Source organism: Azospirillum agricola (genome assembly GCF_017876095.1).
Lineage (GTDB): Bacteria > Pseudomonadota > Alphaproteobacteria > Azospirillales > Azospirillaceae > Azospirillum > Azospirillum agricola.
Genome location: NZ_JAGINM010000018.1, coordinates 57,397 through 161,962, shown reverse-complemented (window position 1 = coordinate 161,962; position 104,566 = coordinate 57,397). Strand labels below are relative to the sequence as shown.

General features: G+C 69.0%; 100 protein-coding genes (1 of these 100 cut by a window edge). 46 read left to right on the top strand and 54 right to left on the bottom strand.

The annotated features are described in order from the left end of the window. Positions 1-302: 302 nt before the first annotated feature. The 7 genes from J2847_RS24395 to J2847_RS24365 all read left to right on the top strand — a co-directional run bounded on the left by J2847_RS24395 (position 303) and on the right by J2847_RS24365 (position 7,786). Positions 303-1,646 (top strand): glutamine synthetase family protein, encoded by a 1,344-nt coding sequence (locus J2847_RS24395; protein ID WP_085553756.1) that lies wholly within the window; start codon positions 303-305, stop codon positions 1,644-1,646. 149 nt (positions 1,647-1,795) lie between these two features. Beyond that, on the top strand, positions 1,796-2,893 hold the full coding sequence (locus J2847_RS24390; protein WP_209781380.1) for an extracellular solute-binding protein: 1,098 nt from the start codon (positions 1,796-1,798) through the stop codon (positions 2,891-2,893). A gap of 117 nt (positions 2,894-3,010) precedes the next feature. Continuing rightward, the gene (locus J2847_RS24385; protein WP_209781379.1) at positions 3,011-4,171 is read left to right on the top strand and encodes an ABC transporter ATP-binding protein; all 1,161 of its coding nucleotides are present in this window, start codon (positions 3,011-3,013) and stop codon (positions 4,169-4,171) included. Continuing rightward, positions 4,168-5,109: an ABC transporter permease subunit gene (locus tag J2847_RS24380; protein WP_209781378.1), complete on the top strand. Its 942-nt coding sequence runs from the start codon at positions 4,168-4,170 to the stop codon at positions 5,107-5,109. The genes J2847_RS24385 and J2847_RS24380 overlap by 4 nt, the downstream gene beginning before the upstream one ends. Further along, positions 5,109-5,942 carry an ABC transporter permease subunit gene (locus J2847_RS24375; RefSeq protein WP_209781377.1) on the top strand — a complete coding sequence of 278 codons (834 nt, stop codon included), beginning with the start codon at positions 5,109-5,111 and terminating at the stop codon, positions 5,940-5,942. The genes J2847_RS24380 and J2847_RS24375 overlap by 1 nt, the downstream gene beginning before the upstream one ends. Positions 5,943-6,390: 448 nt before the next feature. After that, positions 6,391-7,410: an agmatine deiminase family protein gene (locus J2847_RS24370; protein WP_209781376.1), complete on the top strand. Its 1,020-nt coding sequence runs from the start codon at positions 6,391-6,393 to the stop codon at positions 7,408-7,410. Positions 7,411-7,480: 70 nt separating this feature from the next. Next, a complete protein-coding gene (locus J2847_RS24365) occupies positions 7,481-7,786 on the top strand; it encodes a hypothetical protein (RefSeq protein WP_085553773.1) in 306 nt (101 codons plus the stop codon). Positions 7,787-7,853: 67 nt separating this feature from the next. Here J2847_RS24365 and J2847_RS24360 read toward each other — a convergent pair whose 3' ends face one another. Then, the gene (locus J2847_RS24360; protein ID WP_209781375.1) at positions 7,854-8,294 is read right to left on the bottom strand and encodes a PRC-barrel domain-containing protein; all 441 of its coding nucleotides are present in this window, start codon (positions 8,292-8,294) and stop codon (positions 7,854-7,856) included. 175 nt (positions 8,295-8,469) lie between these two features. Here J2847_RS24360 and J2847_RS24355 point away from each other — a divergent pair, with 175 nt between their 5' ends. After that, positions 8,470-9,354, top strand: coding sequence for a hypothetical protein (locus tag J2847_RS24355; protein ID WP_209781374.1), 885 nt, complete (start codon positions 8,470-8,472; stop codon positions 9,352-9,354). 129 nt (positions 9,355-9,483) lie between these two features. On the opposite strand, the gene J2847_RS24350 is transcribed toward J2847_RS24355, so the two are convergent. Further along, the gene (locus J2847_RS24350; RefSeq protein WP_209781373.1) at positions 9,484-10,110 is read right to left on the bottom strand and encodes an ATP-dependent Clp protease proteolytic subunit; all 627 of its coding nucleotides are present in this window, start codon (positions 10,108-10,110) and stop codon (positions 9,484-9,486) included. A gap of 239 nt (positions 10,111-10,349) precedes the next feature. Here J2847_RS24350 and J2847_RS24345 point away from each other — a divergent pair, with 239 nt between their 5' ends. The 5 genes from J2847_RS24345 (at position 10,350) to J2847_RS24325 (ending at position 16,439) form a co-directional block, all read left to right on the top strand. Next, complete coding sequence (locus J2847_RS24345; RefSeq protein WP_209781372.1) at positions 10,350-11,201, top strand: glycosyltransferase family 2 protein; 852 nt, start codon at positions 10,350-10,352, stop codon at positions 11,199-11,201. Positions 11,202-11,304: 103 nt separating this feature from the next. Then, the gene (locus tag J2847_RS24340; RefSeq protein WP_209781371.1) at positions 11,305-11,631 is read left to right on the top strand and encodes a hypothetical protein; all 327 of its coding nucleotides are present in this window, start codon (positions 11,305-11,307) and stop codon (positions 11,629-11,631) included. A 118-nt stretch (positions 11,632-11,749) separates the two neighbouring features. Next, positions 11,750-12,889, top strand: a complete 1,140-nt coding sequence (locus tag J2847_RS24335; RefSeq protein ID WP_209781370.1) for an efflux RND transporter periplasmic adaptor subunit — start codon at positions 11,750-11,752, stop codon at positions 12,887-12,889. 4 nt (positions 12,890-12,893) lie between these two features. Beyond that, positions 12,894-16,019, top strand: coding sequence for an efflux RND transporter permease subunit (locus J2847_RS24330; RefSeq protein WP_209781369.1), 3,126 nt, complete (start codon positions 12,894-12,896; stop codon positions 16,017-16,019). A gap of 51 nt (positions 16,020-16,070) precedes the next feature. Further along, positions 16,071-16,439, top strand: coding sequence for a response regulator transcription factor (locus J2847_RS24325; RefSeq protein ID WP_085553780.1), 369 nt, complete (start codon positions 16,071-16,073; stop codon positions 16,437-16,439). Between the two features lie 192 nt (positions 16,440-16,631). Here J2847_RS24325 and J2847_RS24320 read toward each other — a convergent pair whose 3' ends face one another. The 4 genes from J2847_RS24320 to folK all read right to left on the bottom strand — a co-directional run bounded on the left by J2847_RS24320 (position 16,632) and on the right by folK (position 18,759). Beyond that, positions 16,632-16,790, bottom strand: coding sequence for a hypothetical protein (locus tag J2847_RS24320; protein WP_209781368.1), 159 nt, complete (start codon positions 16,788-16,790; stop codon positions 16,632-16,634). Between the two features lie 277 nt (positions 16,791-17,067). Continuing rightward, on the bottom strand, positions 17,068-17,475 hold the full coding sequence (locus J2847_RS24315) for a tunnelling fold family protein (protein ID WP_209781367.1): 408 nt from the start codon (positions 17,473-17,475) through the stop codon (positions 17,068-17,070). Positions 17,476-17,593: 118 nt separating this feature from the next. Next, positions 17,594-18,172, bottom strand: a complete 579-nt coding sequence (locus J2847_RS24310; protein WP_209781366.1) for a sugar O-acetyltransferase — start codon at positions 18,170-18,172, stop codon at positions 17,594-17,596. Positions 18,173-18,204: 32 nt separating this feature from the next. Then, entirely contained in the window at positions 18,205-18,759 is a 555-nt protein-coding gene (folK, locus tag J2847_RS24305) for a 2-amino-4-hydroxy-6-hydroxymethyldihydropteridine diphosphokinase (RefSeq protein ID WP_209781365.1), read from the bottom strand. A gap of 170 nt (positions 18,760-18,929) precedes the next feature. On the opposite strand from folK, the gene J2847_RS24300 reads away from it, so the two are divergent. The 3 genes from J2847_RS24300 (at position 18,930) to J2847_RS24290 (ending at position 20,716) form a co-directional block, all read left to right on the top strand. Next, complete coding sequence (locus J2847_RS24300; protein ID WP_209781364.1) at positions 18,930-19,367, top strand: hypothetical protein; 438 nt, start codon at positions 18,930-18,932, stop codon at positions 19,365-19,367. 163 nt (positions 19,368-19,530) lie between these two features. Continuing rightward, entirely contained in the window at positions 19,531-20,205 is a 675-nt protein-coding gene (locus tag J2847_RS24295) for an SRPBCC family protein (RefSeq protein WP_209781363.1), read from the top strand. 130 nt (positions 20,206-20,335) lie between these two features. Continuing rightward, positions 20,336-20,716: a c-type cytochrome gene (locus J2847_RS24290; RefSeq protein ID WP_085553786.1), complete on the top strand. Its 381-nt coding sequence runs from the start codon at positions 20,336-20,338 to the stop codon at positions 20,714-20,716. An 81-nt stretch (positions 20,717-20,797) separates the two neighbouring features. Here J2847_RS24290 and pepN read toward each other — a convergent pair whose 3' ends face one another. Next, positions 20,798-23,470 (bottom strand): aminopeptidase N, encoded by a 2,673-nt coding sequence (pepN, locus tag J2847_RS24285; protein ID WP_209781362.1) that lies wholly within the window; start codon positions 23,468-23,470, stop codon positions 20,798-20,800. A gap of 245 nt (positions 23,471-23,715) precedes the next feature. Here pepN and J2847_RS24280 point away from each other — a divergent pair, with 245 nt between their 5' ends. From J2847_RS24280 to J2847_RS24270, 3 genes are all read left to right on the top strand, one after another. Further along, positions 23,716-24,933 carry an OpgC family protein gene (locus J2847_RS24280; RefSeq protein ID WP_233474754.1) on the top strand — a complete coding sequence of 406 codons (1,218 nt, stop codon included), beginning with the start codon at positions 23,716-23,718 and terminating at the stop codon, positions 24,931-24,933. Beyond that, positions 24,930-25,727, top strand: coding sequence for an SGNH/GDSL hydrolase family protein (locus J2847_RS24275; protein WP_209781361.1), 798 nt, complete (start codon positions 24,930-24,932; stop codon positions 25,725-25,727). Before J2847_RS24280 ends, J2847_RS24275 begins: the two co-directional genes overlap by 4 nt. Before the next feature lie 77 nt (positions 25,728-25,804). Next, the gene (locus tag J2847_RS24270; RefSeq protein ID WP_209781360.1) at positions 25,805-26,518 is read left to right on the top strand and encodes an SGNH/GDSL hydrolase family protein; all 714 of its coding nucleotides are present in this window, start codon (positions 25,805-25,807) and stop codon (positions 26,516-26,518) included. Between the two features lie 38 nt (positions 26,519-26,556). Here the strand turns inward: J2847_RS24270 and J2847_RS24265 are convergent, their stop codons facing one another. The 11 genes from J2847_RS24265 to J2847_RS24215 all read right to left on the bottom strand — a co-directional run bounded on the left by J2847_RS24265 (position 26,557) and on the right by J2847_RS24215 (position 35,958). Next, positions 26,557-26,901 (bottom strand): HesB/IscA family protein, encoded by a 345-nt coding sequence (locus J2847_RS24265; RefSeq protein WP_209781359.1) that lies wholly within the window; start codon positions 26,899-26,901, stop codon positions 26,557-26,559. A 22-nt stretch (positions 26,902-26,923) separates the two neighbouring features. Continuing rightward, the gene (locus tag J2847_RS24260) at positions 26,924-27,358 is read right to left on the bottom strand and encodes an iron-sulfur cluster assembly protein (RefSeq protein ID WP_209781358.1); all 435 of its coding nucleotides are present in this window, start codon (positions 27,356-27,358) and stop codon (positions 26,924-26,926) included. Positions 27,359-27,374: 16 nt separating this feature from the next. Continuing rightward, entirely contained in the window at positions 27,375-27,848 is a 474-nt protein-coding gene (sufU, locus tag J2847_RS24255; protein ID WP_209781357.1) for a Fe-S cluster assembly sulfur transfer protein SufU, read from the bottom strand. Further along, positions 27,845-29,128, bottom strand: coding sequence for a cysteine desulfurase (locus tag J2847_RS24250; RefSeq protein WP_209781356.1), 1,284 nt, complete (start codon positions 29,126-29,128; stop codon positions 27,845-27,847). The genes sufU and J2847_RS24250 overlap by 4 nt, the downstream gene beginning before the upstream one ends. Next, positions 29,128-30,483: a Fe-S cluster assembly protein SufD gene (gene sufD, locus J2847_RS24245; protein ID WP_209781355.1), complete on the bottom strand. Its 1,356-nt coding sequence runs from the start codon at positions 30,481-30,483 to the stop codon at positions 29,128-29,130. Before sufD ends, J2847_RS24250 begins: the two co-directional genes overlap by 1 nt. Then, positions 30,483-31,235, bottom strand: a complete 753-nt coding sequence (gene sufC / locus J2847_RS24240; protein WP_209781354.1) for a Fe-S cluster assembly ATPase SufC — start codon at positions 31,233-31,235, stop codon at positions 30,483-30,485. Before sufC ends, sufD begins: the two co-directional genes overlap by 1 nt. 94 nt (positions 31,236-31,329) lie before the next feature. Continuing rightward, positions 31,330-32,814, bottom strand: coding sequence for a Fe-S cluster assembly protein SufB (gene sufB / locus J2847_RS24235; RefSeq protein ID WP_209781353.1), 1,485 nt, complete (start codon positions 32,812-32,814; stop codon positions 31,330-31,332). A gap of 28 nt (positions 32,815-32,842) precedes the next feature. Next, positions 32,843-33,295 (bottom strand): SUF system Fe-S cluster assembly regulator, encoded by a 453-nt coding sequence (locus J2847_RS24230; protein WP_209781352.1) that lies wholly within the window; start codon positions 33,293-33,295, stop codon positions 32,843-32,845. Between the two features lie 298 nt (positions 33,296-33,593). Next, positions 33,594-34,592 (bottom strand): hypothetical protein, encoded by a 999-nt coding sequence (locus J2847_RS24225; protein ID WP_209781351.1) that lies wholly within the window; start codon positions 34,590-34,592, stop codon positions 33,594-33,596. Positions 34,593-34,612: 20 nt separating this feature from the next. Continuing rightward, entirely contained in the window at positions 34,613-35,044 is a 432-nt protein-coding gene (locus J2847_RS24220) for a phage holin family protein (RefSeq protein WP_085553799.1), read from the bottom strand. After that, positions 35,041-35,958 (bottom strand): hypothetical protein, encoded by a 918-nt coding sequence (locus tag J2847_RS24215; RefSeq protein ID WP_209781350.1) that lies wholly within the window; start codon positions 35,956-35,958, stop codon positions 35,041-35,043. Before J2847_RS24215 ends, J2847_RS24220 begins: the two co-directional genes overlap by 4 nt. A gap of 199 nt (positions 35,959-36,157) precedes the next feature. Between J2847_RS24215 and J2847_RS24210 the strand changes: the two genes are divergently transcribed. After that, the gene (locus J2847_RS24210; RefSeq protein WP_209781349.1) at positions 36,158-37,312 is read left to right on the top strand and encodes a hypothetical protein; all 1,155 of its coding nucleotides are present in this window, start codon (positions 36,158-36,160) and stop codon (positions 37,310-37,312) included. Positions 37,313-37,349: 37 nt separating this feature from the next. Here the strand turns inward: J2847_RS24210 and pqqE are convergent, their stop codons facing one another. The 9 genes from pqqE to J2847_RS24165 form a co-directional block, all read right to left on the bottom strand. After that, a complete protein-coding gene (pqqE, locus tag J2847_RS24205) occupies positions 37,350-38,468 on the bottom strand; it encodes a pyrroloquinoline quinone biosynthesis protein PqqE (protein ID WP_209781348.1) in 1,119 nt (372 codons plus the stop codon). Then, positions 38,465-38,755, bottom strand: coding sequence for a pyrroloquinoline quinone biosynthesis peptide chaperone PqqD (pqqD, locus tag J2847_RS24200; RefSeq protein WP_325169474.1), 291 nt, complete (start codon positions 38,753-38,755; stop codon positions 38,465-38,467). The genes pqqE and pqqD overlap by 4 nt, the downstream gene beginning before the upstream one ends. After that, positions 38,752-39,528 carry a pyrroloquinoline-quinone synthase PqqC gene (gene pqqC, locus J2847_RS24195; RefSeq protein ID WP_209781347.1) on the bottom strand — a complete coding sequence of 259 codons (777 nt, stop codon included), beginning with the start codon at positions 39,526-39,528 and terminating at the stop codon, positions 38,752-38,754. Before pqqC ends, pqqD begins: the two co-directional genes overlap by 4 nt. Continuing rightward, on the bottom strand, positions 39,525-40,472 hold the full coding sequence (gene pqqB, locus J2847_RS24190; RefSeq protein WP_209781346.1) for a pyrroloquinoline quinone biosynthesis protein PqqB: 948 nt from the start codon (positions 40,470-40,472) through the stop codon (positions 39,525-39,527). The genes pqqC and pqqB overlap by 4 nt, the downstream gene beginning before the upstream one ends. Positions 40,473-40,573: 101 nt before the next feature. Further along, the gene (pqqA, locus tag J2847_RS24185) at positions 40,574-40,669 is read right to left on the bottom strand and encodes a pyrroloquinoline quinone precursor peptide PqqA (RefSeq protein ID WP_223677655.1); all 96 of its coding nucleotides are present in this window, start codon (positions 40,667-40,669) and stop codon (positions 40,574-40,576) included. 141 nt (positions 40,670-40,810) lie between these two features. Continuing rightward, positions 40,811-41,374, bottom strand: a complete 564-nt coding sequence (locus J2847_RS24180) for a rhodanese-like domain-containing protein (protein ID WP_233474753.1) — start codon at positions 41,372-41,374, stop codon at positions 40,811-40,813. 33 nt (positions 41,375-41,407) lie between these two features. Beyond that, complete coding sequence (locus tag J2847_RS24175; protein WP_085553806.1) at positions 41,408-42,058, bottom strand: response regulator; 651 nt, start codon at positions 42,056-42,058, stop codon at positions 41,408-41,410. Positions 42,059-42,245: 187 nt separating this feature from the next. Beyond that, positions 42,246-42,689 (bottom strand): cytochrome c-550 PedF, encoded by a 444-nt coding sequence (gene pedF, locus J2847_RS24170; RefSeq protein ID WP_143268254.1) that lies wholly within the window; start codon positions 42,687-42,689, stop codon positions 42,246-42,248. Positions 42,690-42,828: 139 nt separating this feature from the next. Continuing rightward, positions 42,829-43,728 carry an SIS domain-containing protein gene (locus J2847_RS24165; RefSeq protein WP_209781345.1) on the bottom strand — a complete coding sequence of 300 codons (900 nt, stop codon included), beginning with the start codon at positions 43,726-43,728 and terminating at the stop codon, positions 42,829-42,831. 184 nt (positions 43,729-43,912) lie between these two features. Between J2847_RS24165 and edd the strand changes: the two genes are divergently transcribed. The 8 genes from edd to J2847_RS24125 all read left to right on the top strand — a co-directional run bounded on the left by edd (position 43,913) and on the right by J2847_RS24125 (position 55,609). After that, the gene (gene edd, locus J2847_RS24160) at positions 43,913-45,769 is read left to right on the top strand and encodes a phosphogluconate dehydratase (RefSeq protein WP_209781344.1); all 1,857 of its coding nucleotides are present in this window, start codon (positions 43,913-43,915) and stop codon (positions 45,767-45,769) included. Between the two features lie 205 nt (positions 45,770-45,974). Next, on the top strand, positions 45,975-47,669 hold the full coding sequence (locus J2847_RS24155; protein ID WP_209781343.1) for a methyl-accepting chemotaxis protein: 1,695 nt from the start codon (positions 45,975-45,977) through the stop codon (positions 47,667-47,669). Between the two features lie 114 nt (positions 47,670-47,783). Continuing rightward, positions 47,784-49,658: a two-component system sensor histidine kinase AtoS gene (atoS, locus tag J2847_RS24150; RefSeq protein ID WP_209781342.1), complete on the top strand. Its 1,875-nt coding sequence runs from the start codon at positions 47,784-47,786 to the stop codon at positions 49,656-49,658. Next, a complete protein-coding gene (gene atoC / locus J2847_RS24145; protein WP_209781341.1) occupies positions 49,655-51,061 on the top strand; it encodes an acetoacetate metabolism transcriptional regulator AtoC in 1,407 nt (468 codons plus the stop codon). The genes atoS and atoC overlap by 4 nt, the downstream gene beginning before the upstream one ends. 536 nt (positions 51,062-51,597) lie before the next feature. After that, positions 51,598-52,260 carry a CoA transferase subunit A gene (locus J2847_RS24140; RefSeq protein ID WP_209781340.1) on the top strand — a complete coding sequence of 221 codons (663 nt, stop codon included), beginning with the start codon at positions 51,598-51,600 and terminating at the stop codon, positions 52,258-52,260. Beyond that, the gene (locus J2847_RS24135; protein WP_209781339.1) at positions 52,253-52,909 is read left to right on the top strand and encodes a 3-oxoacid CoA-transferase subunit B; all 657 of its coding nucleotides are present in this window, start codon (positions 52,253-52,255) and stop codon (positions 52,907-52,909) included. Before J2847_RS24140 ends, J2847_RS24135 begins: the two co-directional genes overlap by 8 nt. A 77-nt stretch (positions 52,910-52,986) precedes the next feature. Next, positions 52,987-54,354 (top strand): TIGR00366 family protein, encoded by a 1,368-nt coding sequence (locus tag J2847_RS24130; protein ID WP_085553815.1) that lies wholly within the window; start codon positions 52,987-52,989, stop codon positions 54,352-54,354. Between the two features lie 79 nt (positions 54,355-54,433). After that, positions 54,434-55,609 carry an acetyl-CoA C-acetyltransferase gene (locus tag J2847_RS24125; protein ID WP_209781338.1) on the top strand — a complete coding sequence of 392 codons (1,176 nt, stop codon included), beginning with the start codon at positions 54,434-54,436 and terminating at the stop codon, positions 55,607-55,609. 10 nt (positions 55,610-55,619) lie between these two features. Here J2847_RS24125 and J2847_RS24120 read toward each other — a convergent pair whose 3' ends face one another. The 13 genes from J2847_RS24120 to rocF all read right to left on the bottom strand — a co-directional run bounded on the left by J2847_RS24120 (position 55,620) and on the right by rocF (position 73,482). After that, positions 55,620-56,414, bottom strand: coding sequence for a polysaccharide deacetylase family protein (locus tag J2847_RS24120; RefSeq protein WP_209781337.1), 795 nt, complete (start codon positions 56,412-56,414; stop codon positions 55,620-55,622). Beyond that, positions 56,411-57,586 carry a glycosyltransferase family protein gene (locus tag J2847_RS24115; protein ID WP_233474752.1) on the bottom strand — a complete coding sequence of 392 codons (1,176 nt, stop codon included), beginning with the start codon at positions 57,584-57,586 and terminating at the stop codon, positions 56,411-56,413. Before J2847_RS24115 ends, J2847_RS24120 begins: the two co-directional genes overlap by 4 nt. Continuing rightward, entirely contained in the window at positions 57,577-58,188 is a 612-nt protein-coding gene (locus tag J2847_RS24110; RefSeq protein ID WP_209781336.1) for a histidine phosphatase family protein, read from the bottom strand. Before J2847_RS24110 ends, J2847_RS24115 begins: the two co-directional genes overlap by 10 nt. Beyond that, positions 58,185-59,294, bottom strand: coding sequence for a glycosyltransferase family 4 protein (locus J2847_RS24105; RefSeq protein WP_209781335.1), 1,110 nt, complete (start codon positions 59,292-59,294; stop codon positions 58,185-58,187). Before J2847_RS24105 ends, J2847_RS24110 begins: the two co-directional genes overlap by 4 nt. A 9-nt stretch (positions 59,295-59,303) precedes the next feature. Then, positions 59,304-60,575, bottom strand: coding sequence for a glycosyltransferase (locus J2847_RS24100; protein ID WP_209781334.1), 1,272 nt, complete (start codon positions 60,573-60,575; stop codon positions 59,304-59,306). A gap of 10 nt (positions 60,576-60,585) precedes the next feature. Next, positions 60,586-61,830 (bottom strand): glycosyltransferase family protein, encoded by a 1,245-nt coding sequence (locus J2847_RS24095; RefSeq protein WP_209781333.1) that lies wholly within the window; start codon positions 61,828-61,830, stop codon positions 60,586-60,588. Positions 61,831-62,090: 260 nt separating this feature from the next. Then, positions 62,091-63,278, bottom strand: coding sequence for an ABC transporter permease (locus J2847_RS24090; RefSeq protein ID WP_209781332.1), 1,188 nt, complete (start codon positions 63,276-63,278; stop codon positions 62,091-62,093). Then, entirely contained in the window at positions 63,275-64,300 is a 1,026-nt protein-coding gene (locus J2847_RS24085; protein ID WP_209781331.1) for an ABC transporter permease, read from the bottom strand. Before J2847_RS24085 ends, J2847_RS24090 begins: the two co-directional genes overlap by 4 nt. Before the next feature lie 226 nt (positions 64,301-64,526). Further along, complete coding sequence (locus J2847_RS24080; protein WP_209781330.1) at positions 64,527-66,461, bottom strand: ABC transporter substrate-binding protein; 1,935 nt, start codon at positions 66,459-66,461, stop codon at positions 64,527-64,529. Further along, positions 66,458-68,245: an ABC transporter ATP-binding protein gene (locus tag J2847_RS24075; RefSeq protein ID WP_209781329.1), complete on the bottom strand. Its 1,788-nt coding sequence runs from the start codon at positions 68,243-68,245 to the stop codon at positions 66,458-66,460. Before J2847_RS24075 ends, J2847_RS24080 begins: the two co-directional genes overlap by 4 nt. 31 nt (positions 68,246-68,276) lie before the next feature. After that, entirely contained in the window at positions 68,277-71,336 is a 3,060-nt protein-coding gene (locus tag J2847_RS24070; protein ID WP_209781328.1) for an ABC transporter transmembrane domain-containing protein, read from the bottom strand. 140 nt (positions 71,337-71,476) lie between these two features. Further along, the gene (locus tag J2847_RS24065) at positions 71,477-72,535 is read right to left on the bottom strand and encodes an ornithine cyclodeaminase (RefSeq protein WP_209781327.1); all 1,059 of its coding nucleotides are present in this window, start codon (positions 72,533-72,535) and stop codon (positions 71,477-71,479) included. A gap of 2 nt (positions 72,536-72,537) precedes the next feature. Then, positions 72,538-73,482 carry an arginase gene (gene rocF / locus J2847_RS24060; protein ID WP_209781326.1) on the bottom strand — a complete coding sequence of 315 codons (945 nt, stop codon included), beginning with the start codon at positions 73,480-73,482 and terminating at the stop codon, positions 72,538-72,540. Positions 73,483-73,623: 141 nt separating this feature from the next. On the opposite strand from rocF, the gene J2847_RS24055 reads away from it, so the two are divergent. Further along, on the top strand, positions 73,624-74,058 hold the full coding sequence (locus J2847_RS24055; RefSeq protein WP_209781325.1) for an Lrp/AsnC family transcriptional regulator: 435 nt from the start codon (positions 73,624-73,626) through the stop codon (positions 74,056-74,058). 10 nt (positions 74,059-74,068) lie between these two features. Here J2847_RS24055 and J2847_RS24050 read toward each other — a convergent pair whose 3' ends face one another. The 3 genes from J2847_RS24050 to J2847_RS24040 all read right to left on the bottom strand — a co-directional run bounded on the left by J2847_RS24050 (position 74,069) and on the right by J2847_RS24040 (position 77,584). Continuing rightward, on the bottom strand, positions 74,069-75,796 hold the full coding sequence (locus J2847_RS24050; protein WP_209781324.1) for an ABC transporter permease: 1,728 nt from the start codon (positions 75,794-75,796) through the stop codon (positions 74,069-74,071). A gap of 31 nt (positions 75,797-75,827) precedes the next feature. Further along, complete coding sequence (locus J2847_RS24045) at positions 75,828-76,808, bottom strand: ABC transporter substrate-binding protein (protein WP_209781323.1); 981 nt, start codon at positions 76,806-76,808, stop codon at positions 75,828-75,830. A 131-nt stretch (positions 76,809-76,939) separates the two neighbouring features. Next, positions 76,940-77,584, bottom strand: coding sequence for a 3'-5' exonuclease (locus J2847_RS24040; protein WP_209781322.1), 645 nt, complete (start codon positions 77,582-77,584; stop codon positions 76,940-76,942). Positions 77,585-77,874: 290 nt separating this feature from the next. On the opposite strand from J2847_RS24040, the gene J2847_RS24035 reads away from it, so the two are divergent. From J2847_RS24035 to J2847_RS24025, 3 genes are read left to right on the top strand one after another with little or no spacing between them, the layout of a single operon-like run. After that, a complete protein-coding gene (locus J2847_RS24035) occupies positions 77,875-78,750 on the top strand; it encodes an amidohydrolase family protein (RefSeq protein WP_209781321.1) in 876 nt (291 codons plus the stop codon). Positions 78,751-78,803: 53 nt separating this feature from the next. Then, positions 78,804-79,163 (top strand): protocatechuate 4,5-dioxygenase subunit alpha, encoded by a 360-nt coding sequence (locus J2847_RS24030; RefSeq protein ID WP_223677658.1) that lies wholly within the window; start codon positions 78,804-78,806, stop codon positions 79,161-79,163. A gap of 1 nt (position 79,164) precedes the next feature. Then, positions 79,165-80,004: a class III extradiol dioxygenase family protein gene (locus J2847_RS24025; protein WP_209781320.1), complete on the top strand. Its 840-nt coding sequence runs from the start codon at positions 79,165-79,167 to the stop codon at positions 80,002-80,004. Positions 80,005-80,337: 333 nt separating this feature from the next. On the opposite strand, the gene J2847_RS24020 is transcribed toward J2847_RS24025, so the two are convergent. After that, positions 80,338-81,285, bottom strand: coding sequence for a Gfo/Idh/MocA family oxidoreductase (locus J2847_RS24020; protein WP_085553834.1), 948 nt, complete (start codon positions 81,283-81,285; stop codon positions 80,338-80,340). A 182-nt stretch (positions 81,286-81,467) separates the two neighbouring features. Continuing rightward, positions 81,468-82,679, bottom strand: a complete 1,212-nt coding sequence (locus tag J2847_RS24015; RefSeq protein ID WP_209781319.1) for a LysR family transcriptional regulator — start codon at positions 82,677-82,679, stop codon at positions 81,468-81,470. A 332-nt stretch (positions 82,680-83,011) separates the two neighbouring features. Between J2847_RS24015 and J2847_RS24010 the strand changes: the two genes are divergently transcribed. After that, the gene (locus J2847_RS24010) at positions 83,012-83,362 is read left to right on the top strand and encodes a hypothetical protein (RefSeq protein ID WP_209781318.1); all 351 of its coding nucleotides are present in this window, start codon (positions 83,012-83,014) and stop codon (positions 83,360-83,362) included. Positions 83,363-83,419: 57 nt separating this feature from the next. Here the strand turns inward: J2847_RS24010 and J2847_RS24005 are convergent, their stop codons facing one another. The 3 genes from J2847_RS24005 to J2847_RS23995 form a co-directional block, all read right to left on the bottom strand. Then, on the bottom strand, positions 83,420-84,775 hold the full coding sequence (locus J2847_RS24005) for a hypothetical protein (RefSeq protein ID WP_209781317.1): 1,356 nt from the start codon (positions 84,773-84,775) through the stop codon (positions 83,420-83,422). 17 nt (positions 84,776-84,792) lie between these two features. Then, positions 84,793-85,413, bottom strand: a complete 621-nt coding sequence (locus J2847_RS24000) for a BON domain-containing protein (protein WP_325169473.1) — start codon at positions 85,411-85,413, stop codon at positions 84,793-84,795. Positions 85,414-85,609: 196 nt separating this feature from the next. After that, a complete protein-coding gene (locus J2847_RS23995; RefSeq protein WP_233474751.1) occupies positions 85,610-86,419 on the bottom strand; it encodes an N-acetylmuramoyl-L-alanine amidase family protein in 810 nt (269 codons plus the stop codon). Positions 86,420-86,707: 288 nt separating this feature from the next. Between J2847_RS23995 and J2847_RS23990 the strand changes: the two genes are divergently transcribed. Continuing rightward, positions 86,708-86,875, top strand: a complete 168-nt coding sequence (locus J2847_RS23990) for a hypothetical protein (protein WP_179166113.1) — start codon at positions 86,708-86,710, stop codon at positions 86,873-86,875. Positions 86,876-87,013: 138 nt separating this feature from the next. On the opposite strand, the gene J2847_RS23985 is transcribed toward J2847_RS23990, so the two are convergent. Next, positions 87,014-87,400: a hypothetical protein gene (locus J2847_RS23985; protein ID WP_085553840.1), complete on the bottom strand. Its 387-nt coding sequence runs from the start codon at positions 87,398-87,400 to the stop codon at positions 87,014-87,016. A gap of 196 nt (positions 87,401-87,596) precedes the next feature. On the opposite strand from J2847_RS23985, the gene purU reads away from it, so the two are divergent. After that, positions 87,597-88,463, top strand: coding sequence for a formyltetrahydrofolate deformylase (gene purU / locus J2847_RS23980; RefSeq protein WP_209781314.1), 867 nt, complete (start codon positions 87,597-87,599; stop codon positions 88,461-88,463). Between the two features lie 77 nt (positions 88,464-88,540). On the opposite strand, the gene J2847_RS23975 is transcribed toward purU, so the two are convergent. Continuing rightward, a complete protein-coding gene (locus tag J2847_RS23975) occupies positions 88,541-89,329 on the bottom strand; it encodes a response regulator (protein ID WP_085553842.1) in 789 nt (262 codons plus the stop codon). 723 nt (positions 89,330-90,052) lie between these two features. On the opposite strand from J2847_RS23975, the gene J2847_RS23970 reads away from it, so the two are divergent. From J2847_RS23970 to J2847_RS23960, 3 genes are all read left to right on the top strand, one after another. Further along, the gene (locus J2847_RS23970; protein ID WP_209781313.1) at positions 90,053-90,586 is read left to right on the top strand and encodes a hypothetical protein; all 534 of its coding nucleotides are present in this window, start codon (positions 90,053-90,055) and stop codon (positions 90,584-90,586) included. A 345-nt stretch (positions 90,587-90,931) separates the two neighbouring features. Further along, on the top strand, positions 90,932-92,578 hold the full coding sequence (locus J2847_RS23965; protein ID WP_233474750.1) for an AMP-binding protein: 1,647 nt from the start codon (positions 90,932-90,934) through the stop codon (positions 92,576-92,578). 26 nt (positions 92,579-92,604) lie between these two features. Next, entirely contained in the window at positions 92,605-93,009 is a 405-nt protein-coding gene (locus tag J2847_RS23960; protein WP_209781311.1) for a GtrA family protein, read from the top strand. Here J2847_RS23960 and J2847_RS23955 read toward each other — a convergent pair. The 3 genes from J2847_RS23955 to J2847_RS23945 form a co-directional block, all read right to left on the bottom strand. Continuing rightward, positions 92,967-93,752 (bottom strand): class I SAM-dependent methyltransferase, encoded by a 786-nt coding sequence (locus J2847_RS23955; protein ID WP_209781310.1) that lies wholly within the window; start codon positions 93,750-93,752, stop codon positions 92,967-92,969. The two genes, J2847_RS23960 and J2847_RS23955, sit on opposite strands and share 43 nt — an antisense overlap. Before the next feature lie 120 nt (positions 93,753-93,872). Further along, entirely contained in the window at positions 93,873-94,733 is an 861-nt protein-coding gene (locus J2847_RS23950; protein ID WP_209781309.1) for a ChbG/HpnK family deacetylase, read from the bottom strand. 75 nt (positions 94,734-94,808) lie between these two features. Next, positions 94,809-95,768 carry a DMT family transporter gene (locus J2847_RS23945; protein WP_233474749.1) on the bottom strand — a complete coding sequence of 320 codons (960 nt, stop codon included), beginning with the start codon at positions 95,766-95,768 and terminating at the stop codon, positions 94,809-94,811. Positions 95,769-96,164: 396 nt separating this feature from the next. Between J2847_RS23945 and J2847_RS23940 the strand changes: the two genes are divergently transcribed. The 7 genes from J2847_RS23940 to J2847_RS23910 all read left to right on the top strand — a co-directional run bounded on the left by J2847_RS23940 (position 96,165) and on the right by J2847_RS23910 (position 103,171). Beyond that, positions 96,165-97,766, top strand: coding sequence for an ABC transporter substrate-binding protein (locus J2847_RS23940; protein WP_209781307.1), 1,602 nt, complete (start codon positions 96,165-96,167; stop codon positions 97,764-97,766). Positions 97,767-97,979: 213 nt separating this feature from the next. Continuing rightward, positions 97,980-98,990, top strand: a complete 1,011-nt coding sequence (locus J2847_RS23935) for an ABC transporter permease subunit (protein WP_209781306.1) — start codon at positions 97,980-97,982, stop codon at positions 98,988-98,990. A gap of 8 nt (positions 98,991-98,998) precedes the next feature. After that, complete coding sequence (locus J2847_RS23930) at positions 98,999-99,949, top strand: ABC transporter permease subunit (RefSeq protein WP_233474748.1); 951 nt, start codon at positions 98,999-99,001, stop codon at positions 99,947-99,949. Positions 99,950-99,953: 4 nt separating this feature from the next. Beyond that, positions 99,954-100,955, top strand: coding sequence for an ABC transporter ATP-binding protein (locus tag J2847_RS23925; protein WP_209781305.1), 1,002 nt, complete (start codon positions 99,954-99,956; stop codon positions 100,953-100,955). Then, on the top strand, positions 100,955-101,968 hold the full coding sequence (locus tag J2847_RS23920) for a peptide ABC transporter ATP-binding protein (protein ID WP_209781304.1): 1,014 nt from the start codon (positions 100,955-100,957) through the stop codon (positions 101,966-101,968). The genes J2847_RS23925 and J2847_RS23920 overlap by 1 nt, the downstream gene beginning before the upstream one ends. 110 nt (positions 101,969-102,078) lie before the next feature. Further along, positions 102,079-102,567: a YajQ family cyclic di-GMP-binding protein gene (locus J2847_RS23915; RefSeq protein ID WP_085553854.1), complete on the top strand. Its 489-nt coding sequence runs from the start codon at positions 102,079-102,081 to the stop codon at positions 102,565-102,567. Between the two features lie 235 nt (positions 102,568-102,802). Further along, a complete protein-coding gene (locus J2847_RS23910) occupies positions 102,803-103,171 on the top strand; it encodes a hypothetical protein (RefSeq protein WP_233474747.1) in 369 nt (122 codons plus the stop codon). 4 nt (positions 103,172-103,175) lie between these two features. Here the strand turns inward: J2847_RS23910 and J2847_RS23905 are convergent, their stop codons facing one another. Then, positions 103,176-103,940, bottom strand: a complete 765-nt coding sequence (locus tag J2847_RS23905) for a metallophosphoesterase (protein WP_209781302.1) — start codon at positions 103,938-103,940, stop codon at positions 103,176-103,178. Positions 103,941-104,237: 297 nt separating this feature from the next. Between J2847_RS23905 and J2847_RS23900 the strand changes: the two genes are divergently transcribed. Further along, positions 104,238-104,566, top strand: partial view of a methyl-accepting chemotaxis protein gene (locus J2847_RS23900; protein ID WP_209781301.1) — the 5' portion only. 1,750 nt of this gene lie beyond the right edge of the window; 329 of the gene's 2,079 nt are visible here — the first part of the coding sequence; it begins with the start codon at positions 104,238-104,240; its stop codon lies off the right edge, out of view.

Genomic DNA, 104,566 nt, shown 5'->3' with positions numbered 1-104,566 from the left:
CAGTTAGGCGCGCCGCCCCGGCCCGGTCAATGGGGTGCTTTGGGGACTTCGCGAAAACGGACAGGTTCCACGAAACCGTCATCGGAACCCTCTGGAGGTAGGAGGCTTTCGGCATGGCGGCAGTTAGGCGCGCCGCCCCGGCCCGGTCAATGGGGTGCTTTGGGGACTTCGCGAAAACGGACAGGTTCCACGAAACCGTCATCGGAACCCTCTGGCGCGGATTCCCGAAACGGCGTCATAGTGTCGCTGTCGATCACAGAACGGAGGGGACTGCCCTTCGCCCGGCGCGGTCCGCCAATCTCATGGGTTTTATGGAAGACTTCATCAAGAAGAACCGCATTACCGAAGTCGAATGTCTTGTGCCCGACATGTCGGGAATCGCCCGGGGGAAGATCGTCCCCGCCGAGAAATTCATCCGCATCCTGCGCGACCGTGGCCTGCGCCTGCCCGAGGCGATCTTCGTCCAGACCGTCACCGGCGAATTCCCCGACGACGAGGACATCACGTCGGACGAGAATTCCGACATCTACATGATCCCGGACGAGCGCACGATCCGCTTCGTGCCCTGGTACGAGGAACCGACCGCCCAGGTCATCACCGACTGCGTCTACGCCGACGGCCGCCCGGTCGACGTCTCCCCCCGCCATGTCCTCAAGCGCATCCTCGCGCTGTACGAGGAGCGGGGCTGGAAGCCGATCGTGGCGCCGGAGCTGGAATTCTTCCTGGTCCAGGTCAACAAGGATCCCGACTACCCGCTGGTCCCGCCGATCGGCCGCAACGGCCGGATGGAGAGCGGCCGGCAGGCCTTCGGCATCGACGCCGTCAACGAGTTCGACCCGGTCTTCGAGGCCGTCTACGACTTCTGCGAGGCGCAGGACATCGACATCGACACCCTGACCCACGAGGCCGGGGCGGCGCAGATCGAGATCAACTTCAACCACGGCGACCCGCTGGAGCTGGCCGACCAGGCCTTCCTGTTCAAGCGCACGGCGCGCGAGGCGGCGATCCGCCACCAGATCTACGCCACCTTCATGGCCAAGCCGATGCAGGGCGAGCCGGGCAGCGCCATGCACATCCACCAGTCGGTGGTCGATTCGGTGACCGGGCGCAACCTGTTCGCCGAGCCCGACGGGTCGGACAGCGCGCTGTTCATGGCGCACATCGCGGGCTTGCAGAAATACCTGCCCTACGCGATGCCGCTGCTGGCGCCGAACGTGAACTCCTACCGCCGGCTGGTGCCGAACTCCGACGCGCCGATCAACGTGCATTGGGGGCGCGACAACCGCACCACCGGCCTGCGCGTTCCGGTCTCGCCGCCCGACGGCCGCCGGGTGGAGAACCGCGTCGCCGGGGCGGACGCCAATCCCTATCTGGCCATCGCCGCGTCGCTCGCCTGCGGCTACATCGGCATGACCCAGAACATGGAGCCGAACGACCCGATCAAGGGGTCGGCCTACCGGCTTGCCTTCACCCTGCCGCGCCACCAGAGCGAGGCGCTCAGCAAGTTCAACGCCTGCAAGCCGTTGAAGGAGATTTTGGGCGAGCGGTTCATCGACGCGGTCACCTGCGTGAAGGAGGCCGAGTACAAGGCCTACAACCGGGTCATCAGCTCGTGGGAGCGGGAGAATCTGCTGCTGAACGTCTGAGCGCGGCCTTCGCCGTGGGGGCGTCGCGGAAACACCACCCAAACCATTGACAACGCACCCATGCGTGGGTGCAATAGCGCCCGCGTTGGGTACGCCGTGGGGACACGCGACGCCACCCTGAATGACAACGAACAGGTCGGGGCTTCTCAATGAAAAAACTCGCTCTCAGCCTCCTCGGTGCGGTCGCGGCGGTCGCCATCGCCGGTCCGGCGCTGGCCCAGGCCAAGAAGCCGGTCAACATCTACATCTGGAACGATTATCTGGGTGAGACGACGCTTGCCGACTTCTCGAAGGCTACGGGAGCCGAGACGAAGGTCGACCTCTACGACAGCCTGGAACTGCTGGAGCAGAAGGTCCTGGTCGGCAAGTCGGGCTACGACGTGATCGTCCCCACCGCCGAGCCCACCCTGTCGCGCCTGATCCAGGCCAAGGTCGTCGGCCCGCTCGACAAGTCGAAGATCCCCAACATCAAGAACCTCGACCCGAAGGTCCTCAAGCTGCTGGAGAACTCCGACCCCGGCAACAAGTTCGCCGTGCCCTATCTCGGCGGCACGGTCGGCATCGCCATCATCCCGGAGAAGATCAAGGCGGTCGCCCCCGACGTCCCGCTCGACAGCTGGGACCTGATCTTCAAGCCGGAGGTCGCCAAGAAGGTCGCCGCCTGCGGCATCACCGTGATGGATTCGGCCATCGACGTCATTCCGTCGGTGCTGAACTACCTCGGCCTCGATCCGAATTCCGAGAAGAAGGAGGATCTGGAGAAGGTCGAGAAGACGCTGCTGGCGGTCCGCCCCTACATCAAGCAGTTCGTCACCGGCCAGAACATCAACATCCTGGCGGGCGGCGACGCCTGCGTCGTCATGGCCTACAACGGCGACGCCATCCAGGGTGCGGCCCGCGCCGAGGAGGCCAAGAGCGCCAAGGTCGAGTACGTCACCCCGAAGGAGGGCGTGCAGGTCTGGTGGGACACGCTGGCGGTGCCGGCCGACGCGCCGAACAAGGAAGGCGCCTACCAGTTCATCAACTTCGTGCTGGATCCGGCGAACACCGCCAACATCTCCAACACGGTGCGCTACGCCAACGCGGTGCCGGGCTCGCTGGCCACCGTCGCCGACGACATCAAGGGCAACCCCGGCATCTTCCTGCCGACCGACAGCGCCATCAAGCTGTTCTCCCTGAAGTCGATCAAGCAGTCGACCGACCGCGCCCGCACCCGCGTGTGGACCAAGGTCAAGACCGGCAAGTAAGCCGACCCGCATGACGCGCTGTTGCGCCCCGGCCGATCCCCCGCAAGGGGAACGGCCGGGGCGTTGCCTTGAAGGGGCTCCGTCGAGCCCCGTCCTGCCCTGAGTGAAGGACCCCGGATGGCCGGTCAGCCGATTCGCAAGCCCACCCGCCTGGAGCCCTGGCAGGACGCCGGGCAGGCGCCCTATGTCCGGATCGAGAAGGTCACCAAGACCTTCGGCGATTTCGTCGCGGTGGATGAGGTCAGCCTGTCGATCTACCGGAACGAGTTCTTCGCCTTGCTGGGCGGCTCGGGCTCGGGCAAGACCACGCTGCTGCGCATGCTGGCGGGGTTCGAGCAGCCGACCGAGGGTAGGATCTTCATCGACGGCGTCGACATGGCCGGCATCCCGCCCTATGAGCGGCCGGTCAACATGATGTTCCAGTCCTACGCCCTGTTCCCGCACATGACGGTCGAGCAGAACGTCGCCTTCGGCCTGAAACAGGACAATGTGCCGAAGGCCGAGATCCGCGACCGGGTGGCGGAGATGCTGGGGATGGTCCAGCTTTCGGCCTTCGGCAAGCGGCGCCCGCACCAGCTTTCCGGCGGCCAGCGGCAGCGCGTGGCGCTGGCCCGCTCGCTGGTCAAGCGGCCCAAGCTGCTGCTGCTCGACGAGCCGCTGGGCGCGCTCGACAAGAAGCTGCGCGAGAAGACCCAGTTCGAGCTGGTCAACATCCAGGAGAAGCTCGGCGTCACCTTCATCGTCGTGACCCACGACCAGGAGGAGGCGATGACCATGTCGTCCCGCATCGCCGTGATGAACCACGGCGTCATCGCGCAGGTGGGCACGCCGACCGAGATCTACGAATACCCTCACAGCCGCTTCGTCGCCGAATTCATCGGCTCGATCAACATGTTCGAGGGCCGTGTCGTCGAGGCGAGCGGCGATCATGTGCTGGTCGCCTCGGAGGAGGCCGGCTGCGAGTTGCACATCAGCCACGCCACCCCGGCCCCGGCCGGCTCGCCGGTGGCGGTCGCTATCCGGCCGGAGAAGATCGCCCTGTCCAAGGAGCCGCCGCCCAGCGCCGATGGCGCCGCCGGGCGCAACGCCACCAAGGGCGTGGTGCGCGAGATCGCCTATCTCGGCGACGTGTCGATCTATCTGGTCGAGCTTCCCACCGGCAAGACGGTGCGTGTGACCGCCCCCAACGTCACCCGGCGCACCGAGATGCCGATCACCTGGGAGGACGAGGTCTATTTGAGCTGGCGGCCCTTCGCCGGCGTGGTGCTGGCGCAATGAGGGCCGTCGTCTCCGTCCTGGCGGCGGTCCTCGGCCGGATCGGGCTGTGGGGGCGCGGCGTGGTCGTCGCCATTCCCTTCCTGTGGCTGATGCTGTTCTTCCTGGTGCCCTTCCTGATCGTCTTCGGCATCAGCTTCTCGGAATCGATCATCGCCCAGCCGCCCTACGCGCCGCTGGTCGAATGGCTGACCGACGAGGACGCCGGGACGAACAAGCTTCAGATTCTGCTGAACCTGACCAACTATCTGCGGCTGACCGGCGACGACCTCTACATCCTGGCCTATCTGAACTCGGTCAAGATCGCGCTGGTCACCACGCTGATGTGCCTCGCCATCGGCTACCCCATGGCCTACGCCATCGCCAAGGCGCCGCCGGCCCGGCGCGGGCCGTTGATGATGCTGGTGATCCTGCCCTTCTGGACCAGCTTCCTGATCCGCATCTACGCCTGGATCGGCATCCTCAAGGGCAACGGCGTCATCAGCAATTTTCTGGAATGGACCGGCCTGACCAGCGGTCCGGTGGAGATCCTCTATTCGGACTGGGCGGTCTACATCGGCATGACCTACTGCTACCTGCCCTTCATGGTGCTGCCGCTCTACTCGACGCTGGAGAAGATGGATCCGACCCTGCTGGAGGCGGCGGCCGACCTCGGCTGCCGGCCCTTCAAGGCGTTCCTCAAGGTCACGCTGCCGCTGTCGCTGCCCGGCATCGTCGCCGGCTCGCTGCTGGTCTTCATCCCGGCGGTCGGCGAGTTCGTGACGCCGGAGCTGCTGGGCGGCCCCGACACGCTGATGATCGGCCGCGTGCTGTGGAACGAGTTCTTCGCCAACCGCGACTGGCCGGTGGCCTCGGCGGTGGCGATCGCGCTGCTGCTGGTCCTGGTGGTGCCGATCATGATCTTCCAGCATGTCCAGGGCCGCGAGGCGGAGGGGCGGTGATGAAACGGTTCGGTTTCCTGGCCTGGGCGCTGTGGTTTGGCTACGCCTTCCTCTATGTGCCCATCGCCCTGCTGGTGATCTATTCCTTCAACGAGTCGCGTCTGGTGACGGTGTGGGGCGGCTTCTCGACCAAATGGTACGGGGAGTTGCTGAACAACGAAGCGTTGCTGTCGGCCGCCGGCCTGTCGCTCCAGGTGGCGGCGGTGTCGGCGACGCTGGCGGTCGTGCTGGGCACCTGCGCCGGCATGGCGCTGACCCGCTTCGGACGGTTCCGGGGCCGCACCCTGTTCGGCGGCATGATCACGGCGCCGCTGGTCATGCCGGAGGTCATCACCGGCCTGTCGCTGCTGCTGCTGTTCGTCGCGCTGGAGCAGTTGATCGGCTGGCCCGATGGGCGCGGCGTCACCACCATCACCATCGCCCACACCACCTTCACAGCGTCCTACGTCGCGGTGGTGGTGCAGTCGCGGCTGGCCGGCATGGACGGCAGCCTGGAGGAGGCGGCGATGGATCTGGGCGCCCGACCGGCCAAGGTCTTCTTCGTCATCACCCTGCCGATCATCGCTCCGGCGCTGGTCGCCGGCTGGCTGCTGGCCTTCACCCTGTCGCTCGACGACGTGGTGGTGGCGAGCTTCGTTTCAGGGCCGGGATCGACGACGCTGCCGATGGTCATCTTCTCCAGCGTCAAGTTCGGCATCAGCCCGCAGATCAACGCGCTCGCCACCCTGATGGTTCTGGTCGTCGCCCTGGGCATTCTCGTCGCCAGCGTCGTCATGGCCCGGCAGGACCGCCAGCGCAAGCGGGACGAGCAGATGGCGCTCCAGACGGGGTGATCCGTTCGGGTGTTTCGGCTCCGCCTCCCCTGTCCATCCGCGCGTTGCAGACCTGCGACGCCGCGGATGGCTTTTGCCTGCCACTTTTGCTAATGTGACGCTGTCGTCAACAGCGAAAGAGGTTGTGCCATGCGTGCACTCCTGTGGTTCCCCCTTCTGAGGCTTGGTTTTTTCAGTCCCGTCACCACCGGTTATTCGTCTTCGCGGACCGTTACGGCCCGCCGCGCCCTGCGCCCGCCCTCCGGCCGATAACGCCCGGGCCCGATGGCCGCATGATGGTCGTCGCCGCGTCCTCCGACGCGCCGTTCTCCCAACCCCCGAATTCTCTGCGGCCTTCGCCTTTTTGGCGGCGTTGCCAAAATCCTCCTCCCATGGTTAGGGTGGGGCGGGACGTTTTCACGTCTCCATGTTGGATTTACCGGTTTTCATCGGGGCAGGGGAACGACGGATGACCACACCGACCGCCCAGGGCTTGCACATGCCGGGGGAATGGGCGCGCCACAGCGGCTGCTGGATGGCGTGGCCCTGCCGGCCGGAAACCTGGCCCGAGGGCGGTTTCGACGCCGCCTGCGATGCCTACGCCGAGGTCGCGCAAGCCATCTCCCGCTTCGAACCGGTGACGATGGTCTGCGATCCGGCGAACGTCACCGACGCCTCGCTGGCCTGCGGTCCGGGCATCCAGATCCTGCCGCTGCCGATCAGCGATTCCTGGATCCGCGACACCGGCCCCAGCTTCGTGATCGACGGCAAGGGCGGCTTGGGCGGCGTCCATTGGGGCTTCAACGCCTGGGGCGGCAATTACGACGACTGCGCCAAGGACCGCGAGGTCGGCCGCCTGATGCTGGAGCATCTGAAGCTGCCGCGCTTCGCCGCTCCGCTGGTGATGGAGGGCGGCTCCTTCCATGTGGACGGGGAAGGGACGCTGCTGACCACCGAGCAGTGCCTGCTGAACCCCAACCGCAACCCGGGCCTGAGCAGGGCCGAGATCGAGCGCCATCTGATGGACCATCTCGGCGTGACCTCGGTGATCTGGCTCGGCGAGGGCTACCAGGACGACGAGACCGACGGGCACATCGACGAGATCGCGCTGTTCGTGCGGCCGGGCGTGGTGATGGCGATCACCACCGACGATCCGGGAGACGCGAACTTCAAGGCCTTCCAGGACAACCTCGACCGGCTGAAGCGCGCCCGTGACGCCAAGGGCCGCGAGCTGGAGGTCATCACTGTACGGCAGCCGGCCCGACGCGACGCCAACGGCGTCCGGCTGACGCTGTCCTACACAAACCTCTACATCGCCAACGGCGGCATCGTCATGCCGGCCTTCGAGGATCCGGCCGACGACGAGGCCTACCGCACGGTGCGCAAGGCGTTTCCGGACCGGGAGGTGACCCAGATCGCCGCGCTGGACATCGTGCGCGGGGGCGGCGGCATCCACTGCATCACCCAGCAGCAGCCGGCGGCCGGATGACACGGCGGTGAGGTGACGCAGCGCCGGGGCACCGCTTGAAACGGCGGCGCTTCAGGCGCATATTTTGAGCATGCAGTTCAACCCCACCATACCGGCGCTGCCGACGCTCAAGCCACCATCGGCGATCACGCCGACGGTGCAGATGGCGTTGTCCCCGGCGGTGCAGGCGGCGCAGCAGACGACGCCGACGGTGCGGACTCAGACGGTGTCGGCCCCGCAGGCCACCGGCAAGGCGGAACAGACGCGCGACACGCGCTCCAGCACCCAGGGTGGCCAGTCGCTCGATACCAACGCGGGGGCTCTGGCCGCGCAGGTCAATGGCCGGGGCTATGGTGGCGCGATGCCGCGCGGATCGTTGCTCGACGTTTCGGTTTGAACACGGTTTTTCCGGACATGAAAAAGGGGGAGGGCGCGATGCCCTCCCCCTTGCGCCTTTCGGGGAATCAGCGGCCCAGTTCGCTGAGCGGGCCGGTTTCCTTGACGCGCTCGTAGCGGTCCTTCTGCCACTTCTCGAGGCCCTGCAACTGGTCCTTGGTCATGTCGAGCGTCAGGCGGTCGCCCTTGACGCGCAGCTTGTTCAGCGGCAGCACGACGTCCTTGTCGCTGACGTCCACCGTGTGGTCGACGTCGATGACGGCGAAGAGCTGGCGGTTGTAGCGGACGATGTCCTCGATCTCGGCCATGTCCTTGCCGTCGGAGCCGTGGATGTCCTTCCCCTTCAACTGGTCGACGCGCATCTCCAGCAGCGCCGGATCGACGCTGTCGTCGAGCGCCGCGACCGACGGAGTCGTCGGATGCGTCACGCTGTGGTCCGAGGACGCGGCCAGGACCGGCGACGAGGCGAGAAGGGCGGCGGTGCAACCGGCGAGAAGAATGCCTTTCAAGGGAGTGCTCCTTGCTGTTCGGGATGCCTGAACAACGCGCGGAGCGGGTGAGCGGTTCCTTTCATGCCCACTGAAGGAGGGCCTGGCCTCTCGGTTGTCGGATATCATAATTTCCTATATATAGAATTGTTACTTGGTTTTTACTCACCTTATAAGATGTGCATTGAAAGGGTTGATGGATATGTTGGATCGCCGGACTTTTCTTGGGGGAGTTGCCAGTGGAATAGCAGGAACACTGGGGATTGTGTTGATAATAGAAAGACTCACGTTTTCTATGGGAAGCGTTCTCCAAAACATACGGCGCATCATTGATGGTGTCTTTGGTATCAGAGTGGCAATCGCCAAGCAGATAGAGTATTTTGAAAATCATAAAGTAAATTTTAACAATCGTATTGAAAAAGAGGCAAATACAAGTCTTAACAAGATTGGTTCAAATTGCCGGTTATCGTTGGATTATTTATCAAGAAAATCAGATATCGATGAAAATAACGGTTCTCATATTCTTTATGAGGAGACTTGTGGGTTGACAATGAACATAATGGATAGAATTTTATTCAGCCCTACATATTTCTATAATGAAGGAAGTTATGTAACTCCTTTAAACAAGGAAATAGAAATTTTATGCCAAGCCGCCGTAAATTACATTATTGAAATGAAAAGCGAAAGATCTGAGTATAGCGATATATTGATTGATAATATAGACGTTACATTCATTGGGGTTGCCGATGCAAAAGGAAGAAAAAAAATTCTCAATGTGGTGTATGCTGGAGAATTCGGAAACAAAATATCCATTGATTCAAAATTTATGGACTACAGCTTGGATGATAAAAAAACAGATAGAAAAACAATAGAGAATGGAGAAAGAATATCAAATGGTGATTTGGCTTTTTTGCGGGCCTATGGTTTGTTTCTAACACTGAAATACGAGATGGGGAGGTTAGGGATTGGGATTTCCGATCTTAGGGCAATAAAATTCAATGTAAAAGAATCTTTAGAGATTGGTAAAAAATATAGAAGCTCCTCTATTATATTAAAAGCGACATATAAAGAGAAGAAATAAGCAAATCTCATATAAATAAAATCAAACCTACAAATCCATCTTCTTTTGCTAAATAATTCTTTCGAATCAGAGGGCGTTATCTTCGATAATCGCCCTCTGATTTGAACGTAATCCAGAAGATTTTAGCTGTTACTTCAACTCGTCCATGGTGTCGATGATGTGGCTGACGATGCCGTATTCCTTGGCCTCGCCGGCGAACATCCAGTAGTTGCGGTCCGTGTCCTTGGCGACCTTCTCGAAGGGCTGGCCGGTCTCACGCGCGATGATCTTGTTCAGACGCTCGCGCATGCGGATGATTTCCTTCGCCTCGATGGCGATGTCCGTCGCCCGGCCGCCGGTACCGCCCAGCGGCTGGTGGATCAGGAAGCGGGTGTTGGGAAGGCAGAAACGGTCTTCCTTGTTCGCCGCCAGGAAGATGTGACAGCCGGCGCTGGCGACCCAGCCCGTGCCGAGCATCTTCACCCGCGGCTTCACGAAACGGATCATGTCGTGGATGGTGTCGCCCGCCTCGACGTGGCCGCCGGGGGAATTGACCACCACCGTGATGTCGTCGTCGCCTTCATGCGCCAGCGCCAGAAGCTGGGCCGAGACGGCCTGGGCCAGCTTCATGTCGATCTGGCCGAAGATCAGCACGGTGCGCGCCTTGAACAGGGTCTGCTGCACGGCTGCGAACGGCGGCTGGGCGGTGTCCTTCGACTTTTCGTCCGGTTCCTTTTCGGGTTCGTCGTCGAACCGGGTGTATCCGACCTGCGCCATCGATGTTGTTCTCCCTGGTGTCGAAAACCTGAGATGCCGGAAACCTGGATAGGGCCCGATACGGGCTGTGCGGAGCCGCAAGGCGCCTTGCCTTGTCTCCACATAGCCCGTATCGGGCCCATGTTCAACGTCCCCCGGCGTCAAAACCGCATTCGGTGTCGGGGAACGGCGTCCGCGTTGACGGCGGGTGCGTCTTCTCACCACACTCGCGGGCCCGAGGGATGGAAAGGGACGGGAAAATGACCGCGGGAACGGTTGAAAACGGGGTCTCGGTGATCATCGCGGCCCACCGCGCCCACGACACCATCGCCCGCGCGGTGCGCAGCCTGCTCGACCAGGACTGGACGGCGTGGCAGGCGGTGGTCGTCAGCGACGACGGCACCGACTACCGGCCGACCCTGCGCGCCGCCGGAATCGACGACTCCCGGCTGGTCTTCACCGGCACCGGCCGCGTCGGCGCCGGGGCGCCCGCCGCCCGCAACGCCGGGCTGGCCGCCGCGACCCTGCCGCTGGTGGCGCCGCTCGACGCCGACGACCGTTTCCGGCCGGGGCGGCTGGCCGCCCTGGCGCCGCTGGCGCTGGCGCATGGCGCCGCCTTCGACAACGTCGCCGTGGTGCGCGACGAGGACGACGCGCCGCTGTCGGTCCTGTTCCCCGAGCGGGACGGAGTCGGCCGTCTCGACGCCGATGGCTTCCTGGCGACCTCGGTGCCGATGTTTCCGGTGGTGCGCCGCGACCTCCGCCCGGCCTGGGAGGCGGACGTCGATTTCTGCGACGACGTCGTCTTCAACCTGCGGATTCTCGACCGGGCCGGCGCCGTGCCGCTGGTCCGGGCGCCGCTCTACGAGTACCGCCAGCGGGCCGGTTCCATCACCTTCTCGGCCGACAGCGGCGAACGGGCCGAGCGCTGCTACCGCCATGTGCTGGACCGGCTGGAAAGGGACGGGCTGGGCATTGCCGACGCCGGTCTGCGCGCCCGTTTCGCGGCGGCGTTGGCGGCCAAGCGCGCCCGGAACGCGGCCTACGAGGCGGCCCGCCGGGCCGGGCGCTGCGCCAACTTCCAGGAGTTCCTGGCTCTCGCCGGTGCGTGATCGGATGGCGTGATCGGACGGCGGGGACGCGCTTGCCGCAATCATTGCTTTACCGTTTTGCGGCAGGCTGATGGCGTTCCCGTGACCGCTTCTGGGACCGCGCATGACCGCCCCGAGCTGCTGCCTCGCCCGTATTCCGGCCAACGGAAAATTCTGGCTGAAGAACGCCGCGCTGGAGAACGGCCCGTCCTCCGGTTTTCGGATGGCCGACATCCGGATCGAGGACGGCCGCATCCGCGCCGTGATCCCGGCGGGCGAGTCGCCCTGCTGCGCGCCCGGTCTGGATCTGGACGGCGGCGCCGTGCGTGCCCTGACACCCGATGGGCATGTCGGGGCCGGACAGCCGGCCGATCTTTCCGTCACGCTGTGCGGAGGCAAGGTGGTGGAGATGCACGCCGGCCACATCGCCGGACTGCCCGCCGCCCTCTGATGGGGTGCGGCGTTGAACATTCTCGACTCCGGATTTGAACTGAACGATATAGTTCAGTTCGCCGGACCGCTGATTGCTGGGGTTTGGCGATGACGAACCCTCGTTCAGGCCCCGCTCCATGCGCACCCCGTCCCGCGTCGTCGCACTTCTCGTTCTGGCCGCGCTCGGTGGCGGAGCCTACTGGCATTTCGTGACGCGGGGCGGCACCGTGGTCGGGCTGGTCGCGCTGGTCACGGGGGCGGCCCCGGCGCCGGGCGGCGCCTCCGCCGCCAAACCCGGCGGCCCAGCCCCCGGCGGCGCGCCGCCGATGCCGGTGGAGGCCGTGCCGGTGAGGATCGGCAGCGTCGCCCGCACGGTGACGGCGGTCGGCTCGCTGCTGTCCAACGAATCGGTGGTCATCCGGCCCGAGATCGCCGGGCGCGTCAGCGAGATCGCCTTCCAGGAAGGCCAGAAGGTCACCAAGGGGACGGTGCTGGTCCGCCTCGACGATTCGATCGCGCGGGCGACGCTGGCCCAGGCGCAGGCGAGCATCGCCTTCTCCCGCGCCGAGCTGTCGCGCGCCGACCAGCTCGTCCGCCAGAACACCGGCCCCCTGCGCAACCGCGAGCAGGCGGCGGCCAAGCTCCAGGCCGACGAGGCGGCGGTCCAGCTCGCCAGGGCGCATCTCGACAAGCAGGTGCTGACGGCGCCCTTCGACGGGGTGCTCGGCCTGCGCAAGGTGTCGGTCGGCGATTTCATGCAGGCCGGCCGCGATATCGTGAACATCGAGGCGATCGACACCCTCAAGCTCGATTTCCGCGTGCCGGAGATGTTCCTGTCGGCGGTGAGGGTCGGCCAGACGCTGAAGGTCTCGGTGGATGCCTTCGCCGGCCGCGGCTTCGACGGGCAGGTCTACGCCATCGACCCGCTGGTCGACGTCAACGGCCGGGCGGTGGTGGTGCGCGCCCGCATCGCCAACGCGGACGGGAGCCTGCGTCCCGGCCTGTTCGCCCGCGTGGCGCTGACCCTGACCGTGGTGCCCGACGCCGTGCTGATCCCCGAGCAGGCGGTCGTCGCCTTCGGCAAGGAGCAGTTCGTCTTCAAGGTCGCCGAGGGCAAGGCCGTGCAGACCAGGGTGGGCTTGGGCGAGCGCCGCAACGCCGAGGTCGAGATCACCCAGGGGCTGAAGCCCGGCGACGTCGTGGTCACCGCGGGGCAGATCAAGATCCGCGACGGCGCCCCGGTGGTGGTCGTCAACGCCAAGCCGGCCGGGAGCTGAACCGATGGTCCTCTCCGACATCTCGGTCCGCCGGCCGGTCCTGGCGACGGTGATGAGCCTTGCGCTGATGCTGATCGGCATCGTGTCGTACCAGCGCCTGTCGGTGCGCGAGTACCCCAAGATCGACGAGCCGGTGGTCACCGTCGAGACGACCTACAAGGGCGCCTCGGCCCAGATCATCGAGAGCCAGGTCACCCAGACGCTGGAGGACAGCCTCGCCGGCATCGAGGGCATCGACGTGATGTCCTCGATCAGCCGCGCCGAGAAATCGCAGATCACGCTGCGCTTCCGCCTGGACCGCAACGTCGACACCGCCGCCAGCGACGTGCGCGACCGGGTGGCCCGCGTGCGCGCCGTGCTGCCCGACGAGATCGACGAGCCGGTGATCGCCAAGGTCGAGGCCGACGCCCAGCCGATCATCTATCTCGCCTTCTCCTCCGACCGGCATTCGCCGCTCGACGTCACCGACTTCGCCGACCGCTACGTCAAGGACCGCTTGCAGAACCTGCCCGGCGTGGCGCAGGTCCGCATCTTCGGCGAGCGGCGCTTCGCCATGCGGCTGTGGCTCGACCCGCAGCGGATGGCGGCCTACCGCGTCACCCCGCAGGACGTCGAGGCGGCGCTGCGCAAGCAGAACGTGGAGATCCCGGCCGGCCGCGTCGAGAGCGTGTCGCGCGAGTTCACCGTCGTCTCGGAAACCGACCTGCGCACGCCCGAGGAGTTCGAGCGGATCATCCTGCGCGACGACAGCGGCTATCTGGTGCGGCTGCGCGACGTCGGAAGGGCGGAGATCGGCGCGCTCGACGAGCGGGTCAGCGCCCGCTTCAACGGGCGCGGCGCCGTCGCCATCGGCGTGGTGAAGCAGTCCACCGCCAACCCGCTCGACGTGTCGAAGGCGGTCAACGACGCGCTGCCGGTCATCCGCGCCGCCCTGCCGGACGGCATGGGGGTGGATGTCGGCTACGACAGCTCGGTCTTCATCGCCAAGTCGATCGACGCGGTGTTCCACACGATCTTCGAGGCCATCGTGCTGGTCGTGCTGGTGATCTTCTTCTTCCTGCGCTCGCTGCGGGCGACGCTGGTGCCGCTGGTGACCATCCCGGTGTCGCTGATCGGCGGCTTCGCCCTGATGTACGCCTTCGGCTTCTCGATCAACACGCTGACCCTGCTGTCGATGGTGCTGGCCATCGGGCTGGTCGTCGACGACGCCATCGTCATGCTGGAGAACATCTTCCGCTACGTCGAGGAGGGGATGGATCCCTTCCGGGCGGCGCTGAAGGGGTCGAAGGAGATCGGCTTCGCGGTGGTCGCCATGACCATCACGCTGGCGGCGGTCTACGCGCCGATCGGCTTCATGACCGGCCGCACCGGGCGGCTGTTCACCGAATTCGCGCTGACGCTGGCCGGTGCGGTCATCGTCTCGGGCTTCGTCGCGCTGACGCTCTCGCCGATGATGTGCTCCAAGCTGCTGAGGCACGAGACCAGGCATGGCTTCTTCTATCGGGCGATCGAGCGTTTCCTGGAGGGCATGACCAACGGCTATCGCCGGCTGTTGCGGCTGTCGTTGCGGGCGCGGCCGTTGATCCTGCTGATCGGCGCCGGGGTGGCGGCGGCGAGCTACGTCCTGTTCGGCGGGCTGAAGTCGGAGCTGTCGCCGGTCGAGGACCGCGGCACCATCGTCGGCATCGCCATCGCGCCGGAGGGGGCGACGCTCGACTACACGATGACCTACGCCCAGCGGATGGAGGCGCTGTTCCGCGAGATCCCGGTCCTGGAGAAATTCTTCGTCGTCGTCGGCTTCCCGGTGGTCAACCAGGGCATCGCCTTCGTCCGTCTGGTCGACTGGGACCAGCGCGAGGTCAAGCAGCAGGCGATCACCGCCCAGCTCTTTCCCAAGATGTTCGGCATCCCCGGCATCCTGGGTTTCGTCACCAACCCGCCGTCGCTGGGCCAGAGCCCGATCGACAAGCCGGTGAACTTCGTCATCCAGACCTCGCTGCCCTTCGAGGAGTTGCAGAAGATGGTGGACGGGCTGCTGGCGGAGGCCCGCAAGTTCCCCGGCCTGACCAACCTCGACACCGACCTGAAGCTGAACAAGCCGGAACTGCGCATCGTGCTGGACCGTGACAAGGCGGCCGACCTCGGGGTCGAGGTCGACGCGGTGGGGCGGACGCTGGAGACGCTGCTCGGCGGCCGGCAGGTCACGCGCTTCAAGAAGGAGGGCAAGCAGTACGACGTGGTCGTGCAGGTTGCCAACATCGACCGTCGCAACCCGGACGACATCGCCTCGATCCATGTGCGCGGCGGCCTGTCGGCGACGGCCGCGGCAGCCGGCGGGACGGCGCCGATGATCTCGCTCGCCAATCTGGTGACGGTCGAGGAACGGGTCGCGCCCAAGGAGCTGAACCACTTCAACAAGCTGCGCTCGGCCACCATCACCGCGACGCTGGCCCCCGGCACCTCGCTGGGCGAGGCGCTGACCTATCTGCAAGGGGCGGCGCGGCGGGTGCTGCCGGCCACCGCCCAGACCGACTATGCCGGGCAGAGCCGCGAGTTCCGGGAGTCGGCGACCGGGCTCTATTTCGTCTTCGTGCTGGCGTTGGCCTTCATCTATCTGGTGCTGGCGGCGCAGTTCGAAAGCTTCGTCGATCCCTTCGTCATCATGCTGACGGTGCCGTTGTCGATGACCGGGGCGCTGGCCGCCTTGCAGATCGGCGGCGGAACGATGAACGTCTACAGCCAGATCGGCCTTGTGACTCTGGTCGGGCTCATCACCAAGCACGGCATCCTGATCGTCGAGTTCGCCAACCAGCTCCAGCGCGGCGGGGTCGAGATCCGCAAGGCGGTGGAGGACGCGGCGGTGATGCGCCTGCGCCCGATCCTGATGACCACAGGCGCCATGGTGCTGGGCGCCGTGCCGCTCGCCACCGCGCAGGGGGCGGGGGCCGAGAGCCGGCAGGCCATCGGCGCGGTGATCGTCGGCGGCATGACTCTGGGGACGCTGCTGACTCTGTTCGTCGTGCCGACGGTTTACAGCTATATTGCCAGGAAGAGGCCCTTCCCGGCCGGGGAGGCGGCTGATGGGCCGGCCGGCGCGGCGCCGCAAAGCGTCGCGCGTCCGGCGGAGTGACGCCACCGGCATGGCGCCGATGACGGCAGGCGAAGGAGGAGGCCCCCGCTCATGGCCAGCGTGCTTGTCATCGACGACGACGATGTCGTCCGCAGCATGCTGCTGCACATCCTGACCCGCAACGGCCACGAGGCGGCCGGCGCCCGCGATGGGGAGGAGGGAATCGCCCGTTTCCAGCGGAATCCCGCCGATCTGGTCATCACCGACATCTTCATGCCGAACCAGGAGGGGCTGGCGACGATCATGGCGTTGCGGCGGAACCGGCCCGACCTCAGGATCATCGCGATCTCCGGCGGCGGAGCCCGCGCCTCGCTCGACGTGCTGCCGGTGGCGGAGGCGCTGGGCGCGCAGAAGACGCTGCGCAAACCCTTCAAGCCGGCCGAGATCCTGGAGGCGGTGCGGGTGGTGCTTGGCGGGTGAGAGGGGGCCGCGCAACAAGGAAAGCCCCGCCTGGGGGCAGGGCAAACCAAGGCACTGGCAAACCAGGGTTACTGACAGACCAGGATCGTCATGGACTCGACCGGCACAGGGGCCGGCACAGGGGCGACCGGCAAGGCAAGCCGACAACGGGGCCGGCGAAACAACCGGCCGGCGGCTCACGCCACGCGCGGATCAGGCGGCCATCCGCTCCTGCTGGGCGCGAAGGTTGCTGCGGACGCGATCGAGCATCTGCTGAAAGGTTTCCCGGCTGATGCCATCGCGCGCCATGACGGCGACCACGATGGGGTCTTCAAGGAGTTCCGAAAGGGTCGGCGTCGTCCTGCGGTCCATGCTTCCCTCCCTTGAATCAGTCGATCCAGTCGATCCGGTTGGCCGATCCCTGCGCGCTGTTTCGAACGGCTGGGGTCTGGGCTGGCGACACCAAACCCTTGGTCTTCGATTGTACGCAAAAAATACAATCGCGCAACCCTATCGCGGACCAAAAGGAATTGGCACCCGTCCTTTGGTCAAACGGATCTATATCCTTCCGTGAAGCTGTATTCCGAGGGACGGCCTATGGTCACGCCATGGGAGGTAATGCAAAAGTTTGCGACAAATTGAGAAATGTTCAGGGGCTGTTTTGTTGCACGCGCGTGATGCTGGCACCGGACACGGCTCCCTCGGCGGACAGCGAGGGCAGCTCGACATCGGCGTGGACCCGCTGCACTTTGGCATGGCCGAGGCAGAGGTCGGCGGCGCGGCCGGCCAGATAGTCGGGATCGGGAATCGTCTCGTCGGCGCACAGGCGCCGCAGATCCTCGATGATGTCCTCGTAGGACATGACGGCGGCGATGTCGTCGGGAAAGCCGGCGCCGGGATGGGCGACGGTCAGGGTCAGGTCGATCCGCGCGGTCGGCCGCCCCGGCCGTCCGGCCAGATGGACCGTGGCGGTGAAGCCGCGCACGAGAATGGTGTAGGTCAGCGTCGCCCCGTCCGGCTGGACGATGGCGCGCCGTTCCGTGCTGTGCTCAGACAAACGGCTTCTCCCGGCCGGCCTTGTCCCGGCGGTCTGCTAGGGCGATCCTCGCGGGCGCACTATAGGCGGAAGCCCCGGCCGTTGCCACTCACGCCGCCACCGCTCATGCCGCCACCGCTCATGTCGTCGGCGCGCGCTTCAGGATCCGGGCTGGGTTGCCGGCGACCGTCGCACCGGCCGGGACGTCGCGCGTCACCACGCTGCCGGCGCCGACGATGGCGTCGTCGCCGATGCGGACGCCGGGCAGGATGATGCTGCCGCCGCCGATCCAGACATTGGCGCCGATGTGGACCGGGATGCCGGATTCATAGCCGGCGCGCCGCAGGTCGGGGTCGCGCGGGTGGTCGGCGGTGTAGATCTGCACCGACGGGCCGATCTGGCAATGGTCGCCCAGCGTGATGGCCACGACGTCGAGGAACACGCAGCCGAAATTCACGAAGCAGCCGCGGCCGATCCGGATGTTGGAGCCGTAATCGCAATGGAATGGCGGCCGCAGCACCGAATCCTCGCCGACCGCGCCCAGCATTTCGGCCAGCAGGCCGCGCCGCCGCTCGGTTTCCTCGGCGGTGGTCGCGTTGTAGGCGCGCATCAGGCGGTCGGCGCGCACGGCGTCGGCGGTCAGCTCCTCCCCGCCGGCGCGGTAGAGGTCGCCGGCCAGCATCTTCTGCTTCTCGCTGCGCGGGTCGGCATCGGTCATGGTCGGCGTCCTTCTCAAATGGTCTGGAGTGATCACCCGGCGTCCAGCGCGTCGGCCACGCGCACAACCGTGTCGCGGCCGGGCACGGCGGCCAGCAGCTCGGCGACCGGGCGCCCGAGCGTGGGATGGGAAAGGTCGGCGGCGATGTCGGCCAGCGGCGCCAGCACGAAGGCGCGCTCGGCGATGCGCGGGTGGGGGATCTCCAGCTCCGGCCCGGCCATCGTCCGGTTGCCGTCGAGGTCGCCGTAGAACAGGATGTCGATGTCGATGGGGCGCGGGCCGAACCGTTCGCCGCCGCCGGTGCGGCCGAGATCCGCCTCGATCCGCTTGACGAAGCGCAGCAGCTCCAGGGGGGCCAGGCGGGTCACGCCGCGCACCGCCATGTTGAGGAAGGCCGGCTGGTCGGTGACGTACATCGGCGCCGTCTGGTAGACCGCCGAGAGCCGGTCGATGGCGACGGCCTCGCCCAGATGCTGGATGGCGGCGGCCAGATTGGCCGCGCGGTCGCCGATGTTGCCGCCGAGCGCCAGATGGACCGTGGCGCCGGGCGGGGAGGGGGCCTTCGTAGCCGGAGAGGTGGCCGTCATGACAGGAAGTGTTCCGGGCGCAGTCGACAAGAGGGCACCTTCCTACCAAATCGACGGTGTGGCGTCATCGCCGACGGGAACAGCGGGCCGCCGCCGGGGTTCCCGGTCGGGTGGCGCCTCTGTCCGCCGCCGTTCGCTGGCCGTCCTTTGCCTGTTGAGGAGATCGCATCATGGTTGCGCGCGTCGCGATTGTTCTGGGCCTGTCGGTTGCCTGTCTCGCCGCCTGCGCCACAGGCCCGGGGGCGGAGGTGGCGCAGCGCGCCCAGACCGAGCTGGTCGGCATGCCCAAGGACCGGCTGCTCTCCTGCGCCGGCGTGCCGGAGCGGCAGGCGATGGCCGAGGGCCGGGAATATTACACCTACATTGCCCGCCCGGCCTATGCCGCCAGCCCGATGAGCAGCATCGGGGTCGGCGCCGGCAGCGGCGGGTTCGGCAGCGGGGTCGGGCTGGGACTCGGCTTCAGCGTGCCGGTCGGCGGCGGCACCACCGGCTGCGAGGCCACGGTGGTGCTGGGACGCGGCGGCGCGGTCGAGCAGGTGAGCTATCCGGCCGGCGTCAGCCTGTCGGCCTGCGCCCCGATCGTCCAGAACTGCGTGCAGCCGCGCTGAGACGGGCGCTCCTACGCCCATTGGGGGCTGTCGCGTCCGCGGGCGATCCCCTATTCTCGAAGCGTGGCCTTGACCATTCCGCACCCCGCGTCCCGACGCCAGGCGGCGGCCTTCCCGCGCCGGGCTTCCGGACCCCAAGACGGTTTTGGAGGAACGACGAATCATGGACATGAGCGGAAACCACCGGATCGAGGCGCCGCGCGAACGGGTGTGGGCCGCCTTGAACGACCCGGAGGTGCTGCGCCAGTGCATTCCCGGCTGCGAGGAGGTGGTGCGGCTGTCGGACACCGAGCTGACCGCCAAGGTGGTCGCCAAGGTCGGGCCGGTGAGCGCGAAATTCTCCGGCAAGGTGACGCTGTCCGACCTGGATCCGCCCAACGGCTACACCATCACCGGCGAAGGGTCGGGCGGAGCCGCCGGCTTCGGCAAGGGGGGGGCCACCGTGGCGCTGACCGATGAGGAGGGGGCCACCCGGCTGTCCTACACCGCGCGGGCCCAGGTCGGCGGCAAGCTGGCGCAGATCGGCTCGCGGCTGGTCGACGCCGCCGCGCGCAAGATGGCCGACGACTTCTTCTCGCGCTTCACCCGGATCGTCGGGCCGGTGGCGACCACCGAACCGGTGGGGGACACGCCTGCCGCTCCGGTGGCCGCGAATCCGGCCGCTCCGGCCGCCACTCCGGTCATGGCCGTGCCGCAGGCGGTTGCGCCACCCCCGGAGGTGCCGCTGCCGCTGCCCGCGATCGGGTCCGCGGCGGCGGGCGGCGGCGGGTTTTACGTGCCATGGGCGGCCATACTCGTGGTTGTCATTCTCGTTGGCGCGCTGGCCTTCGCCCATTAGTTCCGGGACTCGTTCTTTAGGCGGAGGGCGGCACGTTGGGGGGTTGGCCCCCACCCCGGAATGTGTATGCTGCCGCGCGTTTTCGGTCGGCCGGGCATGGCCGGCCATCACTCGGAAGGGAAGCCGAAGAATGAAGAAGCATCTGATGGGCGCGGCCCTGGTCGTCGGCGTCGTCATGGGCGCCGGCGCCGCGCAGGCAGCCGACGCCGCCGCCGGCAAGGACGTGTTCAAGGTCTGCATGGCCTGCCACACCACCGAGCAGGGCAAGAACAAGGTCGGTCCGTCGCTGTTCGGCGTGGTCGGCCGCACCGCCGCCTCCATCGACGGCTTCAAGTATTCGGCTCCGATGAAGGAAAAGGGCGCTGCCGGCTACGTCTGGACCGCGGAAAACCTCGACGCCTACATCAAGGCCCCGAAGGAGATCGTCCCCGGCGGCACGATGGCCTTCGCCGGTCTGAAGGACGACGCCAAGCGCGCCGACCTGATCGCCTTCCTGGCCGAGCAGAAGTAACAGCCCGCCCTTACGGGGGCGGATCTGGATGAAGGGCCGGAGGGGAAAGCCTCCGGCCCTTTTTTCATGCCCCGGCCGGGCTCAGCCGGCGGCGTCCAGGCTCTTGCTCGCCACCTCGTAGACGTCGGGCGACAGGCCCGGCGTGCCGACGATCCGCTCCAGCTCGGCCTTCATCAGCGCCTGACGGGCCGCGTCATAGCGCCGCAGACGGGAGAAGGGGCCCATCAGCCGGGCTGCAACCTGTGGGTTCATCGGGTCGAGCCGCAGGACCTGGTCGGCCAGGAAGCCGTAGCCGGCGCCGCCTGCCTCGTGGAAGCGGACCGGGTTGCCGTTGGCGAAACCGCCGATCAGCGCATAGACCTTGTTCGGGTTGCGGATCTCGAAGGCCGGATGGCCGAGGAGAGCCGTCACCCGCTCCAGCGTGTCGGGACGGTGGGACATCGCCTGCACGCTGAACCACTTGTCCACCACCAGCGCGTCGCCCTTCCAGCGTTCGTAGAAGCCGGCCAGCGCCTCCTCCCGCTCGGCGGCCTTGGCGTTGGAGAGGAATTGCAGCGCGGCGATCACGTCGGTCATCGCCTGGGCGCCGTGATACTGGCCCAGGCAGAGGCCGAGCGCCTCCTCGTCCTCCAGCGCCATCAGGTAGGCGAGGCAGAGATTCTTCAGCGCCCGCTTGCCGATGGCCGCCGCCTCGACCGAGAAGGGCTCCTGGCTGGAGTTGCGGCGGTACAGCGTCAGCCATTGCGGGCGGAGAGCCTCGGCCAGACGCCTGCGGGCGAACTCGCGCACCGCGTGGACGGCGTCGGGATCGACCACCGCCATCTGGGTGCCGAGATAGGCCTCGGTCGGCAGCACCAGCGCTTGGGCGGCAAAGGCGGGATCGCGCTCGGCGTCCGTCAGAACCTTGCCGACGGCGGCGACGTAGCTCTCCGGCAGGACGAGGTCGCGGCCGGCCTGACGGTCGGCGACGAGGCCCAGCAGGATGCGCGTGCCGAGGATCTGCCCGGCCTCCCAACGGTTGAAGGCGTCGCTGTCGTTGGCCATCAGGAAGGTGAGGTCGGCGTCGGGGATGTCGGCCTTCAGCTTCACCGGGGCCGAGAAGCCGCGCAGCAGCGACGGCACCGGGCGGGCCGCGACGTCCTGGAACTCGAAGACCTGCGTTTCCTGGGTGACGTGCAGGATGCGGCTGGTCCCGGATGCCGTCTCCTCGCCGGCCAGCCGCAGCGGCAGGTCGGCGCCGTCGGGGCCGAGCAGGCCGACCACCAGCGGGATGTGCATCGGCTGCTTGACCGGCTGGCCCGGCGTTGCCGGCACGGTCTGGCGCACGGTCAGCCGGTAGGTCTTCGCCGCCGCGTCGTGGTCGGTCGAGACGTCGAGTTCCGGCGTGCCGGCCTGCCGGTACCAGAGCTGGAACTGGGCGAGGTCGACCCCGCTGGCGTCGGCCATCGCCGCGACGAAGTCGTCGCAGGTCACCGCCTGCCCGTCATGGCGCTGGAAATAGAGGTCGATGCCCTTGCGGTACGCCTCCGGCCCCAACAGGGTGTGAATCATGCGGATGACCTCCGCACCCTTGTTGTAGACGGTGGGCGTGTAGAAGTTGTTGATCTCGACGTAGCTGTCGGGCCGCACCGGGTGGGCCATGGCGCCGGCGTCCTCCTGGAACTGCACGGTGCGCAGCCCCTGGACGTCGGCGATGCGCTTGACCGCGCGGGAGTTCAGGTCGGAGGAGAATTCCTGGTCGCGGAAGACCGTCAGGCCCTCCTTCAGCGACAGCTGGAACCAGTCGCGGCAGGTGACGCGGTTGCCGGTCCAGTTGTGGAAATACTCGTGCGCGACGACCGCCTCGATGTTCAGGAAATCGGTGTCGGTCGCCGTCTCCGGCTTCGCCAGGATGTATTTGGTGTTGAAGACGTTGAGCGACTTGTTTTCCATCGCCCCCATGTTGAAGTCGCCGACCGCGACGATGTTGAAGATGTCGAGGTCGTACTCCAGGCCGTAGACCTCCTCGTCCCAGCGCATCGACCTGATCAGCGAGCGCATGGCGTGGTCGACCTTGTCCTCGTTGCCCGGCTCGACGTAGATGCGGAGCGTGACGTCGCGGCCCGACGCGGTGCGGAAGCGGTCCTCGGCGTGGACCAGCGAGCCGGCGACCAGCGCGAACAGGTAGCAGGGCTTGGGGAAGGGATCCTCCCAGCGCGCCCAGTGGCGGCCGTCGCCGTGTTCGCCGGCCTCGGCGAGGTTGCCGTTCGACAGCAGGACCGGGTAGCGCGCCTTCTCGGCCGTGATGGTGGTGCTGTAGCGCGCCATCACGTCGGGGCGGTCGAGGAAGTAGGTGATCTTGCGGAAGCCTTCCGCCTCGCACTGGGTGCAGAAGTTGCCGGAGGACTTGTAGAGCCCCTCCAGCGCGGTGTTCTCCTGTGGCTTGATGCGGACGACGGTTTCCAGCGTGAAGCGGTCCGGCGTGCCGGGGATCGTCAGGTTGTCGGGGGTCAGCGTGTAGGCGTCGGCCCCGAGCGTCCGGCCGTCGAGCGCCACCGACACCAGTTCCAGCCGCTGGCCGTCGAGCGTCAGCGGCTCGGGCGCGGCGCCGGGGGTGGCGGATTCGGCGCGCGCCGGGTTGCGGCGGATCGCCAGCACGGCGCGGACGGTGGTGACCTCCTCCCCCAGATCGACGTGCAGGTCGACGGTGTCGATCAGATGGGCCGGCGGGCGGTAATCCTGGAGCCGGATGGCCTTCGGCGTGCCTTTGTCCATGATGCCTTGTCTCTGCTCAGTCGTTCGCGAGGATTCCGATGGGGAACTGTAGCAAGGCGGACGGGGGCTGTCCCCTGTGGGAATGGGGATGAGGGTGACACCCGGCTTTGCGCCGGTGTGGGATGGGGGTATGGTGCCGGCCCGCGGGCGCCGGCCGGGAGTATCCGGAAAACTTGCGGGCGACGGGCCAACCCCCCGGCGCCAACTGTTTACCCGGCGTGGCACCTGCGCATGGATCGACGGACATGACCGACACACCCAGCCTTCCGCACACCGCCCGCATGGCCAATGTCCGCACCGGCGGCGACCGCACCGGCGGCCACGCCGCCGGCGACCGGGACGTGCGGCTCGACTTCTTCCGCGGGCTGGCCTTGTGGTTCATCTTCGTCAACCACATCCCGGCCAACCAGATCTCCTGGCTGACGCCGCGGAATTTCGGACTGAGCGACGCCACGGAGATCTTCGTCTTCATCTCCGGCTACACGGCGGCGATGGTGTATGGGCGGACGCTGGAGCGCGCCGGCTTCCCGATGACGGCGGCGCAGGTGCTGCACCGCTGCTGGACGCTGTACGTCACCTACATCATCCTGTTCTTCGCCTTCACGGCGCAGATCGCCTACACCGCACGCGTCTTCGAGAGTCCGCTGTTCACCGAGGAAATGGGGATCGCCAGCTATTTCCAGGATCCCGTCACGGCGCTGACCCAGGCGCTGCTGCTGAAGTTCCGTCCGGCGAATCTCGATGTGCTGCCGCTCTACATCGTGCTGATGCTGGCCCTTCCGCTCCTGCTGCCGGCCCTGCGCCGCCGGCCGTTGATGGTGCTGGCGGGATCGGGGATCCTCTACCTCGCGGCACGGGCCGGCGAATGGAACCTGCCCACCCACCCTGACGGCGGCGTCTGGTACTTCAACCCCTTCGCCTGGCAGTTCCTGTTCGTCACCGGCGCGGTGCTGCAACGCCTGCCCGGCCTGCGGGCGGCCCTGCTGCGGCCGCGCCGTCCGGTGATGGTCGCCGCCATCCTGTTCCTGGCGCTCAGCCTGTTCCTGGCGCTGTCCTGGCAGTTCGCCTTCCTGCACCGGCTGCTGCCCAACTGGCTGACCGACATCCTCTACCCCATCAGCAAGACCGATCTCGACCCGCTGCGGCTGGCGCATTTCTGCGCGCTGGCCTACGTCGTCCTGCGCCTCACCCCGTTCGACGCGCCCTGGCTGAGGACGTCGCTCGCCGCGCCGGTCGTGGAGTGCGGGCGGCAGTCCCTGCATGTGTTCTGTGTCGGTGTCCTGCTGTCCTTCGCCGCGCAGACCGTGCTGGTGCACGTCAACGGCTCGCTCTCCGCCCAGTTCCTTGTTACCATTTTCGGGATCTCCGCGATGGTGCTGCTGTCCCGGCTTCTGACATGGTATCAGTCGGCTGAACGGGCGAGGCGCCAGCAGGCCCCCGCCGCGAGGAATTCGAGAGCATGAGACGACGTGCCGGGCGACGCCTTCCTCTGCTGGCCGCCGCCCTCCTGATGGGCATGTCGGCCGGCGCCGGGAGCCAGACCTTGGCGGGATCCGTGTGGGCGGAATCGTTGGTGGATGAGGCGTGCCGGGTGCCGGATTCGGTGTTGACGACCGTCGACGCCGGTCTGCCGCGGGTGCGCGAGCGGATCGACAGCGGGTTGCCGTTGTCGGTGCTGATCGTGAACTCGGTCAAGCCGAGCACCCGGCCGCCGGCATCGGGCTACCCGGTCTGGCTGAAGGGGGAACTGAAGCGGCGCCTGCCGGGCCGCCGGATCGAGGTCGAGGTCATGAACCTGCCGGGCGCGGCGGCGCCGGCCATGCTGGAACCCCTGCTGCGGGCGGTGGGAGAGCGGCAGCCGGCGCTGGTGGTCTGGCAGACCGGCACCGTGGACGCGATGCGCAACCTCGATCCGGAAAGCTTCGGCGGGGCGCTGAACCGGGGAATCGACGGCGTGGTGCGGCAAGGCGCCGATCTCGTGATCATGGACATGCAGTACAGCATGCACACGGCACAGCTGATCGATTTCGCCCCTTACCTGTCCTATATGGCGTGGTTGTCGCAGAACGCGGAGGTCTTCCATTTTCCGCGCTACGACATCATGCGCCACTGGGTGGAAACCGGCCGCGTCGATTTCGGCGAGGCGGACGTGCAGGCCAAGCAGGACGCCTACGAGTTCGTGCATCGCTGCGTCGGTCAATTGCTGGCCGAGAGCATCGTGTCCATGATCGACCATGCCAGGAGGGCGGCGCATTGATCCGCAGGGGGCTTTTTTCGGTTCTGACGGTGGTTTTCGGGGTTTCGGGAGGGGTGTTCGGGGGATTGGGGACGGTGATGGCGGCGGGGCCCGAGGCGCCGCCGGCCAGCGCCTGCCAAGTGCCGAAGGCGAGGACCAGCCTCGCCGCCTATCTGCCACGGGTGGCTGAGCGCCTCGCCTCGGGGCTTCCGGTGCGGATCGTGGCGCTCGGTTCCTCATCGACGGCCGGCGCCGGGGCGAGCGCGCCGGACCGGACCTACCCGGCCCGCCTTGCCCATTACCTGCACCAGTGGGCCGGGTCGGTCGAGGTGAGCGTCCTCAACAAGGGGATCAACGGCGAAACCGACGACCAGACGGTGGAGCGGATCGGCAGCGACGTGCTGGCCCAGAACGCCGACCTGCTGATCTGGCAGGTCGGGGCAAACACCGTCCTGCGCGACGGCGATTTCGCGCTGAGCGAGAAATCCGTCCGGCGCGGCGTGGAGCAGGCACAGGCCGCCGGCCTCGACGTCGTGCTGATGGATCTGCAATACGCGCCGCGGATGCTCGCCAAGGACCGCACCGACGCGATGCTGGCGCAGATCGCCCATGTGGCGGCCGACGAGCATGTCGGCCTGTTCCAACGCTTCGCGGTCATGCGGGATCTGGTGGAAAGCAAGCGGATGACCGTCGGCCAGCTCATCGGGCCGGACGGGGTTCATCAGAGCGACGCCGGCTATGACTGTGTCGCCCGCACGCTGGCCGCCGGGATCGAGGACGCCATCCGCCCGCAGCAGGGGCGGGCGGACTGAGAAGGACACCGTCCGCCCCTGTGATGGGGCGGTACGGATCAGACGTGGAAGCTCTCGCCGCAGCCGCAGCGGCCCTTCTCGTTCGGATTCTTGAAGACGAAGCCGGTCTGGAACTTGTCGTCCACGTAATCCATCTCGCTGCCGATCAGGAACATCACGGCGGCGGGGTCGATCAGGATGGTGACGCCCTTGTCCTCCACCACCTCGTCGAACTTCAGCTTCTCCTTGGCGTACTGGACGTCGTAGCTGAGGCCGGAGCAGCCGCGTGCCTTCACGCCGATGCGCAGGCCGACGATGTCGTCGGTGGCCTTCGACATCAGCGCCTTGACGCGGTCGGCGGCGCTGTCGGTGATGGTGAGCGCCTTGGGGAGCGAACGGGCCATGGCGGTGGTCTCCTGAAAAGACTCAGAACATATCCAGTTGCAGGCGGGCGACCTCGGACATCATGCCCTGGTGCCATGGCGGCTCCCAGACGAGGTCGATCTTGACCTCGTTGACGTCCTCCACGCCCAGCACGGCTTGGCGGACCTGTTCGGGAAGCTCGCCAGCCACCGGACACATGGGGCTGGTCAGCGTCATGTCAATCTCGACGTTGCGCTGGCCATCCATGTCGACACGGTAGATCAGGCCGAGTTCCCAGATGTCCACCGGGATCTCGGGGTCGTAGCAGGTCTTGATCGCCGCCACGACGCGGTCCATGAGTTCTTCGCGCGGGTCGTAGCCGGGGGGCGGGGCCAGCGGGTTCGCCTTCTCGGGAGCCGCCTCCGCTGCCACTGGCGCCGCCGCTTGCGCCGACGTCTCGCTGTTGTTGGCCAACCGGCTCAGGGCGTTTTCGGTCATCGCGGTCACCCCTCTCTCAAAACTGGTCGCTGGACGCGGAGTCCTGGCCGTGCAGCGCCGCGTTCATGGCGTGCCACGCCAGGGTCGCGCACTTCACGCGCACCGGGAATTGACGAACGCCCGACATGACCATCAGCTTTTCCATGGTCTCCTCGTCCACCTCGCCATGGGCGCCCTGCTCGTCCTCGTCCTTGGTGCAGAGCTCGTGGAAGGTGTGGAACAGGGTCTCGGCCTCCTCGGCCGTCTTGCCCTGCACCAGCTCCGTCATCATCGAGGCGCTGGCGGTCGAGATGGCGCAGCCGCGCCCCTGGAAGGCGACGTCCGCCACCACCCCGTCCTTCAGGGTCAGATAGACCATGAACCGGTCGCCGCACATCGGGTTCTCGCCCTTCGCCTCGCGGTTGGAATCGTCGGGATGGCGGAAGTTGCGGGGATTCTTGCCGTGGTCCAGGATGACTTCCTGATACAGCTCGCGCAGATCGTCCATCATGCTCCGAAGAACTCCTTGACCGCCTGGAGCGATTCCACCAGCGCGTCGGCCTCCGCGCGGGTGTTGTAGAGGCCGAAGGAGGCGCGGACCGTCGGGCCGACGCCGAACCGCTCGGCCAGCGGCTCGGCGCAATGGCGCCCGACGCGGACGGCAACGCCGTACTGGTCGACGATGGTGCCGACATCGTGCGGGTGGACGCCGTCGAGCGCGAAGGAGACGATCGGCCCCTTGCCCGGCGCCGTGCCGATGATGCGCAACCCCTCGATCTGGGAGAGCTGCTGCGTGGCGTACTTCAGCAGGTCGTGCTCATGCGCGGCGATGGCGTCGCGGCCGAGCGCCTCGATGTAGTCGAGCGCGGCGCCGAAACCGATGACCTCGGTGATCGGCGGGGTGCCGGCCTCGAAGCGGGCGGGCGGCGCCTTGAAGGTGGTGCCCTCGAAGCTGACCGACTCGATCATGTCGCCGCCGCCCTGGTAGGGGGGCATGCGCTTGAGGATGTCGTACTTGCCGTAGAGCACGCCCAGCCCCGTCGGGCCGTAGAGCTTGTGGGCGGTGAAGACGTAGAAGTCGGCGTCGATGTCCTGCACGTCGACCCGGCCGTGCACCACCGCCTGGCTGCCGTCGAACAGCACCGGGACGCCGCGCTCGTGCGCCAGCGCCGCGATGGTCCTGGCCGGCGTCACCGTGCCCAGCACGTTGGAGCAGTGGGTGATCGCCACCAGCTTGGTGCGGTCGGACAACAGGCTCTTGTAGGCGTCGAGGTCGAGGACGCCGTCCTCGTCGCAGGGCACCACCTTGATGACGATCTTCTTGTCGGCCTGGAGAAGCTGCCACGGCACGATGTTGGCGTGGTGCTCCATGATCGACAGGATGATTTCGTCACCCTCCGACAGGAAGGTCCGGCCGTAGCTGGCCGCCACGAGGTTGATCGCCTCGGTCGAGCTGCGGGTGAAGACGATGTTGCGGTCCGACGGCGCGTTGATGAAGCGCGCGACCTTGGTCCGCACCGCCTCGAACTGGTCGGTGGCGGTCTGCGACAGGAAATGCACGCCCCGGTGGATGTTGGAGTAATCCTCCTCCAGGAAGCGGGTCATCGCCTGGATCACTTGGCGCGGCTTGTGGGCCGAGGCGCCGCTGTCGAGATAGACCAGCGGCTTTCCGGGCTTTCCCTTCCGGGCGTGGACGCTGCGGCCGAGGATCGGGAAATCCTCGCGGACGCGGGCAACGTCGTAGGCCCCAATGGCTTTTTGGGCGGACAGGATGGCGTCGGCTTCGGGCATCAGCGTTTTTCCTCCAACCAACCGGCGACGAGGGAGTGGAAGGCCTCGCGGATGGGTTCCTCGGCGATCTCCTCCATGGCCTCGGCCAGGAAGGCGCCGATCAGCAGGCCGCGCGCGGTCTCCTGGTCGATGCCGCGGGCGCGCAGGTAGAAGAGCGCGTTGTCGTCCAGTTCGCCGGCGGTGCAGCCGTGGCTGCATTTGACGTCGTCGGCGTGGATCTCCAGCTCCGGCTTGGCGTCGATCTCCGCCGTGTCGGACAGCAGCAGGGCGCGGTTCAACTGGTGCCCGTCGGTCTTCTGGGCTTGCGGGCGGACGATGATCTTGCCCTGGAAGACGGCGCGGGCGGTGTCGTCGATGACGCCCTTGTAGACCTCGCGGCTGGTGCCGTTGGGCTGGGCGTGGTCGATCAGGGTGGTGGTGTCGGCGTGTTGGTTGCCGCGCACCATGTAGCCGCCGCTGACATGGGTCCGCGCGTCGGTGCCGGCCAGCGTGCTGACCACCTCGTTGCGCGACAGCCGGCCGCCCAGCGTCAGGATGAAGTTGTCGTAGCAGCCGTCCTTCGCCACCGTCGCCGCCGTGTGCGACAGGTGGAAGGCGGCGCCGCCCTCGCGCTGGGCCTTGTAATGGTGCAGCGTGGCGCCCTCGCCGACGAAGATCTCGGCGACGTGGTTGGCCAGCGTCGTGCCGGTGCCGCAGCCGACATGATGCTCGACCACCACGGCGCGGCTCCCCGCCTCGGCGACGATCAACGTGCGCGGGTGGAAGGAGGTCGCCCGACCCTCGGCGCCGACCGAGACGAAGACCAGCTCGATCGGTTGGGCCAGCGCGACGCCGCGCGGGATGCGCAGGACCGGGCCGTCGGCCAGATAGGCGCTGTTGAGCGCGACCAGCGGCCGGTCGTCGGCGGCGGCGAGGCGGCCGATGTGGTCGCCGACCAGATCGCCATGGTCGGTCAGCGCGGTGGCGAGGCTCAGCAGTTCGACGCCGGCGGGCAGTCCCTCGGTCGAGGACAGCTCGGCGCGGAAACGGCCGTCGACGAAGACCAGGCGGGGGCCGTGACCCTCGGGGCGGACGGTCGGCAGCACGTCGAAGCAGGCGTCGCTGTCGGCGGTGACGGCCGGCTGGAAGGTGAGCTTGCCGAGATCGCGCAGGTTGGTGTAGCGCCAGCTCTCGTTGCGCACGGTCGGCAGACCGACGGCGGCGAAGCGCTCGCGGCCCTGCTCGCGCAGGTCGCGCACCCAGGACAGCGCCGCCCCCGGCAGGCCGCTCCGCAGATGGTCGAGCGGCGCCAGGAAGGCGGGGGCCGTCGCCGGGTCGGCGCCGCGCGTCGAATAGGTGGTCGTCATCGTCGCCATCACGCGGCCTCGTTCACGCCGAAATCGCGGTAGCCGTTCTTCTCCAGCTCCAGGGCCAGCTCCTTGCCGCCCGACTTGACGATGCGGCCGGCGGCCAGGACATGGACATGGTCGGGGACGATGTAGTCGAGCAGCCGCTGGTAGTGGGTGATGACCAGCATCGAGCGCTCGGGCGAGCGCAGCGCGTTGACGCCCTCGGCGACGATCTTCAGCGCGTCGATGTCGAGCCCGCTGTCGGTCTCGTCGAGGACGGCGAATTTCGGCTCCAGCACGGCCATCTGAAGCGTCTCGTTGCGCTTCTTCTCGCCGCCGGAGAAGCCGACATTGACCGCGCGCTTCAGCATCTCGTCCGACATGCCGAGCGCCTTGGTCTTCTCGCGCAGCAGCTTGAGGAACTGCATGGCGTCCAGCTCCTTCTCGCCGCGATGCTTGCGGATGGCGTTGAGCGCGGTTTTCAGGAAGGTGGTGTTGGCGACGCCGGGGATCTCCACCGGGTACTGGAAGGCTAGGAAGACGCCGGCGGCGGCGCGCTCCTCCGGCTCCAGGGCCAGCAGATCCTTGCCGTAATAGGTGACGGAACCCTTGGTGACCTCGTAGCCGTCGCGGCCGGCCAGCACGTAGGACAGGGTGCTCTTGCCGGCGCCGTTCGGACCCATGATGGCGTGGACCTCGCCGGGGCGGATCGTCAGGTCGACGCCCTTGAGAATGTCCTTGCCGTCCACCTTGGCGTGCAGATTCTTGATTTCGATCATGGTTCGGTCCTTCAGGCGTTCGGCTGTCCGGGGTGTCTGCGCTGTTCCGGAGACTGGCTGTCGAGATTCCGCGAGCGGGCGGCGGGCGCGGGCGTCAGCCCACGCTGCCTTCCAGGCTGATGCCCACCAGCTTCTGGGCTTCCACGGCGAATTCCATGGGGAGCTCCTTCAGGACCTCCTTGCAGAAGCCGTTGACGATCAGGGAGACCGCGTCCTCCTCCGAGATGCCGCGCTGGCGGCAGTAGAACAGCTGGTCCTCGCTGATCTTGGCGGTGGTCGCCTCGTGCTCGATGCGGGCGGAGCGGTTGCGGCTCTCGATGTAGGGCACGGTGTGGGCGCCGCACTGGTCGCCGATCAGCAGGCTGTCGCACTGGGTGTGGTTGCGCGCGCCCTCGGCCTTGGGCAGGATCTTCACCAGGCCCCGGTAGGTCTGCTGCGCCTTGCCGGCCGAGATGCCCTTCGACACGATCGTCGAGCGGGTGTTCTTGCCGATGTGGATCATCTTGGTGCCGGTGTCAGCCTGTTGGAAGTTGTTGGTGATGGCGACCGAATAGAACTCGCCCACCGAATTGTCGCCCTGGAGGATGCAGCTCGGGTATTTCCAGGTGATCGCCGAGCCGGTCTCGACCTGCGTCCACGAGATCTTCGAGTTCTTGCCACGGCAGGCGCCGCGCTTGGTCACGAAGTTGTAGATGCCGCCGACGCCTTCCTCGTTGCCCGGATACCAGTTCTGCACCGTGGAGTATTTGATCGTCGCGTCGTCATGCGCCACCAGCTCGACCACGGCTGCGTGGAGCTGGTTCTCGTCGCGCTTGGGCGCCGTGCAACCTTCCAGATAGCTGACGTAGGATCCGGCGTCGGCGATGATCAGGGTGCGCTCGAACTGGCCGGTGTTGGCCTGGTTGATGCGGAAATAGGTCGACAGCTCCATCGGGCAGCGGACGCCCTTGGGGATGTAGACGAAGCTGCCGTCGGTGAAGACCGCGCAGTTCAGCGTCGCGTAGAAATTGTCGGTGTAGGGCACGACCGAGCCGAGATACTTCTTCACGAGATCCGGGTGCTTCTGCACGGCCTCGGAGATCGCGCAGAAGATGATGCCCATCTCCTCCAGCTTGGCCTTGAAGGTGGTCGCCACCGAAACGCTGTCGAACACCGCGTCGACGGCGATGGCCGGGCTCTTGCCCTCCGACCCCTCGACGCCGGCCAGGATCTCCTGCTCGCGCAGCGGGATGCCCAGCTTCGCGTAGGTCTTCAGCAGCTCGGGATCGACCTCGTCGAGCGACTTCGGGCCGGCCTTCATCTTGGGCGCCGCGTAATAATGCGCGTCCTGGTAGTCGATCGGCGGGAAGCTGACGGCGGCCCATTGCGGCTCCTCCATCGTCTGCCAGACGCGGAAGGCCTTCAGGCGCCATTCCAGCAGCCACTCCGGCTCGTTTTTCTTGGCCGAGATGAAGCGGACGATGTCCTCGTTCAGGCCCTTGGGCGCCACGTCGGATTCGATGTCGGTCGTGAAGCCGTACTTGTACTTCTGCTCGGTGACGGCGCGGACCTGTTCGATGGTTTCCGGCTGGGCGGCCATGGCTTGCCTCGTTCTCGTGAGAATTGGGTTAGTGCGCCGGCTGCGCCGAAGGCGCGGCGGCGGGGGCCGGGAAGGTGACGGGGACCATCATGTCGGCCAGGGTGACCTCCTCCAGCGCGCCGCGGATGGCGCGGTTGACCTTCTCCCAGCCGCCCCGCATCGGGCAGAGCCGCTCGACCCCGCACTGGCTGTCGGCGCCGTCGACGCAGGCGGTCAGCGCGATCGGGCCATCGAGCGCGGTGATGATCTCCGCGATGGATATTGCATCGGCGGCCCGGCTGAGCGCATAACCGCCAGCGGCCCCGCGTTGCGAGGTCGTCAGCCCGGCGGGCGTCAGCGCTTTCATCAGCTTGGCGACCGTCGGCGCGGGCACGCCGGTGCGCTCCGCCAGCAGCGACACGGTGTGGACCGTGCCGGCATGGCGCGCCATCTCGCTCAGGACGACGATGGCGTAGTCGGTCAGCTTGCTGAGCCGGATCATGGGCGCACCCCGATGGACAAGGACAGGCTCCGAATACAGGACTAAATTAGTCCTGATTAGATGGCCTACTTAGGTCCTATGTCAAGCAAAAGCGTGGCTGGGCAAGGGGGTGGAATGCCCGATCTGCCCGCTTGGGTATACAACCCAGCCATGCGTCAGCGCGCAACACGAAAATAGACTGCGCCGCTGCGTCGCGGCGGCGCCCTCGGTTGCGGTCCTTCCGAAACGAAAGAGGCCCCGCACCGGGGTGGCGCGGGGCTCAAGGCCGTCGGATGGAAACAGGATGGAAGCCCGCGGGTCAGGCCGGCTTCTTCGCCTCCTCGCGGGCGGCGCTGCGGGCCGCGTCGGCGGTGGACGAGGCCGCCTCGGTCACCTCCTCCTTGGCGGCCTCGACGGCGGCCTGGGCGGCGCGGGTGCCGCGGTCCAGCGCGTCCATGGCCAGCGTCTTGGCGCGCTCGGTCGCCTCGTCGGCGTAGGGGCCGACCCAGCGGCTCTCGGACTGGGTGGAGGGCAGGGCGGCGCCGATGGCGGCACCCAGCGCCACGCCCATGGCGCCGGCGACCATCGGATGATCCTCCACCATGTCCCAGAAGCCGGTCGAGACGTCGTGCATGCGCTCGCGCACATGGAAGCTGGAGTGCGAGGTCGAGGGCGCGGCGCCCGGCCCGCGATTCGCGACACGGTTGGAGGAACCGCCCACCGCGCTGCTGGCGCTGTCATAGGCGCTGCCGACCGCGCTGGAGGCGCTGTCGTATGCCCCGCCCACCGCGTTCGACGCGCTGTCGTAGGCGCCGCCGACGGCCTCCGACGCGCTGTCATAGGCCGAGCTGGCGGCGCTGCGCACGCTGTCGGTGGCGCTGCTCAGGGTGTCGCGGGCGTAGCCGACGGCGTCCTCGGCGCGATGGCGCACCGAACGCAGGGTGCTGCTGCGGGCGATGCGGCGGTCGTAGCCGCTGGTCGACAGCGCCAGCCAGCCGAGGCCGACGCCGATCAGCGCCAGCGGGATCGGGTTGCTGGTGACGCTGCCCATCATCGACGACGGGGCGTGGGCCGGGCGGTAGGTGTTGCGTGCCGGCTGACCATGCCGGTCGCGCTGGTCGCGGTCGGACCCGTGGTCGGGGGAGGTGTAGCTGTGGCTCATCTTGCGCTCCATCAGGGTGCGGGGGGAAAGACGCGCCATCCGGCCGCGCAGCGCGTCGACGGTGCCGTCGATGCGCGCGCGGCTGGCGCGGATCTCGCCCTCCAGGCGGTCGAGGTCGGGGGGAGTGTTGCCGGTGCCGGCATCCGGGCGGGTCATCGGGGACTCAACTCAAGCGGCTAGCGGGCGAGCTGGGATTCGGCCCAGCGCTTGTCGTCGTTCAGCGTGCCGATGGTGCGCCGGGGACGGAGATTCTCGGGCTTCAGCCGGTTCTTGCCGACATAGGCCAGAATGCCTCCGATCGCGGCGACGGCGACGCCGACGATCAGCGCGGCCAGCCAGGGCTCCAGCACGGTGGACAGGCCGAGAACCGCCGACGCCAACAGGACCAGGACGCCCGCGAAGGCGACCAGACCGCCGATGGCGATGTAGGCGACTCCGCCGGCCGCCTCGGCCGCCTTGTCGCTGAGTTCGGCCTTGGCCAGGGCGATCTCCGAGCGGGCGAGGTTGGTCGTCTCGCGCGCCAGATCGGCGAACAGGCCGGCCAGCGGCCGGTCCTGCCGGGGATCGGGGCGACGGGGATCGTCGTAGCGGTTCTCGGCCGCGCTCATGGCCGTTGCCCCGCCGGCTTGATGTCGACCGGTTTCACGTCGGCCGGCTTGACGTTGGTCGTCCCGATGTCCGCCGTCTTGATGGTGGCGCTGCCCAGGGCCGTCTCGGCGGAGCCGCTGCCCGTCGGCGGCGGGTTGTGACCGCTCACCGACCCCGGAGCGCGCGACAGCGGCAGGCCGGTCGCCGGCTTGGGCATTCCGCTGGTCTGGGCGCCGATGCCGTGGGTGCTGCCGGGGGTGTTGAGCGGCGAACCGGTGCCCTGGCCCAGGTCGGCGGCGCGGCGCGGTGTGCGCAGGGCGGAGTCGGCGATGCCGCCGGCCATGGCGCGGCCGCTGCCTTCGGCCGTGCGGTAATCGGCGCTGCGCCGCGCGTTGCGTCCGGCGGTCTCGGCCGTGCGGCTGTGGAGCGTGCCGCTGCCGGTGTGGCCGTGCAGGCGGCGCTCGCCGGAACTCTTGATGAAGCGCGCGGCCAGGAAACCGAGCGCGAAGGCGCCGCCGATGAAGATCTCCGGCTGGCGGCGGGCGAAGCCCTCGACCTCGCCGACGATGTCGTCCAGGCTGGAATGACGCAGCATGTCGGCCACCCGCTCGACACGGTCGGCGGCCTGCACGGCGTATTGGGCGGCGGTGCCGTTGTTTTCGGCGTTCAGATGATCGGCGGCCTTGTGGAGCGCGCTGGCGACGCCGCCCAACTGGTCGGCGGCGCGGTCGGTCTGCTGTTCCAGCAGCGAGCGGATGCGGCCCTGGGCCGACCCGACGGCCTCGCGGCCGGTGTCCATCGCCGTGTCGGCTGCCTCGCTGGCGGCGCGGCCGATGGACTGTTTCAGGCCCGCCACCGTGTCGCCCGTGCCCATTCCCGCAGACGCGGAATGGGTGCCGGTGCGGCCGGTGTCGGTCGTGTCGCGGTCTGCCATCTGATTTCCTCCTCGGGATTCCTGTCTTCCGCCGGCTGCGGCGTTGCGCCGCGCGTTGCGGCATCCGATGACGGAGATGGAAACAGAGCGGAGGCTTCAGGGTTCCGCAAAGCCGCGCGGGGAAAATGGACAAGCCGTCCGGTTGTGCTAAACTTTCCCGCGAAAGAGCGCGGTCCCGCCGAACCGGAGGGCGAAGGGCATGAGCGGCGTTTTCAGCGTGCTGTCGGACGCGCAGACGGGCATGTTCCGCCTGCAACAGGCCAGGAAGCCGTGGGAAAAGGAGCTTGAGGCGAAGGACGCCAAGGGCCAGCTCGGCCAGAAGGCGGAGCGGGCGGCGGGGGCCCTCCAACTGACGCCGCGCCAGTTGCGCGACCACGCCGGCGCCCAGGCGGCGCTGGAGGAGGCGCGGCGCGTCGGCGGACCCAAGGCCGCCGCCGAACAGCGGCTGGAACGGGTCGAACGCAAGATCCAGGAACTCAAGCTGGCGATGCGCTACGCCCAGGGCGATCCGCAGAAGATGGCGCAGCTTGCGGCGGAGGCCGGACGCCTTGCCAAGGAGGCCGGGCGGGCGGCGAAGGAGTACGGGACCGGCATCGCCAACGCGGCGGCGATGGGCTTGCCGGGCGGGGCCGGCATGGGCGGCGCCACCGAGATCACGCGGACGACCACGGTGACGTCCCTGACGGTGCGGCAGACGGAGGTTTCGGTCTCGCTGACGATCTCGGCCGGGGGGGACGGTGCCGCCGTTCCGGTGCCGACGCCGCCTGAGGCCGGAGCCGCGGAGGCGCTGGCCGCCGGTCTGGCGGACGGGGAAGCGGCCGAGGCGGCTCTCCCGGCCGGCGACGACGGCCTGCCGCCGGAACTGGCCGGCATGGTCGGCAGCGTGCTGGCCGGCTTGCCGGGCAACGCCGGCGTGTCCGGCGGTGGCACGCGCGGCGAGCGGGCGCGGGCGCTGATCCGGGACATGATCGCCGACAACGACCTGAAGATGTCGCGCTACAAGGAGGCGGATGCCTTCGGCCGGCGGGTCGAGGGCGTGCTGCACGTCGCCAAGCAGGTGGTCGGCGAGGCGAAGGTCGCCAACGAGCTGGACGAATCCGAGAAGCGCCGCAAGGAGCGCCGCGAGGCGTTCAAGCAGATCGACAAGCTGGTCGACGGCGCGCAGAAGGAGGTGAACGCGCTGCGTCAGGCGGCGTTCGGCTCCAAGGTCGAAGGGGCGGACGCCATGACCGTGCCGGACGAGACGGCCGGCGATGGCGGGGGGCCGGTGGGCGGGCTGGATGGCGGCACGGTGCCGATGGGAGGCGACGCGGCGGCCGGGGGAGGCCTGCCCACGGTGAACATGCTGGCGTGACGCCGGGTCCGGTGCCTGGACGGTGGCCCCGGCGGCGTCACAACCCCCGGTAGCGCCACTCCGTGCCGAGCGCCGCCGCGTCGCGGTCGCGCAGCGCGGCGACGGCCTCGTGCGCCGAGGACAGCTCGCACACCGGGTCGGCGGCGTCGGCGTCGCCGGCCAGCGCCAGGGCCTGGCAGCGGCAGCCGCCCCAATCCTCCTCCTTGTGGTCGCAGGACCGGCAGGGCTGCGGCATCCAGGCGGTGCCCCGGTAGCGGGTGAAGGCCGTGCCGTCGGTCCAGATCTCCGACAGGCTGCGGTCGAACACCGTTTCGAACTCCATCCCCGGAATGGTTTCCGCCGCGTGGCAGGGCAGGACGCGGCCGCGCGGGGTCACGTTCATGAAGCGCCGCGCCCAGCCGCCCATGCAGGATTTCGGACGGCGGGCGTAATAGTCGGGGACCACGTAATCGACGACGATCCGCCCGGCCAGTTCCGGCAGCCGGGCGCGCACGGCGGCGTCCATCGCCAGCAGCTGGTCGCGCGACGGCATCAGCGCCGCGCGGTTCTCCAGCGCCCAGCCGTAATACTGCACGTTGGCGATCTCGATCCGCCCGGCCCCAAGGTCGAGCGCCAGATCGATGACCTCGTTCACCCGCCCGATGTTGTGGCGGTGGAGCACGGCGTTGATGGTCAGGGCCAGCCCCTCCGCCACCACCAGCCGGGCGGTGTCGAGCTTGCGCGCGTGGCCGCCGCGATAGCCGCCGACGCGGTCGGCGCCCTCCGCCTCGCTGTCCTGGAGGCTGATCTGCACATGCTGGAGGCCGGCCGCCTTCAACCGCTTCAGCCGCTCCGCGTCGAGCAGCACCGCCGAGGTGATCAGGTTGCTGTACAGCCCGATGTCGGTGGCGTGGGCGACCAGCTCCTCCAGATCCTTGCGGACGCAGGGCTCGCCGCCGGAGAAATGGACCTGGAGGGCGCCGACGTCGGCGGCCTCGTCCAGCACGCGCATCCAGGTCGCGGTGTCCAGCTCGGCGCTGGCCGGATCGAGGGCGGTGGGGTTGGAGCAGTAGGGGCAGCGCAGCGGGCAGCGGTGCGTCAGCTCCATCAGCACCGCGAAGGGCGGGGCCGGGGCGTTGGCCGCCATGGCGGCAAAGGCGGGCAGGGCGCAGCTCATGCCGTGAGATACCCCTTGTTGCGCAGGTCGGTCAGAAGTTCCAGCACGTCGGCGGAGATCTCGTCGCGCGGGGCGTCGTATTCCGCCGCCAGCCGGTCGATGGCCTGGGCCACGTCCCCCGCCTCCGGGCCGGTGGCGGCGCGGATGACGGCCAGGGCCATGTCGTCCAGCACCAGCAGCCGCTCCGGCCCCATCAGCATCCACTGCCCGCGCAGGCGGTCGTGGCGCAGCATGACGCCGGGGGCCAGCCGCAGCCGGTCGCTTTCCGCGATGCCGGCCAGGGTCACCGGCGGTACTCCGTCGGCGCCATGTCGGCGGGGACGAAGGCGCCGGGCGGGATCAGGTTCGGCGTGACGTAGGCGTGGTGCAGCGCGTCGAGCTGCGCCCAGAGCAGCTCGGTCTTGAAGCGCAGGGCGCGCAGGCATTGCTGCTGCTGCTCGGCGGTGCGGGCGTTGGCCAGCACGTAGTTGAGTCCGAACTCGACGTCGCGCGGCGCCTCGTCCAGCCGCTTGCGGAAGTAGGAGAGCGTGCTGTCGTTGGCGAAGGCGTAGTTCTGCTCGAAGCCGGCGATGCGCTCGCGGTGGATCGAGGGGGCGAACAGCTCGGTCAACGAGGAGGCGACCGCCTCCAGCAGCGAATGGTCGCGCACGAAGTTGACGTACGCGTCCACCGCGTAGCGCGTCGCCGGCAGGATGCCCTCCAGCGACCGCACATAGTCGCGGTCGAGTCCAAGCCCGTCGGTCAGCCGCAGCCAGCGTTCGATGCCGCCGACCTTGCCCTCGTCCGGTTCGCCCTGCTGGTTCAGCCCGTCATGGTCGAGCACCCGTTGCAGCCAGGCGCGGCGCAGGGCCGGGTCGTCCATGCGGGACATGATGGTCAGATCCTTGCGCGGGATCGACACCTGGTAATAGAAGCGGTTCAGCGCCCAGGCCTGGATCTGGCCCTTCTCCAGCCGGCCGCCGTGCAGGAGCTGGTGGAAGGGATGAAGGTCGTGGTACTGCCGCTCGCCGATGGCGTGCAGCGCGTCGCGGAAAGCCTCGACCGACAGAAATGCGCTCATAGGGTCAGCTCCAGCCCGTCATGGGCGATGTGCCATCCCGCCGCTTCCGCCTTCCGCCGTTCCGGCGAATCCTCCAGCAGCGCGGGGTTGGTGTTGTTGATGTGGATGTAGATCTTGGTCGCGACGTTCAGCGACGCGAAGGCGGCAAGGCTGCCGTCCGGCCCCGACATCGGCATGTGGCCCATGCGGGCGGCCGTCTTCACGCCGGTCCCGGTGCGGATCATCTCGTCGTCGGTCCAGGTGGTGCCGTCGAACAGCACGAGCGGCGCCCCGTACAGCCGGTCGGCCAGCCAGCCGGGAAGGGCGGCGCAGCCGGGGATGTAGAACAGCCCCTCGCTGGAGCCGTCGGCCGGCCGGACGCGCAGCGCCACCGTGTCCTCGGCGACCGAGCCGAAGGACGGGCCGGCGGCTTCGTCCTCCAGATAGAGCGCCACCTTGCCGGGGACGGCGAAGGCCTCGATCTCCAGCCCCAGCGGCCGGCCGGCGGCGTCGGCCGGTTCGAAGGGCGTGCAGAGGCTCATCGGGCGGCGCGGCACCAGGGCCGGGTTCAGCACGTTGAAGACCGGGTTGGCGGCCAGCACGCCCTGGACGCGTGGCGTGGCGTAGACCGCGAAGGGGTGGGACTCCCGCAGGGTGAGAAGCCCGGCCACATGGTCGATGTCGGCGTTGGTCAGCAGGGCGGCGGCGATCGGGTTGCCGCGCGTGGCGCTCCCCTCGAGCGCGATGGGGGGATGCAGGGCGGGGTTGGCGAGCAACTGCGCCCCCAGGTCGGGCGAGGCGTTCAGCAGGATCCAGCGCGCGCCGTCGGCGCTGACCGCCAGCGAGGACTGGGTGCGGGGCCGGGCGGCCGGATCGCCGGCGCGGGCGCGGCGGCAACCTTCGCAGGCGCAGTTCCATTGGGGAAAGCCGCCGCCGGCCGCCGAGCCGAGAACGAGGATGTGCATGGGCCGGCCCTCACGCTGGCAGGGGGGCTGAGAAGGGGTGGTGCCGGAGGATGGGCGCCGCGGTGCGGGGACGCGGCGCCCATCGGCCAAGCCGGTCCGGCTTACAGCGCGGCGCAGGCGTAGGCGTTGATCTCCGTGCCGACCGCGATCTCGGTGGTCTTCGGTTTGCGCCAGGTCTTCATTCTGGTTTCTCCCAATTATGGATTGTTGGCGACCACTACTGTTGGTCGATGGGAATAATACCGGTCGGACGGGGGACCGGCCATGGTACGATGGTGCAATGCCGGGGGAGCCGATCGGTTCCATGCCCCCGCCATGGGATTCCAAGATCGCGCCTTCTACGGTGCCGGCGGACCGGGCAGCGGCTGCGCCTCCTCCGTCGGCAACCCGGCCTCCATCCAGCCGTCGACGCCCGTGGGGTACCAATGGACGCGGGTGTAGCCGGCCAGCACCGCCCGTTTGGCCGCGTTCCACGACAGCCAGCAGTCGGACAGGCAGTAGAACAGCAGGCCATGCGCGCGGTCGCCGCCGGTCAGCCGGGCAAGATGCTGCTCGAACCAGGACAGCGTCGCCGGGTCGGGAGCGCCCAGCCCGACGTTGGGCAGCCAGACGCTGCCGGGAATCTGGCGAAACGGCTTTGACAGCAGCCAGGGCGCGCCGGGGAGCGTGCTGCGGTCGAGCTTCTGGACGTAGATCGGAACCGTTCCGCCCCGTTCCAGCAAGGCTCGCACGCCACCCGTGTCGAGGGTGACGGCGCCCGACAGGCCCGCCGGCGTGGGGGCGCGGTAGTCCGACAGGCGGAAACCTGGCGGCTCCTCAACGCTGGCGGCCTTGGCGGGAACGAACGGGATCGCCGCCGCCAGCAGGGCGGCGGCGATCATGGCGGCGCTGAAGAGTTTCATGGTGTCGGCGATGTTCCGTCGGCGGGTGTTCCGTCAGCGGCGTCCGGCCAGCACCCGGTTGGCGATGACCACCGCCTGGGTGCGGCTGTAGACCTTCAACTTTTGCAGGATGGCGGAGACGTGCGCCTTCACCGTGGTTTCGGTGATGCTGAGGTCGAAGGCGATTTCCTTGTTGAGCTTTCCGGTTCCCAGCATCTCCAGCACGCGCTGCTGCTGGGCGGTGAGGGTGGCGATGCGCCGGGCGATGTCGGCGGTTTCGGCGTCCTCCAGGTCGTCCCCGGCGGGGTCGTCGTCGCTCTGCGGAGGGACGTAGAGTTCGCCATTCAGCACTTGGCGCAGCGCCGAGGCGATGGCGTCGCGCGGGGTCGATTTGGGGATGAAGCCGGCGGCGCCGCTGTCCATCGCCTCGCGCACCATGCGCCGTTCCTCGTGCGCCGACACGACCACGACCGGCGTGGCCGGGAAGCGCTGGCGCAGGGTGCGCAGTCCGCCCAGCCCGTTCATGCCGGGCATGTTCACGTCGAGCAGGATCAGGTCCATGTCGCCCCGCTCCTCCAGCGCGCGCATCACGGACTCCAACCCGTCGGCCTCCATCACGTCGGTGGCCTGGCAGGAATAGAGCACCGCGTTGCGCAGGGCGTCGCGCACCATCGGGTGGTCGTCGGCGATCAGGATCCGGGTCATGGCCTGCTGTCCCCATGGGAGCGGCGGAGGGCGCGGTTGGGGGCGGGAGGCGTGGCCCCCGTCCCCCTTCCATACATACTGGCAGAACCGGCCGGAGCGCGGCAACTGATACAAGAGGCTGACTGTTTCGTGCGCGAACTTGCCGCACGCCGCACCAGCGTGTCGTCCGGAAGCGTGGCTCCCGCTGTCAGTCGGCGTGGACGGTCTCCAGCCAGCTCCGGATGGCCCACAGGGCCTCCTGGCCCAGCGCCTCGCCGAAGCGCGGCATGTAGGTGACTCCGTTGCGGACCGCGCCGTTGATGACGCGCTCCTTGAACCACTCGTCGCCGCTGTCGCCGGCCTCCAGATAGCGCAGGTCGGGGGCGATGCCGCCGGACACCGCGCCCAGCCCGTGGCAGCGCGCGCAGTTCTGGTTGAAGGCCGAGGCTCCGATCTCGATGGCGCGCGGGTTGCCGCGGAAGGGGTTGGCGTCCTTCCAGGTTTCGCCCAGCTTGTCGAGGCCGGTGGTGTCCACCGGCTGGGGCGTCATGTCGCCATGGGCGGAGACGGTGGTCGGGGCGGCGGCCAGGGCGCCGAGCGCGAGACCGGCGAGGGCGAGCGTGCGCAGGCGGGCGGAAAGGGGGCGCTTCATGGGGGCTGTCCTCATCCTAGGCAACGGTGTGTCCCGGTTTGGCGGGTGCGGGTTGCTGTGGAGGATACCCACCGTTTGAACGCGCAATAATTGGACGATGGTACAAGGGGATGGCCCGTGGGCGGGGCCGCCCCGTTGGTCAATGGTCGGATGACGGTTGCGGCAGCGGGGAGTCGGATGGGGCGTCGGGGGAGCGGCTGGCGTTGATCGCCGCCTTGACCCTGGCGAGGTGGCGGACGGCCGGATCGCCGAGCCGCAGGGCGACCCCGGTGGACAGCACGTCGATCAGCGCCAGATGCACGAGGCGCGAGGCCATCGGCGTGTACATCTCCGTGTCCTCGACCGGCTGGCTGGCGATGGCGACGCTGGCGATGCGGGCGAGGGGCGAGCCGGGGGCGGTGATCGCCACCACCGCCGTGCCCTGTGCCCGCGCCGCCATGGCCAGATCGTTGACGGCGCCGCTGCGCCCGGTGTTGGAGACGGCCAGCAGGACCCCGCGCTCGCCCAGATTGAGCAGCAGCATGCGGGCCAGCATCGGATCGGGGCAGGACTGCGCGTCGGCGCCGAAGCGCAGCAGCTTGTGGGCGGCGTCCTGCGCCAGCGCCCCCGAGGCGCCGGCCCCGACGCACAGCACGCGCGGGGCGCCGGCCAGCAGGGCGATGGCGGCCCCGAGCGCCGTCTCGTCGAGCGTGGCCGCCGCGGCGGTCAGGGCGGCGGCGCTCGATGAAAAAATTTTTCTTGCCAGCGTGCCGACGCCGTCGCCGGGGGCGACGTCCTGGCTGACATAGGGGGTGCCGCCGCGCGCCTGGCATTCGGCCAGCCGAAGCTTGAAGTCGGGGAAGCCGGCACAGCCGACGCTGCGGCAGAAGCGGACGACCGTGGCTTCGCTGACGTCGGCGCCGTGGGCGAGGGTGGTGACGTTCTGTTCCAACACCTTGCGGGGATCGGCCAGCACCAGGGCGGCGACCCGCGCCTCCGATTTCTTCAGGCCGGGTTGCAGGCGGCGGATGTCGTCGAGGATGTCGATGGGGCGTGGCATGGCCGGATTATGGCGAAGAATTTCGCCTTGTGCGAGGGGATGCCGCGGAAAACGCCACGTCCGGCCTGGGGAATCGGGTCTGGATCGCCGGCGGTATGAAAATTTTTTTCTTTTCGGCGCGCCGCGCCGGGCGTATGGTTGGATCCGGAAACCATCACGCCCCTCCAGCGGTTGAGTCGCCATCATGAGCCAGTCTCTGAACGCCATCATCGCCCGCGTCACCGAGCGCATCGCCGAACGCAGCCGGGACAGCCGCGCCGCCTACCTCTCCCGCCTCGACACGGCGAGCGCCAAGCCGCGCCGGCAGAAGCTGGGGTGCGCCAACCTCGCCCACGCCTTCGCCGCCTGCCCGGCCGGCGACAAGGAGGGGTTGCGCGGCGACGTGGTGCCGTCCATCGGCATCGTCACCGCCTACAACGACATGCTGTCCGCCCACCAGCCCTACGAGCGCTACCCGGCCTTCATCAAGGAATCGGTGCGGGCGGCGGGCGGCGTCGCCCAGGTGGCGGGCGGCGTGCCGGCCATGTGCGACGGCGTCACCCAGGGCTACGAGGGGATGGAGCTGTCGCTGTTCAGCCGCGACGTCATCGCCCTGGCGACCGGCGTCGCCCTGTCGCACGCCACCTTCGACGGCGTGCTGTGCCTGGGCATCTGCGACAAGATCGTGCCCGGCCTGATGATCGGCGCGCTCACCTTCGGCCATCTTCCGACGATCTTCGTGCCCGCCGGCCCGATGCCGTCGGGCCTGTCCAACGCCGACAAGGCCAAGGCGCGCCAGCTCTACGCCCAGGGCAAGATCGGCCGCGACGAGCTGCTGGAGGCCGAGGCCCAGTCCTACCATTCCCCGGGCACCTGCACCTTCTACGGCACCGCCAACACCAACCAGATGCTGATGGAGATCATGGGCCTGCACCTGCCGGGCGCCAGCTTCGTCAACCCCAACACGCCGCTGCGCGAGGCGCTGACCGACGCGGCCGCCAGGCGGGTGGTGGCGATGACCGCCCAGAAGGGCGGTGCGGAGGGTGGCGGCCCCTCCATCGGCCGCATCGTGGATGAACGCGCGGTGGTGAACGGCATCGTCGGGCTGCTGGCGACCGGCGGCTCGACCAACCACACGCTGCACATCCCGGCCATCGCGGCGGCGGCCGGCATCCAGCTGACGTGGCAGGATTTCGCCGACCTGTCGGCGGCGGTGCCGCTGCTCGCCCGCGTCTACCCGAACGGCTCGGCCGACGTGAACCGCTTCCATCAGGCCGGCGGCATGCCCTTCGTCATCGGGCAGCTGCTGGACGCCGGGCTGCTGCACGCCGACCTGCCGACCGTCTGGGGCGATGGCGGGCTGGAGGCCTACCGGGCGATGCCGGAGCTGGCCGGCGAGGGCGGGCTGGCGTGGCGGCGCTCGCCGACCGACAAGAGCGGCGACCCCAGCGTGGTCGCCACCGTCGCCTCCCCCTTCGCGGCCGAGGGCGGCCTGCGCGTGCTCGACGGCAACCTCGGGCGCGGCGTCATCAAGGTGTCGGCGGTCAAGCCGGAGCACCGCGTCATCGAGGCGCCGGCCCGTGTCTTCGACACCCAGGAGGCGGTGCAGGCGGCCTTCCGCGCCGGCGAGCTGGACCGCGACGTGGTGGTGGTGGTGCGCTACCAGGGGCCGGGCGCCAACGGCATGCCGGAGCTGCACAAGCTGACCCCGCCGCTGGGCGTGTTGCAGGACAAGGGCTTCAAGGTGGCGCTGGTCACCGATGGCCGCATGTCGGGCGCTTCGGGCAAGGTCCCGGCGGCGATCCATGTGACGCCGGAGGTGAAGGCGGGCGGGCCGCTCGGGCGCTTGCGCGACGGCGACGTCGTGCGGCTCGACGCCGAGACCGGCCGGCTGGAGGCGCTGGTCGAGGCGGAGGAGTGGGACAGCCGCGGCGCCCCGCCGCCGGCCAGCGAGGATTCCGAACATGGCTGCGGCCGCGAGCTGTTCGGCCTATTCCGCAACGCCGTCAGCGGCGCGGAGGTCGGTGCCTCGGTCTTCCAGTTCCCTTACCGGAAGGGTTGAGCGCAGCCCGTTCACGCTGCGCAGGATTTTGCGCACTGCGCAGAATCCTGCGCGCCGTGGGCCGGACGTCGCCGTCCGTCATGCCGCCCACCCCTTGTCTTTGTGGCGGTTTCGTGACGGGCGGGACCGCTGGCGTGTCTATTGCAACCCGCGGAGGAATGATGTCCGGGCGCGAAGTCCGGCGGCTTTCGCGTGAGGTGCGGTCATGCACGGTCCTGGTCTTCGCCTGACATGGCGGATTTGGTTTCTGGCGCTTCTGTCGGTCGTCGCGGCCGGGCTGGTGGCGGCGGTCGGGGGTTCCTTCATCAACCGGGCGCTGGTCGAGCAGCGCATGAACAGCGTCCGCTTCATCGCCGAAAGCGCCGGCAGCATCGCCGCCAGGTACCACAGGCTGGCGACGGACGGAACGCTCGACGAGGCGGAGGCCAAGGAGCGCGCCCGCGCCGCCATCGGGGCGATCCGCTACAACAACGGCGAGTATCTCTGGGTCTGGACCTCCGACATCGTCGGCGTCGTCCACGCCAACGCCAAGCTGGTCGGCCAGAGCGGGCGCGAGATCCGCGACCGCAACGGCGTCTACGTCATCCGCGAGGCGGTGCGTGGGGCCCTGGCCCCGGTTCCGGAGTTCGTGCATTACGAATGGCCGAGGGCCAACGACCCTCAGGGTGCGACCTACGAGAAGCTCAGCTACTCCGTCCATTTCAAGCCCTGGGACTGGGTGATCGGCACCGGCGTCTATGTCGACGACCTGCGGTCCGACTTCGCCGGCATGATGACGGTGTTCGGGCTGATCGTCGCCGGGGTGGGGGCCGTCTCGCTGCTGCTCGGCTGGCTGGTCGCGCGCGGCGTCACCGGCCCGCTGGCGCGCCTCCGCGCCGTCATGCTGCGTCTGGCCGAGGATGATCTGGCCTGCGAGGTGCCGGAGCAGGCGCGTCGCGACGAGATCGGCGACATGGCCCGCGCCGTCCGCCTGTTCAAGCAGCGTCGCGAGGACCAGAAGCGGCTGGAGGCCGAAAGCACCACGCTGGAGGCGCGGGCGGCTGAGCAGCGGCGCGGCGCGCTCGACGCGGTGGCGGTGCGCTTCGAGGGCAGCATCGACGGTGCCCTGTCCGAGGCGTCGGGCACGGCCGACCGCTTGCAGACGACGGCGCGCCTGATGCTGGACGGCGCCCACCACAACATGGACCGCAGCGGCGCCTCGGCCGAGGTGGCGCAGACCGTGTCGGCCAACGTGCAGGCGGTGTCGGCCGCCGTCGAGCAGCTCGGCGGCTCGATCCGCGAGATCGCCGACCGCATCGACGATTCCTCGCGCGTCGCCGAACAGGCCGCGGCCCACGCCGGCGAGGCGGTCGGCAAGGTCGCCGGGCTGGTCGACAGCGCCGAGCGCATCGGCGACGTCGTCCATCTGATCGCCGGCATCGCCGGGCAGACCAACCTGCTGGCGCTCAACGCCACCATCGAGGCGGCGCGGGCGGGGGAGGCGGGGAAGGGCTTTGCCGTGGTGGCGAGCGAGGTGAAGCAGCTCGCCAGCCAGACGGCGCGCGCCACCGAGGACATCGCCGCCCAGGTGGCGGCGATCCAGTCCGCGACCGGGTTGGCGGCGGGCGACATCAACCGCATCGCCGGGGTGGTGCGCGAGCTTCAGGCCATCGGCTCGGCCGTGGCCGCCGCCGTCGAGGAGCAGAGCGCCGCCACCGCCGAGATCGGCCGCGCCGCCGTGGCCGCCGCCGACGGCGTCCACCGTCTGGAGGGCAACGTCGCCTCGGCGGCGACCGCCGCCCGCGAGGCCGGTGCCGGCGCCGAGGAGCTGTGCCGCGAGCTGGGCTCCATGCAGGAGCGCATGCATGACGTCACCGCCGCCGCCCGGACCTTCATCGTCCAGGTGCGGGCGCCGCGTTGAGGGAGCGGGCACCGCGTTAATCCCTTGCCCGGTGGCGGCCGGTCGGCGATGTCTTCAGCATCCTGAGGGGCCGTCCAGGGGCTATTCCGGGCACCGGCAGAAGAGAGCAGCGCGATGAGGCTTCCCGAACCGCTCCGCCAGTACCGGCCCGGCACCCTGCGGGGCAAGCTGCTGCTCATCGCGCTGGCGGTGATCTCGGTCCCCATCGCCACCGCCGGCTATCTGCTGGAGCGCGAGGGGCATCAGGCCCTGCTGCTGGAGAAGCAGGAGCGGCTGTTCGGTCTGGCCCGCATCCTCGACAGCCATCTGGAGGGCGGGTTCGACCCGCTGCTGGCCGAGCGGGGCGCATCGGACCGCGCCGCCGTGATCGCCGGGCTGAACGCGGCGCTGGCGCGTTTCACCGACGGAGTCGCCGCCGCAAACCCCGGCGTCGGGGTCGGTTTCTACAGCAGGGCGGCCGACGCCATCGTCACCTATGGACCCAGCCGGGAGTATGCCGACAAGGTCGGCCTGCCCATCGCGCCGGACCATCCGGGGCGCCGCGTCATGGCGACCGGCGAGCCGGCGGTGGAGACCGGGCCGCAGGTGCGTGGGCAGATCATGAACGCCATGTGGCCGATCCGCCGGGACGGGGTGGTGATCGGCTATGCCTGGGCCAACGAGCTGGCCGACGTGATCGACCGCCAGTCGGCGGCGATGGACCGCGCCATCCTGGCGGTGAGCGTGCTCGGCGCCCTGTTCGGGCTGCTCCTGATCCATCTGATGTCCAACCGCCTGTCGCGCGACGTCAAGGGCGTCACCGACGGGTTGGAGCGCATGCGGGCCGACCTGGGCCACCGGATCGCTCCGCCCTCCGGCGAGATCGGCGAGATCGCCGTCGCCGTCAACGCCATGGCCAGGGCCCTGCGCGACGCCCGCTCGCTCACCGAGAACATCCTGCACAGCATCGCCGACGGGGTCATCGCCGTCGACGGCCAGGGCCGGGTGACCTCGATCAATCCGGCCGCCCGGCGCATGGTCGGGCTGGCGGGGGCGGGGGAGGATGCCGGAAAGGGAGCGGAGGTGATCGGCCGGCCCTACGCCTCGCTGTTCAAGGAGGGAGCGGCCTTCGCCAGCCCCCTGCTCGACACGCTGGAGACCGGGCGCGAGCATCTGGCCGTCCTCGTCGACTGGCCGCTGCCGGCCCAGGTCCTGCATGTCAGCGTCAGCAGCAGCCTGCTGCGCGACAGCCGCGGCACGCCGATCGGCGCGGTGGCGGTGCTGAAGGACCTGACCGAGCAGCGCCGGCTGAACAAGCAGATCATGCGGGCCGACCGGCTGGCGGCGCTGGGCGAGCTGATGGCCGGCGTCGCCCACGAGATCCGCAACCCGCTGACCTCGATCCGCGGCTTCATGCAGTTCCTGGAGACCTGCGACGACATCGCGGAGTGGCGGTCCTACGCGCCGCTGATCGTGCGGCAGGTCGACAGCCTCAACCGCATCATCACCGAACTGCTGGAGTTCGGCCGCTCCCGCCCGCCCTTCATCCGCCCGGTCGGGCTGAACGAGCTGATCCGCGAGGTCACGCTGCTGATCGGCCGCAAATCCAACGCCCAGGTGATCCTTGAGCCCGACCCCGCGCTGCCGCCGGTCGAGGCGGACGGCGAGGCGCTGAAACAGGTGATCCTCAATCTGGTCATCAACGCCATCCAGGCGATTCCGGAGTCCGGCACCATCCGCATCGCGACACGGGCCAGCGACGGCCCCGGCGACGGCGATGCCGTCGTCACGGTCACCGACGACGGCGTCGGCATCCCGCCGGAGGATCTGGAGAAGATCTTCGATCCCTTCTATTCCACCAAGCCGACCGGCACCGGGCTGGGGCTGGCGATGGTCCACCGCATCGTCGACGCCCATCATGGTACGATCGTCCTGACCAGCACGCCGGGGGCGGGCACCACCGCCACCCTGCGGCTTCCCTTCCGCCATAACACGCCGGTCCTTCCATGAACAGCCCCTCTCCCCTGGCCCTGGTCGTCGACGACGACGAAGGCATCCGCCAGATGCTGTCGGCGGTGCTGAGCAAGGAGGGCTTCGCGGTGACCACCGCCGCCGACGGGGTCGAGGCGGTCGCCGCCTTCGAGGCCAACCGCCCGGCGGTGGTGCTGATGGACATCCGCATGCCGCGGATGACCGGGCTCCAGGCGCTCGCCGCCATGCGCAAGATCGACCGCGCCGCCGCCGTCATCCTGATGACCGCCTTCGCCCAGGTCGAGACGGCGGTGCAGGCGATCAAGGAGGGCGCCTTCGACTACATCATCAAGCCCTTCGACATCGCCGAGGTGCTGCTGCTGGTCGGCCGCGCGCTCCAGGTGCGCGGCCTGCGCGACGACATCGCCGTGCTGCACCGGGCGCTGACCGCCAGCTACCGCACCGACCGCATCCTGACCAACAACCCGCGCATGATGGAGCTTCTCCAGTCCGTCGCGAAGGTGGCCAAGAGCAACGCCACCGTGCTGGTGACCGGCGAGAGCGGCACCGGCAAGGAGCTGGTGGCGGCCGCCGTCCACTACAACAGCCCGCGCAGTGGCGGCCCCTTCGTGAAGGTCAACTGCGCCGCCGTGCCCGAGGGGCTGCTGGAAAGCGAGTTCTTCGGCCACGAGAAGGGCGCCTTCACCGGCGCCGTGGCGCGGCGCCGCGGCCGCTTCGAGCAGGCCGAGCACGGCACCCTGTTTCTCGACGAGATCGGCGACATCTCGCCCAGCCTCCAGGTCAAGCTGCTGCGCGTGTTGCAGGAGCGCGAGTTCGAGCGGGTCGGCGGGACGGAGCCGGTGCGCTCCGACGTCCGCGTCGTGGTGGCGACCAACCGGAACCTGGAGGAGATGGTCCGGCAGGGCCAGTTCCGCCAGGATCTCTATTTCCGCCTGAACGTGGTGACCCTGCGCACCATCCCGTTGCGCGAGCGGCCGGAGGATGTCCGGCTGCTGTCGGGCCATTTTCTCCAGCGCTTCGCCGCCGAGAACCAGATCGACGTCACCGGCTTCGACGACCGGGCGATGGAATGCCTGCTGCGCCATTCCTGGCCGGGCAACATCCGCGAGCTGTCCAACGCCGTCGAGCGGGCGGTGGTGATGTGCACCGGCCGCCTCATCTTCCCGGAGGATCTGCCCGAGCAGATCGCCTGCCGCCCCGCCGAGCCGGAGGATGCGGAGGAGCCGGTGCCGGCCGATGTGGCGGTGGACATCGCACCGGGAAGCGGCCTGCCCCTGCGCGTGATGATCAGCCAGTACGAGGCGCGGGCGATCGGCGAGGCCCTGCTGCGCAACGGCGGCAACCGCATGCGCACCGCGCAGGAGCTGGGGATCAGCCGCCGGTCGCTGCTCTACAAGCTCCAGGAATACGGCATCGCCTGAAAGGCCGGTTGAGCGGAGCAGCCGGTGAAGGGGGCCGTTCCTCAACGATCGCTTCGTATTCAAACATCCTCATGGCCGGGCTTGACCCGGCCATCCACGTTTCGTCCATTTTCCAAAGATTGTGGCCGTGGATGCCCGGACCGTGTCCGGGCATGATGGTATTGGGGAAGCGCGCTGCGCAAAACCCTGCGCAGCGCGCAAGGCTCTGCGCACCGTCGGCGGTCCGGCCCTTCCGTGCTTTCGGCCGAAAGCATTGTTTTGGGCGGTTCTACGCCCTTGGAACAACTCGGAAGGGCCATCTTCGGTTGGCACGCGGCTTGCTTTTCTATAAGTGCGTGCAACGGACCGCGTAAACCGGAGTCCAGTATCCGGGCCTTCGACCGACTGAACGACCCGATCACGGGCCAAGAACAAGCAGCCAGCCGACCGACACGATCCCTGTCCGCCACAGTGCCGGTGGTCCCGGAACGTCCCCTGACGTCCCGATTTTCCGCCGGATGCTCTCTCGTGTGCTTCAAACGACTGAGGGGGACGCCATGAGTAAAGTGCGAAAGCTTGAAGACGCCGTTGCGGCGATACCCGACGGCGCGGTTCTGATGATCGGAGGCTTCATGGGCGTCGGCACCCCGCCGCGCCTGATCGACGAACTGATCCGCCAGAACAAGCGCGGCCTGACCGTGATCGCCAATGACACCGCCCGTCCGACCGTGGGCATCGGCAAGCTGGTTGCCGGGCGCCACGTCGCCCGCGTGATCGCCAGCCACATCGGCACCAACCCCGAGACCCAGCGCCAGATGATCGCCGGCGAGACCGAGGTGGAGCTGGTGCCGCAGGGCACGCTGGCCGAGCGCGTGCGCGCCGGCGGCTTCGGCCTCGGCGGCATCCTGACCCCGACCGGCGTCGGCACCGTGGTCGCCGACGGCAAGCGCACCGTCGAGTTGGACGGCCGGACCTTCCTGCTGGAGACCCCGCTGAAGGCGGACTTCGCGCTGATCCTCGCCAAGCGCGCCGACTATTACGGAAATCTCGAATACGCGCTGACCGCGCGGAACTTCAACCCGCTGATGGCGATGGCCGCCGAAACCGTGATCGTCGAGGCCGAGGACATCGTCCCGGTCGGCATGATCCCGCCGGACCACGTCGTCACCCCGAACGTGCTGGTCGACGTCCTCGTCGCCAAGGAGGCGCGCCATGGATGAAAAGACCCTCATCGCCAAGCGCGTCGCGCTGGAACTGCGCGACGCCCGTCTGGTCAACCTCGGCATCGGCCTGCCGACCCTGGTGGCTCGCCATCTGCCGGCCGGGACCAACGTCTTCTTCCAGTCGGAGAACGGCATCATCGGCATGGAGCCGGTGCCCGAGGAGGGGCTGGAGAACGCGGACCTGAGCGACGCCGGCGGCAGCCCGATCGGTGCGGTGCCGGGCGCGGCCTCCTTCGACAGCGCGGTGTCCTTCGGGCTGATCCGCGGCGGGCACCTGGACGTCACCGTGCTGGGCGGTCTTCAGGTCGACGAGGAGGGCCGGCTCGCCAACTGGATGGTGCCCGGCAGGATGGTGCCCGGCATGGGCGGTGCCATGGATCTGGTGTCGGGCGCCAAGCGCGTCATCGTCGCCATGCAGCACAGCGCCAAGGGCGAGTCCAAGATCGTCAAGCGCTGCACCCTGCCGCTGACCTCGGTCCGCCGCGTCGATCTGGTCGTCACCGACCTCGCGGTGCTGGAGCCGACCGATGCCGGCCTGGTCCTCAAGGAAACCGCGCCCGGCGTCAGCGTCGCCCAGGTGCTGGCCGCCACCGGCTGCGAACTGATCGTGCCCGCCACGGTCCCCGCCATGCCCATCGACGCCTGACACCCCGGAAAACCCCTCTCCCACGGAGGGAGAGGGGCCCGTTCCGAGCGGCCCAATCCGCAAGCGGGAGACACCGCATGTCCATCACCTCCCAGGACGGCGCCGACACCGGCAGCCGCTTCAACCCGATCCCCATCCTCTCGCGCGGGCTGACCGGGCTGGTCAGCCGCTATCTGCCCGACCCGCTGGTCTTCGCCATCCTGCTGACCATCCTGACCTTCGTGCTGGGCGTCGCGCTGACCCCCTCCACCCCGCTCGACATGGTCCGCATGTGGGGCGACGGCTTCTGGAACCTGCTGGCCTTCGCCATGCAGATGGCGCTGGTGCTGGTCACCGGCCACGCGCTGGCCAGCTCCGAACCGGTGTTCAAGCTGATGGAGCGCCTGTCTTCCATCGCCAGGACCCCGACCCAGGGCGTCATGCTGGTCGCCTTCTCGTCGGCCATCGCCTGCACCATCAACTGGGGCTTCGGGCTGGTGGTGGGCGCGATGTTCGCCCGGCAGGTCGCCCGCCGCATCCCGGCCGCCGACTACCGGCTGCTGATCGCCTCGGCCTACATCGGCTTCATGACCTGGCACGGCGGCCTGTCCGGCTCGGTGCCGCTGGTCGCGGCGACCAAGGGCAACCCGATGGAGAAGACGGTCGGCATCATCCCGATCTCCGACACCCTCTTCACCACCTACAACATCGGCATCACGCTGGCCCTGATCCTGGTGCTGCCGCTGATCTGCCGGATGATGCACCCGGCCGCCAAGGACGTCGTCGCCATCGATCCCAAGCTGCTGAAGCCGGAAGAGAGCGTCCAGCGCACGCTCGGCCCCGACGCCAGCCCGGCCGAACGCTTCGAGGAAAGCCGCATCCTGTCGCTGGTCGTCGCCGCCTTCGGTCTGGTCTATCTGTTCCTGTATTTCCAGAAGAACGGCTTCAACCTCACGATCAACACCGTCAACCTGATGATGCTGATCGCCGGCATCATCCTGCACAAGACGCCGATGGCCTACGCCCGCGCCATCACCAACGCGGCGCGCGGCACGGCGGGCGTTCTGATCCAGTTCCCCTTCTACGCCGGCATCCAGATCATGATGGAGCATTCCGGGCTGGGCGGGCTGATCACCAACTGGTTCGTCGAGATCGCCACCAAGGACAGCTTCCCGGTGCTCGCCTTCTTCTCCTCGGGCCTGATCAACTTCGCGGTGCCGTCGGGCGGCGGCCATTGGGTGGTGCAGGGTCCCTTCATCATGCCGGCCGCCCAGGCGCTCGGCGTCGATCTCGGCAAGGCGGCGATGGCGATCGCCTACGGCGAGGCGTGGATGAACATGGCGCAACCCTTCTGGGCGCTGCCGGCGCTCGCCATCGCCGGGCTCGGGGTGCGGGACATCATGGGCTACTGCGTGACCGCGCTCATCATCACCATGCCGATCTTCGTGATCGGGCTCTACTTCTGACGCTTCAACCGAACAAGGCACGGGGGCCGGGCGAACCGGTCCTCGTGTCGTCTCCAAGACCATCCAAACGGAGGGACACATGACCGACATCGTCATCGCCGGCGCCGCGCGCACCCCCATCGGCAGCTTCAACGGCGCGCTCGGCGCGGTTCCGGCCCATCTGCTGGGCGCCGCCGTCATCCGCGAGGCGCTCGCCCGCGCCGCGACCGACGCGGCGGAGGTCGACGAGGTGATCCTCGGCCAGGTGCTGACCGCCGGCCAGGGACAGAACCCGGCCCGTCAGGCCGCCGTCGCCGCCGGCGTTCCGGTCGAGAAGACCGCCTTCGGCATCAATCAGGTCTGCGGCTCGGGATTGCGCGCGGTGGCGCTCGGCTATCAGGCGATCAAGAGCGGCGACGCCGAGGTGATGGTCGTCGGCGGCCAGGAGAGCATGAGCCTGTCGCCCCATCTCATGCATCTGCGCAACGGCACCAAGATGGGCCCGGCGGAGATGGTCGACAGCATGATCAGGGACGGTCTGTGGGAAGCCTTCCATGGCTACCACATGGGCACCACCGCCGAGAACATCGCCCGCCAGTGGCAGCTCTCCCGCGAGGAGCAGGACGCCTTCGCCGCCGCCTCGCAGCAGAAGGCCGAGGCGGCCCAGAAGGCCGGCCTGTTCAAGGACGAGATCGTTCCGGTCCTGGTGAAGGGCCGCAAGGGCGACGTCACCGTCGACGCCGACGAGTACCCGAAGCACGGCACGACGGCGGAGTCGCTGGCCAAGCTGCGCCCGGCCTTCGCCAAGGACGGCACGGTGACCGCCGGCAACGCGTCGGGCATCAACGACGGTGCCGCCGCGCTGGTGTTGATGACCGCGGAGAACGCCGCCCGGCGCGGAGTCACGCCGCTCGCCCGCATCGCCTCCTGGGCGACCGCCGGCGTCGACCCGACCATCATGGGCACCGGCCCGATCCCGGCCTCGCGTCTGGCGTTGAGAAAGGCCGGCTGGGATGTCGGCGATCTCGATCTGGTCGAGGCGAACGAGGCCTTCGCGGCCCAGGCGCTGGCGGTCAACCGGGATCTGGGCTGGGACGCCGCCAAGGTGAACGTCAACGGCGGCGCCATCGCGCTCGGCCATCCCATCGGCGCCTCGGGTGCCCGCGTGCTGACCACGCTGCTGTTCGAACTGCGCCGCCGCGAGGCGAAGAAGGGGCTCGCCACGCTCTGCATCGGCGGCGGCATGGGCGTCGCGCTGTGCGTCGAGCGCGTGTGACGGTCGTCCGTTAACGGGTTGGGCCGGATGCCGGGGCGAGGCCGATCAGGCTCCCCGGTGCCGGCCAGGTCACGGCGGGATGGCCGGCGAGGCGGTCGAGCAACGCCTCCAGCAATCGCCAGATCGCCGGGTCGTGGACGCGGTGATGCGTCAGCAGCCCGATGGGCTCGGCCTCCGGCGGATCGTCGCCGGAGGCTTCGCGGCGTTCGGCCAGGGCGCGGCACAGTTGGATGAGCAGCGCTTCGGTGTCCACCGCCGAGCGTCCGCCGTGCCAGTCGATCAGGTCGATGTGGGTGTTCAGCCAGCGCAAGCCCGGCGGCGCCTCGACGGCCGGGCGGCGGCCGAAACCCGACACCGCGCGGTAGCCGGCCTCGACCAGCAGAGCCGGCATGTCCCTGCCCAGCCGGTTCCAGGGCGGCACGAACAGCGGCAGGACCCGGTCGCCGAACAGCCCGCGCAGGCGGTCGAGGCCGCGCGCCGCGTCGGCCCGCCGTGCCTCGGCCGGGCGGCCGGCGCCGAACTCGGCCTTCTTCTCGCCTGGGGCGGCGTGGTTTGTGTGCGCCCAGCCATGCACCAGGATCGCCACGTCGGGATGGTCGGCCAAAGGCTCGGCCAGCGAGGGCGTCGCGTCGGCGGGGATGGCGGCGAGGCCGAGCGGGATGCCAGCCGACGCGCACAGCGCCAGCAGCCGTTCCAGTTCCGGGCTGGCGGCCACCGCATCGTCGTCGCGCAGCCAGAGCGGACAGCGCCAGCCCGCCTCCGCCCACCGCGCCAGTTCGGCGTCGAGCGCCCGCCATCCGGTCATCGGGTCCGCTCCTTCCGCAAATCCTTCCAAAGGGCGGTGGCGATCTCCACGCTGCGCGCGGCGCCGGCCAGCGCCGCCGGGTCGAGCCGGGGCACGGCGACGCCGATCACGCCGGCCAGCGCCGCCGCCAGAGTGTCCGGCGTGAGGTCGGCCTCGCGCAGCGTGGCGACGCCGGGGCGACGGGCGAGGAGCGCCGCGCGCGTCGCCTGTTCGGTCTCGTGGCCGTCCTCGAAGGGGCAGAAGACGCTCGGCACCCCCAGCGCGAGGCAATCCAGCGCGGTGTTGTAGCCGCAGCGCCCGACCGAGGCGGCGGCGCGGCCCAGCAGGCTGCGGAAATCGGGGCGCAGCGGCTCGACCGTCAGCCGCTCCGGCCCGGCAATGCGATGCAGGTGCTCGGCGAGAGCCGTCACCTCGGCCGCCGGGGCGAGAAGGCGCCAGCGCTGCGGCAGGGCGCCGGAGGCGGCGCAGCGGGCGGCGGCCTCGAACAGGACGCGACCGACCGGCCCGCCGCCGGCGGTCACCAGGATCTCGCCATGCCCCTCCGGACCGTTCGCCGCGTCGGGTGGCGGCGGCGCGACGAAGCCGGTGTAATGAAGCAGGCCGCGCATCGCCGGGGTGACCGGCCAGCTGGCTTCCAGCGGGATGAGTCGCGGGTCGGAATGGACCAGCACGCCGTCGTAGAAGCGGGCCAGACGCTCCTCGGTTTCGCGCAGCCGCTCCGGCCGCGAGGGCGGGGCCAGGATGTCGCGGACGGAGGCGAGGACCAGCGGCGGCTCGGCGGCGGCGCGCGCTCGCTCCAGCAGGGACTCGAACTCGGAGGCCAGGGCGCGGCGGCCGAAAGGAAACAGTTCGGTGATCAGGACGTCGGGGCGCAGGGAATCGACGAGGCCGGCCAGCGTCCGGCGGCGTTCGGCGAGATCGTCGGGGCCGGCGACCCGGCCGTCGGCGGCCAGCAGGGTGCGGAAGTCGGTCCCGGCGCTCGCCAGCGGCGGCAGCTGGTGCAGGGTCGCGCGGCCGGGGGACAAATGCGGGGCCGGGCACCCGCCGCTGATGACGTCGGCGGTCCAGCCCGCGCGGGCGAAGGCGTCGGCCAGGGCCAGCGCGCGGCTGAGATGGCCGCTGCCGAGCAGATGGGTGACGGCGATGGCCACGCGTCCGGGGGTCATGCGCATGACAGGCGGATTCCTTCCGGCCCGCAGGCCGCCCGGATGGAACCATCGGCCGCCAGCGTCACCGCGTAGAGCCGGTCGCGCTTGATGGCGAGTGGTGGCGGACCGAGGAAGTCCCACCCCCAGCCGAGCGCCAGCACCACCCGGATCACCCCGACATGCACCACCGCGAGGTGGTCGGGTCCGGTGCTTCGCGCCACGTCGGCGAGCCAGCCTTGCAGACGCTGGCGCAACTCGGCCGGACTCTCGCCACCGGGCGGGCGGAAGTCCCAGCCCCAATGCTCCAGGTCGCGGTAGCCCGAAGCCGGATCGGCGCGCAGGTCGACGCCCCGGCATCCTTCCCAATCACCCCAGTTCATCTCCATCAGGCGCGGGTCGGTGCGCACGGGCCGGTCGCGCCCCAGCAGCTCGGCGGTCTCCCGCGCGCGGTCCAGCGGGCTGGCATGCAGCGTCGCCTCTCCCCAGCCCGGCGGCAGGGCCAGCCGGCCGAGATGCGCGCGCCCCTCCGCGTCGAGCGGGATGTCGGTGTGGCCCTGGATGAGGCCCTCGCGGTTCCAGGCGGTGACGCCGTGGCGCAGGAAGGCCAGCCGCTTCGGTTCGGTCATTGCCGGGTCTCCTCCAACAGGGTGTCAAGCCGCCGCGCCGCCACGGTCAGGTTGTGCCGTTCCTCGACGTGGCGGCGGGCGCCGTCGCGCAGGGCCGCCAATCGGACTGGATCGTCGAGCAGGGACGCCACCGCCGCCGCGTAGTCCGCTGCCGTCTGGTGGGCCGATGACAGGGCGGTCAGGCGGCCGCCGACGCCGTCGCGGACGACGGTCCCGGTTCCAGCGTTGTCGACCGCGACCACAGGGAGCCCATGGGCCTGGGACTCCAGATATACCATGCCGAACGCCTCGTTCAGGCCGGGCCACAGGAACAGGTCGGCTTGTCCATACCAGGGGGCCAGCGTTTCGGGCGGCAAGGCGCCATGCCGGCGCACGCGCTCGCCGAAGGGGGCGAGCAGCGCCGCGACGGCGTCCGCCGCCGGACCGTCGCCGATCACATCCAGCGTCCAGGGGCGGTCCGCCAGCCGTCCAAGCGCCTCGGCCAACAGGCGGTAGGAGGCCAGCTTGTCGCCCGGCCGCATCATGGCGATGGTCAGCAGGCGGGGGGTGGCCCCCGCCGGACCGTTCCGGGTGGGCGGGGCGGGCGGCGGGTCGAGGAAGGGCGCCAGCGTGGCGACGCGCTGGCCCGGCGGGCGGTGCGCCTCGACGGCCTGCCGGTCGCGGTCGCTGAGGCAGAGCACCAGCGCCGCCCTGTCGATGGCCGATTCCGCCGCCGCCGCGAAGGCCGTCCAGGGACCGTCCAGGCGCTTGCGGGCGCGTGACGCCTCGGCGACCACATAGGGGATGCCGAGCGCGCCGGCCACCGCCGGGCCGATCAGGTCGGGGGCCTTGTAATAGACGTGGTAGCTGAACCACAGGTCGGGCCGCCGCTCCGGTTCGGCGGTGTAGAGACGCAGCAGTCGCGCCCGTTCCGCCTCGGCTTCGGTGAGCAGGCGGCGTTGGACCGCCGTGTCGCCCGCGCCATCGCGGCTGCGCAAGGCGCTGGCGACCTCCACCGCGTGGCCGCCCTCGGCAAGCGCGCGCAGCAGCAGGCGGGCCATCTGGCGGTCGCCGGAGGGGACCGGATGGTCGGGCGGCTTCAGCGGGGCGTGGAAGGCGATCCGCATGGCGGGTTCCTACGGGCGAGCGTCTTCGCGCAACGCTCGCGCCAGCCGGTGCAGCAGCCGGTCGATGCCGGCGGTCATGCCGAACTCGGCGCGCAGCCGCGCGTAAGCCGCTTCGCCCAGGCGCAGGCGCAGGGCCGGGTCGGGCAGCAGCCGGGACAGGCCGGCGGCGATGGACTCGGCGGTCGGCTCGGCCAGGATGCCCTGTTCCCCGTCGGTGATGAATTCGGGGATGGCGGCGACGGCGGTGGAAAGGATCGCCAATCGCTGGCTGGCCGCCTCCATCAGCACGTTGGGCAGCCCGTCGCGGTCGCCGTCGCCGGCGATGACGCTGGTCAGCGTGAACAGGTCGGCCCGGCGCAGCGCCTCGATCACCGTCGCCTGGTCCTGGGCGCCGCGCCAGTCGATGCGGCCGGCGAGGCCGAGCCGCCCGGCCTGGGCGCGCAGGCCTTCGCCCAGCGGCCCGCCGCCGATGTGGACCAGCCGCCAGTGCAGCCCGTCGGGCAGGCGCGCCAGCGCGTCGAGCAGGCGGTCGTAGCCCTTCTTTTCGACGAGGCGGCCGACCGACAGGATCTCCACGGCCCGTTCCGGGCTGGAGCCGTCGCGCTCGGCGCCGGGGCCGGCCGCACGGTCGGGCGGGGCCGGGAAGCGGCCGAGATCGAGCCCGTGATAGACCAGCTCTATCCGTTCCGCCTCGGCGGCGAGCGCCCGCAGATGCGCGGCGCCGCTGGCGGTGCAGGTCACGCCGAAGCGCGCCTCGGCCAGCTTCTCGCGCTTTTCCCAGTCCGGCGTGGTCCAGATGTCCTTGGCGTGCGCGGAGAAGCCCCAGCCGACGTCGCGGATTGCCGCCGCGTAGCGGGCGACCGAGGCCGGCGTGTGGAGGAAATGGACGTAGAGAAAGGGCGTGTCGGCCGGCAGTTCCGCCGCCAGCACCAGCGCCTGCCCGAAGCGGCGGCCTCGGTTGGCGGTGGGGTCGCGCCGCAGGTCGCGCCACCACAGCCGCGCCGCCGTCCACAGCCCGGCGCGCGGCAGGCGCCGAAGGGCGCGCAGCACGCGCAACGGTTCCTGGTGCAGGTATTCCGGCAGGTAATGCACCGGTGCCGTGATGCGCTCGTGCAGGGCGTGGCGCCGCGTGTCGGTCGGGTGGCGCAGCGACCAGATCGACAGCTCCACCCCGCGTTCCTGAAGGGCCAGCAACTCCTGGGCGACGAAGGTCTCCGACAGGCGGGGATAACCCTTCACCACCACCGCCAGCCGCAACGGCGGGGCGACGCAATCCCTCATGCCGAATCCCTCACGCCGACCGCGCCGCCCACAGGGGGGCCGGTTCCAAAAGGTCGGCCATGGCGCCGCGGGCCAACTCCACCACGCTGTCCAGACCGCCCAGAAGGCTGGGCAACGGGTTGGCCGAGGGTGGCGGCTGGCTGGAGAGCGCGCGGATGGCGTCGGCCATCACCTGGGGGCCGGTGCCGTCGCGCTCGCAATCGAGCATCCGCGTCAAGCCCAGCGCCTCGGCGGCGGCGGCGCGGATGTGCTGCTCCATGCGCGGCCGGGTGCGCGGGGCGATGACCGACGGCTTGTCGAAGGACAGGATCTCGCAAAAGGTGTTGTAGCCGCCCATCGCCACCACCCCGATGGCGCCGGCGTAGAGATCCTCCATGCGGGAGTGGAAATCCATCGCCTCGACCCGGCCCTTCAGGCGGCGGATGCGCTTGGCGAAGCCCTTGCGCATCGCCCCGTCGAGGAAGGGGCCGTAGACGATCAGCGCGCGCGGGGCCAGCGACGGGTCGTGCTCGTAGGCGGACAGCGTCCAGTCGATCAGCGCGCCGCCGTCGCCGCCGCCGCCGGGCGTCACCAGCACGTAGGGGGGGGCGTCCGCCGGAGCCTCCAGCGGCGTTCCGCGCCGCAGATAGCCGGTGTAGCGCAACCGCGCCTCGACGTCGGCCGGCAGGTCGAGCCCGGCCAGCGGCTGGTAGACCTCGCGCAGGCCGTAGATCCAGACCTCGTCGTAATAGCGGCGGATGGCGGTCAGCGCCTCCTTGCGCTCCCATTCCGGCTGGAGGGCGTCGGGCGAATCCAGCACGTCGCGCAGCCCCAGCACCACCCGTGTCCGGCCGCTGGCCCGCATCATCTCCAGGGCGGGGACGAACTCGCCATGCAGACCGGTCGGCTCCTTGTCGACCACCGCCAGGGTCGGGCGGAAGGACTGCGCGGCGGCGCGGATGATCTCCGCCCGCATCGCCGTCATCTCCTCGATCGGCAGGCCGAGATTCTGCGCGGTGTAGCTGCCGTCCTGGAGCTTGACCACGCCGGGCAGGCGGACATGGTCGACCCGCTCGGGGAAATCGAAGCGCCCGGCCACCGGCGAGCCGGTGAGGATCAGGGCCGAGGCGTCGGGAAAGGCCGAGACCAGGGCTTGGGCAATCGTGCGCGAGCGCCGCAGATGTCCCAGCCCGAAGGTGTCGTGGCTGTAGAGCAGGATGCGCGGCGCCGTCCGGTCGCCGTGGTCCGAACGCGGTGCGGCCTGGGGCAGGGACATGCTTGGGAACTCCGCATCAGCTGCGCGTTGGAAGCGGGAAAACCGTTGCGAGTCGGTGTGTTGGAGCCGTGGCGCCAGCCTTGGGTCTCGGGATGTCAAGCGTCGGTCGGTCCTGTCGCCTTCGGTGTCGGGCTGCCCCGTGGCAAAAGCCCTCACACGCTTTTCGTCCGGCTTCAAGCGCAATGTGCAGCCGGCTGCGATGTCCCAGCGTTGCGTTGCAATATCGGAACGGGTCGCCGGTTTGCCAACGGTTTTCTCCCTCACTGGTCGTGGTAGGGGTCGAGGGCGTCGCGCAGCCCGTCACCGAGGAAATTGAAAGAAAGCACCACCAGGATCACCGGAATCATCGGCGCCGAGATCCAGGGGTAGGTCTCCACCGCCATCAAATTCTGCGCGTCGTTCAGCATCACCCCCCAGCTCGTCGCCGGCGGGCGCAGGCCGAGCCCGAGGAAGGACAGCGCGGTCTCGCCGAGGATCATCGCCGGAATCGACAGGGTGGCGCTGGCCAGCAGGTGGCTGGCGAAGTTGGGAAGCAGGTGGCGGCGGATGATTCGCGCTGGCGAGGCGCCCATCAACTCGGCCGCCATGATGAAATCCTCCTCCCGCAGCGCCAGGAAGCGCGAGCGCACCGCGCGCGCCAGGCTCGGCCAGTCGAGCAGCCCGAGGATCACCGAGATGCAGAGGAACACCGTCACCGGGCTCCAGTGCGCCGGGACGGCGGCCGACAGGGCCAGCCACAGCGGCAGCTCCGGCAGGGATTTCAGGATCTCCGACAGGCGCTGCACCCCGGCATCGACCCAGCCGCCGAGATAGCCCGCCAGCCCGCCCAGCGTGACGCCGATGGTGAAGGACACGGCGATGCCGAGCAGCCCGACGGTCAGCGAGAGCTGTGCCCCGATGGCGAGCCGGGACAGCACGTCCCGCCCCAGCCGGTCGGTGCCCAGCAGGTGCAGGCTGCCGCCCGGCGGCGGGCAGACCAGCCGCAGCCGCGCCTCGACCAGCCCGAGGAAGCGGTAGGGCTCGCCGGGGCAGAGGAATCGCAGCGGCAGCGGGCGCGTGGTGTCGGATTCGTAGCGCCAGCGATACTCGCGCAGGTCGGCGCGGCCGGTCGTCGGGTAGACGAAGGGGCCAAGGAACCGCCCCTCGTGGAACAGGTGGATGGCCTGCGGCGGGGCGTAGAGATGCTCGACGTCGCGTTCGTTGGCGCCGTGCGGCACCAGGAAGTTGACGAAGGGCAGGCTGAGGTAGGAGAAGCCGAGGAACAGGGCCGCCAGCACCGCCAGCCGGTGGCGCAGGAATCGCGTCAGCATCAGCCGCGCCGCCGACGCTCCCGGATCGAGCCGAGAGGCGGGCAGGGCGTCGTCGTCGGGCGACCAGGGCTCGGGATCGACGTAATGCGGCCAGTCCTGCGGCCTCTGGCCCTGCGGTTTCGGCCGGGTCTCGCTCATGAGCGCGACCTCTTGGTCAGGCGGATGCGCGGATCGAGCAGCGCCAGCAGGATGTCGGAGATCAGCATGCCGACCAACACCAGCAGCGAGATGAACATCAGGATGAAGCCGGCGAGGAACTGGTCCTGCGCGCGCAGCGCCTCCAGCAGCGCCGGCCCGATGGTCGGCAGGCTGAGCACCACCGAGATCAGCACCGACCCCGACACCATCGAGGGCAGCAGCGAGCCGATGTCGGAGACGAAGGGATTCAGCGCCATGCGCAGCGGGTAGCGGGTCAGCCGCCGCACCGGCGGCACGCCCTTGGCCTTGGCGGTGACGACGTAGGGCTTGCCCAGCTCGTCGAGCAGGTTGGCGCGCAGCCGCCTCACCATCGCCGCCGTTCCCGACAGGCCGATGACGATGGTCGGGATGATCAGGTGGTGCAGGATCGAGCCGAGCTTGGCGAGGCTCATCGGCTCGTTCTCGTAGCGCGGGTCGACCAGCCCGCCGATCGGCAGCCCCAGCCATTTCTGGCCGTAATAGAGCAGGATCAGCGCCAGCAGGAAGTTGGGCGTCGCCAGCCCGATGTAGCCGACGGCGGCGGCGAGGTAGTCGACCCAGCTGTTGGCGCGGATGGCGGCCAGCGCGCCGAGCGGGAAGGAGACCAGATAGACGAACAGCACGGCGGCGAAATTGAGGATCACGGTGAACCACAGCGTCTCGCCGACCACCTCGGCGACCGGCTTGCCGAACTCGAAGGACCAGCCGAGGTCTCCCTGGAGCAGTCCGTTGAAGCCGCTCGGCCCTGGCCAGACGCCGATCCAGATCAGGTATTGCTCGGCCAGCGGGCGGTCGAGCGCGTATTCGTGGCGCAGGAACTCGGCCTTGGCCAGCCCGGCCTCCTGCCCGGTGGCGCGCAGCTCGGCGATCTGGTTGGACAGGAAATCGCCGGGCGGCAGGTTGATGACGACGAAGATCAGCATCGACACGACGATCAGCGTCGGGATCATGATCAGCAGACGCCGGAGGATGAAGCGCAGCATGGCGGGTCAGCTCCTCCGGATGCCAGAGGATCCCTCTCCCGCCCCGGGAGAGGGAGGGGACCCGCGGCGTATGCCGTGGGGAGGGTGAGGGGCTATCGGGTGTACGACTTGATCCATGTTCGGATAGCCCCTCACCCTTCCCATGCTGCGCATGGGCCCCTTCCCTCTCCCGGGTCGGGAGAGGGATCTGGTCGGCGCGGAAAGCGCGGTCGGGCAACGCATGTCCTCAGCTCCTCGGCGGGGGATCGGCGAAGAAGAACTCGTCGGGGCGGTAGATGCCGAGGAAGGCGCCGGGATCCCACAGCCACAGCCCGCGCTCCGGAACGTTGCGCAGGCGGTTGCTGGCGACCACCGGCTGCGGCGCCTCGCCGACGATGCCGATGACCAGGACATTCTCGGCGTGGATGTCCAGCATCCGCTCCCACAGCGGCCGCCGCTCCTCGGTGGTGGCGACGTGCGCCCAATCATGGGCGAGCCGCATCAGGGTCTCGGCGACCGGCATGCCGATCGGCTCCCCGGCGGCTCCGGAGGTCTGGTAATACTGCCCCCATTTCGGCCAGGAGAAATTCTCCTGGGTCATCGGCGCCAGCTCCTCCGGGTTGCTGTCGGGCTCCGGCACGCCGTTGTCCCAGCCCGACCACACCGCCATCATCACCTGGCCGGCATAGACCCGGTTGCGCAGCACGTCGCGGTCGGCGGTGCGCACCAGCAGCCGCACCCCGACGTCGCGCCAGGTCTCGGCGATGATCTGCAAGGTGTCGGCGACCTCGGGTTTCTCGCCGGTGGTCTCGACGATGACCTCCAGCGGGCGGCCGTCCGGCAGGCTGCGGTAGGCCTCGCCGCGCTTCCTCGGCAGCCCGATCTCGTCGAGCAGGGCGGCGGCGGCCTCGGGGTCGTACTCGGCCCACAGCCCGTGGCGCTCCGGCTTGTAGAGGGAACTGAAGGGCAGCACGCCGACGCCGCCCTCGCGCGCCAGCCCGAAATAGAGCGAGCGGTTGACGATGCGGCGATCGATGGCGAGCGACAGGGCGCGGCGGAAGCGGACGTCGCGCAACAGCCCGCGCCACACCGGGTCGTTGTAGTTCAGGTTGGGGTAGAGCGCGATGTCGGCCGCGGTCCCCGACGGCCACAGCCGGGTCCGGTAGTTGCCGGACGCCTCGCCCGACACCAGGACGGGGACCTGGGAGAAGGTCAGCGCCTCGGCCTGGAGGTCGGCGTGGCCGGTGGCGACCTGGGCGGGGATCAGGCCGCCGGACATCACCGTCACGTCGAGCCCGTCGGCGTAGGGCAACTGCACGCCGTTGGCGTCGAAGCGGTGGTAGTAGGGGTTGCGCTGGAACAGCAGGTGGGAGCCGCTGCCGCGCGCCACCGCCATCCAGGGCTGGAGCGTTGGCTCGTCGGCATTCTCCATGCGGAACATGTCGTCGCGCGCGTTGTGCAGCGCCGCCCAGTTGCGCACCTTGGCCTTGGCGATCTGCGGGGCCAGCGTCGCCTCGTCGGTGTAGCGGGCGTGGAACTGCTTCAGGTAGTGGGCCGGCCGGTAGATGAAGGGCGGCCGGGCGGCGGCGAGGTTGGGGAGGAAATGCGGGTTGGGCGAGGCCCAGCGGAAGCGGACGGTCACCGGGTCGGGGAACGCAACCTCCGGCGGCTTGCCGTCGACCAGCATGAAGCGCGGCGGCCCCGACGGCGACAGCATCGGGTTGTTGACGATGTCCTCCCACCAGTAGCGGATGTCGTCGCTGGTGAAGGGGGCGCCGTCCGACCAGCGGTGGCCGCGCCGCAGCGTCAGGGTGAAGTCGCGGCCCTCCTCGACCGTCACCGCCTTCAGGATGTCGGGGACCAGTTCGCGCTTCTCGTTGTAGCCGACGAGACGGGCGTAGCCGTAGAGCGCGGCGATGCGGCTGTTGCGCCGCTGGGTGATGAAGCTGCGGATCCAGCCGCCGCGCTGGCCGTACTCCCGGCCCTTGGCCGGAAGATCGACGATCAGCGGCTCCTCGGGCATCCGCGCGCTCACCGGGGGCAGCAGGCCGTAGGTGGCCACGTCGCCCAGCGGCGGGGTCTCGCGCGGGACGAAGCCGGGATTGGTCTGGGCCGGCGCCGTCCGGGCCAGCGCCGGCAGCAGCAGCAGGGCCGCCAGCAGGATGCGGAGCGCCGGGCTCATGCCGCCCGCCGCACGAAATGGCCGGGGGCGACCTCGACCAGCGGGGGCGGTCCGTCCGGCGTGGGGCGGAAGGCCGCCGGCCACAGATCGGGCGCGCCGGCGCCGAGCGCCACCTTGCGGATGTCGATGGGGCGGTTCACGTCCGGTTCCGGCGAGGCGGCGATCAGCGCCTGGGTGTAGGGGTGGACCGGGGCGGAGAACAGGACGGCCGGCGGCGCCTGCTCCACCACCTGTCCGGCGCGCATGACGACGACCCGGTCGGCCAGCCGGGCGACCACCGCCAGATCGTGCGAGATGAACATCAGGCTGAGGCCGAGCCGTTCCTTGATCGATTCCAGAAGGTCCAGAACCTGCGCCTGCACCGAGACGTCGAGCGCCGAGGTCGGCTCGTCGCAGATCAGCAGCATCGGGTCGAGCGCCAGGGCGCGGGCGATGCCGATGCGCTGGCGCTGGCCGCCGGAGAAGGCGTGCGGGTAGCGGGTCGCCCAGGCCGGGTCCAGCCCGACCCGCGCCATCAGTGCCCGCACCCGCCGGTGCCGCTCGTCGGCGTCGCAGACGCCGTGGATGGTCAGCGGCTCGCCGATGATCGAGCCGACCGTCATGCGCGGGCTGAGCGAGGCGTAGGGGTCCTGGAACACCATCTGGGCGCGGCGGCGGTAGTCGAGCAGCGCGTCCGGCGGCTGGGCCGACAGGTCGACGGCCTCGGCGCCGGCCGCCGGGCGGAACAGGATGCGGGCGCCGGGGTCCGGCCGGTCGGCCAGCATGGCGAGCCGCGCCAGCGTCGTCTTGCCCGAGCCGGATTCGCCGACGATGGCCAGCGTCTCGCCGCGCCGGACCCGGAGATCGATTCCGGCCAGCGCCCTCACCCGGCTGGCGCCGCGCTCGAAGGTCTTGGCGACGCCGTGGAACTCCAGGATGGCGTCGACGGGGGCGGTGGCGGTGGCGGCGTCGGTGGGGGATACCGCCGCCTCCGGGGCGACCTCCGGGTAGTCGGGGATCATCGGGGCCGCCGCCATCAGCTTGCGGGTGTAGCCGTGCAGGGGACGGCCAAGCACGTCGGCGCAGGCCCCCGATTCCATCACCCGCCCGGCGCGCAGCACCACCACGGCGTCGGCCATGTTGGCGACCACGCCGAGATCGTGGGTGACCATCAGCACCGCCATGCCGGTTTCCGCCTGGAGCGTCTTGATGAGCGCCAGCACCTGGGCTTGCAGCGTGACGTCGAGCGCCGTGGTCGGTTCGTCGGCGATCAGCAGGCGCGGCCGACCGACCATCGCCATGGCGATCATCGCCCGCTGGCGCAGCCCGCCGGAGAGCTGGAACGGGTAGGAGCGGTAGGCGCGCTCCGGATCGGGAAAGCCGACCCGCTCGAACATCGCCAAGCACTCGGCGCGGGCCTGGGAGCGGGAGGCGTTGCCGTGCAGGCGCAGCACCTCCGCCGTCTGGGCACCGATGGTGTGCAGCGGCGAGAGCGCGCTCATCGGCTCCTGGAAGATCATGGAGATCTGGCTGCCGCGGATGGCGCGCAGGCCCGACCGCGACAGCGTCAGCAGGTCGACCTCGCCCGCCTTCTTGCAGCCGAAGCGGACGGAGCCGCCGCACACCTCGGCCCCGCGTGGCAGGATGCCGAGGATGCTGCGGCAGGTCAGCGTCTTGCCGGACCCGGATTCGCCGACCAGCGCCACGCTCTGCCCGGCCCCGACGGAGAAGCTCACGCCGCTCACCGCCGGGCGGGGAGAGGCCGAACGGCGGAACCGGATCGACAGAGTCTCCACCCTCAGCATCGCACCGTCCTCGCTGCCCGCCGGAAGAGGGTCATGGTGGCGCCTCGCTGGTCAGGCGCCGGCCGATCTGCTGGATGACCCGCATCGGCAAGCTTGGCACGGACGGCAGGATACGCAACAGGGTCGTGCCGTCCAGCCGCAGCAGCCGCAGGTCGGTGCGCGCGCGGATGGTCGAGAAACGCCGGGTTCCCGCCAGCAGTTCCATGTCGCCGAAGACTTCCGGCGGCTTGATGTAGGCGATGTGCAGCGGCTCGCGCCCAGGCTGGAGGCGGACCAGCTCGGCCTCGCCCTCGGCGATGACGAAGACGAACTCGGGGGTGTCGCCGCTGCGGTAGATGAAATCGCCGGCCTTCACCATCCGCCATTCCGAGGAACCGAGCAGACGGCGCAGGATCGTCTCGGGCAGATCGGCGAACAAAGGCGAGCGCGACATCAGGCGCAGCGCCGCCTCGTCGGTGCCGCGGTCGCCCGCCGGGGCGCCCTCGTCCTCGTCCTGGTCGGTGTCCTGGCCGCGCGGGACCAGACGCCCGTCCTCCAGGTCGTAGACGCGGTCGAAGGCCGCATCGTCGGCGATGCGGTCCTCCAGCACGATCATCGTCATGGTCGGCAGCGCGGCCTTCATGCGGCGGAAAATCTCCAGCCGCTCCGCCGGGTCGTAGCTGTTCATGGCCTGATGGATGACGAAGATGTCCGGTTTCTTCAGCAGCCCGCGCACGAGCTGGATGCGTTGGCGCACGCCGACCGGCAGCAGGGAGCCGCCGATCCCGACCTCGTCCAGCGCCACCAACACCAGCACGTAGCCGCGCGCGTCGGTCTCCAGCAGCGTCTGGTCGACCAGGGCGCGCAGTTCGGCGATGACCTGGGGATCCTCGGTGGTGATGCGGCCGAACAGCAGATTGTCCAGCACGTTCAGGCGGCCGTGGTAGAGGTTCTGGTCGAAGACGAGGATCGCCTCGCGCAGGTCCTCCGGCGGGTCGCCGAGCAGACGGCGGCGGATCGCCATGATCGCGTCCTGCTGCGGCTGCGGCACCAGATCGCCGCCGTCGCGGGTCGGGACGATCATCAGGAACATGGTGGCGAACAGCAGCTTGTCGCTTTCGGACTGGCGGCGCTCCAGCCGGTCGGCGCGCCGCCGCAGCCGGTTGACGCTCTCCACCAGCTCCTCGAACAGCGCATCGTCGAGGTGCGGGTAGCGCATCATCAGGACCTCGCCGTCGGGACTGTCCTGATAGACCGAGACGACCCGCATCGAGAAACGGCGGCCGATGCGGACCGCCGGTTCCCACAGCCCGTGCTCCTCCATCAGCGCCCGCAGGCTGGCGTGGCAGACGAGCCGGGCGATGGTCAGGCCCTTGCCGTCCGGCAGGCCGAACAGCATGTTCTCCGCCAGGCTGGCGTGGGGGTTGAAGCGGTCGGGCTCGAAGCGTTCGAGCACGCCGTCCATGCCGCGCTCGGCCAGCGTGTCGCGCAGCCGGTGGCGGGCGCGCAGCAGCGGTTCGGCGATGAAGGGGTAGTCGTCGGGGTCGAAGACCTCGCGCAGGCCGCGGCGGTAGATCTGCTCCTCGCCGCCCGTCGCCTCCAGGCACTGCACCAGCCAGGGGCGCAGGCTGCGCCAGTCGGTGACGCCGATCTGGGCGAAGTCGGTCCAGATGTCCTCCATGCTCTCGTGCGGGTTGCCCGACGCCTTGGCCTCGCGGATCTGGCGGCGGCGTTCGGGCGTCATGGTCGCCGGATCCTCCTCCGGCGGGCGGTGGCGCAGGCCGTAGGTCATGTTCTGCATGATGCTGCCGGTGAACATGTGCGGTTCGGGGCCGGCGTAGGCCATGCGCCGCCCCAGCAGGTCGAGCGGCAGCGTGTCGAGCGGATGCTCGCCGATCAGGATGCGGCCGGAGGTCGGCGGCGACAGGCGGACCATCATCTCGGCCAGCCGGCGCAGGGCCAGGGCGTTGGCTCCGGCGATGCCGACGAAGGCGCCCGGCGGGATGTCGAGCGACAGCCGGTGCAGCACCCGGTCGCCGTACTCGTTGGTCCAGCTCACCTGATCCATGCGGTAGGGCGCCTGGAGGTTGGTCGGCAGGCCGGGGGCGGGGGCCGGCCATTCGAACAGGAAGGGCGGCGAGAACTGCTCGGAGATCTGCTCGAACTTGATCTGGGCGTCGTAGGCGTTCTGGTAATAGTCGAGCAGTTCCTTCCACGGCGCCGTCAGGTCCTTGAAGGCCGACAGCGCCGCCACCAGCGAGCCGATCGACAGGTCGCCCTTCAGAACGAAATAGCCGCCGATCGAGAAGAAGAAGAAGGGTGTGATCTGGTTGATGAAATTGTTCAGGAACTTGATGAAGTATTTTCTCTGGTAGATTTCGAAACGGATATCGAAAATCTGCCCGAGGTACTTGGCGAAATCGGCCTCGACATAGCGGATGGTGCCGTTGGTGCGGATCTCGCGGATGTTGTCGACGCTCTCGCCGATGCGCTCGGAGATCTGGCGGACCTTGCGGATGCGCTCCTTGCCGAGCAGCTTCACTTTGATCTGAAGCTTGGGAATGATGTAGGCCTGCAACGGGATCAGCGCCACCGAGACGACGCCGATCAGCGGTTCCTGGATGAACAGGAACAGCAGGATGGTCAGCATCGTGCCGCCCTGGTAGAGCGGCTGGGCGAAGGCGTCGCCGATGAAGCCGGCCAGCGGTTCGGTCTCCGCCGTCACGGTGGAGATCAGCTCGCCCTGGCTGACCTTGGAGAAGTGCGGCAGCGGGAAGCGCAGCATGCGGTCGAGCAGGGTGAAGCGCAGCCGCCGCACCTGCCGTTCGCCGACCACGCCCTTCAGCGTGTTGATCCGCATCTTGAAGGCGCCGTTGGCCAGAACCAGCAGCAGGAAGGCGACGCACAGCACCAGCAGGTAGGGCACCGGCTCCAGCGCGAAGCCGAGGATGGAGCGATGCTCCTCCGGCTCCGAGATGGCCCGGTTGATGATGATCTTCGGCAGTTCGAGCGAGGCGTAGAGGACCGGGAAGGACGCGATCGTCAAAAAGGCGATGAAGATTTGCTGTCTTGCGCTGTGTTTCCAGATGTAATGAAAAATATTCTTTTCCATCAAGGCCCTTCTCACCCATGGCCCGGCGGGTCGGGCCGGCAGCGATCTTTCCACCCGCCTTTGGGGGCGTCAAGTTGGGCGTGGGGCTGACGGAGAAAGAGGGATGTCGGAAGTGGGAGAGCCCGAACCTTCGCCCCCCTTTACGCGGGGACTGCGCCGAGGGCGGCGGCGCGCAGCAGCATGCCGAAGAGGTCGCGCGGCTCGTCGGGGTCGGCCAGCATGTCCAGCTCCTGGTACAGCCGGGTGCCGGCCAGCCGGTCGCGGACGTAGCGCAGGGCCGAGAAATCCTCGGTGGCGAAGCCGACGCTGTCGAACAGGGTGATCTGGCGGGCGTCGCGCCGGCCGGGAGCGGCGCCGGTCATCACCCGCCACAGCTCGGTCACCGGATGGTCGGGTGCGAGCTGCTGGATCTCGCCCTCGACGCGGGTCTGCGGCGTGTACTCGACGAAGATGTCGGAGCGCAGCAGGATGTCGCGGTGCAGCTCGGTCTTGCCGGGGCAGTCGCCGCCGACCGCGTTGATGTGCACGCCGGCCCCGGCCATGTTGTCGGTCAGGATGGTGGCGCACTGCTTGTCCGCCGTCACCGTGGTGATGACGTCGGCGCCCTCCACCGCCTCCTGGGCGGAGCGGCAGGCGGTGATGGCGAAGCCGAGCCCGCCGAGGTTGCGGGCGCATTTCTCCGTGGCGTCCGGGTCGATGTCGTGAAGCCGCAGCTCGGTGACGCCCAGCAGCGCCTTGAAGGCCAGTGCCTGGAACTCCGACTGGGCGCCGTTGCCGATGATCGCCATGCGGCGCGAGTCCGGCCGCGCCAGATGCTTGGCCGCCACCGCCGAGGTCGCGGCGGTGCGCAGCGCCGTCAGGATCGTCATCTCCGACATCAGCACCGGATAGCCGGTGGCGACGTCGGCTAGCACGCCGAAGGCGGTGACGGTCTGCCGGCCCTCGCGCGTGTTCTTCGGGTGGCCGTTGACGTATTTGAAGCCGTAGTTGCGGCCGTCGCTGGTCGGCATCAGCTCGATCACGCCCTCGGCGCTGTGCGAGGCGACGCGCGGCGTCTTGTCGAACGCCTCCCAACGGCGGAAATCCTCCTCGACATAGCCGGCCAGCTCGGACAGGAAGCGCTCGACGCCGACGGTCAGCACCAGCTTCATCATGTGGTCGACGCTGACGAAGGGGACGATGTTCAGGTTGGGGATCATGGTCAGAGGCTCCGTGTCAAGGCATGCGCCGGGGTGTCCAGGATGCGGCGGCCGAGCAGGCTCGCCGCCAGATCGACCAGCGCCTGGGCGCTGCGGCCCCGCTCGTCGAGGATCGGGTTCAGCTCGACGATGTCGAGCGAGCCGACGATGCCGGAATCGTGCAGCATCTCCATGATCAGGTGCGCCTCGCGGTAGGTGGCGCCACCCGGCACGGCGGTGCCGACGGCCGGCGCGAAGGAGGGGTCGAGGAAGTCGATGTCGAGGCTGACGTGCAGATGGCCGTCCGCCGCCCGCACCCGCTCGATGATCCGGCGCAGCAGCACGGCGACGCCGTACTCGTCGATCAGCCGCATGTCGGCGACCTCCACCCCGCGCGTCCGCAGCAGCGCCCGCTCGCCGGGATCGAGCGAGCGGATGCCGAAGAGATGGACGTGGGAGGGATCGACCGGCGCGCGGTAAGCGGCCGGGACGAAGCCGTCGAAGCCCTCCTCGCCGCACAGGAAGGCAGCCGGCATGCCGTGGATGTTGCCCGACGGCGAGGTGGCGGGCGTGTTGAAGTCGCCGTGCGCGTCGAGCCACAGCACGAACAGCGGGCGACCGGCCTCGGCGCAATGGCGGGCGATCCCGGACACCGAGCCGATCGACAGGCTGTGGTCGCCGCCGAGGAAGACCGGGAAGGCGCCCTCCCGCATCACCCCGTAGGAGCGTTCGGCCAGCGCGTGGCACCAGCCGGCGATGCGGGCGCGGCGGTCGTCGTCCTGATGCTCCCCACCCTTCGGCGCCACATCGCCGAGGTCGCGGACCGTCAGGCCCAGCCCCTCCAGCGTCTCCACCAGCCCGACGAGGCGCAGCGCCGCCGGCCCCATCGAGGCGCCCTTCTGGCCGGCGCCGACGTCCACCGGAACGCCGACGATGTGGATGGGTGGGTGTTGCCGTGCCGCCGTCATGCTCGTTCCCTGTCCCCGTGGCTGCGTTTGCGCTTGGTCCGCCAACAGTATCGGGGACGGAGGAGGCGGTAAAAAGCCGGCAGACCGTTAGAAACGCGTGGTCGTTTTGACAGTTTGGCAAGCTTGATTTACCATTTCGGCATGGACGATCTCGATCACCGCCTGCTCGGGTTGCTGCGCGCGGATTCGCGCCGCTCGGTGGCGAGCCTCGCCGAGGAGCTGGGGCTGGCGCGGGCGACGGTGCGCGCGCGCATCGACCGGCTGGTCGCCGACCATGTGATCGTCGGCTTCACCGTGGTGGTCCGTTCGGACACGCAGGGCCGGATGCTGCGCGCGATCACCATGATCGAGGTGGAGGGCCGCGCGGCGGAGGCGGTCATCGCGCGGCTGAACGGCTTTCCGGAGGTGCGGACGCTCTACACCACCAACGGTCGCTGGGACATCGTCGCCGAGATCGAGACGGAGACGCTGGAGGGCTTCGACGACACCCTGCGCCGCATGCGGCAGATCCCCGGCATCGCCTCGACCGAGACGAACATCCTGCTGTCGGCCCGCAAATCCACCGTCGGACGGTAGGGCGGAATGGTCAGTCCCGCCAGGGGATGATGCCCGACGGCAGGCGGCGGCCGAGCGCGCCGACCGCCAGCATGACGGCGACGATCAGGACGATGGTGAGGATGCTCAGCGCCGCGCCCAGCGTCGGGCTGCCGCCCTCCTCCAGCGCGTAGAGGACGACGCCCAGCGTCTCGGTCCCCTGCGACCACAGCAGGATGGAGACGGTCAGCTCGTTGAAGGTGGTCAGGAACACCAGCACGCCGCCGGCCGCCACGGCGGGCGCCACCAGCGGGGTGACGATGGTCAGCAGGCGCCGCAGCGGGCCGGCGCCGCAGGAGCGCGCAGCCTCCTCCAGAGTCGGGGCGAGCGCCGCGCAGGCCGCCTGCGCCGGACGCAGCGCCAACGACAGGAAGCGGGCGAGGTAGGCGGCCAGGATGATGCCCAGCGTGCCGTACAGCCCGACGCCCAGCAGCGGCAGCGGCTTGAGGAAAACCAGGATGCAGCCGATCGCCAGCACGACGCCGGGCACCGCGTGCGGCAGCTCGACCAGCACGCCGACGGCCCGCGCGATGCGCCCGGCGCGGCCCGGACCGGTCATGGCGTGGGCCAGCGGGACCGCGACCAGCGCCAGCAGCAGCGCCGCCGCCCCGGACAGCAGCAGCGAGTTGCGGAAGGCCCGCCCGACCTGGTCGAGGCCGAGCACGGTGGCGTAATGGGCGAGCGTCGCCGTGCCGGGGCCCAGCGGCAGGCCGTAGACACGGATCAGGCTGGCGGAAAGCAGGGCGGCCAGCGGGGCGGCGAGCACCAGCGCCACGACCACCCAGCAGGCGACCTCCACCGGCAGCCGCCAGCGGCCGAGCGGCAGCACCGCCGTCGTGCCGATCCGTCCGGCGACCCGCGCGTGCAGGCGTCGCTGGCAGATCATCTGGGCGGCGATGCCGAGGCAGGCGATGGCGCCGATCAGCAAGGCCAGCACCGCGACCTCCGGCAGCGCCGACGGGCCGAAGCCGGACATCCGGCGGTAGATCAGCGTCGGCAGGGTCGGGATGCCGGCCGGGATGGCCAGCAGCGCCGGCACGCCGAAATTGCCGAGCGCCGCCACGAAGGCCAGCGCCAGCCCGGCGGCGAAGCCGGGGACGCCGAGCGGCAGCGCCACCCCGGCCAGCGCCCGCCACGGCCCGGCGCCGGTCGCCCGCGCCGCCTCGACCAGATCGCGCGGCACCCCGCGCAGCGCCGCGCGGAAGGCGAGGAAGACCAGCGGCGCGTGCTCGATCCCCATCACCAGGATCAGTCCGGCCGAGGAATGCACCGGGTTGGGCGTGCCGGTGGGCGGCGCCAGCCCGAGCGGCTTCAGCAGCGGGCTGCCGGGGCCGGTCAGGTGGATCCAGGACATGGCGATGATCTGCGGCGGGATCATCAGCGGCAGGATCAGGCAGAAGGCGAGCGCCGTCTTGCCGCGCAGGTCGGTGGTCCCGGCCAGCAGGGCGAAGGGGCCGCCGAGCAACCCGGCGACCAGGGTGGCGCCCAGCGCGATGGCGACGCTGTTGCCGGTGGCCCGCCACGTCATGGGCGAGTCCAGCACGCGGGCGAGCGCCGTCACGTCGCCGCCCAGCGCCGGCCCGGCGACCTCCCACAGCAGGCGCAGGATCGGCAGCAGCACGGCCGCGCAGACCAGGACCGACAGCCAGGAACCGCCGGGAAGGCCGAAGCGGCGGGACGTTTCCGCCCGCCGCCGGCCGGGCAGCGCCGCGCTCGTCATGCCGAACCCTTCATGCCCAACGCACCCCGCTTCAACCGCCGAACAGGTCGGCGAAGGCCTTCTTGTTGGCGTCGTCGTCCCTCAGGGCCTTGGCCGGGTCGTAGGGCATCAGGGTGATGGTCGCCGGGTCGGGGAAACCGTCCGGCGCCTTCACGCCGGGCAGCGCCGGCAGGAAGCCCTGGCGCGAGGCCAGCTCCTGACCCTCGCGGCCGAGCAGGAAGGAGACGAAGGCCTTGGCGGCGTCCGGGTTCTTCGTGGTGTTGAGGATGGCGACCGGCTCGCTCACCGCGCTGACGCCCTCCTTGGGGAAGACGAAGGCGACGGGCGCGCCCTTGGCCTGCTCGCGGATCGGCAGGTAATCGACGATCACGCCGTACAGCTTCTCGCCGCCGGCCACCGCCTTCAGGATGCCGCCGTTGCCCTTGGCGGCGGTGACGCCGTTGCGGGCCAGCGCCTCGTAATAGGCCATGCCGAGCGCCGGCTGTTCCTTGACCGCCGCCATGTGGATGGCGGCGGCGCCGGAATAGAGCGGGCTCGGCATCACCGTGGTGCCCTTGGCCTCCGGCCTGGTCAGGTCGGTCCAGGAAGCCGGCTTCATCGGGGCGGCGGTGTTGTAGACGATGCCCGTGGTGATCAGCTTGGTCGCGAACCAGGTGCCGTCGGCGTCGTGGGTGCCGGGGCGGTAGCCCTGGACCGGCGCGTCCTTGTAGGCCAGCAGGCGCGTCTCGGCCTTCAGCGATTCCATGGTGACGGCGTCGGCGATCAGCAGCAGGTCGGCCTGGGGGGCGCCGGCGGCGATCTCGGCGCGCAGCTTGTTCATCAGCTCGGTGGTCCCGCTTCGGACCCAATCGACCTCGACGCCGGGATTCCGCGCCTTGAACGCCTCGACCGTCTGCTTGGCGTCGGCCTCCAGCTGCGAGGTGTAGAGCACCAGCTTGCCGGAGGCGGCCTGCGCCGACAGCCCGAACAACAGCACTGCCGCCGAGGCGAGGGTGGCGAGGGTGGCCTTCATGTCTGCAATCTCCATGCGCATCGTCTTGGGTCCGCGCGGAACACGCGGCGCCGTCCCGTGTCTACGCCTTGTCCATGACAACGGCGTGACGGTCCGGCCCGCGGATCCTTAATGTTCGAAGCTTGCGTCACCTATCCGAAGCTTGCGTCGCGCGGGCCGAGGTCGCCGTAGGCCATCTTCAGGAAGGCGTCGGCGGTCAGGTCGGCGTCGAGCAGCGCCCCGTGGTGGGCGAAGCGGTCGCTGCGGTCGAGCCACAGCCGGTCGCACAGCGCGTCCAGCGATCCCGAGGCGCCGGGGAAATGCTCGTGCGACATCTCCTTGGTGCACAGGAAGCGCGGGCTGCCGAACACCTCGGTTCCCCACGGCACCTTGCCCATGCGGGCGAACTCGTAGTTCAGGAAGTCCATCTCGTTCTTGTAGGCGTGGGCGATCAGGAGATCGTCGCCGAGGAACGCCATCATCTCCTCGACCACCTGCGGAAAGCGCGGGGCGGTCTTCAGGTCGTTGGGGCGGATGTTGTGGACCTTGATGGCGTCGGGGTGGATCGGCGCGTCGGGGTTGACGCGGGTTTCCCAGGTCCGGCCCTTGGTCCAGCCTCCATTCTCCCCCTTGCCGTCGCGCAGCAGCTCGATGCAGCCGATCTCGATGACCAGGCCGGGCTGGCGCAGCCCCTTGGGGGCCTTGCGGATGTCTTCCAGCTTCGGCATCCGCCGGCCGGTGGTTTCGATGTCGATGGCGACCAGCCGGTCGCTGCCGTCCCAGGGTTGCGTGGTCATGGCTTTCGGGATCCCCGCCTGTTTCGCTCCACTGGTAGGCCGCTCCGGTGCCGCCGTCGAGAAAAACCGACCGCCGGACGCGGCCGGGGCCGGCGGCGCGGCGGTCTATAGCAAAAGCCAATAGCCGCGTCGGGCTTCCAAATGGCAATGGGGGCGGCTTTGACGATGATGGGGGTGACACAAATCATCGCCGCCGGTGATTGAGAGTGCTCTCATCAATGGCGGGTCCACCGCCGGCGCCAGGGCCCCGGTGCCGCGCGATGCGCATTGCTTTCGAAGAGGTCTGTCCGATGGACGCCAACTACATGCCCTTCCATCCAAGCCCGCGCAAGCCGGCCTACGCGCCGCCGCCGGGAGCGGTGGACGCCCATTGCCACGTCTTCGGGCCGGGCGACGTCTTCCCCTACGCGCCGGAGCGCAAATACACCCCCTGCGACGCGCCCAAGGAAAAACTGTTCGCGCTGCGCGACTTCCTGGGATTCGAGCGCAACGTCATCGTCCAGGCGACCTGCCACGGCAAGGACAATCGGGCGCTGGTCGACGCGCTGCGGGCGTCGAACGGGCTGGCGCGCGGCGTCGCCTCGGTCGGCCCGTCGGTCAGCGACGCCGAACTGCACGACATGCACGAGGCCGGGGTGCGCGGCGTCCGCTTCAACTTCGTCAAGCGTCTGGTCGACGCCACCCCGAAGGAGATCTATCTCGGCATCGCCGACCGCATCGCGCCGCTCGGCTGGCACATCGTCGTCTATTTCGAGGCGCCGGACCTGGAGGGGCTGATCCCCTTCCTGCGCCAGTTGCCGACCACCATCGTGGTCGACCACATGGGCCGCCCCGACATCGCCAAGGGCGTCGACCACCCGGACTTCCAGCGCTTCGTCGACCTGATGGCGGACAACCCGAACGTCTGGTCGAAGGTGAGCTGTCCCGAGCGCCTCAGCGTCGACGGCCCGGCGACCAACTACGCCGACGTCGTGCCCTTCGCCCGCCGGCTGGTCGACCGCTTCACCGACCGCGTGCTGTGGGGCACCGACTGGCCGCACCCGAACATGACGACCCACATGCCCGACGATGGCGCGCTGGTCGACGTCATCCCCCACATCGCCACCGACGCCGCCAAGCAGAAGGCGCTGCTGGTGGACAACCCGATGCGGCTCTACTGGAGCTGACCCGCAACCGCAAAAACCACGGTCACAAGAAAAGTCCGAAAGAGGAAGCGCCCATGCCCATGCAACCCTCCCCGACACGGGACCCGATTCCCGGCACCACCATCTTCGACGGCACGATGGCGATGCGCGGCTATGCCCTGAACAAGATGTGCTACTCCTTCAACGAGGCGGCCAGCCGGGCCGAGTTCCTCGCCGACGAGGACGCCTACTGCACCAAGTACGGGCTGAACGACGCGCAGCGGGCGGCGATCAAGGCGCGCAACGCGCTCGACCTGCTGGCGGCCGGCGGCAACATCTACTACCTCGCCAAGTTCGTCGGCATGCTCGGGCTGAACGTCCAGGACGTCGGCGCCCAGCAGACCGGCCTGACGGTCGAGGAATTCAAGGCGAAACTTCAGGCGGCGGGGCACTGACATGGCGAAGATCGTCGGTGGCGTCACCACCTCCCACATCCCCGCGATCGGCAACGCCATCGCCAAGGAACTGTTCGAGGACCCTTACTGGAAGCCGTTCTTCGACGGTTATCCGGCGGTCCGCGAATGGCTGGACCAGGTCAAGCCGGACGTCGCCATCGTGGTCTACAACGACCACGGGCTGAACTTCTTCCTCGACAAGATGCCGACCTTCTCGGTCGGCGCCGCCTTCGAGTACACGAACAAGGACGAGGGCTGGGGGTTGCAGCCGCTGCCGCCCTACGAGGGCGACCCGGAGCTGTCCTGGCACCTCATCGAATCGCTGGTGGCCGACGAGTTCGACATCTGCTCCTGCCAGGAGATGGCGGTCGACCACGGCTTCACCGTGCCGATGTCGCTGCTGTGGCCGGACCGCTCGAAGATGACCGTCAAGACCATCCCGGTGGCGGTCAACACGGTGCAGCACCCGCTGCCGAGCCCGGCCCGCTGCTTCAAGCTGGGGCAGGCGATCGGCCGGGCGGTGGAGTCCTACGGCAAGGACAAGAAGGTCGTCGTGCTCGGCACCGGCGGCCTGTCGCACCAGCTCGACGGCGAGCGGGCGGGCTTCATCAACAAGGAGTTCGACCTGATGTGCCTGGAGAAGATCGTCGACGAGCCGGAGGCTCTGGCGCGCTACTCCATCCATGATCTGGTGCGGCTCGCCGGAGCCCAGGGGGCCGAGCTGATCCTGTGGCTGATCATGCGCGGTGCGCTGGGGGAGAAGGTGTCGAAGGTCCACAGCAACTACCACATTCCGATCTCCAACACCGGGGCCGGCTTGCTGGTTCTGGAAAGCGCGTGACGATGGGCTGCCGCCTTTCCCTCGCATCCATGCGGGGGAGGGACGGCTCTTCGTTTCGCCGAAACGCCATCGGGGCGCCGCTGCTGTCGATGCAGCGGCGCCCCGATGGCGTTCGCGTCAGGCGTCGTAAAATGTTCGGCAAGCTTCCCGCAAAATTTTCGAGTGTCTTCCCGCGCTGCGGCATGTCTCTCTGTTCGCCGCGATCGGGCTTGCCCCGGTCGTCAACGTCCAATCAGCCTCGCATGACTTGCGGCCGTGGATGCCCGGCACAAGGCCGGGCATGACGGGTGGGGCGGGATGCTCCTTCCAAAGGCGCGCCGGCGAAAGGCGACGTCAGTCGGCCAGCGCCTTCTCCAGCCGGTCGAGCGTGCGCATCGCCGGCAGGCATTGGGCGACGCTGGCGTTCGGTTCGCGTCCCTCGCGGATGGCGGCGAAGAACTCGCGGTCGATCAGCTCGATGCCGTTGTTCGACACGGTGACGCCGCTGAGGTCGATCTTCTGCTCGTTGCCGTCGTAGAGGTCGTCGTAGCGGGCGATGTAGGTGCCGTTGTCGCAGATGTAGCGGAAGAAGGTGCCGAGCGGTCCCTTGTTGTTGAAGGACAGCGACAGGGTGCAGAGGGCGCCGGACGGCACCTTCAGGCCGATGCTCATGTCCATGGCGATGCCCAGCTCGGGGTGCGGCGGCCCCTGAAGCGCGTGGGCGCGGCTCGCCACCTCGCCGGTCTGGTACTGGAACAGGTCGACCGTGTGGCAGGCGTGGTGCCACAGCAGATGGTCGGTCCAGGTGCGCGGCTGGCCCAGCGCGTTCATGTTGGTGCGGCGGAAGAAGTAGGTTTGCACGTCCATCTGCTGGATCGTCAGCTCGCCGGCCTGGATGCGCTGGCGGATCCACTGGTGGCTCGGGTTGAAGCGGCGGGTGTGGCCGGCCATCGCCACCAGACCGCTCCGCTTCTGGACCTCGACCAGCCGCTCGGCGTCGGCGAGGCTGTCGGCCATCGGGATTTCGACCAGCACATGCTTGCCGGCCTCCAGGCACTGGATCGCCTGGGAGGCGTGGACCGGGGTGGGGGTCGCCAGGATGACCGCCTCGACCTCCGGCCGCTCCAGGCTCTCGGACAGATCCTTGGTCCAGTGCGGGATGCCGCGCTGCTTGGCGAAGCCCTCGATGTCGTCCGGGCCGCCGCCGACGACCGAGACCACTTCGATCCCGTCGATGGCGGCGATGGCGTCGAGATGCTTGACGCCGAAGGCGCCGGCGGCGCCGGCCACGCAGATTTTCATGCTGATGCTCCCGGAAGATGAAAGACCCGGCGTTCGGCCGGCGGCCCGCTCCCGCTGGGTGGAGCTTTCCCTGGCCGCCCTGTTCCGTCGCCGCTGCTCATGACTCATCGGGTAGCAAACAATCAGCCCGCATTGAAATTGAATGACAGGGAGCATTATTCATTTTGTGTTCGAGCCTTGCGCTAGCGGGCCTGCTTTCCGGCGTCGCGCAGGCAGGACAGGAAGCGGTCCTGCGTCGCCGTCGGGCGCCAGCCGCGCCGCAGGGTCAGGCCGATCGGCCGCTCGCCGCCGGGCAGCTCGACCGGCAGCGGCACCAGCAGGCCGAGGTTGCGCTCGTGCCGGATCTGGTGCAGCGAGATCAGCGTCAGCGCGTCGCTGCCCAGCAGCAGACCGCGGATCAGTTGCAGCGAGCTGGCCTCGACGATCCCGGCGGGCAGGGGAAGACCCCGCTCGGCGAACAGCGCGTCGAAGTGCTTGCGGGTCGGCGTGCCGGGACGCGGCACCACCCAGCGGCCGGCGGCCAGATCGTCGGGGGCCACCGCCCGACGGGTCAGCGGGTGGAAGGCGCGGACGACGACGGCCAGGGGGTCGGTGAACAGGGTTTCCTGCACCACGTCGTCGATCGGCACCGGGTCGCGCAGCGCGCCGATCAGCACGTCGATCTCGCCGTGCCGCAGCCCGTGCAGCAGGTCGTCGTAAGGACCGTCGACGACCTGGATGCGGACCTCCGGCCGTTCGGCGGCCAGCGCGTTGATGGCCGTCGGCAGGATGTGGGTGCGGGCCAGCGGCATGCTGCCGACGACGATGCGGCTCTGGTCGGTGCCGAGATGGTCGGCCAGCTCGGCGAAGCCCTGCTCCAGTTCGGCGATGGCGAGCTTCACATGCTGGACCAGTGCCTTGGCGGCGGCGGTCAGGGTGATCCCAGCCGCCGAGCGGGTGAACAGCGACAGCCCCGACAGCCGCTCCAGGTCGCGGGCGGCGCGGTGGATGGAGGGCTGGGCGATGTTCACCGCGCGGGCGGCGAGGCTGAAGTTTCCGGCGTTGGCGATGGCGACCAGGGCGCGGAGTTGGGCGGCAGTGAGGAGCTGGTCGAAATCGGCGAAGCCGCGCGCCGCCTTGCGGTCGCCGACACGGACCGCCTCGCGGGCGCCACTGCGCAGGCCCTCCAGCATGCGCTCCACCCGGTCGAGGAACAGGGCTCCGGCCGTGGTGGTCGGCATGCCGTCGAAGCGGCGCTCGAACAGCGCGGTGCCGAGTTGAGCCTCCAGCTTGGCGATGGCCTGGGTGATGGCCGGCTGGGACAGGTGGACCCGCTCGGCGGCCTGGCTGATGCTGCGCTGCCGCGCAACCTCCCGGAAGGCGCGCAGGTGGCGGATGTTGGGAAGGTCGGTCATTGATTTTCCGCAGAGCCAGCGCCGTTCCGTCCACGGCCATAGCTGGATTCTAATCCGTTGTCGGCCTGTATTCTCTGCGGCAAATCAGCGCTTTATGGTGATTTCCATCCGCTCGGGGGATGCCGGACGACGATGAGATGATCAACGGAATCAATAGCATCCCGCCGGGCTTCCGGATGGGGCCGGACCGTTCGGATCTCGCCCGGCCAGCGCCGGAAGGCGCCCGCGATGGCGCCGCCCTCCGGCGGTGACGGGAAGGGGAAGGGCTCGACAAACCAGCGGCCCCATCTATCTGAGGGTTTTCCGAACCATCACGCCGCGTGAGCCGATCCGTGCCAGCCAAGCGCCCGCCTCTCGTCACTCCGGACGGCCGCTACATCGTGGTCCGGGGGCGGTTGTGGCGGGCGGCCAACCCTGCGTTGCCCGAGGCGGAGCGTGAGAGACTGGTCGTCGGCCTGATGGACGCGCGCCGGGCTGTCGCGGCGGCGCGGCGGGCGTCCGATCGCGACGCCGAGGCGACCGCGCACATGGTGGTCGACCATGCCAAGCGTGCGCTCGGCGAACGCGGGGCGGTGTGGTGGTCCGATGGGGCGCCCGACCTCAACCGGCACATGGCGCGGACGACGCCCTATGCGGAGTGGTACCGGTCGGCGACGGAACCGGAGGCCGCCGAGCGCTCATGAGCGTCCAAGCAACCGCCGGCGATCCATCCATGCGGCCTCATCAAGCCGGCCGCGGAGTCAGTCCAGCATCGGCAGGCCGGTTTCGATGCGGACCAGGGCGGCCAGCAGCGGGGCGCCGATGTCGCGCCGGACGAAGTTGCTCGACTTCTCCGCCGCGTTGATCGCCTGCTGGAAGGAACGGCGCCAGCGGTCGTCGTTGTAGGCGATCTTCTCCGCCTTCGCGCGCTGGGCCAGCAGGCCGGGCCGGCGGCCGGCGGCCTCGTCGACCAGCTTGTTCAGGCGGCGCAGCAGGTCGTTGGCGCCGGCGGAATCGTTGCGTTTGTGCGCCGCCTCGATCAACTCGGCCAGCGCCTCGCCGCGCGTGTCGATGTCCGAAACCTGCTCGGCGTAGGACAGCGCGGCAACGGTCTCGCCGCGGCGGGCCAGCCGTCCCAGCACCGCCGGAATGGTCCAGGGATTCTCGTCCTGCACGGTGCGCAGCAGGTTGAGCGCCAGGGGGGCGTCGCCCATCTCCGCCGCCGCGACGGCCAGCTCCGGCGGGCAGCAGTCGCCGCGCGTCTCCTTGAACTTGGAGAACTGCGTCTCGACCGTGTTGAGGAACAGGGTGCGGGCCTGCGCCTCCTTGCCGGCGCGCAGCAGCGCCTGGGAGACCAGCCCGAGCTCCCACGAGCAGTTGCGGGTGGTGGCGTAGGTCTTGGCCTCCTCGGCCAGCGCGCCGGCCAGCCCGGCGTCGCCGCGCCAGGCGGCGGCCTTGGCGATGTCGGCGAGGTTGTAGATGCGGGTCGAGCAGTCGGCGATCTGCCGGGTGATGTCGAGCGCGAGCTGGGTCTGCCCCATCAGGGCCAGCGCGCGGGCGACGAACAGATCCTGGCCGGAGCTGTCGGTGATGCCGCCGCGCCGCACGGCGCTGACGAAGGGGGCGACGATCTCCTTGGCGCGGCCGGGGTCGCCGATCTGGTGGTAGGCGACGGCCAGGGACAGCCAGTCCCAGCGCGCGGCGGAGATCGGGGTCTCCACCGGCGGCAGCATCTCGCCGATGCGGTGCAGGGAGCACAGGCTGGTCAGCGGCTCGTTGCAGACCATGGCGCGGATGCGCGAGCGGAACTCGTAGAAATCGAAGTCGCCGACGAACTGGTTGGTGACGAGCTGCACCGCCAGCGGGCTGTCCGGGAACTTGGTGACGATCTCGTTGAACAGCTTGTCGGCCTCCTTCAGGAGGCGCGATTCCTCGGCGACGTCGTAGGTGTTGTCGGCCTGCCGGATGAGCTGCATCGCCTGCACGAACAGGCGGTTCGCCGGCCCCGGATCCTGCGCCAGGGCGGGGCCGGCCAGCGCCGCCATCGCCAGGAACAGGGCGGCGAGGAGGCTGGCGGTGCGGGCGTACGCGGTCACACGGGCAAAGGCGGGGGCCATGGCGATGCGGCTTCGATCTAGAGGCTGGCGAGAAGACGGACGTAGTTGACGACGCGCTGGACATTGGCGACCGAGCGGGCGTGCTGGATCACCGTGTCCAGCTCGGCCTGCGTGGTGGCGACACCCATCAGATAGACAACCCCGTCGACGGTATCGATGCTGTAGTTCTGGCTATGAACGTCGCCATCGAAGGTAATCCTGGTGCGCAGCTGGGTCGAAATCCAGGTGTCGCGGGCGTTGTCGACGATGCCGGCGCCGTTGTCGATCTGGATCTCGTTGATGACCTCGCGCACGCCCTCGGCCTGCCAGGCGAGCCGGACGGCGTCCAGCCGCATCTGCGCGTCGGTCGCGCGGCCGGTCAGCAGCACGCGGCCCTGGTTGATGGACAGGCCGATGCGGTTGGTCATCTCCAGCGAATGCTGGAGCCAGAGATGGTTGATGCTGGCCCGGATCTGGGTGTCGCTGGCGAAGCCCTTCAGCCCGCGATGCTCCGACGCCACGGCGGCGGTGGCGCCGGCCCCGCCGATCACCAGCGGCGCGCAGCCGGGCAGCGCCATGGCGGCGGCCAGCGTCAGGCCGACCAGCGTCAACGTCGCAAGCGCCGGCCGGAACGTCGAATGGCGGCTCGGACCCGTCACAGCATGCCTCCCCTCTCCGGCGCGTCCGCCGGGCCGCCGACGTGGCGGGCGGCCGGAAAAAGTCACGGCCGGCGAGGGTTGGCAATGGGAATTCTTGGAAGTCTTGCGGGTCATCGTCGATTTGTCCGTCAGTGATGCACGGATGTTGCACTCGCTGCGCTTGCGAAGGAACGCGCGGGGCAGGGTGGGGCCGGGATCAGGCGAAGCCGCGCAGCGTCAGCACGGTGGCGATCTCGCGCGCCAGCACATGGGCGACGACGCGGCGGGCCTTGGCGTCGCGCAGGATCTCCTCGTCGCGGGGGTTCGACAGGAAACCGGTCTCGACCAGCACGGAGGGGACGTCGGGCGCCTTCAGCACCGCGAAGTTGGCCGAGCGCATCGGGTTGTCGAGCAGGCGCAGGTCCTTGCCGGCTCCCCGCACCAGGGTCTGGCGGGCGATCAGCGAGGCGTTGCGGGTGTGGCGGGCGGTCAGATCGAGCAGGATGTCCTTCACCACCTTGGTCGCCCCCTTCCAGTCCGGTCCGGCGAAGCGGTCGGCCTGGTTCTCGCGCTGCGCCAGCCGCGAGGCGAAGGCGTCCGATGCCTTGTCGGACAGCGTGTAGGCCGACAGGCCGCGCGCCTGCGGGTTTGGGGCGCTGTCGGCATGGATCGACACCAGCAGGTCGGCGTCGGCCTTGCGGGTGATCGCCACGCGCTCCTCCAACGCCAGGAAGCGGTCGTCGCTGCGGGTCAGGCGGGCGGTGACGCGGTGGCGCTCGCCCAGCAGGCGGGCCACCTCGCGGGCGATGTCGAGCGTGACCTCCTTCTCCTGGGTGCCGCGGGTGCCGATGGCGCCGGGGTCGGCGCCGCCATGGCCGGGGTCGAGCATCACCAGCCGCGGCCGCCGGGCCGGGCCGGGCCCGCCGGGCCGGGCGGAGGGCTTCCGGCCGGGGCGGGGGACGGGATCGGGGGCGGCCAGCGCCGGCAGGGCGGTGAAGGGGGACGGAACCGCCAGAGGCAGCGTCAAGGCCAGTCCCAAAAGCCGTCTGCGATCCATGATTCCACACACCGGTTTCATAACATTGCGTGTTGCGGGCGACCCCTGCCGTGAGCTTGGCCGGTTCTGGCGAGCCGCTAACCAGTGGGTGTGCGAAAAAGTGTTTTCAAGTGACGCAAGGTTACCGCCTTCGAATATTGATGTGCGCTTCGTCATACCTCCGGGGTTGACCCTATGATGATTCGACACAGGTGAACAGTTGCTTGAAGATGGAGTCGGAAAGCGCTAAAATTTTAGAGACAAGCTCGGGAGGTAACGATGTTGAGGAAAGCCTTGTTCAACATCATCCGGCAAGAGCAGCGCGAGGTCGAGGACGAGCTGGAGAAGGAGGAGCGCTGCTCCACGCCCGACGTCGGGCGCCTGATCGGCCTGCGGCAGGAGGTGAGCAGCCTGCGCCGCGAACTGGAGCATTTCCGGGACGTCTGAAGCCGGGCGCCCGGTCCGGAGCATCAAGCCCCGCTTCCAGGGAGCCGTTCGCTCTCCGGATGCACGAAGCTTGCGGCCTTTTTTACCCCCTTCTCGGCGGTGCGCCGAATAAGGAGACCGGCGAGGGAGCCAGAACCGTCATCCGAGCTTGACGTAACCGCGCTCGATGACCCGCTCCGCCGCCTCGTAGACCGATTGCATTTCCTCGTAGGCGGCGCGCAGCCGGGCAAGCTCGGCGACCGCCGCCGCATCGGGATGGCGGCTGTCCGCCGCCTTGATGCCGGCGCGGAGATAATCGGCGCGCAGTTCTGCCACCCGCACCGCCATGCGCAGGAAGGTGTCGCGGTTCAGGTTCGGCAACTCGCGCCCGATCACCTCGCAGTTGGCCTCCAGGATCGCGGCGTCCATGTTTTCCAGGAAGCGCCGGATGCGGTGGCGGGCGCCGATGTCGACGGCTTCCGGCGGCAGAAGCTTGTCCACCTTGCCCTTGTTGAACTCTCCAACGACTTTTCCGCGCGACGCCATGGGACGCTCCGTTGCGCGCGACCGGTGCGGCCGCCTGTCCGAATGATTGTGGCACCGCGCCCCGTGCGACGCCAGAGGGCCGAACTCCGTTGCCGCATCCTTGCAAGGGTGCCGCCGCAATCGAGCGGGTGCAACGCGGCGCGGTTCATGATACGCAGGCTTCCCCTTTTCCGTTGCCCGCACTGGTAGACGCGCGATGTCCGAGACCGGCTCCGATTACATCCTGACCATTTCCTGCCCCGACGCGGTCGGCATCGTCTACGCGGTGTCCGGTTTCCTGGCGGAACGGAGCTGCAACATCGTCGACAGCGCCCAGTTCGGCGACCGGGTGTCGGGCCTATTCTTCCTGCGCATCCATTTCACCGCCGGGGCCGGCGGCCCGTCGCAGGCGTCGCTCCATGCCGATTTCGCCGCCCATGTCGCCGACCGCTTTTCCATGACGTGGAAACTGCACGACGCCGGCCGGCGCCAGCGCGTGCTGATCATGGTGTCGAAGTTCGGGCACTGCCTGAACGACCTGCTGTACCGCTACCGCACCGGCTACCTGCCGATCGAGATCCCGGCGATCGTCTCCAACCACCGCGACTTCTATCAACTGGCGGCGTGGCACAACATCCCGTTCCACCACATCCCCGTCGGCCCCGAGAACAAGGCGCAGCAGGAGGCCCGGCTGCTGGAACTCGTCGAGGAGGAGCGGATCGACCTGGTCGTGCTCGCCCGCTACATGCAGGTGCTGTCCGGCGCGCTGTGCGAGCGGATGGCCGGGCGGGTCATCAACATCCACCACAGCTTCCTGCCCAGCTTCAAGGGCGCCAAGCCCTACCACCAGGCGCACGCGCGCGGCGTGAAGCTGATCGGGGCGACGGCGCATTACGTGACCTCGAACCTCGACGAGGGACCGATCATCGAGCAGGAAGCCGAGCGCGTCGACCACACGATGGCGCCCGACGATCTCGTGGCCATGGGGCGCGACATCGAGAACGTCGTGCTGGCGCGCGCCGTCCGCTACCATGTCGAGCACCGGGTGCTGCTGAACGGCAACAAGACGGTGGTCTTCCGCTGACCGCGGCGCTCCGACGCCTTTGAAGCGCGAAGGGCGGTGCGGGTCGATGCCCGCGCCGCCCTCTTTCCGCATCCGGCTCAATGCGGCTGGGCGGTCTCGCGGGCGTCCTCCGGTTGCGGCATGAAGACCGCGCGGGTGATCGCCTGCTCGATCTGGTCGCGGGTGAAGGGCTTCGGAATTACCGGCCCCAGATGCTCCAGCCCGTGCTTGGCGAGGTCGTCCGGGAAGGCGGTCACGAAGATCACCGGCAGGAAGCGCTGGGCGCGCAGCTCGCGCGCCACCTCCAGCCCGTTGTCGCCGTCGGCCAGCCGGATGTCCATCAGCGCCAGCGTCGGGCGGTGCTCCGCCGCCAGCGTCAGCGCCTCGTCCATCGTCGCGGCGTTGCCGCAGACGATGTGGCCCATGCCGCGCACCGTCTCGGCCAGATCATAGGCGATGATGGCGTCGTCCTCGACGATCAGGATCGTCGCGGTCAGGCGGGCGCGCACCCGGTCGCGGGCGTGGGTGAGGCGATGGACCGCGTCCTCCGGCGGCAGCCCCAGCACGGCGGCGGCGTCGGCGACCGGCAGATCCTCCAGGTTGACCAGCAGATACAGGCGCCGGTCGGTTTCGTCCAACGCCATCAGCGCCGACTCCACCGGGTGGTAGGGGGCGACGGACGGCGGAACGGCACCCTCGTCCTGCAACTGGTTCAGGTGACGGTAGAGGGCGCCGCGCGACAGATCCGCAGCCCCCTGGGCTTCCAGGTACCATTCCAGGGTCCGCGTCACCAAGGCGTCGCCACGGCCGCTGGTGCCTGTCAGCGCGCGGGCGTAGCGACGCAGGTAAGGCAAATGCTGCATGAAGTGGCCGGTGTACTGCTCCATCTCTCTCCCCGTGCCTTGACTTGCGGCGCGTTCTGCCGGGCGTCTTGCGGTGGTCCCCAATCGGCCCGCCGAGCCCTCGGCTCACAAGAGAGTGCCCTGTCCGGGAGCGCGGCGGTCAAGTTCATATGGCGCAGCCCACGGCCAAACGGGAGTGAACCCGAAAGATTTATTCGAGATACCTGCAAAGAATTACCCATTCATGGCTAGGCCGCCGGACGAATGGACATGCGGCCGTTTAGCTCGAAAGGGATAAGTGCTCTCCCCGCCTCGGGAAAACGCCCATCCGACTTTAACCGTTCGGAAAGACTTAGCGCCATACTCTGACATTGCCCTCCGGCTCCGGCTGTGAGAGGGCGAGGCGAGTGTTCCCGATCCTTGAACGCGCCGGCACCTTCCCCCGGGCCGGCGCGTTTTTTCTTGTCTCGCTTTTGATGCCCTCGGGGACAGCCGGGCCGGGAGCGCCGGGAACCCTCCGCGCAAGGGAGTGTTGAGCGATGCAACGGTGTGATTCCTCCCCGAACCGCCGCATCCTGCCCGCCGCCGCACGCCCCCGTCCCGCCGGAGCGCGTGGGCGGCGCTTTTTTTGCCGGTTCCTTCACACAGCGGTGCTTGCAAGCCGCTTAAGCGGAAGTTAATGACATCGACACAACGTCATCTCAGGGATGGGGGTTGCGGTCGGGTGCCGCCCCCCTTTCGGTTGCCGCAGCGGGTCCGGATTCACGCATGGAAGACCAAGAGTTCGACCGGTCGCTGACCGACGGCGTGCCGCCGGATGAGCTGGCCGATTACAGCCTGTGGCGCGATCGTGTGCGGGGCACCAACATTTCCGACAAGACGCTGCTCGCCACCGACTACCTCAATCACTTCAACGAAATCGTGATGCTGATCGAGATGGTTCCGGACATGCCGGACATGCTGGAGGAATGCCTGATCTGGCAGCCCAAGAGCTACGCCGAGCATTTCCGCGACAGCGGTTTTTCCGACCGGGACCTCGCCATCGAGGCCTATGGGCATGTCCCGTCGAAATTCCGCCGGCCTTTCGAGGACACCATCGCCCAGGCCCATCAGGTGATCGCCCACACGCTGGAGCGGGTCTCCACCGACATCCAGGGCGGCGACCCGGACAAGCTGCGGGCCGACTGCCAGATTTCCGTCGCGATGATCCATCGCATCATCCAGGTCGCCAACGGCATCATCCACGGCACCGCCCATGTGATGGAGCAGGGCGAGATCGACCTCTATCTCAGCAACGGCTGAGGGCCCCCGAGGGGGGCTGTGAGAGCCGACGAGACGCGCGCGCCGGAAGCCCAATCTCCGGCCGCAGACGCCCGGCGCGAATGGCGATTGATGGTGCACCCACCATTCGGTCGTTGCATGGCTCCTGGCCTCCGCCCTGCATTATAGTGGGGTCTCTAAGAAAAGACGGGGCCGCGTGCGCGCGTCCACCGCGGGGGGAGTTGGAGCAAATCCATGAAGGCATGCGCCTTCGCACCGGCCGTGGAGCTGGTTGCGCAGGAAGATGGCGCGTGGCGGCCTTGTCCCGCCACCGATCACGCCGACCTCGCCGCACCCGTCGAGCATTCGGGGGAGGGCGGTAGACGCATGGGACGTACCGGGCATCTCGACAGCTTCACCCGCGACCGGCTGCCGGCGCCCTCGAAACGCCCCGATTTCCTTCTCGACCGTCCCGAACTGGCCTATCCTGAACGGCTCAACGCCGCCTCCGCCCTGCTCGACGGCTGGCGCGCGCGTGGATGGGACGAGCGTCCCTGCCTGATCGACGGCGCGGGCACGGTGTGGAGCTATGGCCGGGTCCGCGATACGGTCGACCGCATCGCGCGGGTGCTGACCGAGGATTACGGCATCGTGCCCGGCAACCGCGTGCTGCTGCGCGGGCCGAACAGCCCGATGCTGGCGGCCTGCTGGCTGGCGGTGATCAAGGCCGGCGCCGTGCTGGTGCCGACCATGCCGCTGTTGCGGGCGCCCGAGCTGGCCGACGTGCTGGCCCGCGCCTCCATCGACATGGCGCTGTGCGACGTCCGCGCCCTCCACGACCTGGAGGAGGCGGCCCCGCCGTCGATGCGGGTGGTCGGCTTCCTCGACGGTCTCCAGGGCGGCGAGCTGGAGCACCGCATCGCCGGCAAGCCGGCCGGTTTCGAGGCAGCCGACACGGCCAACGACGACGTGGCGTTGATCGCCTTCACGTCCGGCACCACCGGGACGCCGAAGGCGGCGGCGCATCTGCACCGGCATCTGCTGGCCATCGCCGACCTGTCGCCGCGTTCGGTGCTGGGCACGACGGCGGACGACGTCTTCTGCGGCTCGCCGACGCTGGCCTTCGCCTACGGGCTCGGCGGTCTTCTGCTGTTCCCGTTGCGCATCGGCGCCTCGGTGGTGCTGCTGGAGCGCGGAACCCACGACCGGCTGCTGGAGGCGGCGACCCGCCACAAGGCGACCGTGCTCTTCACCGTGCCGACCGTCTACCGCGGCATGATCGCCCATCTGGAGCAGGAGCCGGCGCTGGCCGAGGGGCTGCGCAGCCTGCGGCTCTGCGTGTCCGCCGGGGAGCCGCTGCCGCTGACCACCTTCGAGGGCTGGCGGGCGATGACCGGGCGGGAGATCCTCGACAGCCTCGGCACGACCGAACTGCTGAACGCCGTGCTGCACGCGGTGCCGGGCAACGTCCGGCCCGGCTCCACCGGAAAGCCGGTGCCCGGCTACGAGGCGATGGTGGTGGACGAGCAGTTCCAGCCGGTGCCGACGGGGCAGGTCGGGCGGCTGGCGGTGCGCGGCGCCACGGGCTGCCTGTATCTCGACGACCCGCGCCAGGAGAGTTACGTCCAGCATGGCTGGAACCTGACCGGAGACGCCTTCCACGTCGATGAGGACGGCTTCTTCTGGTACCACGCCCGCACCGACGACCTGATCGTGTCGGCCGGCTACAAGATCTCCGGGCTGGAGGTCGAGAACATCCTGATGGAGCACGAGGCGGTGCAGGAATGCGCGGTCATCGCCGCTCCCGACCCGGTGCGCGGCACCATCCCCAAGGCGTTCGTGGTCATCCGCGAGGGAATGCGGCCGGACGACCGGCTGGCCGAACTGTTGCAGACCTACGTCAAGGACCACATCGCCCCCTACAAGTACCCGCGCGCGGTCGAGTTCCTCGACGAGCTGCCGCGCACGGAGACCGGCAAGGTCCAGCGCTTCAAGCTGCGCCGCCGCGAATGGGAGCATGGTGAGGACGACTGAGCGGGGCGCGACCGGTGGCGGCCTTCATGGCTGACGGAGCGTTTCGCCAGTTCCTGCTGTTCGCCCTGGTCGGTGGCGCGGCGGCGGTGGTCCATTACGGGACGCTGGTCGCGCTGGCCGAACTGTTCGCGGTCGCGCCGGTGCCGGCCTCGGCCGCCGGCTTCCTCGCCGGCGGGGTGGTCAGCTATCTCCTGAATTACGGGCATGTGTTCCGCAGCGAGCAGGAGCATGGTCCGACAGCCGCGAAGTTCGTCGCGGTCGCCGCCGTCGGGCTGGGCCTGAACAGCGCCATCATGTGGGCGCTGGTGCATGGCGTGTCCCTGCATTACCTGCTGGCCCAGGTGACGGCGACCGGGTTGGTGATGCTGTGGAGCTTCGCCGCGAACCGCTATTGGACGTTCAGCGCCGGAGCCGGCTCCTCGGCGTCTTGAGGCGTCCGGGTTCGTGGGTGGGCGATGAAGCTGCGCCGGTGCGGCGTCGGGCCGATGTTGCGGGGCAGGCGGATGCCGCGCAGGCCGGCCTTCTCCAGCCGCTCCAGAACCTCGTCGGGGGTGTAGGTGGCGAACCCGGCCTCGCGGCGGACCTGCCGGTAGTCCGAAAGGGTCAGCCGCAGCAGCGCCACCAGCGACGCGGTCAGGAATCCATGCTCCCAGCCCATCCGCAACTGGCTGGCGACGTCGGCCAGCATCGGGGTGCCGGGATCGACCACGTCGGCGATCAGCGCCCTGCCGCCGGGGGACAGGAGCTTGCGCCAGCGCTCCAGCAGCGTCGGCAGATCCGCTTCCGGAATGTACTGGAGAACCGAGACGACCAGCAGCAGATCGACGCTTCCCGGCGGCAGCGCGGCCAGGCCGCGCTCGTCGAGGACGCGGACGCGCGGGTTGCCGGAAAACCGCCCGGTCAGTCGGGCGCGGACAGCCGGCGAGGCGTCGAAGAGAAGGAGGCTGCCGCAGCGTTCGGCCATCGCGTCGGCCGCCAGCGCGTCGCCGCAACCGAAATCCAGCACGGTGCCGTCCGATGGCAGATGCTCCGCCACATCCTGTCCGATGCGGGCGAAATGAGCCTCGAGATGGCGCCGGTTGGCGTAGATGCTGTGTGGCCGGTTCCAGAACTCGACCCAGCGATCGGCGGTGGAGGGTGGGGCGGTCGGGGAGGCCGTTCGAGCGGAGTCCATCGGTGCGCTGCCCCCTCCCCGGAATGGTGGATGTCCGCGGCCGGCGGTGCGCCATCGAAACGTGCCGGTCCGCCGCGCAACGAAACACCGGGAAAGGGTAGGAAGGAAACCGGAAAGACGTCAAGCCGGAATGTTTGTGAATCCAGCGAAACGGACCAGCCGCAGGCCGCGCCGGTCCAGCAGGTCGGCAAAGGCCGGGCCTTTGAGATAGGCGTGTTCGGCACGTCGGGGCTCGACGAGGCTGTCGACGCGGCGCAGATCCTCGTCGGGAATGCCGGGATGCACCATGACCAGCGGGCGGTCGTCCGGCCGGTGTCCGGGCGTGTCGAGGAAGCGTGGCAGCAGCTCGGCGAAGGGGGTGGCGGTGGCGAAGTCGTAGACTCCGGAGAAGCGGTTGTTGGCTGGAATGCCGCGTTCCCGCGCCAGCCGGGCGAGGCTGCCGCCCAGGCCCCCGATCAGCAGCGCCTTGGGCACCGCCACGCCGCGCCGCAGGACGGCGCCGGCCGGCTCGCCGCACAGCCGGACATAGGCGCCGGGCAGGGCGGCCAGGGCGTCGGCGACCGCCTCGCGCACCGTCGGCAACTGGTGGACGTGCTGGTGGCCGTCGATGTAGGCGGGCGGGCCGCCCCAGGCCGTGGCGAAGGCGTCGAGCTGGCGCGCAAGCTCGTCATGGATTTCGGAAGCGTCGAGCCGGCCGCCATAGGCGAGCGCCATCAGCCGGCCGAGCGGCGGCAGGCGGCCGTCGCGGGCCAGTCGCGGCATCGGGCCGAGCGGAGGCTGGTCGGTCAGCGTGAAATGCAGCCCGACATCGGCCTTCCCGGCCAACTCGCGCAGGGGGGCGGCGCCCGGAGCCCAGAAGGGGCAGAGGCTCATGACCGAGGTGGCGGTCAGCCGGTCCAGGGCGATCAGTTCGCGGATGGCGGCGTTGACGCCCGGCGCCAGTCCGTAATCGTCGGCGCACAGCAGGATCGGGAGGGTCATGGGTCCGGCTCGTCAGGCATGGCGGATGCCCCGCCAAGATGGCCGGGCGGTCCTGCCCGATCAAGCGCGGCTTGTCTAGATCCGGTCGGTGCAGGCGCGGTCGGCCGTCGCCTCCGGCGCCGGGGCGCCCGGCCTCGCGGGCAGGGTGGCCAGCGCCACGCCCGGCAGCACCAGCGCGACACCGGCCAGATGGAAGGGCTCCAGCCCCTCGCCCAGCAACAGCCAGGAGCCCAGCGCGGCCCACAGCGGCGACAGGTAGAGCGCCGTGGAGGCCTGCGCCGCGCCCATCAGGGCGATGGTCCGCTGGTAGGCGATGAAGGCGAGGACCGAGGCGAACAGGGCGACGCTGCCGATCGACAGCATGGTGTGGACGGTGAAGGGCACCGGCCGCACCGCCAGCGTCTCCCACGCGTAGAAGGGCGTCAGCACCAGGACGCCGACGAGGGCGTTGGCGGCGAAGCTGGTCATCACCGGCAGCGGACCGCCGCGGCTCTGGCGCAGCAGGATGGTGAAGACCGACCAGGAAATGGCGCCGGCCAGCACCTGGAGGTCGCCGATGTTGAAGGACAGGTGCAGCAGGGCGTCGAGATCGCCGCGCGTCAGGATCACCAGCACGCCGGCCATCGCCACCAGGATGCCGGCGGCCTGCCGCGGGCGGATCGCCTCGCCCAGCCAGACCGCGGCGATGGCCAGCACCATCACCGGGCTGGTGGCGTAGATCAGGCTGGCGTTGGTGGCGCTGGTGTGGGCAAGGCCGTAATAGACGACGGCGCCCGAGATGCCCTGCCCGAGAACCCCCAGCATGAGGAAGCGCCGCCAGTCGGCGAGCAGCCGGTGGCGGTGTGCCAGCAGCCCCGGCAGGGCGAAGGGCAGGATGATGAGGAAGGCCAGCGCCCAGCGCCAGAAGGTCAGACCGACCGGTGGCACCACATGGGCGAGCGCCCGCCCCAGCACGGGATTCGACGCCAGCAGGGCGGAACCCACCAGATACAGGCCGTAGATGGACAGCGGGTTCGAGCGCGGAGCGGAAGCCATGAAGCGGGGCGGAGCGTGGTGGAGGGGGTGCGGCGCGTCGTCGCGGCCCGCTGCAACCAACCCTAGCATGGTCCGCCACGGGGCCGGGTAGGGCGGGTTCGCATGGCTGCCGCCCTTGTCGGCGGCCCTTTCAAGGGAGCGGAAAACCGGATTCGGCGCGTCAACCGTCTGTCCGTTGGGTAAACGGAATTTTCAACTTGGCAACTGTTGCCGAATGCTGCCCGAAAAGCGTATGAAAACATCGTCCTGGAGCCCGGAAAAATGCGCCGTAGGGTAGAGTAGCGACGTATGCATGTTCACGTTGACAGTTGCCTCGGGCACGAGCCAAATACCCCGGAACTCAAAGGCGATTTGGCGAATTTCGATCGCTTCAACCGGAATCGGGAGGCTAGAAGAATGAAGCGCATCCTGTTGGGTGCCGGGCTTGGTATGGCCGCGGCGCTGGCGCTCGCGGCGCCGGCCCAGGCCGCGAAGACCCTTGTCTACTGCTCCGAGGGTAGCCCCGAAAACTTCAACCCCATGCTGAACACGACGGGCACCAGCTTCGACGTGTCGCTGCCGGTCTACAACAACCTCGTCCAGTTCGAGCGGGGCGGCACCAAGGTCGTCCCCGGTCTCGCCGAGTCCTGGACGGTCTCCGAAGACGGTCTGACCTACACCTTCAAGCTGCGCGCCGGCGCCAAGTGGCACAGCAGCAACGACTTCAAGCCGACCCGCGACGCCAACGCCGACGACGTGCTGTTCTCGTTCAATCGCCAGTGGAAGGCGGACCATCCCTTCCACAAGGTGTCGGGCGGCGCGTACGACTACTTCGGCGACATGGCGATGCCCAAGCTGCTGAAGTCGATCGAAAAGGTCGACGACCTGACCGTCAAGTTCACGCTGAACGCGGTCGAGGCGCCCTTCCTCGCCAACCTCGCCATGCCCTTCGCGCCGATCATGTCGGCCGAATACGCCGACCAGCTCCTGAAGAAGGGCACGCCGGAGAAGCTGGACCAGATCCCGATCGGGACCGGCCCCTTCCAGTTCGTCGCCTACCAGAAGGACGCGGTGATCCGCTACAAGGCGTTCGAGAATTACTGGGGCGGGCGCCAGCCGCTCGACAACCTCGTCTTCGCCATCACGCCCGACGCGGCCGTCCGTTACGCCAAGCTGAAGGCGAACGAATGCCAGATCATGCCGTACCCGAACCCGGCCGATCTGGACGCGATGAAGAAGGACACCTCCATCGTCCTGCAGGAGCAGGAGGGGCTGAACGTCGGCTACCTGTCCTTCAACGTCCAGAAGAAGCCGTTCGACGACGTGCGCGTCCGCCGCGCCATCAGCATGGCGCTGGACAAGAAGGCGATGGTCGACGCCGTCTACCAGAGCGCCGGCGTTCCGGCCAAGAACCCGATTCCGCCCACCATGTGGTCCTACAACAAGGCGATCGAGGACTACCCCTTCGACCAGGAGCGCGCCAAGAAGCTGCTGGCCGACGCGGGCTATCCGAACGGCTTCGAGACGGATCTGTGGGCGATGCCGGTGCAGCGCCCCTACAACCCCAACGCCAAGCGCATCGCCGAGATGATGCAGGCCGACCTTGCCAAGATCGGCGTCAAGGCCAAGATCGTCCAGTATGAGTGGGGCGAGTACCGCAAGCGCATGCAGCAGGGCGAGCACCAGATGGGCATGCTCGGCTGGACCGGCGACAACGGCGATCCGGACAATTTCCTGTACAACCTGCTGGGCTGCGAAGCGGCCCGTCCGGGCGGCAGCAACCTGTCCAAGTGGTGCAACAAGGAGTTCGACGATCTCGTCGTCCAGGCCAAGCGCACCACCGACGTCGCCGCCCGCACCAAGCTGTACGAGCAGGCCCAGGTGATCTTCAAGGAGGACGCCCCCTGGTACACCATCGCCCATTCGGTGGTGCACATGGGGCTGAGCAAGAACGTCGTCGATTACAAGATGGATTCCTTCGGCATCCATCGTTTCGAGGGCGTCGACCTGAAGCAGTGAGGTTGGTGCCGGCGTTTCCCGTCCAGGCCCGGTAGCGTTTTTAAAACCGGGTCTGGAAAGCCGCCGTTCAGGCAAGGTCGTTTTCCAGCTTTCCGACCATCATCCCCGCCCATGCGGGGATGATGGATTTCGCACAGGCCGGACACCATTTTTTTGGGTGTTTCCCGGCCGATCCTGATGTTTCGACCGCGCTTTTAAAAGAGTGATCCTTCGATGCTGCGCTTCATCCTGACGCGGGTGAGCTTGGTGATTCCGACCTTTCTCGGCATCACCTTTCTAACCTTCATTCTGATCCGGCTGGTTCCCGGCGACCCCATCGAGGTCCGCGTCGGCGAACGCGGCATCGCGCCCGAGCGGCTGGCCCAGCTTCGCCACGAGATGGGGCTCGACCTGCCGCTGTGGCAGCAGTTCCTCGACTATGTCGGAAACGTGCTGAGCGGTGATTTCGGCCTGTCGCTGATCACCCGCAACCCGGTGCTGGACGAGTTCGTCACCCTGTTCCCGGCGACGCTGGAGCTGGCCTTCTCCGCCATGCTGTTCGCGACGCTGGTGGGTCTGCCGGCCGGCATCCTGGCGGCGGTGAAGCGCGGCTCGATGTTCGACCATGGCGTCATGGGACTCAGCCTGACCGGCTATTCGATGCCGATCTTCTGGTGGGGCCTGTTGCTGATCCTGTTCTTCTCGGTCGGCCTCGGCTGGACCCCGGTGTCGGGCCGGCTCGACCTGCTCTATTACGTGGAGCCGACCACCGGCTTCATGCTGATCGACACGCTGATGGCCGGCGAATACGGCGCCTTCCGCTCGGCGTTGCAGCACCTGATCCTGCCGACCATCGTGCTCGGCACCGTGCCGCTGGCCGTGGTGGCGCGCATGACGCGTTCGGCGATGCTGGAGGTGCTGGGCGAGGACTACATCCGCACCGCCCGTGCCAAGGGGCTGGCCGGCCGCCGCGTCATCGGCATGCACGCGCTGCGCAACGCGCTGATCCCGGTGGTGACGGTCATCGGCCTCCAGGTCGGCACGCTGCTGGGCGGCGCCATCCTGACCGAGACGATCTTCTCCTGGCCCGGCGTCGGCAAGTGGCTGATTGAATCGATCGGCCGGCGCGACTATCCGGCGCTCCAGGGCGGCGTGCTGCTGATCGCCACCTCGGTCATCCTGGTCAATCTGCTGGTGGACGTGCTGTACGGCGTCCTCAACCCCCGCATCCGTCACGCGCGGTGAGGCGAGCCATGTCCACGAACCTGTCCTCCACCCCCTCCTCGCCGGATTCGGCCACGCCGGTTCCGGCGACATCCATCGACACCACCCCGGTGTCGCGACCGCCGCACCCGCTGGTCGAGTTCTGGTATCACTTCAAGCAGAACAAGGGCGCGCTGCTCGGCCTCGTGGTGATCCTCCTCATCACCTTCGTCGCTCTCTTCGCCGAACTGCTGGCTCCGCACGACCCCAACATCCAGTACCGCGACGCGATCCTCGCCGCGCCGGTCTGGTACGAGGGCGGGACGTGGCGCTTCATCCTCGGCACCGACGACATCGGCCGCGACATGCTGTCCCGCCTGATGTTCGGCGCCCGGCTGTCGATGATGATCGGCCTGATCGTCGTCACCCTGTCGCTGGCCATCGGGCTGGGTCTGGGTCTGGTCGCCGGCTTCTTCGGCGGCATGACCGACGTGCTGATCATGCGCTTCATGGACATCCTGCTGGCGCTGCCCAGCCTGCTGCTCGCCGTGGTGGTCGCCGCCATCCTCGGGCCGGGGCTGGTCAACGCGATGATCGCGGTGTCGGTGGTCGTCATCCCGCACTACGCCCGCCTGACCCGCGCGGCGGTGATGGCGGAGACCGGCAAGGACTACGTCGTCGCCTCGCGCGTGGCCGGGGCCGGGCCGCTTCGATTGATGCTGATCGTCGTGCTGCCGAACTGCCTGGCGCCGCTGATCGTGCAGGCGACTCTCGGTTTCTCGACCGCCATCCTGGATGCCGCCGCGCTCGGCTTCCTGGGCCTCGGCGCGCAGCCGCCGACGCCGGAATGGGGCACCATGCTGGCTTCTTCCCTCCAGTTCCTCCAGCGCGCGCCCTGGGTCGTCACCTGGCCCGGCGTGGCGATCCTGGTGACGGTGCTGGCCTTCAATCTGTTGGGCGACGGTCTCCGCGACGCGCTCGACCCCAAGCTGAAACGTTGACGTCATGCCTCTTCTCGACATCAAGAACCTGTCGGTCGAGTTCACCACCCGCGCCGGCACCTTCCGCGCGGTGGACGGGATCGACCTGACCGTGGACGAGGGCGAGGTCGTCGGCATCGTCGGCGAGTCCGGTTCCGGCAAATCGGTGACGTCGCTGGCGGTGATGGGCCTGCTCGGCTCCAACGGCAAGGTCGTCGCCGACCGGATGATGTTCGGCGGCAAGGACCTGCTGACCATGCCGCCGGCCCAGCGCCGGGCGATCACCGGCAAGGACGTCGCCATGGTCTTCCAGGAACCGATGACCAGCCTCAACCCCTGCTTCACCGTCGGCTTCCAGATCATGGAGACGCTGCGCGTGCATGAGGGGCTGTCCGGCAAGGCGCTGCGCAACCGTGCCATCGCGCTCCTGGAGCAGGTCGGCATCCCGGCGCCGGAGACCCGTCTGTCGGCCTTCCCGCACCAGCTCTCGGGCGGCATGAGCCAGCGCGTGATGATCGCCATCGCCATCGCCTGCAACCCGCGCCTGCTGGTGGCGGACGAACCGACGACCGCGCTCGACGTCACCATCCAGAAGCAGATCCTCGATTTGCTGGTGCGGTTGCAGAAGGAGCGGGGCATGGCCCTGATCCTGATCACCCACGACATGGGCGTGGTGGCGGAGACCGCCCAGCGCGTCGTCGTGATGTACGCCGGCCAAGTGGCGGAGACGCGGCCGGTCGCCGACCTGTTCGAGCGGCCGCGCCACCCCTACACCGGGGCGCTGCTCGACGCGCTGCCGGAGCGGGCGCTCGGCAAGCGGCGGCTGCCGACCATCCCCGGCATGGTGCCGGGCATCGCCGACCGGCCGTCGGGCTGCCTGTTCAGCCCGCGCTGCCGCTTCGCCGACGACCGCTGCCGGGCCGAGCGTCCGGCCCTGTTCGACGTGGACAACGGCAAGGCCCGTTGTTTCTACCCCTTGCCCGACACCTACTCCGGCGGGCTCGCCGCCGCCGAGGGGGCGATCTGATGAACACCGACACCATGCGGGCCGCCCCCGATCGCGCCGCCGACCGCTCCATCGTCCTGGAGGCGCGGGACCTGCGCAAGCACTACGCCGTCAAGCGCGGCGTCTTCAAGCCGATGGCGACCGTCAAGGCGCTGGATGGCGTCTCCTTCCAGCTCCAGGCCGGGCGCACGCTGGCGGTGGTCGGCGAATCCGGCTGCGGCAAGTCGACGCTCGCCCGTTCGGTCACCATGATCGAGCCGCCGAGCGCCGGCGTGCTCTGCTACGACGGCCGCGACGTCGTCGGCCGCAGCGCCTCGGAGATGAAGGATCTGCGCCGGACGGTGCAGATGGTCTTCCAGAATCCCTACGGCTCGCTGAACCCGCGCAAGACGGTCGGCTCGATCCTGACCGAGCCGCTGGTCATCAACACCGACATGGGCAAGGACGAGCGGCGCGCCCGCGCCGTCGCCATGATGGGCAAGGTCGGGCTGCGGCCCGACCAGGTGGACCGCTACCCGCACATGTTCTCCGGCGGGCAGCGCCAGCGCATCGCCATCGCCCGCGCCCTGATGCTGAACCCCCGCGTGGTGGTGGCGGACGAGCCGGTGTCGGCGCTCGACGTGTCGATCCAGGCGCAGGTGCTCAATCTGATGATGGATTTGCAGGAGGAGCTGAACCTCGCCTACCTGTTCATCTCGCACGACCTCAGCGTGGTGCGGCACATCGCCGACGCCATCATGGTCATGTATCTCGGCAAGCCGGTGGAGCATGGCGCCAAGGACGTGGTCTTCGCGCGTCCCCGCCACCCCTACACCCGCATCCTGCTGGCGGCGACGCCGCGGGTGAACCCGTCGCTGCGGCTGGAGCGGGTGCTGCCGAAGGGCGAGCTTCCCTCGCCGCTGAACCCGCCGCCGGGCTGCTCCTTCCACAAGCGCTGCCCCCACGCCACCGAGCGCTGCGCGGCGGAGGTTCCGGCCCTGCGCCCGGTGGACGACCGGCTGGTGGCTTGCCACTACGCCGAACAGATGAACTGAGGACTGCGCATCCCGCGAGAACGACCGGGGAAGGCGGCTGTTGAGTGCGGCGGCCGTCTTCTTTACGGTGCGCCGGATTCGCTCATTCAAAAATCAGGGAGAAAGCCGCCATGCCGTCGTTCGACATCGTGTCCGAGACCGACATTCACGAGATCGACAACGCCATCGCCGGCGTCCGCCGCGAGATCGAGACCCGCTTCGACTTCAAGGGGTCGAAATGCACGGTCGAGCGGCTGGAGAACGACATCACCCTGCTGGCCGACGATGCGCCGAAGCTGGCGCAGATGCAGGAGCTGCTGCGCGTCCATGTCACCCGCCGCAAGCTCGACGCCGCGGCGCTCGACTTTTCGGCCACCCCGGAGCGGGCGGCGGGCGACGCGCTGCGCCACAAGGTGACGGTGAAGCAGGGGATCGCGCAGGATCTGGCGAAGACCATCGTCAAAGGGATCAAGGACGCCAAGATGAAGGTCCAGGTCTCCATCCAGGGCGACGAACTGCGCGTGACCGGCAAGAAGCGCGACGACCTCCAGGAGGCCATCGCGCTGGTCAAGCGCATGGGCATCGAGCAGCCGTTGCAGTACCAGAACTTCCGGGACTGACGCTTCGCGACGGGCACACCCCGGCAGGGCTTGCCGGGGTGTGGGAAAATTGTGCCGGGCCGCTGGGCAATTTCTGCCGGGCGATTTGCCGCAGGACGGCTGCTCCGCCTGACTCCCGTCATCCGTTCGATGGCGCGCAAATTGCTTGATCCCCTGGGTTCGCGGCGAATGGTTCGTCGCGGCTCGCAAGGGCGTTTCCATGTCGACGATGGCCAACAGTGAGGCCACGCAAGCCATGCGAATCCGGGCCGAAGAGGTCCTGGAGCGCAAAGGGGCGTCCGCGCCCCGGCAGGCGGGAGCGCTGGCCGGCCAGTTCGCGGCGATGCTGGAGACGCTGAACGGCGTCGGCGAGGCGTCGGCCGCCGGTGCGAACGGCCCGGCGGTGGCGCCCGTGGCGCAGCCGGCGCTGCGGCTCGGCGTCGGCGCCGTCAGCCTGTTCGCCCAGCAGGCGGAGGGGGCCGAGGGCGCCGGCCAAGGCGCCGACATCCAGCCGCCGAACCCCGACGAGGGCGCGCTTCAGGTGGTGGAGAGCGCCATCCAGGCCGGCGACGGCTCCAACTTCCGTTGGTTGACCACGCTGCTGACCCAGAACACCGCCGCTTGAGTCCTCACACCGTGCAGAGGAAGCGCCGGTCCGTTCCCTCCAGCACCAGCGCGGTCAGGCGGTTGGTGGCGTAGGCCCCGGTGTCGATGCCGATGCGGTTGGCGCGCAGCTCCGGTTCCGGCGCGATGGTGTGGCCGTGGACCACCATCTTCCCATGGTTGGTGCGCGAGGACAGGAACTCGTTGCGGATCCACAGCCGGTCCCCGTCATCCTGGCGGTCGAGCGGCACGCCGGGGCGGACGCCGGCATGGACGAAGTGATAGTCGCCGATGGTCAGGTGGCTGCGCAGGCTGGCGAGGAAATTCCGGTGGTGCGGCGGCAGGGCGGCGTTCAGCAGGCGCTGGGCCTCCAGCAGATGCTCCGGCGGAGCGTCCGGCGCAGGGGCCTGCAGGCCGTAGCTGGCCAGCGTGGCGTCGCCGCCGTAGGTCAGCCAGCCCGGCCCGGCCGCGATGTCGCTCAGGAAGGCCAGCATCGTCTCCTCGTGGTTGCCGCGCAGGAAGACGGTGCCGAAGACCGGCGGCAGGCCGCTCGCCAACCGCTCGATCACATGCGCCGACTGCGGCCCACGGTCGATGTAGTCGCCGAGGAAGACGAGGTATTTCATCCGGTCGGGTGCCTGGTCGGCGTCTCGGGCGATCTGGCCCAGCAACTGGTCGAGCAGGTCGAGGCGGCCATGGACGTCCCCCACGGCGTAGACCCGCATGCCCTGCGGCACCGAGGCGGGCGCCGCCTCGGCCTCCGACCACAGCCGTCGCGCGAAACTCAACACCCGTGTTCCTCCGCGTTTGCCGTGTCCCCCTGTGCAGAACTGGGGTTCGGCGCCTGGAGACTCAAGAGGCCATGTGCGGGTCTTGTGGCTGAAGCGCAGCGGAAGTCCGCATCGTGGCAAAGATGTTCCATCCCTGTCTTGGCGTCGCCGTGCGCGGGATGGGCGACCCACCAGGGATTGTCGTTTGTTTTTTGAAACACGACGCAAAGGCTTGATCTGTGATTTACTGCGACTGATTATCGCACAAATATGAAAGTGTCGTTGCAAGCAGCGGGGTGCGGTGTCGTGGCGGGTTGGATGAAGCTTCGGTTGCGGACGAAGATCGTCGTCGGGATGGTGGCGGTGCTGACGGTGGGCGCGACGGCGATCACCGGCGTGTCGCTGTGGTTCTCCCGCGAGGCGGCGCAGGCCTCGGCCATCGCGCTGACCTCCGAGATCGCCGAGCATCAGGCCGCCCGCGTCGCCGCCGACATCGCCGCCGCCGTGGATGGGGCGCGCGGCATCGCCGATCTGGTCGCCGCCGAGCGCAGCCTGGACGGTCCGCGCCGCGCCGTGGTGAACCGCTATCTGGCGCGGCACGCCGCCGGAAACCCGGCCTACGCCGGGGTGTGGGTCGACATGGCCGA

Bases quoted from the DNA above. Each gene is read 5' to 3' on its own strand.
- J2847_RS24110 (WP_209781336.1), bottom strand. From the start codon at position 58,188: ATGACCGAACCGAAGCGGCTGGCCTTCCTGCGCCACGGCGTCACCGCC.
- J2847_RS24270 (WP_209781360.1), top strand. From the start codon at position 25,805: ATGGCGGCGGGGCCCGAGGCGCCGCCGGCCAGCGCCTGCCAAGTGCCG.
- edd (WP_209781344.1), top strand. From the start codon at position 43,913: ATGAGCCAGTCTCTGAACGCCATCATCGCCCGCGTCACCGAGCGCATC.
- J2847_RS24015 (WP_209781319.1), bottom strand. From the start codon at position 82,679: ATGACCGACCTTCCCAACATCCGCCACCTGCGCGCCTTCCGGGAGGTT.
- J2847_RS24290 (WP_085553786.1), top strand. From the start codon at position 20,336: ATGAAGAAGCATCTGATGGGCGCGGCCCTGGTCGTCGGCGTCGTCATG.
- J2847_RS24225 (WP_209781351.1), bottom strand. From the start codon at position 34,592: ATGACCCGCCCGGATGCCGGCACCGGCAACACTCCCCCCGACCTCGAC.
- J2847_RS24320 (WP_209781368.1), bottom strand. From the start codon at position 16,790: ATGGACCGCAGGACGACGCCGACCCTTTCGGAACTCCTTGAAGACCCC.
- J2847_RS24115 (WP_233474752.1), bottom strand. From the start codon at position 57,586: ATGCGCATGACCCCCGGACGCGTGGCCATCGCCGTCACCCATCTGCTC.
- J2847_RS24380 (WP_209781378.1), top strand. From the start codon at position 4,168: ATGAGGGCCGTCGTCTCCGTCCTGGCGGCGGTCCTCGGCCGGATCGGG.
- J2847_RS24125 (WP_209781338.1), top strand. From the start codon at position 54,434: ATGACCGACATCGTCATCGCCGGCGCCGCGCGCACCCCCATCGGCAGC.
- rocF (WP_209781326.1), bottom strand. From the start codon at position 73,482: ATGACGGCGGCACGGCAACACCCACCCATCCACATCGTCGGCGTTCCG.
- J2847_RS24375 (WP_209781377.1), top strand. From the start codon at position 5,109: ATGAAACGGTTCGGTTTCCTGGCCTGGGCGCTGTGGTTTGGCTACGCC.
- J2847_RS24065 (WP_209781327.1), bottom strand. From the start codon at position 72,535: ATGATCCCCAACCTGAACATCGTCCCCTTCGTCAGCGTCGACCACATG.
- atoC (WP_209781341.1), top strand. From the start codon at position 49,655: ATGAACAGCCCCTCTCCCCTGGCCCTGGTCGTCGACGACGACGAAGGC.
- J2847_RS24045 (WP_209781323.1), bottom strand. From the start codon at position 76,808: ATGAAGGCCACCCTCGCCACCCTCGCCTCGGCGGCAGTGCTGTTGTTC.
- J2847_RS24250 (WP_209781356.1), bottom strand. From the start codon at position 29,128: ATGCCCGAAGCCGACGCCATCCTGTCCGCCCAAAAAGCCATTGGGGCC.
- J2847_RS23955 (WP_209781310.1), bottom strand. From the start codon at position 93,752: ATGGACTCCGCTCGAACGGCCTCCCCGACCGCCCCACCCTCCACCGCC.
- J2847_RS24090 (WP_209781332.1), bottom strand. From the start codon at position 63,278: ATGAGCGAGACCCGGCCGAAACCGCAGGGCCAGAGGCCGCAGGACTGG.
- J2847_RS24120 (WP_209781337.1), bottom strand. From the start codon at position 56,414: ATGACCGGATGGCGGGCGCTCGACGCCGAACTGGCGCGGTGGGCGGAG.
- J2847_RS24260 (WP_209781358.1), bottom strand. From the start codon at position 27,358: ATGACCGAAAACGCCCTGAGCCGGTTGGCCAACAACAGCGAGACGTCG.
- J2847_RS24080 (WP_209781330.1), bottom strand. From the start codon at position 66,461: ATGAGCCCGGCGCTCCGCATCCTGCTGGCGGCCCTGCTGCTGCTGCCG.
- pedF (WP_143268254.1), bottom strand. From the start codon at position 42,689: ATGAAGCGCCCCCTTTCCGCCCGCCTGCGCACGCTCGCCCTCGCCGGT.
- J2847_RS24055 (WP_209781325.1), top strand. From the start codon at position 73,624: ATGGACGATCTCGATCACCGCCTGCTCGGGTTGCTGCGCGCGGATTCG.
- J2847_RS24135 (WP_209781339.1), top strand. From the start codon at position 52,253: ATGGATGAAAAGACCCTCATCGCCAAGCGCGTCGCGCTGGAACTGCGC.
- J2847_RS23975 (WP_085553842.1), bottom strand. From the start codon at position 89,329: ATGGAGCAGTACACCGGCCACTTCATGCAGCATTTGCCTTACCTGCGT.
- sufD (WP_209781355.1), bottom strand. From the start codon at position 30,483: ATGGCGACGATGACGACCACCTATTCGACGCGCGGCGCCGACCCGGCG.
- J2847_RS24085 (WP_209781331.1), bottom strand. From the start codon at position 64,300: ATGCTGCGCTTCATCCTCCGGCGTCTGCTGATCATGATCCCGACGCTG.
- J2847_RS24210 (WP_209781349.1), top strand. From the start codon at position 36,158: ATGAGCGGCGTTTTCAGCGTGCTGTCGGACGCGCAGACGGGCATGTTC.
- J2847_RS24005 (WP_209781317.1), bottom strand. From the start codon at position 84,775: ATGGCCCCCGCCTTTGCCCGTGTGACCGCGTACGCCCGCACCGCCAGC.
- J2847_RS23960 (WP_209781311.1), top strand. From the start codon at position 92,605: ATGGCTGACGGAGCGTTTCGCCAGTTCCTGCTGTTCGCCCTGGTCGGT.
- J2847_RS24365 (WP_085553773.1), top strand. From the start codon at position 7,481: ATGCAGTTCAACCCCACCATACCGGCGCTGCCGACGCTCAAGCCACCA.
- sufB (WP_209781353.1), bottom strand. From the start codon at position 32,814: ATGGCCGCCCAGCCGGAAACCATCGAACAGGTCCGCGCCGTCACCGAG.
- J2847_RS24165 (WP_209781345.1), bottom strand. From the start codon at position 43,728: ATGCCACGCCCCATCGACATCCTCGACGACATCCGCCGCCTGCAACCC.
- J2847_RS24385 (WP_209781379.1), top strand. From the start codon at position 3,011: ATGGCCGGTCAGCCGATTCGCAAGCCCACCCGCCTGGAGCCCTGGCAG.
- J2847_RS24100 (WP_209781334.1), bottom strand. From the start codon at position 60,575: ATGAGGGATTGCGTCGCCCCGCCGTTGCGGCTGGCGGTGGTGGTGAAG.
- J2847_RS24050 (WP_209781324.1), bottom strand. From the start codon at position 75,796: ATGACGAGCGCGGCGCTGCCCGGCCGGCGGCGGGCGGAAACGTCCCGC.
- J2847_RS24020 (WP_085553834.1), bottom strand. From the start codon at position 81,285: ATGAAAATCTGCGTGGCCGGCGCCGCCGGCGCCTTCGGCGTCAAGCAT.
- J2847_RS24280 (WP_233474754.1), top strand. From the start codon at position 23,716: ATGACCGACACACCCAGCCTTCCGCACACCGCCCGCATGGCCAATGTC.
- J2847_RS24340 (WP_209781371.1), top strand. From the start codon at position 11,305: ATGACCGCCCCGAGCTGCTGCCTCGCCCGTATTCCGGCCAACGGAAAA.
- J2847_RS24175 (WP_085553806.1), bottom strand. From the start codon at position 42,058: ATGACCCGGATCCTGATCGCCGACGACCACCCGATGGTGCGCGACGCC.
- J2847_RS23970 (WP_209781313.1), top strand. From the start codon at position 90,053: ATGGAAGACCAAGAGTTCGACCGGTCGCTGACCGACGGCGTGCCGCCG.
- J2847_RS23965 (WP_233474750.1), top strand. From the start codon at position 90,932: ATGGGACGTACCGGGCATCTCGACAGCTTCACCCGCGACCGGCTGCCG.
- J2847_RS24095 (WP_209781333.1), bottom strand. From the start codon at position 61,830: ATGTCCCTGCCCCAGGCCGCACCGCGTTCGGACCACGGCGACCGGACG.
- J2847_RS23930 (WP_233474748.1), top strand. From the start codon at position 98,999: ATGTCCACGAACCTGTCCTCCACCCCCTCCTCGCCGGATTCGGCCACG.
- J2847_RS24265 (WP_209781359.1), bottom strand. From the start codon at position 26,901: ATGGCCCGTTCGCTCCCCAAGGCGCTCACCATCACCGACAGCGCCGCC.
- J2847_RS24355 (WP_209781374.1), top strand. From the start codon at position 8,470: ATGGATATGTTGGATCGCCGGACTTTTCTTGGGGGAGTTGCCAGTGGA.
- J2847_RS24350 (WP_209781373.1), bottom strand. From the start codon at position 10,110: ATGGCGCAGGTCGGATACACCCGGTTCGACGACGAACCCGAAAAGGAA.
- atoS (WP_209781342.1), top strand. From the start codon at position 47,784: ATGAGGCTTCCCGAACCGCTCCGCCAGTACCGGCCCGGCACCCTGCGG.
- pqqB (WP_209781346.1), bottom strand. From the start codon at position 40,472: ATGCACATCCTCGTTCTCGGCTCGGCGGCCGGCGGCGGCTTTCCCCAA.
- J2847_RS23945 (WP_233474749.1), bottom strand. From the start codon at position 95,768: ATGGCTTCCGCTCCGCGCTCGAACCCGCTGTCCATCTACGGCCTGTAT.
- J2847_RS23935 (WP_209781306.1), top strand. From the start codon at position 97,980: ATGCTGCGCTTCATCCTGACGCGGGTGAGCTTGGTGATTCCGACCTTT.
- J2847_RS23950 (WP_209781309.1), bottom strand. From the start codon at position 94,733: ATGACCCTCCCGATCCTGCTGTGCGCCGACGATTACGGACTGGCGCCG.
- J2847_RS23940 (WP_209781307.1), top strand. From the start codon at position 96,165: ATGAAGCGCATCCTGTTGGGTGCCGGGCTTGGTATGGCCGCGGCGCTG.
- J2847_RS24155 (WP_209781343.1), top strand. From the start codon at position 45,975: ATGCACGGTCCTGGTCTTCGCCTGACATGGCGGATTTGGTTTCTGGCG.
- sufU (WP_209781357.1), bottom strand. From the start codon at position 27,848: ATGATGGACGATCTGCGCGAGCTGTATCAGGAAGTCATCCTGGACCAC.
- J2847_RS24035 (WP_209781321.1), top strand. From the start codon at position 77,875: ATGGACGCCAACTACATGCCCTTCCATCCAAGCCCGCGCAAGCCGGCC.
- J2847_RS24295 (WP_209781363.1), top strand. From the start codon at position 19,531: ATGGACATGAGCGGAAACCACCGGATCGAGGCGCCGCGCGAACGGGTG.
- J2847_RS23990 (WP_179166113.1), top strand. From the start codon at position 86,708: ATGTTGAGGAAAGCCTTGTTCAACATCATCCGGCAAGAGCAGCGCGAG.
- J2847_RS24070 (WP_209781328.1), bottom strand. From the start codon at position 71,336: ATGGAAAAGAATATTTTTCATTACATCTGGAAACACAGCGCAAGACAG.
- J2847_RS24230 (WP_209781352.1), bottom strand. From the start codon at position 33,295: ATGATCCGGCTCAGCAAGCTGACCGACTACGCCATCGTCGTCCTGAGC.
- J2847_RS24325 (WP_085553780.1), top strand. From the start codon at position 16,071: ATGGCCAGCGTGCTTGTCATCGACGACGACGATGTCGTCCGCAGCATG.
- J2847_RS23985 (WP_085553840.1), bottom strand. From the start codon at position 87,400: ATGGCGTCGCGCGGAAAAGTCGTTGGAGAGTTCAACAAGGGCAAGGTG.
- J2847_RS24105 (WP_209781335.1), bottom strand. From the start codon at position 59,294: ATGCGGATCGCCTTCCACGCCCCGCTGAAGCCGCCCGACCATCCGGTC.
- J2847_RS24390 (WP_209781380.1), top strand. From the start codon at position 1,796: ATGAAAAAACTCGCTCTCAGCCTCCTCGGTGCGGTCGCGGCGGTCGCC.
- J2847_RS24180 (WP_233474753.1), bottom strand. From the start codon at position 41,374: ATGAAACTCTTCAGCGCCGCCATGATCGCCGCCGCCCTGCTGGCGGCG.
- J2847_RS23915 (WP_085553854.1), top strand. From the start codon at position 102,079: ATGCCGTCGTTCGACATCGTGTCCGAGACCGACATTCACGAGATCGAC.
- sufC (WP_209781354.1), bottom strand. From the start codon at position 31,235: ATGATCGAAATCAAGAATCTGCACGCCAAGGTGGACGGCAAGGACATT.
- pqqC (WP_209781347.1), bottom strand. From the start codon at position 39,528: ATGAGCGCATTTCTGTCGGTCGAGGCTTTCCGCGACGCGCTGCACGCC.
- J2847_RS24345 (WP_209781372.1), top strand. From the start codon at position 10,350: ATGACCGCGGGAACGGTTGAAAACGGGGTCTCGGTGATCATCGCGGCC.
- pepN (WP_209781362.1), bottom strand. From the start codon at position 23,470: ATGGACAAAGGCACGCCGAAGGCCATCCGGCTCCAGGATTACCGCCCG.
- J2847_RS23910 (WP_233474747.1), top strand. From the start codon at position 102,803: ATGCGAATCCGGGCCGAAGAGGTCCTGGAGCGCAAAGGGGCGTCCGCG.
- J2847_RS24025 (WP_209781320.1), top strand. From the start codon at position 79,165: ATGGCGAAGATCGTCGGTGGCGTCACCACCTCCCACATCCCCGCGATC.
- J2847_RS24140 (WP_209781340.1), top strand. From the start codon at position 51,598: ATGAGTAAAGTGCGAAAGCTTGAAGACGCCGTTGCGGCGATACCCGAC.
- J2847_RS24275 (WP_209781361.1), top strand. From the start codon at position 24,930: ATGAGACGACGTGCCGGGCGACGCCTTCCTCTGCTGGCCGCCGCCCTC.
- J2847_RS24030 (WP_223677658.1), top strand. From the start codon at position 78,804: ATGCCCATGCAACCCTCCCCGACACGGGACCCGATTCCCGGCACCACC.
- J2847_RS24370 (WP_209781376.1), top strand. From the start codon at position 6,391: ATGACCACACCGACCGCCCAGGGCTTGCACATGCCGGGGGAATGGGCG.
- J2847_RS24310 (WP_209781366.1), bottom strand. From the start codon at position 18,172: ATGACCGATGCCGACCCGCGCAGCGAGAAGCAGAAGATGCTGGCCGGC.
- J2847_RS24040 (WP_209781322.1), bottom strand. From the start codon at position 77,584: ATGACCACGCAACCCTGGGACGGCAGCGACCGGCTGGTCGCCATCGAC.
- purU (WP_209781314.1), top strand. From the start codon at position 87,597: ATGTCCGAGACCGGCTCCGATTACATCCTGACCATTTCCTGCCCCGAC.
- J2847_RS24330 (WP_209781369.1), top strand. From the start codon at position 12,894: ATGGTCCTCTCCGACATCTCGGTCCGCCGGCCGGTCCTGGCGACGGTG.
- J2847_RS24335 (WP_209781370.1), top strand. From the start codon at position 11,750: ATGCGCACCCCGTCCCGCGTCGTCGCACTTCTCGTTCTGGCCGCGCTC.
- folK (WP_209781365.1), bottom strand. From the start codon at position 18,759: ATGACGGCCACCTCTCCGGCTACGAAGGCCCCCTCCCCGCCCGGCGCC.
- J2847_RS24130 (WP_085553815.1), top strand. From the start codon at position 52,987: ATGTCCATCACCTCCCAGGACGGCGCCGACACCGGCAGCCGCTTCAAC.
- J2847_RS24075 (WP_209781329.1), bottom strand. From the start codon at position 68,245: ATGCTGAGGGTGGAGACTCTGTCGATCCGGTTCCGCCGTTCGGCCTCT.
- J2847_RS24395 (WP_085553756.1), top strand. From the start codon at position 303: ATGGGTTTTATGGAAGACTTCATCAAGAAGAACCGCATTACCGAAGTC.
- J2847_RS23925 (WP_209781305.1), top strand. From the start codon at position 99,954: ATGCCTCTTCTCGACATCAAGAACCTGTCGGTCGAGTTCACCACCCGC.
- J2847_RS24300 (WP_209781364.1), top strand. From the start codon at position 18,930: ATGGTTGCGCGCGTCGCGATTGTTCTGGGCCTGTCGGTTGCCTGTCTC.
- J2847_RS24215 (WP_209781350.1), bottom strand. From the start codon at position 35,958: ATGGCAGACCGCGACACGACCGACACCGGCCGCACCGGCACCCATTCC.
- J2847_RS24220 (WP_085553799.1), bottom strand. From the start codon at position 35,044: ATGAGCGCGGCCGAGAACCGCTACGACGATCCCCGTCGCCCCGATCCC.
- J2847_RS23920 (WP_209781304.1), top strand. From the start codon at position 100,955: ATGAACACCGACACCATGCGGGCCGCCCCCGATCGCGCCGCCGACCGC.
- pqqE (WP_209781348.1), bottom strand. From the start codon at position 38,468: ATGAGCTGCGCCCTGCCCGCCTTTGCCGCCATGGCGGCCAACGCCCCG.